This window comes from Pseudomonas sp. FW507-12TSA (genome assembly GCF_058781435.1).
Genome location: NZ_JBYSWT010000003.1, coordinates 145,192 through 259,398, shown reverse-complemented (window position 1 = coordinate 259,398; position 114,207 = coordinate 145,192). Strand labels below are relative to the sequence as shown.

At 64.1% G+C, this 114,207-nt stretch carries 103 protein-coding genes, 2 tRNA genes and 2 pseudogenes (2 of these 107 cut by a window edge); 51 read left to right on the top strand and 56 right to left on the bottom strand.

Going from position 1 to position 114,207, the window contains the following annotated elements; translation table 11 throughout:
* Positions 1-406 carry the 3' portion of a PAS domain-containing protein gene (locus AC3WK8_RS04845; RefSeq protein ID WP_085599638.1) on the top strand. 632 nt of this gene lie to the left of the window's left edge, so the window shows 406 of its 1,038 coding nt (coding positions 633-1,038); its start codon lies beyond the left edge, outside the window; it ends in the stop codon at positions 404-406.
* Between the two features lie 82 nt (positions 407-488).
* Here AC3WK8_RS04845 and AC3WK8_RS04840 read toward each other — a convergent pair whose 3' ends face one another.
* Both AC3WK8_RS04840 and AC3WK8_RS04835 read right to left on the bottom strand, forming a co-directional pair.
* Positions 489-1,985 (bottom strand): UbiD family decarboxylase, encoded by a 1,497-nt coding sequence (locus AC3WK8_RS04840; protein ID WP_103324568.1) that lies wholly within the window; start codon positions 1,983-1,985, stop codon positions 489-491.
* 3 nt (positions 1,986-1,988) lie between these two features.
* The gene (locus AC3WK8_RS04835) at positions 1,989-2,282 is read right to left on the bottom strand and encodes a hypothetical protein (RefSeq protein ID WP_256592259.1); all 294 of its coding nucleotides are present in this window, start codon (positions 2,280-2,282) and stop codon (positions 1,989-1,991) included.
* 236 nt (positions 2,283-2,518) lie between these two features.
* Between AC3WK8_RS04835 and AC3WK8_RS04830 the strand changes: the two genes are divergently transcribed.
* The 8 genes from AC3WK8_RS04830 (at position 2,519) to AC3WK8_RS04795 (ending at position 8,114) form a co-directional block, all read left to right on the top strand.
* Positions 2,519-2,821: a DUF4156 domain-containing protein gene (locus AC3WK8_RS04830; protein ID WP_178088004.1), complete on the top strand. Its 303-nt coding sequence runs from the start codon at positions 2,519-2,521 to the stop codon at positions 2,819-2,821.
* A 76-nt stretch (positions 2,822-2,897) separates the two neighbouring features.
* Positions 2,898-3,107 (top strand): hypothetical protein, encoded by a 210-nt coding sequence (locus AC3WK8_RS04825; RefSeq protein WP_085599634.1) that lies wholly within the window; start codon positions 2,898-2,900, stop codon positions 3,105-3,107.
* 146 nt (positions 3,108-3,253) lie between these two features.
* Positions 3,254-3,859, top strand: a complete 606-nt coding sequence (locus tag AC3WK8_RS04820; protein WP_085599632.1) for a hypothetical protein — start codon at positions 3,254-3,256, stop codon at positions 3,857-3,859.
* 901 nt (positions 3,860-4,760) lie between these two features.
* Entirely contained in the window at positions 4,761-5,648 is an 888-nt protein-coding gene (locus AC3WK8_RS04815) for a manganese catalase family protein (RefSeq protein WP_103324566.1), read from the top strand.
* Between the two features lie 384 nt (positions 5,649-6,032).
* Positions 6,033-6,449, top strand: a complete 417-nt coding sequence (locus tag AC3WK8_RS04810; protein ID WP_103324565.1) for a low affinity iron permease family protein — start codon at positions 6,033-6,035, stop codon at positions 6,447-6,449.
* 272 nt (positions 6,450-6,721) lie between these two features.
* Positions 6,722-7,198, top strand: coding sequence for a PA2171 family ribosome-binding persister protein (locus AC3WK8_RS04805; protein ID WP_085599626.1), 477 nt, complete (start codon positions 6,722-6,724; stop codon positions 7,196-7,198).
* A 330-nt stretch (positions 7,199-7,528) separates the two neighbouring features.
* Complete coding sequence (locus AC3WK8_RS04800; protein WP_085599624.1) at positions 7,529-7,795, top strand: DUF6555 family protein; 267 nt, start codon at positions 7,529-7,531, stop codon at positions 7,793-7,795.
* A 58-nt stretch (positions 7,796-7,853) separates the two neighbouring features.
* Positions 7,854-8,114: a hypothetical protein gene (locus AC3WK8_RS04795; protein ID WP_103324564.1), complete on the top strand. Its 261-nt coding sequence runs from the start codon at positions 7,854-7,856 to the stop codon at positions 8,112-8,114.
* A 94-nt stretch (positions 8,115-8,208) separates the two neighbouring features.
* Here AC3WK8_RS04795 and AC3WK8_RS04790 read toward each other — a convergent pair whose 3' ends face one another.
* From AC3WK8_RS04790 to AC3WK8_RS04770, 5 genes are all read right to left on the bottom strand, one after another.
* Positions 8,209-8,712 carry a PraA/PraB family alkane oxidation protein activator gene (locus tag AC3WK8_RS04790; protein WP_143494811.1) on the bottom strand — a complete coding sequence of 168 codons (504 nt, stop codon included), beginning with the start codon at positions 8,710-8,712 and terminating at the stop codon, positions 8,209-8,211.
* A 690-nt stretch (positions 8,713-9,402) separates the two neighbouring features.
* On the bottom strand, positions 9,403-9,912 hold the full coding sequence (locus AC3WK8_RS04785) for a ProQ/FinO family protein (RefSeq protein WP_103324563.1): 510 nt from the start codon (positions 9,910-9,912) through the stop codon (positions 9,403-9,405).
* A gap of 127 nt (positions 9,913-10,039) precedes the next feature.
* Positions 10,040-10,546, bottom strand: coding sequence for an amidohydrolase family protein (locus tag AC3WK8_RS04780; RefSeq protein ID WP_404942571.1), 507 nt, complete (start codon positions 10,544-10,546; stop codon positions 10,040-10,042).
* A 217-nt stretch (positions 10,547-10,763) separates the two neighbouring features.
* Positions 10,764-11,423, bottom strand: coding sequence for a carbonic anhydrase (locus AC3WK8_RS04775; protein ID WP_085599616.1), 660 nt, complete (start codon positions 11,421-11,423; stop codon positions 10,764-10,766).
* A gap of 336 nt (positions 11,424-11,759) precedes the next feature.
* Positions 11,760-12,134, bottom strand: coding sequence for a hypothetical protein (locus tag AC3WK8_RS04770; RefSeq protein WP_143494809.1), 375 nt, complete (start codon positions 12,132-12,134; stop codon positions 11,760-11,762).
* 464 nt (positions 12,135-12,598) lie between these two features.
* Between AC3WK8_RS04770 and AC3WK8_RS04765 the strand changes: the two genes are divergently transcribed.
* Together AC3WK8_RS04765 and AC3WK8_RS04760 are read left to right on the top strand one after the other, a co-directional pair.
* Positions 12,599-13,591 (top strand): hypothetical protein, encoded by a 993-nt coding sequence (locus tag AC3WK8_RS04765; RefSeq protein WP_103324561.1) that lies wholly within the window; start codon positions 12,599-12,601, stop codon positions 13,589-13,591.
* 777 nt (positions 13,592-14,368) lie between these two features.
* The gene (locus AC3WK8_RS04760) at positions 14,369-15,115 is read left to right on the top strand and encodes a class I SAM-dependent methyltransferase (RefSeq protein WP_103324560.1); all 747 of its coding nucleotides are present in this window, start codon (positions 14,369-14,371) and stop codon (positions 15,113-15,115) included.
* A 222-nt stretch (positions 15,116-15,337) separates the two neighbouring features.
* Here the strand turns inward: AC3WK8_RS04760 and AC3WK8_RS04755 are convergent.
* The 3 genes and pseudogenes from AC3WK8_RS04755 to AC3WK8_RS04745 all read right to left on the bottom strand — a co-directional run.
* Positions 15,338-15,655: pseudogene (locus tag AC3WK8_RS04755) on the bottom strand (DNA adenine methylase); the annotation flags it as partial.
* Positions 15,656-15,666: 11 nt separating this feature from the next.
* Positions 15,667-16,669: pseudogene (locus tag AC3WK8_RS04750) on the bottom strand (IS3 family transposase); the annotation flags it as partial.
* A 545-nt stretch (positions 16,670-17,214) separates the two neighbouring features.
* Positions 17,215-17,288 (bottom strand) — tRNA-Cys (locus AC3WK8_RS04745).
* A gap of 343 nt (positions 17,289-17,631) precedes the next feature.
* Between AC3WK8_RS04745 and AC3WK8_RS04740 the strand changes: the two genes are divergently transcribed.
* Together AC3WK8_RS04740 and AC3WK8_RS04735 are read left to right on the top strand one after the other, a co-directional pair.
* The gene (locus AC3WK8_RS04740) at positions 17,632-18,543 is read left to right on the top strand and encodes a LysR substrate-binding domain-containing protein (RefSeq protein WP_103324559.1); all 912 of its coding nucleotides are present in this window, start codon (positions 17,632-17,634) and stop codon (positions 18,541-18,543) included.
* Positions 18,544-18,656: 113 nt separating this feature from the next.
* The gene (locus AC3WK8_RS04735; RefSeq protein WP_103324558.1) at positions 18,657-19,811 is read left to right on the top strand and encodes an alpha-hydroxy acid oxidase; all 1,155 of its coding nucleotides are present in this window, start codon (positions 18,657-18,659) and stop codon (positions 19,809-19,811) included.
* Between the two features lie 24 nt (positions 19,812-19,835).
* Here AC3WK8_RS04735 and AC3WK8_RS04730 read toward each other — a convergent pair whose 3' ends face one another.
* Positions 19,836-20,876 carry an ABC transporter substrate-binding protein gene (locus tag AC3WK8_RS04730; protein WP_103324557.1) on the bottom strand — a complete coding sequence of 347 codons (1,041 nt, stop codon included), beginning with the start codon at positions 20,874-20,876 and terminating at the stop codon, positions 19,836-19,838.
* A gap of 47 nt (positions 20,877-20,923) precedes the next feature.
* Between AC3WK8_RS04730 and AC3WK8_RS04725 the strand changes: the two genes are divergently transcribed.
* Both AC3WK8_RS04725 and AC3WK8_RS04720 read left to right on the top strand, forming a co-directional pair.
* Positions 20,924-21,133 (top strand): hypothetical protein, encoded by a 210-nt coding sequence (locus tag AC3WK8_RS04725; protein WP_103324556.1) that lies wholly within the window; start codon positions 20,924-20,926, stop codon positions 21,131-21,133.
* A 227-nt stretch (positions 21,134-21,360) separates the two neighbouring features.
* Entirely contained in the window at positions 21,361-22,509 is a 1,149-nt protein-coding gene (locus tag AC3WK8_RS04720; RefSeq protein ID WP_103324555.1) for a MalY/PatB family protein, read from the top strand.
* 21 nt (positions 22,510-22,530) lie between these two features.
* Here the strand turns inward: AC3WK8_RS04720 and AC3WK8_RS04715 are convergent, their stop codons facing one another.
* The 3 genes from AC3WK8_RS04715 to AC3WK8_RS04705 all read right to left on the bottom strand — a co-directional run bounded on the left by AC3WK8_RS04715 (position 22,531) and on the right by AC3WK8_RS04705 (position 26,391).
* Positions 22,531-24,141 (bottom strand): gamma-glutamyltransferase family protein, encoded by a 1,611-nt coding sequence (locus AC3WK8_RS04715; protein WP_103324554.1) that lies wholly within the window; start codon positions 24,139-24,141, stop codon positions 22,531-22,533.
* A gap of 93 nt (positions 24,142-24,234) precedes the next feature.
* A complete protein-coding gene (locus tag AC3WK8_RS04710) occupies positions 24,235-25,242 on the bottom strand; it encodes a zinc-dependent alcohol dehydrogenase family protein (protein WP_103324553.1) in 1,008 nt (335 codons plus the stop codon).
* Between the two features lie 180 nt (positions 25,243-25,422).
* Entirely contained in the window at positions 25,423-26,391 is a 969-nt protein-coding gene (locus AC3WK8_RS04705; RefSeq protein WP_103324552.1) for a GNAT family N-acetyltransferase, read from the bottom strand.
* Between the two features lie 175 nt (positions 26,392-26,566).
* Here AC3WK8_RS04705 and AC3WK8_RS04700 point away from each other — a divergent pair, with 175 nt between their 5' ends.
* The 4 genes from AC3WK8_RS04700 (at position 26,567) to AC3WK8_RS04685 (ending at position 31,621) form a co-directional block, all read left to right on the top strand.
* Positions 26,567-27,076 carry a sigma-70 family RNA polymerase sigma factor gene (locus AC3WK8_RS04700; protein WP_085598010.1) on the top strand — a complete coding sequence of 170 codons (510 nt, stop codon included), beginning with the start codon at positions 26,567-26,569 and terminating at the stop codon, positions 27,074-27,076.
* A complete protein-coding gene (locus AC3WK8_RS04695) occupies positions 27,073-28,056 on the top strand; it encodes a DUF4880 domain-containing protein (protein WP_103324551.1) in 984 nt (327 codons plus the stop codon). The genes AC3WK8_RS04700 and AC3WK8_RS04695 overlap by 4 nt, the downstream gene beginning before the upstream one ends.
* A 116-nt stretch (positions 28,057-28,172) precedes the next feature.
* On the top strand, positions 28,173-30,563 hold the full coding sequence (locus AC3WK8_RS04690; RefSeq protein ID WP_103324550.1) for a TonB-dependent siderophore receptor: 2,391 nt from the start codon (positions 28,173-28,175) through the stop codon (positions 30,561-30,563).
* A gap of 113 nt (positions 30,564-30,676) precedes the next feature.
* Positions 30,677-31,621, top strand: coding sequence for an alpha/beta hydrolase (locus AC3WK8_RS04685; protein ID WP_085598007.1), 945 nt, complete (start codon positions 30,677-30,679; stop codon positions 31,619-31,621).
* A 115-nt stretch (positions 31,622-31,736) separates the two neighbouring features.
* Here AC3WK8_RS04685 and AC3WK8_RS04680 read toward each other — a convergent pair whose 3' ends face one another.
* From AC3WK8_RS04680 to AC3WK8_RS04660, 5 genes are all read right to left on the bottom strand, one after another.
* Positions 31,737-32,918: a sugar transporter gene (locus AC3WK8_RS04680; protein ID WP_085598006.1), complete on the bottom strand. Its 1,182-nt coding sequence runs from the start codon at positions 32,916-32,918 to the stop codon at positions 31,737-31,739.
* Positions 32,919-33,042: 124 nt separating this feature from the next.
* On the bottom strand, positions 33,043-33,651 hold the full coding sequence (locus AC3WK8_RS04675) for a TetR/AcrR family transcriptional regulator (RefSeq protein ID WP_103324549.1): 609 nt from the start codon (positions 33,649-33,651) through the stop codon (positions 33,043-33,045).
* A gap of 138 nt (positions 33,652-33,789) precedes the next feature.
* The gene (locus tag AC3WK8_RS04670) at positions 33,790-34,677 is read right to left on the bottom strand and encodes an alpha/beta fold hydrolase (protein ID WP_103324548.1); all 888 of its coding nucleotides are present in this window, start codon (positions 34,675-34,677) and stop codon (positions 33,790-33,792) included.
* A 25-nt stretch (positions 34,678-34,702) separates the two neighbouring features.
* Positions 34,703-35,758 (bottom strand): sugar phosphate isomerase/epimerase family protein, encoded by a 1,056-nt coding sequence (locus AC3WK8_RS04665; protein WP_085598003.1) that lies wholly within the window; start codon positions 35,756-35,758, stop codon positions 34,703-34,705.
* A 226-nt stretch (positions 35,759-35,984) separates the two neighbouring features.
* Positions 35,985-37,730, bottom strand: a complete 1,746-nt coding sequence (locus AC3WK8_RS04660; protein ID WP_103324547.1) for an amidohydrolase — start codon at positions 37,728-37,730, stop codon at positions 35,985-35,987.
* 105 nt (positions 37,731-37,835) lie between these two features.
* Between AC3WK8_RS04660 and AC3WK8_RS04655 the strand changes: the two genes are divergently transcribed.
* A complete protein-coding gene (locus tag AC3WK8_RS04655) occupies positions 37,836-38,750 on the top strand; it encodes a LysR family transcriptional regulator (RefSeq protein WP_103324546.1) in 915 nt (304 codons plus the stop codon).
* Between the two features lie 12 nt (positions 38,751-38,762).
* On the opposite strand, the gene AC3WK8_RS04650 is transcribed toward AC3WK8_RS04655, so the two are convergent.
* On the bottom strand, positions 38,763-39,242 hold the full coding sequence (locus tag AC3WK8_RS04650) for an Lrp/AsnC family transcriptional regulator (protein ID WP_103324545.1): 480 nt from the start codon (positions 39,240-39,242) through the stop codon (positions 38,763-38,765).
* 123 nt (positions 39,243-39,365) lie between these two features.
* Here AC3WK8_RS04650 and AC3WK8_RS04645 point away from each other — a divergent pair, with 123 nt between their 5' ends.
* Positions 39,366-40,604 (top strand): methionine gamma-lyase, encoded by a 1,239-nt coding sequence (locus tag AC3WK8_RS04645; RefSeq protein ID WP_103324544.1) that lies wholly within the window; start codon positions 39,366-39,368, stop codon positions 40,602-40,604.
* 103 nt (positions 40,605-40,707) lie between these two features.
* The gene (locus AC3WK8_RS04640; RefSeq protein ID WP_085597998.1) at positions 40,708-41,841 is read left to right on the top strand and encodes a branched-chain amino acid ABC transporter substrate-binding protein; all 1,134 of its coding nucleotides are present in this window, start codon (positions 40,708-40,710) and stop codon (positions 41,839-41,841) included.
* Positions 41,842-41,914: 73 nt separating this feature from the next.
* Here the strand turns inward: AC3WK8_RS04640 and AC3WK8_RS04635 are convergent, their stop codons facing one another.
* The 8 genes from AC3WK8_RS04635 to AC3WK8_RS04600 all read right to left on the bottom strand — a co-directional run bounded on the left by AC3WK8_RS04635 (position 41,915) and on the right by AC3WK8_RS04600 (position 52,310).
* Positions 41,915-43,315 (bottom strand): aspartate aminotransferase family protein, encoded by a 1,401-nt coding sequence (locus AC3WK8_RS04635; protein ID WP_085597997.1) that lies wholly within the window; start codon positions 43,313-43,315, stop codon positions 41,915-41,917.
* A complete protein-coding gene (locus tag AC3WK8_RS04630) occupies positions 43,312-44,757 on the bottom strand; it encodes an APC family permease (RefSeq protein ID WP_103324543.1) in 1,446 nt (481 codons plus the stop codon). Before AC3WK8_RS04630 ends, AC3WK8_RS04635 begins: the two co-directional genes overlap by 4 nt.
* Positions 44,758-44,848: 91 nt before the next feature.
* Positions 44,849-46,339 carry an aldehyde dehydrogenase gene (locus tag AC3WK8_RS04625; protein ID WP_103324542.1) on the bottom strand — a complete coding sequence of 497 codons (1,491 nt, stop codon included), beginning with the start codon at positions 46,337-46,339 and terminating at the stop codon, positions 44,849-44,851.
* A gap of 220 nt (positions 46,340-46,559) precedes the next feature.
* Positions 46,560-47,723, bottom strand: coding sequence for an acetylornithine deacetylase (gene argE, locus AC3WK8_RS04620; protein WP_103324541.1), 1,164 nt, complete (start codon positions 47,721-47,723; stop codon positions 46,560-46,562).
* Positions 47,716-48,393 (bottom strand): DUF1028 domain-containing protein, encoded by a 678-nt coding sequence (locus AC3WK8_RS04615; RefSeq protein WP_085597993.1) that lies wholly within the window; start codon positions 48,391-48,393, stop codon positions 47,716-47,718. Before AC3WK8_RS04615 ends, argE begins: the two co-directional genes overlap by 8 nt.
* A gap of 70 nt (positions 48,394-48,463) precedes the next feature.
* Positions 48,464-48,874, bottom strand: a complete 411-nt coding sequence (locus tag AC3WK8_RS04610; RefSeq protein WP_022639313.1) for a RidA family protein — start codon at positions 48,872-48,874, stop codon at positions 48,464-48,466.
* Entirely contained in the window at positions 48,874-50,172 is a 1,299-nt protein-coding gene (locus AC3WK8_RS04605) for a flavin-containing monooxygenase (protein WP_103324540.1), read from the bottom strand. Before AC3WK8_RS04605 ends, AC3WK8_RS04610 begins: the two co-directional genes overlap by 1 nt.
* Before the next feature lie 194 nt (positions 50,173-50,366).
* Positions 50,367-52,310, bottom strand: coding sequence for a hybrid sensor histidine kinase/response regulator (locus AC3WK8_RS04600; RefSeq protein ID WP_103324539.1), 1,944 nt, complete (start codon positions 52,308-52,310; stop codon positions 50,367-50,369).
* A 233-nt stretch (positions 52,311-52,543) separates the two neighbouring features.
* Between AC3WK8_RS04600 and nspC the strand changes: the two genes are divergently transcribed.
* The 3 genes from nspC (at position 52,544) to AC3WK8_RS04585 (ending at position 56,867) form a co-directional block, all read left to right on the top strand.
* On the top strand, positions 52,544-53,641 hold the full coding sequence (gene nspC / locus AC3WK8_RS04595) for a carboxynorspermidine decarboxylase (RefSeq protein WP_085597990.1): 1,098 nt from the start codon (positions 52,544-52,546) through the stop codon (positions 53,639-53,641).
* 31 nt (positions 53,642-53,672) lie between these two features.
* Positions 53,673-54,917 carry a saccharopine dehydrogenase family protein gene (locus AC3WK8_RS04590; RefSeq protein WP_103324538.1) on the top strand — a complete coding sequence of 415 codons (1,245 nt, stop codon included), beginning with the start codon at positions 53,673-53,675 and terminating at the stop codon, positions 54,915-54,917.
* Positions 54,918-55,127: 210 nt separating this feature from the next.
* A complete protein-coding gene (locus tag AC3WK8_RS04585) occupies positions 55,128-56,867 on the top strand; it encodes a dipeptidase (protein WP_103324537.1) in 1,740 nt (579 codons plus the stop codon).
* 41 nt (positions 56,868-56,908) lie between these two features.
* Here AC3WK8_RS04585 and AC3WK8_RS04580 read toward each other — a convergent pair whose 3' ends face one another.
* The 7 genes from AC3WK8_RS04580 to AC3WK8_RS04550 all read right to left on the bottom strand — a co-directional run bounded on the left by AC3WK8_RS04580 (position 56,909) and on the right by AC3WK8_RS04550 (position 63,470).
* Complete coding sequence (locus AC3WK8_RS04580; protein WP_103324536.1) at positions 56,909-57,874, bottom strand: fatty acid desaturase family protein; 966 nt, start codon at positions 57,872-57,874, stop codon at positions 56,909-56,911.
* Positions 57,861-58,481 carry a phosphatase PAP2 family protein gene (locus AC3WK8_RS04575; protein WP_103324535.1) on the bottom strand — a complete coding sequence of 207 codons (621 nt, stop codon included), beginning with the start codon at positions 58,479-58,481 and terminating at the stop codon, positions 57,861-57,863. Before AC3WK8_RS04575 ends, AC3WK8_RS04580 begins: the two co-directional genes overlap by 14 nt.
* A 51-nt stretch (positions 58,482-58,532) precedes the next feature.
* Positions 58,533-59,624 carry a glycosyltransferase family protein gene (locus AC3WK8_RS04570; RefSeq protein ID WP_103324534.1) on the bottom strand — a complete coding sequence of 364 codons (1,092 nt, stop codon included), beginning with the start codon at positions 59,622-59,624 and terminating at the stop codon, positions 58,533-58,535.
* On the bottom strand, positions 59,621-60,355 hold the full coding sequence (locus AC3WK8_RS04565; protein ID WP_031320029.1) for a hypothetical protein: 735 nt from the start codon (positions 60,353-60,355) through the stop codon (positions 59,621-59,623). Before AC3WK8_RS04565 ends, AC3WK8_RS04570 begins: the two co-directional genes overlap by 4 nt.
* Positions 60,352-61,383 carry a hypothetical protein gene (locus AC3WK8_RS04560; protein ID WP_256592258.1) on the bottom strand — a complete coding sequence of 344 codons (1,032 nt, stop codon included), beginning with the start codon at positions 61,381-61,383 and terminating at the stop codon, positions 60,352-60,354. Before AC3WK8_RS04560 ends, AC3WK8_RS04565 begins: the two co-directional genes overlap by 4 nt.
* A 38-nt stretch (positions 61,384-61,421) precedes the next feature.
* Positions 61,422-62,477: a glycosyltransferase family 2 protein gene (locus AC3WK8_RS04555; protein WP_103324533.1), complete on the bottom strand. Its 1,056-nt coding sequence runs from the start codon at positions 62,475-62,477 to the stop codon at positions 61,422-61,424.
* Positions 62,478-62,573: 96 nt separating this feature from the next.
* Complete coding sequence (locus AC3WK8_RS04550) at positions 62,574-63,470, bottom strand: LysR family transcriptional regulator (RefSeq protein ID WP_103324532.1); 897 nt, start codon at positions 63,468-63,470, stop codon at positions 62,574-62,576.
* Between the two features lie 164 nt (positions 63,471-63,634).
* Between AC3WK8_RS04550 and AC3WK8_RS04545 the strand changes: the two genes are divergently transcribed.
* Entirely contained in the window at positions 63,635-64,621 is a 987-nt protein-coding gene (locus tag AC3WK8_RS04545) for an NAD(P)H-quinone oxidoreductase (protein ID WP_053131433.1), read from the top strand.
* A 62-nt stretch (positions 64,622-64,683) separates the two neighbouring features.
* Here the strand turns inward: AC3WK8_RS04545 and AC3WK8_RS04540 are convergent, their stop codons facing one another.
* The 7 genes from AC3WK8_RS04540 to AC3WK8_RS04510 form a co-directional block, all read right to left on the bottom strand.
* Positions 64,684-65,412: a PA1136 family autoinducer-binding transcriptional regulator gene (locus AC3WK8_RS04540; protein ID WP_053131011.1), complete on the bottom strand. Its 729-nt coding sequence runs from the start codon at positions 65,410-65,412 to the stop codon at positions 64,684-64,686.
* Positions 65,409-66,287, bottom strand: coding sequence for a glyoxalase III HchA (gene hchA, locus AC3WK8_RS04535; protein ID WP_085597981.1), 879 nt, complete (start codon positions 66,285-66,287; stop codon positions 65,409-65,411). The genes AC3WK8_RS04540 and hchA overlap by 4 nt, the downstream gene beginning before the upstream one ends.
* Before the next feature lie 260 nt (positions 66,288-66,547).
* Positions 66,548-66,623: transfer RNA gene (locus AC3WK8_RS04530), tRNA-Gly, on the bottom strand.
* Positions 66,624-66,687: 64 nt separating this feature from the next.
* Complete coding sequence (pgsA, locus tag AC3WK8_RS04525; RefSeq protein WP_031320034.1) at positions 66,688-67,248, bottom strand: CDP-diacylglycerol--glycerol-3-phosphate 3-phosphatidyltransferase; 561 nt, start codon at positions 67,246-67,248, stop codon at positions 66,688-66,690.
* 32 nt (positions 67,249-67,280) lie between these two features.
* Complete coding sequence (gene uvrC / locus AC3WK8_RS04520; protein WP_103324531.1) at positions 67,281-69,104, bottom strand: excinuclease ABC subunit UvrC; 1,824 nt, start codon at positions 69,102-69,104, stop codon at positions 67,281-67,283.
* Positions 69,105-69,107: 3 nt separating this feature from the next.
* Positions 69,108-69,749, bottom strand: coding sequence for a response regulator transcription factor GacA (gene gacA, locus AC3WK8_RS04515; RefSeq protein WP_031320037.1), 642 nt, complete (start codon positions 69,747-69,749; stop codon positions 69,108-69,110).
* Positions 69,750-69,894: 145 nt separating this feature from the next.
* A complete protein-coding gene (locus tag AC3WK8_RS04510; protein WP_085598043.1) occupies positions 69,895-70,260 on the bottom strand; it encodes a helix-turn-helix domain-containing protein in 366 nt (121 codons plus the stop codon).
* An 82-nt stretch (positions 70,261-70,342) separates the two neighbouring features.
* Between AC3WK8_RS04510 and AC3WK8_RS04505 the strand changes: the two genes are divergently transcribed.
* Positions 70,343-70,573 carry a DNA-binding protein gene (locus tag AC3WK8_RS04505; RefSeq protein WP_085597978.1) on the top strand — a complete coding sequence of 77 codons (231 nt, stop codon included), beginning with the start codon at positions 70,343-70,345 and terminating at the stop codon, positions 70,571-70,573.
* Positions 70,574-70,583: 10 nt separating this feature from the next.
* Here AC3WK8_RS04505 and AC3WK8_RS04500 read toward each other — a convergent pair whose 3' ends face one another.
* Positions 70,584-71,048, bottom strand: a complete 465-nt coding sequence (locus tag AC3WK8_RS04500; RefSeq protein ID WP_103324530.1) for a GNAT family N-acetyltransferase — start codon at positions 71,046-71,048, stop codon at positions 70,584-70,586.
* The gene (locus AC3WK8_RS04495; RefSeq protein WP_103324529.1) at positions 71,045-71,800 is read right to left on the bottom strand and encodes a carbon-nitrogen hydrolase family protein; all 756 of its coding nucleotides are present in this window, start codon (positions 71,798-71,800) and stop codon (positions 71,045-71,047) included. Before AC3WK8_RS04495 ends, AC3WK8_RS04500 begins: the two co-directional genes overlap by 4 nt.
* Positions 71,801-71,970: 170 nt before the next feature.
* Between AC3WK8_RS04495 and AC3WK8_RS04490 the strand changes: the two genes are divergently transcribed.
* The 13 genes from AC3WK8_RS04490 (at position 71,971) to AC3WK8_RS04430 (ending at position 88,788) form a co-directional block, all read left to right on the top strand.
* Positions 71,971-72,102 (top strand): hypothetical protein, encoded by a 132-nt coding sequence (locus AC3WK8_RS04490; RefSeq protein ID WP_256592257.1) that lies wholly within the window; start codon positions 71,971-71,973, stop codon positions 72,100-72,102.
* Positions 72,103-72,446: 344 nt separating this feature from the next.
* A complete protein-coding gene (locus tag AC3WK8_RS04485) occupies positions 72,447-73,526 on the top strand; it encodes a 3-deoxy-7-phosphoheptulonate synthase (RefSeq protein ID WP_103324528.1) in 1,080 nt (359 codons plus the stop codon).
* Between the two features lie 117 nt (positions 73,527-73,643).
* Positions 73,644-73,925, top strand: coding sequence for a peptidylprolyl isomerase (locus AC3WK8_RS04480; protein WP_022639338.1), 282 nt, complete (start codon positions 73,644-73,646; stop codon positions 73,923-73,925).
* Between the two features lie 153 nt (positions 73,926-74,078).
* Positions 74,079-75,941 (top strand): extracellular solute-binding protein, encoded by a 1,863-nt coding sequence (locus AC3WK8_RS04475; protein ID WP_085597975.1) that lies wholly within the window; start codon positions 74,079-74,081, stop codon positions 75,939-75,941.
* Complete coding sequence (locus AC3WK8_RS04470; protein WP_022639340.1) at positions 75,941-77,002, top strand: microcin C ABC transporter permease YejB; 1,062 nt, start codon at positions 75,941-75,943, stop codon at positions 77,000-77,002. The genes AC3WK8_RS04475 and AC3WK8_RS04470 overlap by 1 nt, the downstream gene beginning before the upstream one ends.
* Positions 77,002-78,024: an ABC transporter permease gene (locus tag AC3WK8_RS04465; RefSeq protein ID WP_103324527.1), complete on the top strand. Its 1,023-nt coding sequence runs from the start codon at positions 77,002-77,004 to the stop codon at positions 78,022-78,024. Before AC3WK8_RS04470 ends, AC3WK8_RS04465 begins: the two co-directional genes overlap by 1 nt.
* 14 nt (positions 78,025-78,038) lie before the next feature.
* Positions 78,039-79,613, top strand: a complete 1,575-nt coding sequence (locus AC3WK8_RS04460) for an ABC transporter ATP-binding protein (RefSeq protein ID WP_103324526.1) — start codon at positions 78,039-78,041, stop codon at positions 79,611-79,613.
* A 224-nt stretch (positions 79,614-79,837) separates the two neighbouring features.
* A complete protein-coding gene (locus tag AC3WK8_RS04455) occupies positions 79,838-81,256 on the top strand; it encodes a sigma-54 interaction domain-containing protein (RefSeq protein WP_103324525.1) in 1,419 nt (472 codons plus the stop codon).
* 285 nt (positions 81,257-81,541) lie between these two features.
* Entirely contained in the window at positions 81,542-82,933 is a 1,392-nt protein-coding gene (locus AC3WK8_RS04450) for a GntP family permease (protein ID WP_103324524.1), read from the top strand.
* Positions 82,934-82,940: 7 nt separating this feature from the next.
* The gene (gene hbdH / locus AC3WK8_RS04445; RefSeq protein WP_085597970.1) at positions 82,941-83,714 is read left to right on the top strand and encodes a 3-hydroxybutyrate dehydrogenase; all 774 of its coding nucleotides are present in this window, start codon (positions 82,941-82,943) and stop codon (positions 83,712-83,714) included.
* Between the two features lie 71 nt (positions 83,715-83,785).
* Positions 83,786-85,741 (top strand): acetoacetate--CoA ligase, encoded by a 1,956-nt coding sequence (locus tag AC3WK8_RS04440; RefSeq protein ID WP_103324523.1) that lies wholly within the window; start codon positions 83,786-83,788, stop codon positions 85,739-85,741.
* A gap of 179 nt (positions 85,742-85,920) precedes the next feature.
* Positions 85,921-88,473: a PAS domain-containing hybrid sensor histidine kinase/response regulator gene (locus tag AC3WK8_RS04435; RefSeq protein ID WP_103324522.1), complete on the top strand. Its 2,553-nt coding sequence runs from the start codon at positions 85,921-85,923 to the stop codon at positions 88,471-88,473.
* A 39-nt stretch (positions 88,474-88,512) separates the two neighbouring features.
* Positions 88,513-88,788, top strand: a complete 276-nt coding sequence (locus AC3WK8_RS04430; protein ID WP_011061856.1) for a peptidylprolyl isomerase — start codon at positions 88,513-88,515, stop codon at positions 88,786-88,788.
* A gap of 106 nt (positions 88,789-88,894) precedes the next feature.
* Here AC3WK8_RS04430 and AC3WK8_RS04425 read toward each other — a convergent pair whose 3' ends face one another.
* From AC3WK8_RS04425 to AC3WK8_RS04395, 7 genes are all read right to left on the bottom strand, one after another.
* On the bottom strand, positions 88,895-89,812 hold the full coding sequence (locus AC3WK8_RS04425; protein ID WP_103324521.1) for a sugar kinase: 918 nt from the start codon (positions 89,810-89,812) through the stop codon (positions 88,895-88,897).
* Between the two features lie 71 nt (positions 89,813-89,883).
* Positions 89,884-91,101: an amino acid deaminase gene (locus AC3WK8_RS04420; RefSeq protein WP_103324520.1), complete on the bottom strand. Its 1,218-nt coding sequence runs from the start codon at positions 91,099-91,101 to the stop codon at positions 89,884-89,886.
* Positions 91,102-91,148: 47 nt separating this feature from the next.
* Entirely contained in the window at positions 91,149-91,913 is a 765-nt protein-coding gene (locus AC3WK8_RS04415; RefSeq protein WP_022639350.1) for an IclR family transcriptional regulator, read from the bottom strand.
* A 62-nt stretch (positions 91,914-91,975) separates the two neighbouring features.
* A complete protein-coding gene (locus AC3WK8_RS04410) occupies positions 91,976-92,362 on the bottom strand; it encodes a RidA family protein (RefSeq protein ID WP_085597965.1) in 387 nt (128 codons plus the stop codon).
* 582 nt (positions 92,363-92,944) lie between these two features.
* On the bottom strand, positions 92,945-93,490 hold the full coding sequence (locus AC3WK8_RS04405) for a hypothetical protein (RefSeq protein ID WP_103324518.1): 546 nt from the start codon (positions 93,488-93,490) through the stop codon (positions 92,945-92,947).
* A gap of 186 nt (positions 93,491-93,676) precedes the next feature.
* On the bottom strand, positions 93,677-95,110 hold the full coding sequence (locus AC3WK8_RS04400) for an RtcB family protein (RefSeq protein WP_103324517.1): 1,434 nt from the start codon (positions 95,108-95,110) through the stop codon (positions 93,677-93,679).
* A 108-nt stretch (positions 95,111-95,218) separates the two neighbouring features.
* Positions 95,219-95,476 (bottom strand): hypothetical protein, encoded by a 258-nt coding sequence (locus AC3WK8_RS04395; protein ID WP_146043250.1) that lies wholly within the window; start codon positions 95,474-95,476, stop codon positions 95,219-95,221.
* A 104-nt stretch (positions 95,477-95,580) separates the two neighbouring features.
* On the opposite strand from AC3WK8_RS04395, the gene AC3WK8_RS04390 reads away from it, so the two are divergent.
* Entirely contained in the window at positions 95,581-96,153 is a 573-nt protein-coding gene (locus tag AC3WK8_RS04390; RefSeq protein WP_103324516.1) for a type 1 glutamine amidotransferase family protein, read from the top strand.
* Here the strand turns inward: AC3WK8_RS04390 and AC3WK8_RS04385 are convergent.
* The 3 genes from AC3WK8_RS04385 to AC3WK8_RS04375 form a co-directional block, all read right to left on the bottom strand.
* Positions 96,150-96,545, bottom strand: a complete 396-nt coding sequence (locus AC3WK8_RS04385; RefSeq protein ID WP_103324515.1) for a DUF8617 domain-containing protein — start codon at positions 96,543-96,545, stop codon at positions 96,150-96,152. The genes AC3WK8_RS04390 and AC3WK8_RS04385 overlap by 4 nt on opposite strands.
* A 69-nt stretch (positions 96,546-96,614) precedes the next feature.
* Positions 96,615-97,448: a hypothetical protein gene (locus AC3WK8_RS04380; RefSeq protein WP_146043249.1), complete on the bottom strand. Its 834-nt coding sequence runs from the start codon at positions 97,446-97,448 to the stop codon at positions 96,615-96,617.
* A 121-nt stretch (positions 97,449-97,569) separates the two neighbouring features.
* A complete protein-coding gene (locus tag AC3WK8_RS04375; RefSeq protein WP_103324513.1) occupies positions 97,570-97,962 on the bottom strand; it encodes a hypothetical protein in 393 nt (130 codons plus the stop codon).
* 177 nt (positions 97,963-98,139) lie between these two features.
* Here AC3WK8_RS04375 and AC3WK8_RS04370 point away from each other — a divergent pair, with 177 nt between their 5' ends.
* The 6 genes from AC3WK8_RS04370 to AC3WK8_RS04345 all read left to right on the top strand — a co-directional run bounded on the left by AC3WK8_RS04370 (position 98,140) and on the right by AC3WK8_RS04345 (position 107,693).
* Positions 98,140-98,688, top strand: coding sequence for a P-loop NTPase family protein (locus AC3WK8_RS04370; RefSeq protein WP_103324512.1), 549 nt, complete (start codon positions 98,140-98,142; stop codon positions 98,686-98,688).
* A gap of 578 nt (positions 98,689-99,266) precedes the next feature.
* Positions 99,267-100,418 carry a non-hydrolyzing UDP-N-acetylglucosamine 2-epimerase gene (gene wecB / locus AC3WK8_RS04365; protein WP_103324511.1) on the top strand — a complete coding sequence of 384 codons (1,152 nt, stop codon included), beginning with the start codon at positions 99,267-99,269 and terminating at the stop codon, positions 100,416-100,418.
* Positions 100,415-102,592 carry a cyclic di-3',5'-guanylate-activated glycosyltransferase NfrB gene (gene nfrB, locus AC3WK8_RS04360; RefSeq protein WP_103324510.1) on the top strand — a complete coding sequence of 726 codons (2,178 nt, stop codon included), beginning with the start codon at positions 100,415-100,417 and terminating at the stop codon, positions 102,590-102,592. The genes wecB and nfrB overlap by 4 nt, the downstream gene beginning before the upstream one ends.
* Positions 102,589-105,747, top strand: coding sequence for an NfrA family protein (locus AC3WK8_RS04355; protein ID WP_103324509.1), 3,159 nt, complete (start codon positions 102,589-102,591; stop codon positions 105,745-105,747). The genes nfrB and AC3WK8_RS04355 overlap by 4 nt, the downstream gene beginning before the upstream one ends.
* Positions 105,747-106,592, top strand: a complete 846-nt coding sequence (locus AC3WK8_RS04350) for a DUF4434 family protein (protein WP_103324508.1) — start codon at positions 105,747-105,749, stop codon at positions 106,590-106,592. The genes AC3WK8_RS04355 and AC3WK8_RS04350 overlap by 1 nt, the downstream gene beginning before the upstream one ends.
* An 18-nt stretch (positions 106,593-106,610) precedes the next feature.
* Positions 106,611-107,693: a GGDEF domain-containing protein gene (locus AC3WK8_RS04345; protein WP_103324507.1), complete on the top strand. Its 1,083-nt coding sequence runs from the start codon at positions 106,611-106,613 to the stop codon at positions 107,691-107,693.
* A gap of 54 nt (positions 107,694-107,747) precedes the next feature.
* Here the strand turns inward: AC3WK8_RS04345 and AC3WK8_RS04340 are convergent, their stop codons facing one another.
* Together AC3WK8_RS04340 and AC3WK8_RS04335 are read right to left on the bottom strand one after the other, a co-directional pair.
* Positions 107,748-109,331: a TerC family protein gene (locus AC3WK8_RS04340; RefSeq protein ID WP_103324506.1), complete on the bottom strand. Its 1,584-nt coding sequence runs from the start codon at positions 109,329-109,331 to the stop codon at positions 107,748-107,750.
* A gap of 495 nt (positions 109,332-109,826) precedes the next feature.
* Positions 109,827-110,702, bottom strand: a complete 876-nt coding sequence (locus tag AC3WK8_RS04335) for a LysR family transcriptional regulator (protein ID WP_022644397.1) — start codon at positions 110,700-110,702, stop codon at positions 109,827-109,829.
* Positions 110,703-110,805: 103 nt separating this feature from the next.
* On the opposite strand from AC3WK8_RS04335, the gene AC3WK8_RS04330 reads away from it, so the two are divergent.
* The 4 genes from AC3WK8_RS04330 to AC3WK8_RS04315 form a co-directional block, all read left to right on the top strand.
* Complete coding sequence (locus tag AC3WK8_RS04330) at positions 110,806-111,303, top strand: GlcG/HbpS family heme-binding protein (RefSeq protein ID WP_103324505.1); 498 nt, start codon at positions 110,806-110,808, stop codon at positions 111,301-111,303.
* Positions 111,300-112,841, top strand: coding sequence for an MFS transporter (locus tag AC3WK8_RS04325; RefSeq protein ID WP_103324504.1), 1,542 nt, complete (start codon positions 111,300-111,302; stop codon positions 112,839-112,841). The genes AC3WK8_RS04330 and AC3WK8_RS04325 overlap by 4 nt, the downstream gene beginning before the upstream one ends.
* 136 nt (positions 112,842-112,977) lie before the next feature.
* Positions 112,978-113,541, top strand: a complete 564-nt coding sequence (locus AC3WK8_RS04320; protein ID WP_103324503.1) for a GrpB family protein — start codon at positions 112,978-112,980, stop codon at positions 113,539-113,541.
* A gap of 19 nt (positions 113,542-113,560) precedes the next feature.
* On the top strand, positions 113,561-114,207 hold the 5' portion of the coding sequence (locus AC3WK8_RS04315; protein WP_103324502.1) for an NAD(P)/FAD-dependent oxidoreductase. The gene runs 406 nt beyond the window's last position; 647 of the gene's 1,053 nt are visible here — the first part of the coding sequence; the start codon lies at positions 113,561-113,563; its stop codon lies beyond the right edge, outside the window.

Genomic DNA, 114,207 nt, shown 5'->3' with positions numbered 1-114,207 from the left:
CGTAGCCAATGTGGAAATGGAAGGCTTCATGAAGTCGGTGTTGCAGCCCTTCGGTGGCCAGTGCCAGTTCAGCGGTGCCAGGCACTGCGTGCCCGGACCATTGGCCAACCTGCTTGCCCTGTTTCTTCACGAGCTGGCGACCAACTCGGTGAAACATGGGGCTCTCAGCGTTCCTGAAGGGTCCATCAAGATCAGCTGGTGCCTGGGCGATGGCGCGCTGGGTATCGCCTGGCAAGAGCAAGGCGGCCCGCCGATTTGCGCCCCCCCGGCACGGCACGGCTACGGCACCAAGCTCATCGATCAACTGGCCGCCTCCGCTGGCGGGATAATCGACCGCGACTGGCATCGCCATGGCCTTCAGATCGGACTGCGGGTGCCGCTGCACCACGGACAGGTGGATCGGTGAGCAAGAAAATGCAAGGCCCATGATCGACCCGCCAGGTTGGACCCACTCGCCGTGGTCGGTGGAGCCTGGCGCGGGCGCTTTCTCAGCGCACGCCGTAGCCATACTCGGCCCAGCGTTGCTTGACCTGATCCTGCAGCGCCGGCGGGAACGAATGCTTGAACGAGGCGGTGCCGGCCCGCATCTGCCCGCGGAACTGCTCGGGAAACAGGCAATTGATCACCGCCTTGCCACCGCTGCCCCGGGCCCTGTCGGCCTCATTCAGGTAAGGCACCATGGGAAACTCGCGCTGCTGCGGATAGCTGAAATGGTCATGGGCCGGATGCGAGCGCGTGGCCAGCGCCCACACCACCTGATCGATATCGGTGATATCGATATCGTTGCCCACCAGGATCAGCTTGGGGATCAGGTAGCCGGGGTGGGTGTCGAACACCGTCCGGGCGATCAGGTCGGCGAAGGCCCTGGCCGTGGTGCCCAGGGCCGCCAGGGCGACGGTGTCCACCGAGATCACCGCCCAGCAGCTCGCCGCCTCGTACGAGCACCACACCATGTCCACGGGAAGCCCGGCCTGTTGCAGTAGCTCCAGCAACTGCGCCGAGATCATGGTGCCCCAGATGGTGTGGTTTTCCTCTGGCGGCAACCCGGCCACGCAGATCGGCAGGATCGGTCGGTCGCGGAAGGTCACGGCGTGGACATGGAACACCGGCTGTTGGTGTCCCACATGATGCTGGTAGCCGTGGTACTCGCCCATGGGGCCCTCCAGCGCCGTCTCGCTGAGGCTGATCTGGCCCTCGAGGATGATTTCCGCCTGGGCCGGCACCCACAGGCCATTGGTCTGGGTCTGGACCAGGTCGAGACCCTGGCCCATCAGCGCCCCCACATACCCGGACTCGCTCACCCCGGCCGGCAGCGGCATGCCGGCCACCGCCACGGCCGCCGGTGGTGCACCCAGGGCCATGGCCCACGGAGTGGCCTTGCCCTGCTGCGTCCACATCTGGCGGACCATGCCGATGTGCTGCGTGGGGATCGCCGGACCGGTGAGCCGGTTCTTGTCGAGCAGCATCAGGCGCCCGATGCCCCAGCTGTCCCAGGAGCGGTCCGGCGACTGGACCACATGGAAACCATAGGTGCCCAAGTAGCGCCCACCATCCTGCTCATGGAGCAAGGGCACGGCGAAGCGGGTCAGGTCCACCTCGTCACCGCGCCAGATGTTCTGCTGCACCGGCCCCGTGGGCACATGGCGAGGGGCCACGGGCCGGGCTTTCATCGCCGCGCGGATGGCGGCGACGATGTCTTGTGCGGTGCTGGCCTGCGCCAGCCCCAGGTGCAGGGCCAGGCGCCCGTACTCGGCGCCCGGCTTGCCGCTCATGCCGGCCGGGGCGCCCAGCACCCGCGCGCCCAGGGCATTGCCGGCAATGTTATGGAACAGCGGCGCGGGCAAGCGCTCTTCGTATACCCGCCGGGTGATCGCGGCCATTTCCATGTCGCTGTCGACTTCGACAGTGACATCGACCAGATCCCCTCTGCTCCTGAGTTCCTCGATGAATTGCCGAAAGTCCACGGCGCAATCATGCAGGCTCATGTTTCAACTCCCTGTGGTGGATGGGGCGAACTGGCGCTCGTAGGCCAGGACATGCTCGGGGAAGAGCTCGTCATAGGTGGGCGACTCGATGCCCAGCACATGCACTTCCATGGCGTCGATCCCGGCATCGGCCGAGTAATCGAGAATGCACAGGCCGGCCGCGCGAATCTGCTGGGGGCCAGCGCCTTGCACCGTCAGTTTGAACGCCCCCTGGTCATTCCCGGCGCAAGCCCGGACCTGTTCCTGGATCGCGGCATAACCAGGCCCCGGGACGAGGAGCCCGAAAGCCACGCCCATGGGCGGGTCACCCTGCTCGAGGTCGGACCAGCCAATGAGCTGCCCATGACTGAAGATCTGGAAGCGCCCCATGCCGATACCCTTGAAAGAACCAATGATTGGCTGGCAAGGGTAACCGATCGCGATTCAGCATCGCGCGGCGCGGCACTGTCCTGACCCTTTGCACCTGACGGCCGATGTAGGCATCGGCGGCGTTTAATGAGATAAAGCCACAGCCCAGCCCATAGGAACTATCGATGATGCGCCACCTCAGTACCGCCCTCCCGGTCCTCGTCATGGCGACCCTGCTCTGTGCATGCACTACGCAATTGACCGATGGCGGGCGCCAGGTGAACCTGGTCACCGCGGCCTCGGCCCAGGCCTGCAAGGTAATCAAAGGCTTCACCGTCAAGGGCTCGTCCAATGGCGATGCATTGAACATGGCCTTCAACCGGACGGCCGAGTTGGGCGGCGACAGCGTGAGCGTCATCGATGTCGGCGACGATTCCAGGCTCCAGGCAGCGGCCCTGCAATGCCGCCGTGATGCGCCGCGCGACTGAACATCGCCTGTACCTTCACCGGCCCTTTTGCACCCGTTCCTCTGGTCGTGATCACGACCCCCAGAGATTTCAGCCAATGTCCAGGAAAGCACCCGCAGGGGCCCACACCGCCACCGCCGCCGATATCGAACGTTCGATCCAGGCCCTCAACAAGATGGCCGAACGCCTTTGGGGAGAAGGCCGGGAAGCCGAGGCCCAGGCGCTGATCAATGCCCTGGACGCCCTGAACCGGGCACTGGATCGCATCCGCATCGGTGAAAGCCGCAGGGCCGTCACCGTTCACTGACCAGGCCTGTTCCCCCCGCCAGATCCATGAAAGCAGAGCGCCATTAGCACATCAGCGCTAGTCGACCCCTTTGCCCTGGTCCGCCTATAGTCCCGCCCCGCCGCCCCGATGCGGGCGTGACCAGAACCACCAAGGAAGGACCACCCATGGCGAACTCTTTGCCGTGCGCCGGGCGTTCGCTGCTGGCGCTCAGCCTGCTGTGCGCCAGCGCCATGGCCGGTACCGCGGGCGATTACTGGATAGTCCACGGCAAGCAGGAACGCTATCGCCACGAGGTGTTCATTGCCGATGCCGCAGGTATCCTACACAGCCCTGGAGGGGTGCAGTCGGCCATGATCATGCAGATCTACGAAGACCCGGCCATGCCGGTACTGACGGCCTACGAGATCCAGTACAAGTGCCAGGAACACAAGCTGCGCCTGGACAGCGCCAGGAACATGCGGCGCCTGGACTACGCCTTCAGGGACGCAGCCACCACGCGCGGCTGGATCGATCCGCAACAGTCCGCCTATTGGCTCCAACGCAGCTACGCGTTCGTTTGCGCCCCGGGCAACCGCGACCACAACCGGATGCTGCCACTCGGCAAGATGTCGAATGCGCAGATGGTCCAGGCCGTCCAGGCGATGTTCCTGGAACCGCAAGACAATTCCTCCGACAGCACAATGAACCCTGACCTGGATACGATGCTCGGCATTGCCCCAAGCGAGGCACCAAGGATGGGGCGGCCACCGCATCGAGCCAGGGCACGATGACCTGCCAGGCACCATCTGATGCGTTCGATCGGCATCTGCCAGCAATCGCACCCATAGTCCTTCACGCTCGAGGAACCTGCGGATTTCTCGCAGGTAGGCGCCTGGATACGCGACAGGATCACCTCCTGCGCGCCCTTGATGCCCTCGGGCAAGATACCTGCAGCCTCTGCGCCGGTCAGCCTGTCCTCCCCAGCGTGAGAATCAGCGCCGGCACGTCGATCTGCTTAAGCAGGCCCCTCTAGTCCGCATGTTCGATCGAACGAATGGGTTTGATACAGGCCAAGTGTGAAGTTTCCCTGACGAACAAGGCTCGACTCTTTGCGGTTGACGAGGGAATTTAGCCCTTGCTGTCAAATGACGACAACAGCTGCGCCGCATGGATTCGCCGGGGCATCTGTCGGTGGGAAAGGCCGGGGAAAAACGCTGCGAGGCTGGCCAATGTCTTGCGTCACGACGAGATGATCGGGCTCTTGGCGAACCCGCCGGGAAGCACCAGGCCCTTCAACACCTGCTCCACTGCGCCTCGACTATCGTCGTACGGCGAGACCAGGAGGTGATGCAAGCTGACCAAGGCCGGATGGTCTTGGCGCGCGATGCCGACAAAACGCTCGTGGAGGAGCCGCTAGCAAGCGATGGCCCACTGGCTGCTCGAGCATCTTCCCCAAATCACCGGGGCCGTCCTGATGCGCTCGGACGATCCGGCATGCGTAGCCAAGAAATAACCCAGGCGGCGCAACTGGATTCTCTGGGTCGCGACCAAGAAATTTCTGAACCTTTTCACCACGACCGTCGGTCCCGGTAGTTGATTAAAAAATAAAACTCCAGCTGCACGCGTTCCTCACAACTAATGCATGGAAAAACATGCAAGGGATAGACCCCCGTTCAGCCTGAGGGAAACGATATGTTCTTACACAATAAACGACTTCAGTACACCGTACGCGTAGCGCAACCCAACCCCGGCCTGGCCAACTTGCTACTTGAGCAATTCGGTGGCGCCAATGGTGAACTGGCCGCAGCAGCACGCTATTTCACCCAGGCGCTAGCAGAGGAAGATCCAGGGCGCAAAGATCTCTTGATGGATATTGCCACGGAAGAACTTAGCCACTTGGAAATCGTCGGGTCGGTGATCGTCATGCTCAATAGAGGAGCCAAGGGCCAACTGGCCGAAGCGGTACAGGAAGAGGGCGAGCTTTATCGGGCAATTAATGGCGCAGGTAATGACTCCCATATCACTAGCCTGTTGTATGGAGCAGGTGCTCCATTAGTCAACTCGGCTGGAGTGCCTTGGACTGCGGCCTATATTGATACGATCACCGAGCCTACTTGCGATCTACGCTCGAACATCGCAGCCGAAGCACGCGCGAAGATTATCTATGAACGCCTCATGAATGTAACTGATGACTCGGGAGTCAAGGAGGCGTTGGGGTTCTTGATGACTAGAGAGATTGCTCATCAAAAATCATTTGAAAAAGCCTTGCACTCCATCCAGCCAAACTTCCCCCAAGGCAAGCTACCCGGCATGCCGGAGTTTTCACGGGTCTACTTCAATATGTCCAATGGCGAGGCTGCCTTACGTGGCTCATGGAACAGCGATGAAGAATTCGAATATGTAGAAAAGCCTCAGCCAGCCGTGGGCGGCGGCGACGGAAGCGCCAGCGTCACACTTTCCGAAGCGGATCAGGCGGTGCTCGAGGCAATGAAGATTCGTACTCAGTCGGACCCTGAACTCCAGCCAATGACAGGTGCGGAACTAGGCGCTGGACAAGCCCTGAATGAAAAAGATATCTGATCGATAGCGAGAGCGGTTTATCCGCTCTCCTCACCCGGTAATACGAAATGTTCAATTCAAAGAACACTGTAGCGTCTTTAGCCTCATGGAGAGTTGCCCATAAGCTTCGGTTATTGATGGGTGCTTCGATCTTCATGACAGGCACCCTCAATCTTCTGCTGGAATTACTAGGCCGGCTGTCCGCATAAAAAATCACTTTTCCTTCTGAAAATAGCGCTCATACGCCTGGACATCGAGGTAAGGCGTCTGTGCATCTGGCAATACCTCCAGACATCACCTCCATCCGGTATAGCTAGCGCGCCAGTCCCTTAAGCGGAAGAAATAAATAGAATTATGATCCGGTAAATATGTCTATTTATTACACCCCCCGAAGGAAAAGTATCCATGAAATTTTCGAAATTTTGCGAGCGTCTCAGTAAGTGGGCCGGTAGCCCAAAGACCTTCTTTTTCGCCTTGGGTCTGATTCTCGTGTGGGCCAGTACCGGACCGTTCTTCCATTACAACGACACCTGGCAGTTGATCATCAATACTTCCACCACGATCATTACTTTTCTGATGGTGTTCCTGATCCAGAACACGCAAAACCGTGATAACGACATCCTTCACTTGAAAGTCGATGAGTTGGTACGGGCTTCCAAGGAGGCGACGAATGCAGCGCTGAATCTGGACAAGATGGACACCAAGGAGCTTCGTAAACTACGCAAGGAGTACAGCCTCATGGGACAGGACGAAACCCGCGATGGTGAGCCAGACCTACTTGGCAGCGACGATCCTGGCCCCCCCTCCAGACTGAGAGAGTGAACCTTCGTCAACGGCGCTCCAGTCGCGATGCCGCTGACTCCATCATTCCTTGTGCATGAAGTTGCGGCGTGCGGTAAAGCGCGGTTGGAAAAATCCATTATTTGCAATCCTGATGTCCGGGGAATCATGCAACCTGCATGACGACCCCAACTATCAGAGCGAAAAAAACGTTTAAAAATAGAGAGTTATAAAAAATTGGGGATGGCACAAACTATGCCTTGTTCATTACGAGTGCCATGAGAGCACGCCACCCAATCGTGACGAGGTCAACAATGAACGCCATTGATCTTTTGAAAACCGATCATGAAAAAGTAAAGTCCATCCTTGAACAACTGAGCGAATCGACGGATCGCGCGGTGAAGAAACGCACGGAGCTACTCGAAAAACTAGAAATGGAGGTCACCATCCACACACAACTTGAGGAGCAAATCCTATATCCCGCATTCAAGGCTGCAGGAGGTAAAGAGCAAGAGGAAATGTATTATGAGGCCAAAGAGGAGCATCGCACCGTCGACTCGCTGGTATTGCCCGATTTGAAAAATACCGACCCAACCAAACCCGAATTCGCCGGACGCGTAAAGGTGGTCAAGGAATTGCTTGAGCATCATATCGAGGAAGAAGAAACCGAAATGTTCGTGCAAGCCAAGAAGCTACTTGGCAAGAGCAAGCTCGAGGAGTTGGGAGAACAAATGCAAGTCATGAAGTCCGCCCTAAAAAAAACTTATAGTTCCTCCAAGACGGCCGCTTGATACTTAACTCCATAAAGCCCGCGTCAAGCGGGCTTTTTTCCGCCTGTAACACCCACCTCCTGGCGCCGTCTGCATATTAAGGACCTACAACTTCATCGCGCATAAAAAAGCCCGTAGAGACTACGGGCAAGGTAGGAGTTACCGAGAGCCCACCTTTGCCGTATGCGGGCTCAATATTAAGAGGCCGGGACAAGACAACCGTTGTTTTTTTTAATAAGCCAGCTGACGAACGGCCTCACGAAAAAGCTGTACAAAAAAAATTTAACTGTACAAATAATAATTTGAACCCACCTGCGTGCTTCTCCGCCCAACCTTTGGACGGAGGTCATCATGAATACGCTTTTCATCATCGATTACACGCTTAACCACGAACAAAGATCGTTCATTATCCGCAGCACAAAGATGAACAGTGCCCTGGCTTGGCATTGGGCCTGTTGTGATGCCGGCATTGGACGCATTCCCAAGTTTGGTCGTGAGCAAGTCAAGCAGATCAGCAAGCCGTTGGCGGAACGTCATGGCGTTGAGAATGTGCAATGGCGACCCTCGGGGAACAGACCGTTTCGCCCCAAGCCTTATACGCCACCCCCTCCGGAATGAGGTTCGCTCATCCCCATGAAAAATACATATCCACTTCGATACGGATTGGAGGCAAGCAATGAAAAGGAAAACTGCAAATGCCGGTCCCGAGATCAAGGTGCTATGGCGAGAAGCCACGGATCTAAGCAACAAGCTGTTCCGAGAGGCTGCCGAGCTGGACGACATTGCCTATCGCATACTCAGCGACGCAGTGGCCAACGAAAACACTCTGAGAGAGTTCCAAATTGCCAAGGACCGGGCCAGTGCCAAATACCAGGAAGCGTTGGAGGCCTGGGAACAGGCCAATATCGAACTCGATAAGGCTCGCGGTTTGTTATGACCTGTGGGCTGGTCAGGTCGGCACGGCGGATATTCGAAGAGTCCTATCTTATCCGGCTCCCGAACACCCGCCTTAACTATCGAAATACCCAATGCTATCGGTACTTAATGGATAACATCGAAATCTTGACGTCCATGGAAACTACTTCGCAGCCTGTCGATACAATTTGATTGAATACAAGCAAACGCTGAGTGTAAGGAGTCCAAGACGATAAAATCGTGTTTCCTCCACAAAGCGGCCCGCTCGGATAGATGAAACTGACGTGTTCCATGTATACAGTGGCCGTACTTTTAGCAACCAAATTCCAAGGCAGCCCCCTGGCCGTAATCAACGAACATAATGGAGTACTTCCGGAGAAAGTTACGCGCGTGACTTGCGCCACTCCTGTTTCATCGACCTGCCCTTGCACAGATATGCCGCACTGTAGCGCTACGCCAAATGTAGCTGGCATCTTCAGACGGATCGAACCACTACCGTCGTCGGAAAAAGCGCTGCCTATAGGTGTAAATTCAAAACCAGCAGCAGCACCGCAGAGCGGGATTGAAGTCAGGCCAATTGCGAGCACGCCACCGATCAGCAACCTGTTTGGACTTTTCATTGATTTTCCTCTTGGACAGGCGAGTTGGCTCGCCAAACAATGGCCCGGCCGAAATGCCGTCGGAAACAACAAGTCATCGCGTTCTAGCCAGAAATCGAAGTGCATCGCCGCCACAGGCACTCAGAACAACAGGTCGCCATTGGCCGCATAGAAAATCAAAAATTGATTCTAAAAAAGTTTTTAAAACTCCTAGTCACAAAACTCCGATTCGTCAACTTCCGCTTTCCCTGTCCCCTGTGAAAACAGGCTGGATCGAAGCACCTAGCGCTAATACGAAGCACAACGTCCTCAACCTGCCAGGTATGCCCCGGGGAATGGTGCAGCCCTTCTGGAAGGCGGGGCGCACTGGGAGGGTGTCTGTGCTTCATCGACCGGTTGAAGTTTGCCGAATGGCTCCCGGGGGGCCGACCATTGATGCGCTTGAAAGCCCTGCTGAACGCAGGTTAGGAGGCATAGCCCACACGCTGGGCGAGCGCGTCGATAGAGACAGTGGAGGGCCGACGTTCGGTTGCGCCCCGATGGCGTGGTCGGGCTGATGGCACGAGCGATCCAGGATCATGCGGAAACCGCTGGAGGCACAACAAAGGGTGCTCATGGTGCTGCTTGGCTATCGGCACTGTACCGCCCATTGCGGGCTGCACAGTGCCAGGCGACGCCATAGCCGCACCCTCGATACCAGGTGCGAGGGCTTCAGCCCACGACTGGTGCCGTGGCATCCTCTGTCCGCTGCTCCTGGGGACGTTCCTTAGGCTTGGACTGCTTGCGTCGCGCTTGTCCACGCTGGCGTGAGGCCTGCTGCCTGGCATGCAGCGCCTGGGAGGCGGTGACCGTACCAGCAGCCTGCCCATCCAGGTCGAGCCGCGGCGCATCCTGGGTCATGCAGGTCCAGTAGCGACTGCCCTTGCACCAGGTAGCGATACCCAGCTTGAGCTGCTCGCTGGTCAGGCCGAGCAGTTCCAGGTGCTGCTCGGCATCCTTGAAGATGCCCTCCTTGAGCGGAACCTTGGGCGCCGGATTGACCGGAAAGGCCAGTGGAAAGTGCTTCTGCAATCGCCAGATGGCCTCTACCGCAGGATCTTGCTCACGGGGCTTGGTGTGCGGCGCAGGCTTGCGCTTACCCTGTTTGCTGCTTTCAGTTTTTACCTGCTGTTGTTCAGCCCGCAGGCGGTCACGTAGCTCAGCTAGTTGCTCAAAACCCATCGTTCATTTCAGCTTCATGGTTGATTCGTGGCGCAAGATTACCCCAAGCAGTCGTTTGGAGCAGCCTAAACCAACAACGAAATCAACACCGCACTCCGAGCGGTAGCTGGCCCCAGGGCCTCGGCTCTCACTCCCTCAGCTTCTGGGCAATCGTGCGCAATGGCGCAAGTACCTGGCGCCTGGCGCCGGCAAGGAGCGATTCCTGCTCGAAGATGGGCAACGGGCCAACTCGCTCATTGGGCTGCTTGTAGCCGGGGAACAAACCCAGGGCGTTGCCACGTTCGACACCGACAGCCACGCCGGCGCCCCAGAAGCCAGAGGCGACCAGCTCCTGGACCTGCGCGCGGCTACGGGCGCCCGAGGCGAAGGGGCTGTCGGTGCCGAACAGCAACCGATCCGGCTCGAACAGCTCGCGCAACGTGGCCATGGCCGGACGCGATAGCGAGGTGGCGGTATCCAGGTAGAAGCGCCTCAGGTAGGTCAGAACGCCTTGGGGGGCGGTGTCGCCGTACTCGATCATGGTGTTCGCCAGCGATACCCGCCAGGCGACATAGGGCAGGAAGCCCCCGGCGTGGGCGAGGATCCAGCGGATCCTGGGGAAACGCTCCATGGTGCCGGACAGGATCAGGTTCAAACCCGCTCGCGTAACATCGCAGGGGTACCATTGACCGCCATGAACCCCGAGCAGCCATAGTTGGGGCTGCTATCGGCGAGCTCCGCCGATATCCATTCGAAAGCCTGGTCCGCTTCCGGACCTTGCTCGATAAAGACCATGCCGTATCGCTGGCCTCATTGACTCAAGGCGAACGGGCGCTGGAAGCAACGCCGCCACCTTGACTTGTTCGCCAGCGCTACATCTGCTTGCCATTTCGAGCAGAGATCGCAACGGTGGTCGGCGAATCGGCAAGTGGTACGAACTTGCGCGTCGCGCCATCCAGCGCATCGATCCCCCCCGCTTCGATGTCGTAGACCCAGCCGTGCAAGTTCATGCGCCCCTGTTCGAGCGCCAGTGCCACGGATGGATGCGTACGCAGGTTCGCCAGTTGTGCGATCACGTTCTCACGCACCAGGCCATCGAGCTTCGCGCGGGGCGTGTCGAACTCATGGGCCGCGTTGATCGCTTTTGCGGCGTCCGCATGGCGTAGCCAGTTGGCGACCGCCGGGAGATGGTCCAGGCACGTGCAGCGTGAAATCGCACCCATCGCTCCGCAGTCCGAGTGGCCGCAGATCACGATGTCCTGCACCCCAAGTACTGCGACTGCATATTCGACAGTGGCCGAAACGCCGCCCGGCTCAGGCCCATAGGACGGCACGATGTTGCCGGCGTTGCGAATAACGAACAGCTCGCCCGGTTCACGCTGCGTGAGGAGCTCAGGCACAACACGACTGTCCGAGCAGGTGACGAACAACGCCTTGGGGTTCTGTGTCGTCGCGAGCTGCTTGAAAAGCTCGATGCGTTGCGGATAAACCTCGCGCTGAAAGCGCAGAAAGCCGTCGATAATGTCACGCATGGAGTTCTCCAAACCCAAATACCAGATGTTGGCGCAAAGCACTCAAAGGCCATCACGCCGCAGTGCTCGTCATTATTGCAGACGTCGCACGCTGGCTGTAGATAGACATCGAGACATAATCATCGCGGCAGATAGGGATAAAACAATACCGACCAAGAGCATCGCCCATGCAGAATGCTGACGACCCAATACCCTCACATTGCCTGGACGGCGCGCCATAGCATGGCCTCCTGCACAGAAACTTCTGCAGAAATGGTCACACCGAACTTCACCGCATACAGGATCAAATCCTCGGCGCTCGCATAGCTTCAGGCCTCGGGATTACCCTGGCCCACTTCAAGGACTAACGTCATGTTCGGGGCTCCACATGGCCAAACCACTAGAGCCGCGCACCTTGAGACCTATTCGGGACATGCGATACATCGCTTGCTCGAACAAATCATCCTCCACCGAATGCGTACACTCTTCAATAACGGCGAAAGCGTCCGGCGTACCAATCGCTCGCAATGCCCAGAGGCATTTTTTATAGAAGCTGCCGTAGTTGTCGTAGTCGAGGTATTCAAGATCAGGCTTGAGCAATATGGCTTGGCGGAGAAAGGGAATGCTGTCGGGATTCGCAGCCTGTTGGAGGGACCAGATAATCTCCTCGTGGTCCATGTGATCTGTTTCAAGAAGGCGCTCGCACTCCTCACGTACTTCTACTGCATCCATGTTGTCTGTTACCCATCTAGCGGTCGATCAAATGTGCCGCATTTTGAGAAACATCCTGAGGATGGGCAAGCGAATAAAAAACCTACTCAACAGAAAGGCACTAATATGCAAGCATTTTTCTACAGGCAATGAAAACCCAGTGGACGTTAGTCTACGGGGTTTCAAGGGTGGAGGCCTAGGTCGGAATCGAACCGGCGTAGCCGGATTTGAAAACCACGATTATTTACTTACAAAACAATACCTTAAATAACAATCAATTCCGCAGAGCCTTGACTGCTAAGGTCATACTCAAGCGGGAAAGGGTGTTCGATTTGAGTTGCGGAACTGTTTTTAGCTCTTCCCGGCGTCCCGCCAATCGTGCAGATTGCCCCGGTTCTCATCGCCAAGCGCATTACGATGTTGCTTCATCATGACCAGCGAATAAGATACTGGACTCCATTCCGCCAAACAGGGAGTTCCTACGGATGAGTAAAGGCATAAAGATGTTGTCTGCTGTGGATGCACGCGGTGCCCGCCACTCTATCGATAGTCTACAAACACAACATGACAACAACCTGGCGACACCAGCGCTGTTCTGTGACAGCCCCAACTGTGGCAGCGCCGTGCGATTTGTAAAACGACACACAAAAAATCGAACAGATCGGGTTGAACCCATTCATGTGCCGGCCTATATCGGACTGAGCCGAGGGTCTGAACATATTCTCGGCTGCCGCTACGACGCGCCCGGGCGCCTTAAGTTGATCCTCGCTGCTGCTTCCGACCCCAAATTCATGCATGCGCTGGACGATGGTAAACGTGAACTGCGCCTACTGATTCTCCATCGAGGGTTGAAAGACAACGGGGCCTCAGGCAATGCAGCCACACCATCACCATCCGTCACCGGTAACTCGCCACAACGCCCGACAGGATTTCGTACAACCCACCAGCAACTCGATAGCTATCTGCGCACTACCACCGATTTGCTTGCTTTGCGCGCAGCCTGCGATGACGATGAGCTTCTGGCAGCGCAACTAACATTGCGCTTTGGTGAACACACGTTAACGTGGCAAGACTTTTTCTTTGAGTTCGGGCGTTATGACGAAGTCTGGGACAAGTTAGCACCTGGCGCTCAACACGATATGCCGTTGGCGCTGCTGGGCACTGTCAAATCCCACAGATCGCCACCTGCCAGCGCCACCTACACTACGACTTACCTGAACTGCGAATCTCAGTTCAACCGCACCGATGATCCAAATCGTCAAGAGTATTTTGAAGTTAGCGTGAGTCATGAGGATGGCGTCTGGCTGCAGACATTTCCAGTGGGCTCACAGCTCATCATGTTTGGTCTGTGGAGACGCGGTAAAACCACCGAGTCGACTAAACCACATGCCCGCGATACAGCCCGCATTATGACCTATGTCACATATAAACTTTGCTTGTCGCCAGCGTCCAAGAGGCAGTTGGCCGGCGTCATCTGACTAGTCGTGGCTCTGATTTTGCGCGCCAGCCTAGGCTAGCGTAGTTTCTGGTGGCCGTAGGAAATCCTAATGATGGGCAATATGAATTTTTCTAACGAATTTCGGCTAAAAGCTGCTATCCAGCGCCCACGAAATTAGCGCGATTCTACCTTTCGAAAGTATTGAGCATCTGTTGACAGCGCATCTGCCATCGAAGATCGCACTCCTCCAGACAGTGGGCAAAGAAGGCTATCTCTGCCTCACCTCTGTTACACTTTCTACGCGCTGCTACGCATGCTAGGGCTCAGTGAAGATCAGGTTCACGCATCGATTGCAGATCATGAACAAGAGATTTGTTTTCTAGCCTTCAAGAACGCACACGAGGGCTATCCCTTCGGCTATGCATTACCTGGTGATCCACCAAGTGCGAGCCGTGTGACTGAAGCTGGCGTTAGCTTCGCTGATGTACGCCACCTCATCCTCTAGCAATCCGCAATTAATCACTCCAGCACACCCCAATTGTGCTGGGGTATATAGCCGAGTCAGTGATTGCCTCTCACACCACCACCTGAAAATCAGAGGGCCGCGCTTCACAGGGCTCAATGGCACATGATCAACCGACACTCTCTAGCGCCGGGCACACCGATGGTGGAGATCACCAGTGGGCTATCGGTCTCCGATATTAAGAACTCAGAACAGATTGGGTCATCGTTTCAATAAAATGATGTGTCATGTACAATCTTGCAACTCTTCAACTGCTATGCGAACTCGCACAAGCCTTACGTACAAGGGAGTTATATGGGTTTTTTCGATGGCTTTCCAAAGTTTTATAAAACCAGCCAAACCAGTCCTTTCCCAGATCGCCTAAACTCTCGTCATATCGCAATTATAGAGCATAATGCTGATCTCATAAAAGACAAGCGAGTTCTCGATATCGCTAGTCATGACGGACGCTGGTCGTTTGCAGCATTGCAAGCAGGAGCAGCACATGTAACAGGCATTGAACCAAGGCAAGAACTTATCACCAATGCCATTGACACCTTCAGTGAATATGGCATCGAAACTTCACGCTATGAGTTCCTATGCGGCGATGTTTTTGATCACCTTAGCAACAAAAAATTTGACGTTGTTTTTTGCCTGGGCTTCTATTATCACACTATTCGTCATGCAGAGCTATTTGACCTGATTGAGCGAACTGGCGCTAAGCTTGTTATTATAGATACCGAGGTTACCCCTGTTATTGATGAATTGCCTGATGTCGTGAATAACGACCCTCGCCTGGTTTACGGAAATCCGTACGGAGTTCAACTTTTACTTGATAAGGTTGATGACCAGCAGATGGCCTGTGCCGACTCGCTCACCCGGAATGGTCAAACCATTGTTGGTCGCCCCTCTAGAAATGCCGTAAAGTTTATTGCCAAACACTTTGGCTACACTACCGAAACGTTTAATTGGAATGAGTATACGTCACTGAACCCCGAAGTAAAAAGCACGATGCATGACTATTCTGAGGGCTGGCGCGATACCTTTTACTGCTCAAAGTAACTATTACTTCATAAAAACCAAGCTCCCCACCTAAACAAGGGGGGGGGGGCACCTCCCATCCTGAGATCTCCATCGACAAAACTTATGACCGTCGTTGTTAGCCAGTCCCATTTACTCAGAGACATCTTCACCGATGGCGTACTTCTGGCAACCGCTGATATAACCAATTCCATCGTTACCGAACGCAAATTACAGACACACTCGACTGAGATCGAGAATCCATCAGAAAAGCGCTCCCAATGCCGCTGGGCTCCATTTCTTAATTACTAACTCTCCACTAATTTCGGCTCTCCCCTGCCGCTGCTTGGGTGTGTTATAGCGAATGTCGACTGTCTCAAAATGTAAACCCTCAAACACTTGGCGTATGTCCGGGTGATCATTGATGCCGACCATGGCCTTGCCTTTGCAGCGCCGCATAAAGTCGGCCATGCGCTCGTAATTCTCAAAGAAAAAGTCAACGCCATAACCGGCTGCCTGCCAGTAAGGTAGATCCATGTAATGGAAGGTATGAGCACGGTCGTAGCGTTCGGCACACTGTAGCGATCAACTAATCCCGGGCCCGACGTTAAGTTTTTCTCGGCCTGAGCCGGGGCCAGCCTATCGTTGAACCGGTGCGGTCGAATCCAGTTGTACCGATGCATCAGGTAATGACTGATGTCTCGCTGTGCTTCTTGGGCCGTCATGTAACCCACTGTCGGTATCCATTCAGTTTTCAAACTGCGAAACACACTCTCCATCGGCGCATTATCCCAACAGTTTCCACGACGACTCATGCTTTGGCGTATGCGGTAACGCCAGAGCCGTTGGCGAAATTGGCGATGCCGTATTGCGAGCCATGATCCGAGTGGAATAGCAGTCCTTGAGGCGTGCCACGCTGTGCGTAAGCCATGTCCAACACCTTGATCAGCAAGTCCGCGTCCGGTTTGCTCGACAGCGCCCAACCCACAATTCGGCGTGCGTAGAGATCCAGAACGACAGCCAGATAATGCCATTTCCCTTGAGCCCAGATGTACGTGATATCGCCACACCAGATCTGGTTGGGACCGACACTTCAAACTCTCGATTCAAGATGTTCGGAATATCCGATCGCTCAACCGTCGCTTGTTTGCAGACATGTGTTCCAGGACCGAAGTCGCTCAAAGTCCGGAATTCGACGCCTGAGACGGTGGGCGTCGTAGCACGAGCGAGTTATATCAAAGACCATGCAAAGCCAATTAATCGGCTCTTGGGCGCTCAGTTGATCAATCAGCGTGTGCGCTCGTGCTCTTCCGACATCAAGAGCGCGGTAGCCTTTTTTAAAATGGATTTCTCTCGTTCCAGCCGATTGATCCGGGCTTCCAACTCCTGAATCTTCTGCTGCTCAAGCGTCAGCGCTTTTGTTTGGGGAGTAATACCGCTGCGCTCCTGCTGGAGTTGGTTCACCCAGCGACGCAATGCGGACTCGACCACCCCGAGTGACCGACAGGCCTCGATATGGCTATAGCCTTGATCGAGTACAAGAACTGCGGCCTCGCGTTTGAATTCAGCGAAAAATGAACGACGCTGCTTGGTCATCAGGCACCTCTATCTGGCAAACATTCTTGCCTAAATGAGTGTCCGGTTTCATTAGACCACTACACATCGACCTGGAAATTGGCTTGCTCCATGACTCATCCTTGGATTCATTCACAGGTGGCAATTTAATGGCCACCCAATAGAGTCTGTCACTACCCTTTATCGCACTTTACAATGACCGACAGCCAGACGCTGCGGGAGTGCGCAGACCGCGCTCACAATATGAAGCCACCGCACGCACATTTTCTATCGACCAGTCCCCTGCTTATAAAGCAGCGACTTCGAACTTGAATGTTTTTTTATTCTTAGCAATGGACTTCACCAATGACCGCTTTTGGTCGAAAGCAGTCACTCCCAAGAACCGAATCTGAATGCAGCTACGCCTAGGGAGCGAAAGCAGTTCATAACAAAACGGTGAAGTCTCTCTCAGCTCGATGCCAAAAGCAGGCTAATTGCGGAAGCAATCCAAAAATTTGCGGAAGCGATTGCCCAAATCCCAGGCAATAAAAAACCCCGTAGACGTTAATCTACGGGGTTTTCAAGGGTGGAGGCCGAGGTCGGAATCGAACCGGCGTAGGCGGATTTGCAATCCGCTGCATAACCATTTTGCTACTCGGCCCCAAATGTCCAATGCCTGAAAAACAACACTGGACACGTACAAACTGGAACGGCTTGAGGATCTTTTCGATCTTCCTAACTCTTTATCTAACCTGTTGATTTATAAAGAGTTTTCCCGTTTCCTCGCTGAGGAATGGTCGCAATTATGGACGTGTTTTCCAGTCCTGGCAACTCTTATTCGATATTTTTTCTAGCGAGGGGTTTCTAAGGCTTTTCGGGCTGGAAGCGTCCGCTCCCTGCGCCGTGGCCAGGGGCGGATGATCCCATACATCCCCGGGCATTGCTCGCCCTGCATCGCACCACCCCGTAAGATCCGCTGCTGGCCCGCCCCCGAAGGAATCCCCATGAAGGCTTTCAACGACTACCGCCTGCCCACCCTGGATGCGTTGCTGGCCTTCGAAAGTGCCGCCCGCCTGAAGAGCTTCGAGCAGGCGGCCGAGGTCCTGGCGTTGACGGGCAGCGCGCTGCGCAAGCGTATCGCCGGGCTCGAGCAACTGCTGGGGGTGAGCCTGTTCGAGCGCCAGGGCGGTAGCTTGCGGCTTACTGCCGATGGCCAGTTGTACCTGGAACAGGTGGCACCGGTACTGCAACAGTTGCTGGACATTCCCCAGCACCGGCGCACCGTGCAGCGCAAGCAGCGGCTGATCTTGTGCAGCCCACCGACCTTCGCCCGGCAGGTGCTGATCCCGCGCCTTGACGAACATAGCCGGGGCCATCCGCAAATCGAGCTGCAGATCCAGCTCTCGGCGCCCTTGTCCAACACCAGCAATGGCCAATGCGACCTCGAGGTCCGTGGCGATAGCCTTGACGCGCCAGCAGCCAAGCGTTTGCTGGATGAACAGTTACTGCCAATGGCCGCCCCTGCCCTGCTCGCCCGGTTCACGCCCCTGCAACTGCCGGCGGACTTTGCCCGGCTGCCGTTGCTGCGTTCGCCCCTGGAACCCTGGCGACCCTGGCTGCAGGCCGCCGGCCTGGATTTGCCGGAGCCCGACCAGGGGCCGACCCTGCTGGACCTGGGCATGCTGCTGGAGGCCGCGGCCAATGCCCAGGGCGTGGTGCTGGCCCGTCCGTCCCTGGCGCGTAGCTGGCTGGCCCAGGGACGCCTGGTGATCCTCGGGGAAGTCAGCAGCCCGCCGTCCTACCACTACACCCTGGACATCCCGCAGCCCTCGCCCGCCGCCCAGGACCTGGCCCACTGGCTGCAACGCATCTGCCGCGACGCCGTGGTCCAGGGCAGCGCCCACACCCTGGGTTGAGGCTCGCCTTGCCGGGACCTGGGAAAAAACCGCCCGCACGCCGGGAATTGTTTTCCGCAACCTGTTCGGCCCGGCGCACTAGTCTGCTGCGATCCATCACACAGGAGTGCGCCATGCCCATCATCACCTGCATCGAAGACCTGCGCCGGCTGGCCCGGCGCCGGGTGCCGCGGATGTTCTACGACTATGTCGATGGCGGCTCCTGGAGCGAAAGCACCTACCACGCCAACCAGGCCGACTTCGCGGGGATCAAGTTGCGCCAGCGGGTGGCGCGCAACATCGACAATCGCTCGTTGCAGGTACACAGGCTGGGCGTCGACATGGCCATGCCCCTGGCCATCGCCCCCACCGGCCTGGCGGGAATGGTCCACGCCGATGGCGAAATCCTCGCGGCCCGGGCCGCAGCAGCGGCCGGCATCCGCTACACCCTGTCCACGGTCAGCATCTGCTCCCTGGAGGACGTGGCCGAAGCCACGGCCGCGCCGTTCTGGTTCCAGCTGTACGTGATGCGCGACCGCGACTTCGTCGGCCGGCTGATCGACCGGGCCAAGGCCGCAGGCTGCGACGCCCTGGTGCTGACCCTCGACCTGCAACTGAGCGGGCAACGGCACAAGGACCTGAAGAACGGCCTCAGCACCCCGCCCCGGCCGACGTTGGCCAACCTGCTGAACCTGCTGGGCAAACCGCGCTGGGTCGCCGGCATGCTGGGCACCCGGCGTCGACATTTCGGCAACATCATGGGCCACGTCACGGGCGTGCACGACATGCGCCAACTGGCGGAATGGACCTACCAGCAGTTCGATCCTTGCCTGAGCTGGGACGACATCCAGTGGATCAAGCAACGCTGGGGCGGCACCCTGATCCTCAAGGGCATCCTCGACGTCGAAGACGCCCGCCTGGCAGTGGCCAGCGGCGCCGATGCGCTGATCGTCAGCAACCACGGCGGACGCCAGCTCGATGGCGCACCCTCGAGCATCGCCATGCTGCCGGCCATTGTCGACGCCGTTGGCGGCCAGGCCGAAGTCTGGATCGACAGCGGTATCCGCAGCGGCCAGGACGTGATCAAGTCCCTTGCCCTGGGCGCCCAGGGCGCGATGATCGGCCGGGCCCACCTGTATGGCCTCGGCGCGCTGGGCCAGGCCGGGGTCAGCCAGGCCTTGCAGATCATCGCCAGGGAAATGGACCTGACCCTGGCACTTTGTGGCCACACTCGGATCGAGCAGATCGACCGGCAACTGCTGGTGCCCGGCAGCTATCCCTTGCCCTGAACCTGCCAACCAGGATGCGCTCGCTCAGCGGGCGGCCCAGGCGTTGAAGCGCTGCTCCAGGTCCTCGCCATGGTCGACCCAGAAGCCGGCATCCACCGCTCGCGCGCCCTGCAAGTTGGCTTCATAGGTAGGCAACTGCCGCTGCACCGAAGGCGGTAGCAGCCCCAGGGCCTGGCGGTGCACCGGCCCGTAGGGGATGTGCTGCGAGAACGCCTTCTGCGCCTCCGGTTGGCTGGCGAAGCGGATGAACTCCTCGGCCAGCGCCTTGTTCGGCGACCCCTTGACCACCGCCCAGTACTCCGGGTCGTACAGGCTCTGGGGCCAGAGGATGCTCAACTGCATGCCCTCCTTCTGGGCCATGGCGATCCGCCCGTTGTACGCGGCGCTCATCGCCACGTCCCCGGCCACCAGCCATTGCGGGGGCTGGGCGCCGGCTTCCCACCACTGGATGTACGGCTTGATCTGGTCGAGCTTGGCAAAAGCCCGGCTCACGCCCTCCGGGGTGCCCAGTACCTGGTACAGCTGGGCTGGCGCTACGCCATCGGCCAGCAGGGCAATCTCCAGGGTGTACTTGGCGCTCTTGCGCAAGCCACGCTTGCCCGGAAAATCCTTGAGATTCCAGAAATCGGCCCAGGACTCCGGCGCCCTGGCCAGCTTTTGCGGAGCAAAGGCCATGACCATCGACCAGACATAAGTCGCTACGCCGCACTCGGTCAGGGTGCCGGGTACGAACTGCCCCGGGTCACCAAACTTGCCCAGGTCCAGGGGCTCGAACAGCCCCTCGTCACAGCCACGCAGCAGCTCGGGGCTCTCCACTTCGACCACGTCCCAGCTGGTCTTGCCGACTTCGACCATGGCCTTGATCTTCGATAGCTCGCCATTGTATTCGCCGGCCACCACCCGAGCCGCGCCACTCTGGTTGAACGGCTGGAAGTACGCCTGTTCCTGGGCCTGCTTGGTCGCGCCGCCAAAGGAGATGACCGTGAGGTTCCGTGGTTCGGCCGCCACGCCGGTGCACAGCACCAACAGCGACCACGCAACACCGCAACGCAAGATACTGGACATGTACCCATCCTCGAATAAGCCGGTCCGCCCGCACGAACCCGCACTGCATGAGCCTGGCAACGACCGTAGCCACGGGCGGTACCGCGCCAGGCAAGAGCAAGCTCGTTCAGTGCCGTACCGCGGACCACAAGGCCCTGGCGGTGTTGCCGCGGGCGCCATGGACCGGTTCGTTGGAAGTATCCCGGGGCCCGGGTGCAGGGGCCGGCCAGGTCATGTTCGAAGGACAATTCATCGCTTGCTCCCTGTTGTTTTTGTAGGAAGAACAAACCGATCGGTAGTGCAGCGCCAGCACATCCCATATCAAGGGACAGGCGCATGCCGGGGCCATTGTTCGCCGAACCCCAGGTATCGAGAAACGAGGCTTTTAAGAGGCACAGGCAAGGAAAAAGCTGCCTTGCAGGCGCTCCCCAAGGGCCATGCCCAATGCCGGACAAGCCAGCTAGAATCTCTGCACCTTTGCCTTGCAAGCCGACGAGACCCGCCCATGAGCTACGACTTCGATACCCTGCACCCACGCCACGGCACCGGTAGTACCAAGTGGAGCCGCTACCCCGAGGACGTATTGCCGATGTGGGTGGCGGACATGGACTTCGCCGCGGCGCCGCAGATCATCGACGCCCTGCGCCAGCGCCTGGAGCATCCGCTGCTGGGCTACAGCGTGGCCCGCGACGAGCTGCGCGCGGCGGTCGTCGCCGACCTGTGGCACAAGTACGCCTGGCGCGTGCAGCCGGATGAGCTGATCTTCCTGCCCGGGGTCGAACCGGGCTTCAACATGGCCCTGCATGCCTTCGTCAAGCCGCACCAGCAGGTGGTGGTGCAGACCCCCAACTACCGGCCCCTGCGCCTGGCTCCCGGCAACTGGCAACTGCGCAAGATCGAGGTGCCGTTCCAGGCCACCGCCGAAGGCACCTACACCACGCCCCTGGCCGAACTGCGCCAGGCCCTGCAAGGCGCCGGCGCGCTGCTGCTGAGCAACCCGCACAACCCCCTGGGCAAGGTCTTCCCCCGGGAAGAACTGCAAGCAGTGGCCGAGGCCTGCCTGGAACAGGGCGCGTTGATCGTATCCGACGAGATCCACGCCGAGCTGTGCTTCGACGGTCGCCGGCACATCCCCACCGCCACCCTCGGCCCGGAGATCGCCCGGCGCACCATCACCCTGATGTCGGCCAGCAAGGCCTACAACGTCGCGGGCATGAAGACCTGCTTCGCCATCGTCCAGGACCCCGCCACCCGCCTGGCCTTCAACAACGCCCGCGCCGGCATGGTGGACAGCGTCAGCCCCCTGGGCCTGGAAGCCACCCACGCCGCCCTGACCCAGGGCGACGCCTGGCGCCAGGAGCTGATCACCTACCTGCAAGCCAATCGCGACTACCTGCTCGAAGCGCTGCGCACTCGCTTGCCGGGCATCGGCATGCACGCACCGCAAGGCACCTACCTGGCCTGGCTCGATTGCAGTGGCCTGGGCCTGGAAGATCCCCACGCCTTCTTCCTCGAACAGGCCAAGGTCGGCCTCAGTGCCGGGCTGGAATTCGGCGACGACTGCCAGCAGTTCGTGCGCCTGAACTTCGGCTGCCCACGGGCACTGCTGGAAGAAGGCATCCGGCGCATGGAACAGAGCCTGGGCCAGCGCTGACCCAGGCGCCACACCTAGCGCCTACCAGACAGCGATATGCGAGTCCGCCCGGGGCTCGGTGCCGCCACAGAGCACTGCGCTTTGCGGGTCGCGCAGGATGATCTGGCCGCGACCAAAGCGGCTCAGGTCATGGGCGACCTGGACCTGGTGCCCGCGCCGAACCAGTGCCTCGAGCAATTCGCCAGGGGCACTGTGCTCGATGGCGACCTGCTGCTGGCCCAGCCATTGCCAACGCGGGGCGTCCAGTGCCGCTTGAGGGTTCAGGCCGAAGTCCACCAGGTTCATAACCATCTGGACGTGCCCCTGCGGTTGCATGTAGCCGCCCATCACGCCAAAAGGCCCCAGGGGCACCCCGGCCTGGCTGAGAAATCCCGGGATGATGGTATGGAAGGTCTTCTTGCCCGGGGCCAGGCAATTGGCATGGGCCGGGTCGAGGCTGAACTCCTGGCCCCGGTTCTGCAAGGCGATGCCGCTGTCAGGCAGCACCACGCCCGAACCGAAGCCGTGGTAGTTGCTCTGGATGAACGAGACCATGTTGCCCTCGGCGTCGGCCGTGGCCAGGTACACCGTGCCACTGGCCTGGGGCTCGCCCGCCGTCGGGAGCCGGGCCTGGTCGCCGATCAGTGCCCGGCGGCGCCGGCTGTAGGCATCGCTGAGCAGGTCGCTGACCGCCACCCGCATATGGGTCGGGTCGGTGATGTAGTGCAAGCCGTCGCTATAGGCCAGCTTCAGGGCCTCCAGTTGCAGGTGCCAGGTGCGCGGGCTGTCGCGCTGGTCGAACTGGAAACCTTCGAGCAGCTTCAGGGCCATCAACACCACCAGCCCCTGGCCACTGGGAGGAATCTCCCAGACTTCATAGCCTCGGTAATCGATCTTGATCGGCTGCACCCATTGCGGCCGGTAATCCTGCAGGTCGCTGGCCCGCAGGTAACCGCCCGTAGCCCGGGAATGGGCGTCCAGGCGCTGGGCCAGCTCGCCGCGATACAGGCTTTCACCAGCGCTGGCTGCCAGCGCTTGCAGGGTCTGGGCCAGGGCCGGGATGCGGAACACTTCACCGGCCCGCGGCGCACGGCCCTCGATCAGGAAGGTCGCGAACCAGGGCTCCAGTACCGGATCACCCTGCGCGCTGAACAACTCCAGGGCCCGCTGCCATTGCAGGGCGACCACCGGCGACAACGGGAAACCGTCGCGGGCCAGTTCGATGGCCGGCTCCAGCAATCGGGCAAACGCCAACCGGCCAAAGCGCCGGGACAATTCGGCCCAGGCCGCCGGGCAGCCAGGTACGGTCACTGGCGTCCAGCCATGGAGCGGCATCCGCACATGTCCCGCGGCCTTCACCGCATCGATGTTCAGGGCTGCCGGAGCCTGGCCATTGGCGCTCAGGCCATGGAGCTGGCCCTGGGTCCAGACCAGGGCAAAGGCATCACCGCCCAGGCCGCAACCCGTGGGCTCGACCACTGTAAGCACCGCAGCCGTGGCAATCGCCGCGTCGATGGCGTTGCCGCCCTGGCGCAGGACCTGGATACCGGCCTCGGCGGCCAGTGGCTGGGACGTCGCGACCATGCCACGGCGAGCGAACACGCTCTGGCGTTGCGAGGCATAGGGATAGTGATGAGCGGAGAACTTCAACATGGCCAGAGCCCTTCCAGAGCGGATTGCGGCACACCGTCGAAGCAGTATGGACGGCAACGCCGGAGTAGCGACCGACGTTGCCCTGGCTGGACCTCAAAGGCTCAGGCAGATTTTCCCCAGGTGGGCGCCGGAGGCTTCATGGGCGAAGGCCTTGGCGATCTCGGCCAAGGGGAAGGTGCTGTCGATCACCGGCTTGATGCCGGTGGCTTCCAGGCCACGGACCATCTCCACCTGCTGCTGGCGGCTACCGACGATCAAGCCTTGCAGGCGCTGCTGCTTGGCCATCAGGGCTGCCGTGGGTACCGGCCCGGCCCAACCGGTGAGCACGCCGATCAGGGCGATGTGCCCACCGATCCGGCACGCAGTGATGGACTGGGCCAGGGTGCCCGGGCCGCCGACTTCCACCACATGATCGACGCCCCGCCCGCCGGTGAGCTTGAGCACCTCGGCGCCCCACTCCGGCTGGGTGCGGTAGTTGATGGTGTGGTCGGCCCCCAGCTCGCGTACCCGCGCCAGCTTGGCGTCCGAGGACGAAGTGGCGATCACCGTGGCGCCCATGGCCTTGGCCAGTTGCAAGGCGAAGATCGATACCCCGCCCGTGCCCAGCACCAGGACGGTCTCACCGGCCTTGAGACCGCCGTCTACCACCAGTGCGCGCCAGGCGGTGAGCCCAGCCGTGGTCAGGGTTGCGGCTTCGGCGTGGCTGTAGCCCTTGGGCGCATGGGTGAACCAGTGGCTGGGCTGGATCACCACCTGCCGGGCATAACCATCGACGCCGTCGCCAGGGGTGGTGCTGAAGTCGGCGATGGCCGGGCCACCGTCATGCCAATGGGGAAAGAAGCAGGACACCACCGCGTCGCCGACCTTGAACTCGCTGACGCCCTCGCCCACGGCCTCCACCACACCGGCGCCATCGGCCATGGGAATTCGTCCATCGACGGTGGGCAGGCCGCCGGTCACCACCGCATAGTCGTGATAGTTCAGGGAACAGGCATGGATCCGCACCCGGACCTGCCCGGCGCCGGGCTGGCCCGGGTCGGGCAGCTCGATGAGCTTCAGGTTGTCCAGGGATGCCGGCAGGCTGAGCTTGATGGCTTGCATGGGAGGTACTCCACAGATCGATAATCTTCCAGGGGGCTAACCCTACCACCGAACGCCTGGCTGTAGCCGCTGCCGCAGGCTGCGAGCACTGCATCGCCGGGATGCAGGTTTTCAGCCGCTACGGGTTCGACCCAAAATCGCCAGGCAAGGCCCTGCGGGCCTTTGCTCAGCTTCGCAGGCTCAGCAGCGGCTACAAGGCTCCACTCCCGGCCGCACAAAACACTGCTCGGTCACGGTCGCGCCCCATTGCTCGCCCACCTGTTCCTGCACCAGCACAAAACCCTGTTCCTCATACAGCGCGCGTGCCGCATCCAGGCCCTTGAAGGTCCACAAGCGGGTGGCTGCAAAGTTCCACCGGTCGCAGAACGCCAGCGCCTCGGCCAGCAGACGCCGGCCCAGTCCCAGGCCGCGGGCAGCCTCATCGAGAATGAAGCAACGCAGGATCGCCTCGCCGCCCTCGCCCTCCCCATCAATGGCGATGGAACCGACAATCCGCTCCTCCAACAGCGCCACCCAGACTTCATTGCGCGGGTTGTGCAAACGCCCCATCAGCTCGGCCATGTCCGCCGCCACCAGGCTTTCGAAGGGCTGGCCGAAGCCGGCCCGGGCGGCGTAGTAGCAAGCGTGCATCTCGGCGATACGGCCAATCACCCCCGGTCGGTAGCCCCGGGCGATGGTTCCGCATGCGAGCTGCTCGGGCGCCTCGCCCAGACGCACCGCGCGCAACGCACGGGCATAGTCGGCGATGCCCGCAGAAGCACTGCGCTGCTGTTCCGCGGTCAGGTGCGCCAGGGCCGCGGCCACCTGGGCCTGGGCGAAATGGTCGATGCCCTCCAGGGTTTGGCGCCCGCGGGCGCTGAGTTGCAGTTTCTTCGAGCGGGCGTCCTGTTCATGGGCCAGTTCACAGATCTCTCCCGCCTCCACCAGCTTGCGCACCAGGCGGCTGACGCTGGATTTCTCCAGCCCCAGCAGCGTCACCAGATCGCCGGCAGTCAAGGCATGGCCCTGGCCGATCTCCAGCAACGCATGCACCGCCGAGGGCGGGTAGTCGGTGCCGGCCAGGGTGGCTTGCATGAAGCCCAGCTCGCGGACCATCTGCCGGGACGCCTGGCGCAACTGCGGGATAAGGGAAGCGGATTGGCTCGACATAAGGGCGACCTCGCAAATGGGGTATTTAGTTGTACCTTACAACCATTTAACCCACAACCCTGGCTCAGGGTGACGACAAGCCCTGGTGGAGAGTAGTAAAAATTCAAGCACCCAATAATGAGAAGCATTACCATAAGCACCGATTTCGCCCACCTCGACCTCGGAACCCTTATCGATGGTGCCCACCCCTTCGCTCCAGCACGCCGTGGGCGAGCTCTACCTCCAGCATCACAACTGGGTGGTGCAACTGCTGCGACGCAAGCTCGGCAATCATGACCAGGCCATGGACCTGGCGCAGGACACCTTCGTGCGCATCTTGCGCAGCGAGCAACTGCCGGTGCTGCGCGAACCCCGGGCCTACCTCAACACCGTGGCCAGCCGCCTGTGCGGGCAGTATTTGCGCCGCCAGGCCCTGGAGCGCGCGTACCTGGAGACCCTTGCGCAGCTGGAGCCGCAGCACCAGCCCTCGCCGGAAACCCGACTGCTGGTCCTCGAGGCGCTGGACGCCGTGGGCCAGGTGCTGGACGGCCTGGGCAGCCGGGTGCGCGAGGTGTTTCTGCTGTCCCAGCTCGAAGGCCTGACCTACCCGCAGATTGCTGAACGCCTGCAGCTCTCGGTCAACGTGGTGCAAAAAGCCATGCTCAAGGCCTACCGCCATTGCTATGCGGCGGTGTACCCGGGATGAACGTCTTCCAGCCGGTGGACGATCAGGGCGCGGTGGAACAGCAGGTTCTGGACCAGGCCCTGGAGTGGTTGGTGCTGCTGCAATCGGGCATCAGCAGCCCCGAGCAGCAGGCCGCCTGCCTGGCCTGGCGCCGGGCCGACCCGCAGCATGAACTGGCCTGGCAGCGCCTGGCCGGTATCGGCCAGGACCTGCGCGACAGCACCCGCAGCCTGCCCGCGCCCCGCGCCCGGCAACTGCTGCAGGCTCGCAGCCACCCGGGGCGGCGCACCCTGCTCAAGGGCATCGTCGGCCTGGGCGTGGTGGCCGCCAGCAGTTGGAGCGTGCGCGAACGACTGCTGTTGCCGCAGCTGTTCAGCGACTATCACACCGCCACCGGTGAGCGCCGCCAGCTGCAACTGGCCGCTGGCGCCAGCCTGCAATTGGACACCCGCACCAGCCTCGATCAGCAGGCCAGCCCCCAGGGCTTGCAACTGCGGCTCAACAACGGCCGCCTGTTGCTGACCCTGGGCAACGCCGCGCCCGTGCAGGTCATCACCGCCGATGGACGCATCCAGCTCGCGCCGCGCTCACAACTGATCCTCAGCGTTGGCTTGCCGGGCATCAACGGCACCCGGGTACAACTGCTGGCCGGCAGCAGCTCGGTGAGTACCGCCCATGCCCCTGCGCTAAACCTGGGCCCGGGCCAGCAAGTGGATATCGCCCAACAGCGGATCGGCGCCCTGGCCGTCGTGCCCACCACGGCCAATGCCTGGACCCAGGGCCTGCTGATTGCCGAGCGTCGCCCCCTGGGCGAGGTGATCGCCGAACTCGACCGCTATCGCCCCGGCCTGCTGCGCTGCGCCGCCGAAGTCGCCGGTTTGCGGGTTTCCGGCTCGTTCTCCCTGAACCAGCCGGACGCCAGCCTCGATTTGCTGGCCAAGACCCTGCCGATTCGCATCCGGCGGGTAATGGGGTACTGGGCCTTCGTGGACGCGGCCTGATTTTTCCTCAGTTTTTTTCAGGACGGCGGCAGTTTTTTCAATCTCGTGCATCAAGACCAGGGAAGAAGCTGGAAAACAGCTCTGCGCCAACCCTTTCCAACCCACGGACTTTCCTTATGCACATTCGCCTCACGCCCCTTGCCGCGGCCTTGCGCCCGGTCGTCATCGGCCTTGCCATCGCCAGCTGCAGCCCGCCCCTGCTGGCTGCGGATATCCCGTCTGTAGGCTATGACATCGCGCCAGGCAACCTGGACCAGGTGCTCGGCGCCTTTGGCCAGCAGTCCGGGACCATGATCGCCGTCGACTCGAACCTGACCCAGAGCCTACGCAGCCCAGGCCTCAAGGGCCGTTTCGCGGTCAGCGAGGGGCTGCAACGGCTACTGGCCCCACTGGGTCTTGTGGCAGTGAAAGAAGGCGAAGGCTACCGGGTTCAAGTGGCCTCGCAGGTAGCCAGCGCCCCTTTACAACTGGGAACGACCAGCGTTATCGCTAACCAGTTGGGCACGGTCACCGAAGGCACGGGCTCCTACACTCCAGGCACCATCGCCACGGCCACGCGCCTGGTGCTGACGCCACGGGAAACACCACAGTCGATTTCGGTCGTCACTCGCCAGGTCATCGACGACTTCGGGCTCAACTCCATCGATGATGTCATGCGCCATACCCCGGGCATCACCGTGTCGACTTATGACAGTGAACGCACCAACTACTATGCCCGCGGTTTCTCTATCCAGAGCTTCCAGTACGACGGCATTCCCACCACACGCAGCAGCGCCTACTCGGCCGGCCATACCCTGACCGACATGGCGATCTATGACCGGGTCGAAGTGCTCAAGGGCGCCAGCGGCCTGCTCACCGGCGCGGGGGGCCCTGGCGGCACCATCAACCTGGTACGCAAGAAACCGACCAGCGAGTTCAAGGGGCATATCGACCTGGGTGCCGGCTCCTGGAACAACTATCGCTCGGAGATCGACCTCAGCGGCCCGCTCACCGAAACCGGCAACGTTCGCGGGCGGGCGGTAGCGGCGTATCAGGACAAGCAATCGTTCATGGACCACTATCAGCGCAAGACCAGCGTCTACTACGGCATCCTCGAAATGGACCTGACGCCCGACACCCTGCTGACACTGGGCGCCGACTACCAGGACAACAATCCGCGTGGCTCCAGCTGGTCCGGCAGCCAGCCGCTCTACGATGCCTCGGGCAACGCCTTGAAGATGTCACGCTCATTCAACAACGGCGCCAAATGGAGTCGTTGGGAACAGTACACCCGCACGGTGTTCGCGACCCTGGAACACAGCTTCGCCAACGGCTGGGTCGCCAAGGGACAGTACAACCATCAACTCAACGGCTATGACGCGCCCCTGGGTTCGATCACTCCCGATGACCCCGTTATCGGCTCGATCTACGCCAACAAGTTCACCGGTGAAACCACCAGCGATAGTCTCGACGCCTATATTTCCGGCCCTTTCAGCTTTGCCGGGCTTGACCACGAAATGGTGATCGGTACTTCGGCATCTCGTTCGCATTGGAAAGGCAAGGACTACGGCGCACCGACCTACTTCGGCAACGCCTACGATTTCTTCTCCTGGAACGGCAAGAGCATCGAGCCGGACTGGGGATCGCCAACCTCGCTCAACGATGAAGTCACCCGCCAGACCGGGATCTACATGACCGGGCGCTTCAGCCTCATGGATGACCTGAAACTGTTGCTGGGAACTCGCATAGCCAACTACCAGGTCACTGGCACCTCCGATGCCAAGGACAGCGGCAAGGTGATTCCCTACGCTGGCCTGACCTATGATCTCGATGACCACTTCTCGCTGTATGCCAGCTACAGCGAGATCTTCCTGCCGCAGACGCAGTTCCGCGACCGTAACAAGAAGATGATCGAGCCTAACGAAGGCAAGAACTATGAAGTCGGCATCAAGGGCGAGTTCTTCGATGGCCGCCTGAACTCCAGCCTCGCCTATTTCGAACTGCATGAAGAAAATCGCGCGATAGAAGACCTGGACTTCAACAAAAGCCAGGCCAATATGCTTGCCTATAAGCCCGTGACCGCTAAGACCAAGGGTTATGAGGCCGAGATATCCGGGGAGCTGATGCCCAACTGGCAGGTACAAGCCGGTTACACCCACAAGATCATGCGCGATAAGGCTGGGCAGAAGGTGTCGACCTGGGAACCCGAAGACCAGCTCAACTTCTACACCACCTACAAGCTCAGCGGCCCACTGGACAAGCTGACCCTGGGCGGCGGTGCCCGCTGGCAAGGCGAAGGCTGGCAGATGATCAACAACAAGCCCAAGAAGACCCAGGAAAAACTGTCCCAGGATCCTTACTGGCTGGTGGACCTGATGGCGCGCTATCAGATCACCGAGAATCTTTCCACCAGCCTCAACGTATACAACGTGTTCGACAAGCGCTACTACACCAACATCGGCTTCTTCGAGTCGGCTTACTACGGCGACCCACGCAACGTGATGGTCAGCACCCGCTGGAACTTCTGACCCAATCCGCCCGGCGCCCGCCGGGCGGTCATTGGAGACTCGACGAAAATCTATACGACCTTCCTGGCGACATCTGTTAAAACGCGGTTTTGATTCCTCCATGGTGCCCCCGCATGTCCCCGCCCCTGCTCCAGCGCCTTGGCCGTCGCTGGCTCCCCCTGCTGTGCATGGCCCTGCTGGTCATTGGCCTGCCGGCCAGTTGCGCAGTGCTGCAGCACAAGGAACGCCAGCTGGTGTTTCGCATCGAGCCTGGTACCGCCGGCTGGTTCCACGGCCTGCCGCAAGCGGTGCAGGAGTTGGAACTCAAGTCCAGCCGCTTCAGGGCCGGACAGAACCTCCACGCCTGGTGGTGGCCGGCGCAACGCGCCGATGCGCCTGCGATCCTCTACCTGCACGGGGTGCGCTGGAACCTCACCGGCCAACTGTTTCGCATCGAGCAGTTGCACGCCCTGGGTTATTCGGTGCTGGCTATCGACTACCGGGGGTTTGGCCAGAGCCACGGCGAGCTGCCCTCGGAAGCCAGCGTCTATGAAGACGCCCGCGTGGCCTGGGAACGCCTCAAGGTATTACAGCCCGAGGCGGGCAAGCGCCTGATCTACGGCCACTCCCTGGGCGGCGCGGTAGCCATCGACCTGGCCGCCGAGCTGGGTCGCCAGGCCGCCAGCGAACAGCGTCCGGTGGCCGCGCGCGGCTTGATCGTCGAATCCACCTTCACCACCCTGGGCGACGCGGCGGCGGCAGTGACCAAGACTTCGCTGCCGGTGCGCTGGCTGATGTCGCAGAAGTTCGACTCCATCGACAAGATCAGCGAAATCGGCATGCCGTTGCTGGTGGTCCACGGCCTCAAGGACGACTACGTACCGGCGCGCCTGAGCCGGGAGCTGTTCGCTGCGGCGGCACAACCCAAGACATTGCTGCTGGTGCCCGGCGGCACCCATAACAACAGCATGAACCTGGCCGGCAAGGACTATGCCGTGGCGATCGGTGCCCTGTTGAAGAGCCAGCCCGCCACCGGCCTGGCCAGCCAACCTTCGGCCACCCGGCACGAAACCCTGTAGCTGCTGCCGAGGCTGCGACAAGGCCGGCGGGCCTTCAGCTAACGATCTAGCAACACCGCCCTGGCGGGCGCTACACACGCGGGCGCAGCCTGGGGTAGCGACTACATCCAGGGCTTCATTGCGCGGTGGCGCGGGCGATGCGCCAGCTCGACCAGCCATAGAGCATCAGCGCCAGGGCCGCCAGGGCGCCGCCAGCCACGCCGACATAGGCGAACCCCAGTTGCCCGCCGACCCAGCTGCCGAGCAAGGCGCCGCCGCCGATGCCGATGTTGTAGATCCCGGAGAACATCGCCATCGCCACGTCGGTGGCGTCCGGTGCCAGGGTCAGGACCTTGGACTGCAGCGAGAGGCCAAACCCCATGATCGCCATGCCCCAGACCACGCTCAGGGCCACCAGCGACCAGACATGCCCGTTGAGCGGCAGCAACAGGCCCAGGCACAACATCAACAGGGCCACCGCCACCAGCAGGAACCCCTGGGGGCTGTGGCGGTGCAGGCGGCTGAACAGCAGCGAGCCGATGATCCCCGAGCCGCCGAACACCAGCAGCACCAGGGTCACCACGTCGCCGCCCAGGCCCGAGGCCACCTTGATGAAGGGCTCGACGTAGCTGTAGGCGGTGAATTGCGCCGTCACCACCATGGCCGTCAACACATAGGCCGCCACCAGCGCCGGGCGCTTGAACAGCAGCGGCAGGCTGCGCAGCGAACCGGAGTTCTGGCTGGGCAACAGCGGCAAGGTGCGGATCAGCCACAGCACCAGCAGAGCCGCCAGGCCGGCGATCACGCTGAAGGTGGTGCGCCAGCCCAGGGCCTCGCCCAGCAGGCGTCCCAGGGGAATGCCCAGGACCATGGCCAGGGAGGTGCCGGTGGCCAGCAGGCCGAGGGCCTGTACCTGTTTGCCCGCGGGGGCCAGGCGCACCGCCAGGGATGCGGTGATCGACCAGAACAACGCATGGGCCAGGGCGATGCCGATGCGACTGAGCATCAACAGGCCGAAGCTGGTGGCCAGGCTGGACAATATATGGCTGAGGATGAACAAGCCGAACAGCAGCGTGAGCAAGCGCCGGCGCTCGACGTTGCGGGTCAGCAGCATCACCGGCAGCGAGGTCAGGGAAACCACCCAGGCGTAGATGGTCAGCATCAGCCCGACCTGCTCGCTGGCCAGGTCGAAGCTCGCGCCGATGGCGCTCAGGAGCCCGACCGGGACGAACTCGGTGGTGTTGAAGACAAAGGCGGCCAGGGCCAACGCGATGACCGACTGCCAGTTACCTTGGGGTGTCGCCTGGGGATTGCTCATGTCGGGGTCGTACTACTCGTTCGAGGGTGGAGCGGATGATGGATCCGAGAAAACCGGGCCCCTGCCCGGCTGGTAGCGCTGTCTGGCGCCCACGGCGAGCGCAGCCAGGGTAATGAATCGCAGGTTAGCCAGGGGTCGGGTTGCGCGCGTTATCGAACACGCCCATGGCCAGCGCCACCACCTTGCGCAGTTGCTCGGCGCTGGTGCCATCCCGGGCTTGCACCGACAGGCCATGCAGCACCGTAGAGTAATAATCGCCCAGGGAAGTTGCATCGCCATGACCTGCCAGCTCCCCCGATTGCACCGCCGCCTGCAGCCGCTGGACGATGCTGGCGGTGCGCGCCCGCCGGTGCTCGGCCAGCCACTGGCGCACGCCGTCGTTGTCGCTGGAGCAGTTCACCGCCGAGGACACCACCATGCAACCCAGGGGCTGGCCTGGCCGGGCATAGAGTTGCACGGCCTCGTCGAGCAGGCGGGCGATGGCGGCACGGGCACTGGGCTCTTCGGCCAGCGCGCGGTCGGCGAAACCGCCCTCATGGCTCTCGTACAGCTCGATGGCTTCGCGAAACAGCGCCTCCTTGGAGCCGAAGGCAGCGTAGATCCGTGCCGAGGCGATGCCCAGCGCGGCCACCAGGTCGGCCATGGAGGTGGTTTCGAAACCACGGGCCCAGAACAGTTCGAGCGCCTGGCGCAACGCCTGGTTGCGATCGAATTCGCGGGGTCTTCCAGCCATGGGAGTCGGGTATCTCGTCAGGATGAGCGGCGATCGGTGGGGCCCGATCGGCGGCCGGCACGGGGCGCCGGGACGAAATGATATTAGATTTGCGCGCTCCCCGGGCCATTTTCCCTGCCCGGGGACGACGGTGGGGGCTCAGCCCGCCTGCTCTTCCAGGAACGGCAGCAAGTGGGCAAGGAAGGCTTCTGGTGCCTCCTCCATGATGAAGTGCCCGCAGTCCGGCACGATGGCGCCCCGCAGGTTACTGGCCCGGCCCTGCAGGGTCAGCAGCGGTGCATCGTTGGTGGCATGCTCGGCGCCGATGGCCAGCACCGGCATGTCGAGCATGCGTTCGGCGCGCTGCTGGTTCTGGCGCACGGTCTCGGGAATCGCCCGGTAGTAGGCGAAGCCCGCATGCAGTCCGCCAGGGGCGGCATAGGCCTGGATGTACTCCTCGGTGGCCACCGCTTCGCGGCGATGGGACCACTTGTCGAAGATGTAGTTGAGGTAGACCCGCTCGCGGCCGGCAATCAGCGCTTCCGGCAAATCGCGCAACTGGTTGAACATGAAGTGCCAGAGAAAGATGTTCTGCCCCGGCTCGACGAAGATCGGCGGCGCCTCGGCCAGCCCCGGGATCACCGCCTCGGTCAGCGCCAGGCGCTCCACAGCCTCGGGCCGGTCGCTGGCCAGGGCGTAGGCGACCCACATGCCTACGTCATGGCCGACCACGCTGTAGCGTTCGAACCCCAGCTGCTCCATCACTCGGTGCAGCACATCGGCCACGGCGCCGGTATCGTAGCCATGCTCCGGGCGATCGGATTGCCCGGTGCCCGGCGGGTCCACGGCGATGGCCTGGAAACCCCTGGCGGCCAGGGCCTGGATCACCTCGCGCCAGGCGTACCAGGTCTGCGGCCAGCCGGGAATCAGCAGCACCGGCCGGCCATTGCCGGCACTGACGCAATGGATCCGCTGGCCGTCGATGCGCACGTAGCGATGGGCCAGGCCGTTGGCATCGACCTGGGTGTTGTCGGTAAAGGCATTCATCAATAGTGATCTCCGTGGGAAAGGTTCAGGCGATGCCGAGCATGGCGTTGATCTGTTGGCGGTCGATGCGGGCACCGGCGAAGTCGTCGAAGATCCGTTCGGTGACGCGGATCATGTGGCGGTTGATGAACTCCACGCCTTCCCGGGCGCCGTCCTCCTGGTCCTTGAGGCAGCACTCCCACTCCAGGGTCGCCCAGCCGCCGTAGTCGTATTGCGCCAGCTTGGAAAAGATCCCCTTGAAATCCACCTGGCCGTCGCCGAGCGAACGGAACCGTCCGGCCCGCTCGACCCAGGAGCTGTAGCCGCCATAGATGCCCTGGCGCCCGCTGGGATTGAACTCGGCATCCTTGACGTGAAACATGCGGATGCGCTCGTGGTAGATGTCCAGGTACGCCAGGTAGTCCAGTTGCTGCAGCACGAAGTGGCTGGGATCGAAAAGGATGTGGCAGCGCGGATGCCGATCCACCAGGTCGAAGAAGCGTTCGAAACTGGTGCCGTCGTGCAGGTCCTCGCTGGGATGGATCTCATAGCACAGGTTGACCCCCTGCTCGTCGCAGGCATCGAGGATCGGCCGCCAGCGCCGCGCCAGTTCGGCGAACGCGGTCTCGATCAGGCCGTCGGGGCGCTGGGGAAAGGGAAACAGGTAGGGCCAGGCCAGCGAGCCGGAGAAAGTGCCCATGTCAGCAAGCCCCAGGCGCCGGGAAGCCCGCGCCGCCAGCTGCATGCGTTCCATGGCCCAGTCGGTGCGCGCCTTGGGATTGCCGCGCAGGGCCTCGGGGGCGAAGTTGTCGCACATCGCGTCGTAGGCCGGGTGTACCGCCACCAGCTGGCCGAAGATGTGGGTGGTCAGCTCGCTGATCACCAGGCCGTGCTCGGCCAGTTGACCCTTGACCTCATCGCAGTAGTCCTGGCTGTGCGCCGCCGTGGCTACATCGAACAGCCGCTCGTCCCAGGCCGGGACCTGCAACGCCTTGAAGCCCAGGTCGGCGGCCCAGCGGCCGATGCCTGGCAGATCGTCGAATGGCGCGGTATCGGCGCTGAACTGCGCCAGGTGCAGGCTGGGACCCTTGAGGGTTTTCATCGAACGCTCCTATTATTTGTCGATTGACAAAGAATAGGAACAAGCCGCTGCCAACGTCAACTGTTCAATCGCCGCAAAGGCCCTGGCGCAGGCCTTCTCAGCCATTGGAAAAAACGCCAGAGCCCAGGTGAATCAAAGTCTCCAGCACCATCGACGGAGCCTGATCGACGGCTGAAAAAAAGCCCGCGAACAGGGTCGCGGGCCGCTTTGGCGCAGTGGCGCGAGGTCATTCGCTCGGACGGCGATAGACCTCGCGACCGGCGAAATAGGTGCTCAATACCTGGGTGCCGGCCAACTGCTCATCGGGGACCTGGAATACATCGCGATCGAGCACTATCAGGTCGGCCTGCTTGCCCGGGACCAGGCTGCCGATCTGCTGTTCCAGGCCGATGGCGCGGGCGGCATTACGGGTGTAGGCGTAGAACATGGCCTGGCGGTCGATACCCTCGTTCTTGTTCAACACCCCCTTGGGGCCCTTGCGACTGACCGCCTGGGCGATGGCCTTCCATGGTTCGGGCGTGCTCACCGGCCAATCGCTGGCACCGGCGATGGTGGCGCCGTTCTTGAACAACGAGCGCGCCGGGTACATGAACTGAAACTGCATGGCCGTGATGTAGGGCTTGAGCAGGTCGATGCTCAGCTCATCGGCGGAGGCCCAATACAGCTGCATCGAAGCGATCACGTCCAGCGGCTTGAAGCGCGCGAATTCCTTGGGATTGACCATTTGCAAGTGGGTGATCGAGTGCACCACGCCGCTATGGCGCTGGCGCCGGGCTTGCTCGATGCCGTTGAGCGACTCACGCACCGCGCGATCGCCGATGGCGTGCACATGCACCAGCCAGCCACGGGCGTCGGCGGCGCTGACCAGCTCGCCGAAATGCGCCGGGTCGATCAGCAGCTCGCCGCCCTTTTGCGAGTTCTTGTAGGGCGTCAGCAAGGACGCGGTCTGGGCCGGGAACTCGGCGACGCCATCGGCGAAGATCTTGATCCCCGGCAAGCTCAGGTTGGGCACATCGAGAAACTGCCGGCGCACCTGGTCCAGCACCGCAAGATCCGCTGGCCGGCTCTTGGGATTGGCCACCATCAGCGCAGCGACCCGCAGCTCCAGTTCGCCTTGCTCGGCCAGCGCCTTGTACACCGGCAAGACGCCCACGGTCTGGGCCGTGGGATGCATGGCGAACAGCGCGTCACTGGGTACCGCGTTGGCCGCCGGATCCATCAGTGCGGTGATGCCCAGGCTGTGGTTCAGGTCCCTGGCGGCACGCCCGGCCTCGAGCATCTGTTCGAAACTCGGCGCCGGTACCTGGGAGGTCAGGGCCGAGAGCCCGGCATCGGCAACGAAGCCATTGGGCGTGCCATCGGGATGGTGACCGATGGTCGCCACCGCCTCGCCCGTCAGCGCCTTGACCCGCTGGGCGTCGATGCCGGCGCGCTTGAGCATGGCGCGGTTGGCCCAGCCGGTGTGGTAGTCCCAGCCGACGAACAGGATCGGTGTATCCGCCCACTCGCCCTGGTTGAAGCGTTGCTCCAGCGCATCCACCTGGCTCCAGTAGGTGGAAGGAAAACCGCTGACGCTCAGGGTATCGCCATGGCGCGCCTTGCCGTCGTCGCGCCAGCCGCGCAGGCGCCGCTCCAGTTCATCCAGCGGCAACTGCTGGCTTTCCAGGTCCGCGGCCTTGAGCTTGAGACCGCCGAAGATCGCGTGGCTGTGACTGTCGATGAAGCCGGGCATCAGCACCTTGCCCTGCAAGTCGACCACCTGGGTGCCGGCCGCCTTGAGCGCCAGCACCTGGGCGTCGCTGCCGACCTTGACGATCCGCCCCTGCTCCACCGCCAGCGCCTGCTGCAGGGGCCGGCCCTGCTCGGCGGTAAACACCTTGCCGTTGTAGAGCAGCAGGTCCACTGCCGCCAGGCTCGGCAGCGATATGCAAGCCAGCGCCGAGGCCAGCGTGATCTTCAGAGCGTTTTTCATTGTCGTTGACACCCCTTGGTCAGAATGGCCACGAGACTAGCCAAGCCCGGGGGGATTTAAGAATACTGCGCCGAGCAACTCATTCTTTCCAAAGAGGCAAGACCCATGGACCAACTGGGCGCCATCAGCATGTTCGTCGCCACCGCCGACCAGGGCAGCTTCACCCGCGCCGCCGCCTGCCTGGGCAAGACCACCTCGGCCCTGACCAAGGCGGTGACGCACCTGGAGACTCAACTGGGCACGCGGCTGTTCGAACGCTCCACGCGCCGCATCGCCCTGACCGAGGCCGGGCATCTCTACCTGGCCAGTGCTCGCCAGGTGCTGTTCCAACTGCAACAGGCCCAGGAACACATCGACCAGCTGCAACAGCAAATGTGCGGCACCTTGCGCCTGGTGGCACCGCCCTCCTTCGCCCCGGCCTTTCTCAACGCGGTGTGCTACCGCTTTCTCGAGCTCTACCCGCAGATGCGCCTGGAAGTGGAGCTGACCGACGAGTTCGTCGACCTGCTCGCTGGCGGCTACGACCTGGCGGTGCGCGACGGCCCGGTGGACCTGCCGGACCTGATCGCCCGGCCACTGACCGCCAACCGCATCCTGCTCTGTGCCAGCCCGCGCTACCTGCAACGCAAGCCGCTGGCGGTGACCCCGCAGACCTTCCACGAACACGACTGGCTGATCTTCCGCCACCCGGCGCTGAACCCGCACTTCTGGCGCTTCAGCCTCGGGGGCCAGCAGCATCGAGTGGCCCAGCCCTTGCCACGGCTGGCTAGCGACAACTACGATTTCCTGTTCGGCGCGCTGCTGGCCGGCCTGGGCCTGCAACTGTGCCCGCAGTGGAGCGCGGCGCCCTACCTGCAACGCGGCGAACTGGTGCAACTGCTACCGGAGGCGGTGCTCGATCCGGAGCAGTTCGGCCCGCGGATCCACGCGATCTACCCGGTGCACCGGCGGCAAACGCGCAAGCACCAGGCGTTCATCGAATGCCTGAAAGAGTACCTGGACCAGCAGCACTTGCACTGATCCGCGCTGCCGTCAGCCGCCTTGCTGCAGCACCGGGATCAACCGCGCCGGCTTGACCGACTTGAACGAGAAACTGGAGTAGATCTCCTTGACCGCCGGCAGGGTCTGCAGCACTTCGCGGGCGAACTCGCCGAAGGACTCCAGGTCCCTGGCCAGCACTTCGAGGAGAAAGTCATAACGCCCGGAGACGTTGTGGCAGGCGATGATCTCGGGGATGTCCAGCAGCCGTTGCTCGAAGGCCCGGGCGGTCTCGCGGGAGTGGGATTCCATCATCACGCTGACGAACGCGGTGACGCCATAACCCAGGGCCTTGGGCGAGAGGATCGCCTGGTAGCCGGTGATCACCCCGCTCTCTTCCAGGAGCTTGACCCGGCGCCAGCAGGGCGAGGTGGTGAGCGCGACACTGTCGGCCAGTTCGGCGGTGGTCAGCCGTGCGTTGTCTTGCAGCGCGACCAGCAGGGCTTTGTCGGTACGATCCAGTCCAACGGGCATATTTTGCCTCTTTATCTTGTTTTTATGGTTTTTTATTCCAATCGAGCGCTTTTACAGGGGCAAGATTAGAAAATACTGCGCCGGATTTGAGCATAGCATTAGAGCAAATCAGGAGCGTCCACCATGAACAATAAAAACAGTGACCTTGGTTTTTCCACCCGCGCCATCCATCACGGCTACGACCCCCAGCAGCACCAGGGTGCGTTGATCCCGCCGATCTACCTGACATCCACCTTCACCTTCGCCACCGCCGAATACGGCGCCGGCTGCTTTGCCGGCGAAGAGCCCGGCTATTTCTACACCCGTATCGGCAACCCGACCCTGGCCCTGCTGGAGTCACGCATGGCCGACCTGGAACACGGCGAGGCCGCGGTGGCCTTCGGCTCCGGCATGGGGGCCATCGCCGCCACCCTCTGGACCTTGCTGCGTCCGGGGGACGAGATCCTGGTCAACCGTACCCTCTACGGCTGCACCTTCGCCCTGCTGCACCACGGCCTCGGTGAATTCGGGGTCAAGGTGCGCCATGTGGACATGGCCGAGCCAGGCCAGTTGCAAGCCGCCATCAGCCCCGACACGCGGGTGATCTACTTCGAATCGCCAGCCAACCCCAATATGCAATTGGTCGATATTGCCGCCGTGGCCGCGATCGCCCACCAGCACCGCGACCTCACCCTGGTGGTGGACAACACCTACTGCACGCCCTACCTGCAGCGCCCCCTGGAACTGGGTGCCGACCTGGTGCTGCATTCGGCCACCAAGTACCTGAGCGGCCACGGCGACATCACCGCCGGCGTAGTCGTCACCCGCCAGGAACTGGCGCAGAAGATCCGCCTGCAGGGCCTGAAGGACCTGACCGGTGCCGTGCTGTCGCCCCAGGATGCCTTCCTGCTGATGCGTGGGCTCAAGACCCTGGCCCTGCGCATGGACCGCCACTGCGCCAACGCCCTGGCCGTGGCTCGCTACCTGGAGGCGCATCCGCTGGTGCAATGGGTGGCTTACCCCGGCCTGCCGTCCTTCGCCCAGTACGCCCTGGCCCGGCAACAGATGAAATTGCCCGGCGGCATGATCGCCTTCGAACTCAAGGGTGGCCTGGCCACCGGCACCCGTTTCATGAATGCCCTGCAACTGTTCAGCCGGGCGGTGAGCCTGGGGGATGCCGAGTCCCTGGCCCAGCACCCGGCGAGCATGACCCATTCCACCTACAGCCCCGAGGAGCGCGCCGAGCACGGTATCGCCGAAGGCCTGGTACGCCTGTCGGTGGGCCTCGAGGACATCGACGACCTGCTGGCCGACCTCGACCAGGCCCTGGAAGCCTGCGCCGCCACCGCGCCGCTGCTGGCCTTCGGCAAGGCGCTGCCCTGAACCGGACCAGCTGCAAACTACCACCCGGATGGCCGCCGAGCCGGCCATCCATGCAGCACCCGCAACACCCTTAGAACCGTTACCCACAGGAGTGGAACCAACAATGAGTCGTATCAATAACAAAGCCACCCAACTGCTCAGCGCCATGATCCTCGCCGGTCTCGCCTGCCATTCCCTGGCCGCCGACACCATCCGGATCGGCATCGCCGGGGCCAAGACCGGCCCGGTAGCGCAATACGGCGACATGCAGTTCAGCGGCGCGCGCATGGCCATCGAGCAGATCAACGCCAAGGGCGGCGTCGACGGCAAGAAGCTCGAAGCCGTTGAATACGACGACGCCTGCGATCCCAAGCAAGCGGTGGCCGTGGCCAACAAGGTGGTCAACGACGGCGTCAAGTACGTGGTCGGCCACCTGTGCTCCAGTTCCACCCAACCGGCCTCGGACATCTACGAGGACGAAGGCATCGTGATGATCACCCCGGCCGCCACCAGCCCCGAGCTGACCTCCCGTGGCTACAAGATGGTGTTCCGCACCATCGGCCTGGACAACGCCCAGGGCCCGGCGGCGGCGCGCTACATCGCCAAGCTCAAGCCCACCAACGTCGCCGTGCTCCACGACAAGCAGCAGTACGGTGAAGGCATCGCCAGCTCGGTCAAGGACATCCTTGGCAAGGAAGGTATCAAGGTGGCGATGTTCGAAGGCATCAACGTCGGCGAGCGCGACTACTCCTCGCTGCTGACCAAGCTCAAGCAGGCCAATGTCGACTTCGTGTACTTCGGCGGCTACCACCCGGAAATGGGCCTGCTGCTGCGCCAGGCCAAGGAAAAGGGCCTGACCGCGCGCTTCATGGGGCCTGAGGGCGTGGGCAACGACTCCATCTCGCAGATCGCCAAGGATGCCTCCGAAGGCATGTTGGTGACCCTGCCCAAGTCCTTCGACCAGGACCCGGCGAACAAGGAGCTGGTGGCAGCCTTCGAAGCCAAGAAGGAAAACCCCAGCGGCCCATTCGTGCTGCCATCCTACTCGGCAGTGCAGGTGATTGCCGGCGCCATCGCCGCAGCCAAGAGCGAAGATCCGGAGAAGGTCGCCGAGGCGATCCACGCCGGTACCTTCAAGACCCCGACCGGGGACCTGAGCTTCGATGAAAAAGGCGACCTCAAGGACTTCAAGTTCGTGGTCTACGAGTGGCACTACGGCAAGCCCAAGACGGTTGCCGGGGAGAGCGCCGGCCTCTGACCGGCACTGCGAGGTGCCCCGCGCACCTCGCTGCAACCAATGGTGCCGGCCGCACAGGCCGGCACCGTCCATGCTAGGCCCCGGGCAACTGCCCCATCGCCAGTTCCTGCGCGGTGCGCTCCATCGCCCGACGGGTCTTGTCCACCAGCTCGTCGATATCCGCCCGAGTCGCTACCAGGGCCGGGGCCATGATCATCCGGCCCAGGGTCGAGCGAATGATCACCCCCTCCTCGAAACCCAGGGTGCGACAGCGCCAGGCGATGTCGTTCTCGTTGGCGAAGCGCTGGCGGCTGGCCTTGTCCTTGGCCAATTGCAAGGCGGCCACCAGGCCGGTGCCCTGGATCTCGCCAATCAGCGGATGGTTGCCGAACACCTCCCGCAGGCACTGCTGCAAGTACGGGCCGGTATCGTCGCGGACCCGGTCCACCACGCCCTCGTCGCGCAGGGCCTTGAGGTTGGCGATGGCCACGGCCGCCGCCACCGGGTGCCCGGAATAGGTCAGGCCGTGGGCGAACACGCCACCCTCCTCCACCAGCACCTGGGCGATGCGCTTGCCCAGCACCAGGCCACCCATGGGCACGTAGCCACTGGTCAGGCCCTTGGCGATGGACAGGGTATCGGGCTCGAAACCGAAGTGCTGGTGGGCGAACCACTGGCCGGTGCGCCCGAACCCGCCGATCACCTCGTCGGCGCACAGCAGCACGTCGTACTGGCGGCAGATGCGCTGGATCTCTGGCCAGTAGCTTTGCGGCGGGAAGATCATGCCCCCTGCGCCCTGGAAGGGTTCGGCGATGAACCCGGCGACGTTCTCAGCCCCAAGTTCAAGAATCTTTTCCTCCAACTGCCGGGCGCAACGCAGGCCGAACTCGGCCGGGCTCAAGTTGCCCTCATGGGCGAACCAGTAGGGTTCGTCGATATGCGCGACATCCGGAATCAGCCCGCCCATTTCATGCATGAACTTCATGCCGCCCAGTGCCGTGGCCGCGAGCGTCGAGCCGTGATAGCCGTTCCAGCGGCCGATCATCACCTTCTTCTGCGGCTGGCCGAGGATCTGCCAGTAGCGGCGCACAGTACGGATCAGCACCTCATTGGCCTCGGAACCGGAGTTGGTGTAGATGGCGTGGCTGTAGTGCCCCGGCAACAGGCTGAACAACAGCTCGGACAACTCCACCACCGCCGGGTGGGTGGTGTGGAAGAACATGTTGTAGTACGGCAGCTGTTCGAGCTGGGCCGTGGCCGCGGCGGCCAGGTCCTTGCGCCCATAACCGAGGTTGGTGCACCACAGGCCGGACATGCCATCCAGGTAGCGCTTGCCGTCGTTGTCCCAGAGCTGCAGGCCCTGGCCACGCACGATCACTCGTGGGCCCTCGGCGTTCAGGGCCTTCTGGTCGAGGAAGGCGTGGATATGGTGCGCTGCGTCCAGATCCTGGTAGTCCCGGGTGCTGCGTTGCGGCTGGGGATTGGAAGCACTCATGGTCGTTCTCCTGCACTGTAGGTGGATTGCTCGGAAGGGTTTGTCGGGGCGGCCGGCACCAGGGGTTCGGGGACGAACAGCGGCTTGTGCATCACCAGCTTGACCCAGAGCACGGCGATCAACGAGATGATCCCCAGCACCACCCCGGCGCTGCCGAAGATCCGCGCAGTCATCTCCGGCGCCGGCGAAGCGTGGTAGATCGCGAACAGCATGCCGCCGATACCCACCACCTGGGGCCAGGGATAGAACGGCGAGCGGAACGGCCGGGGCGCGTCCGGATAGCGCCGGCGCAGGGCGATCACGTCGATGTGCACGATGATGTAGGCCAAGAGCCAGGCCAGGGCCGCGGCCAGTAACAGCAGGCTGACCGAATCCGGGTCCTGGCCCAGCAACAGGATCGGCAGGCCGGTGATGGCGGCGATGAACAGCACCGCTACCCAGGGCGTGCGGGTACCCGTGCTCAGGCGCTTGAACTGGGGAAAGGCCTGGCCGTTCTGGGCCATGCCGTAGAGCATGCGAGGCAGCGCCGCCAGTGACGAGTTGACCGTGCTGCAGGTGGCGGTGAGCACCGCGCCCACCAGGAACGCCTTGCCGGTCTCGCCGAACACCGTGGTGGCGAACAGGAAATGCGGCAGCGGATCGCTCGCCAGCTGGTCCCGGGGGATGCACAACAAGGCGCCCAGGCAATACAGGGTGATCACCAGGAAGATCAAGCTCAGGCCGATGATCATCGAGCGCGGGATATTGCGCTCCGCACGCTTGGTCTCCTCCACCAGCGGGCAGACGAACTCGGCGCCGACGAAACCCCAGATGGCCATTGCCGCCAGGGCCAGCGCCCCGAAGTGCAGCGGGTTCCAGCCCTGGTCCAGGGGCAGTTGCAGGTCGGCCTGGGGACTGCCGATGGCCCCCAGGCCCAGGGTCAGCAAGATCACCACCATCACCACCGCCAGCACCGTCTGCAGCTTGGCGAACACGTCGATGCCCAGCAGGTTGAGCACGGTGAAGGTGCCCAGCACGCCATAGGCCACCACCATGGGCGGCAGCGCGCCGGGGTAGACCTTGCCGATGATCAGGTCCAGGAGCAGCAGTTCGGCGGACAGGGCGAACATCGCCACCACCATGTAGCCGGAGAAGGTCGCGAGGATCGCCGGGAAGTGCCCGATGGCCACCTCGGTGTAGCTGCTCAGGCTACCGGCCCGGGGCACCAGCAGCGCCAGTTCGGAAAACGACAAGGCATAGGTCAGGGCCAGCAGGTAGGCCAGCAGCAGCGGGATGAAGAACCCCATGCCAGCCATGCCTGCGCCTTGCAGCATCATCACCATCACTCCCTGGGACACCACCAGGCCCACGGCCACCGAGATCAGCGAACCCAGGCCCAGGACCCGGCGCAAACCACCCTTGGCGGCGGAACCCGTGGCCCCGTCCAAGACATTCGTCGTCATGCCACATACTCCGTTCTTATTGTTGTGAGCCTGCCGCCAGGGCGGCAGGCGCGACGGCACCCGCACGGCGCCGCAAGGCATCGAGCAGGATTCAGCGCAGCTGGAACCAGGTGGTCTTGAGCTGGGTGTATTTATCGAAGGCATGCAGCGACAGGTCGCGGCCGAAACCCGACTGCCGGGCCCCGCCAAAGGGCACGGTGACGTCCAGGGCATCCATGGTGTTCACCGACACGGTGCCGACCCGCAGCTGCCGGGCCACGCGATGGGCCCGGTTGAGGTCGTCGGTCCACAGCGAGGCCGCCAGGCCGTAGACGCTGTCGTTGGCCAGGGCGATGGCCTGTTCCTCGCTGTCGAATGCGCTCACCGCCAGCACTGGGCCGAACACCTCTTCGCGGGCGATGCTCATCTGCGGCTGGACACCGGTGAAGATGGTCGGCTCGATGTAGTTGTCGCTGTCATCGATCCGCAGGCGCCGGCCACCACAGGCCAACTGCGCGCCCTGTTCCCGGGCCCGCTCGATATGGGCCATGACACTGGCAGCCTGGCGTGCATCGACCATGGCCCCGGCGCGGCTGGCCGGGTCCAGGGGATTGCCGGGGCGCCAGTCCCGGGCCTTGGCCAGCAGGCGCTCGACGAATTCATCGTGGATGCTGCGCTGCACCAGCAGTCGCGAGTTGGCCGAGCACACCTCGCCCTGGTTGTAGAAGATGCCGAACGCGGCCTTCTCGGCGGCCAGGTCCAGGTCCTGGCAATCGGCGAACACCAGGTTCGGGCTCTTGCCGCCACACTCCAGCCAGACCTGCTTGAGGTTGGACTGCGCCGAATACTGCATGAAGTACTTGCCCACCTCGGTGGACCCGGTGAATACCAGGCAGTCCACATCCGGGTGCAAGCCCAGGGCGCGCCCGGCCTCGGGCCCCAGGCCCGGTACCACGTTGAGCACGCCTTCGGGCAGGCCGGCCTCCAGGGCCAGCTCGGCCAGGCGCAGGGCCGAGAACGGCGATTGCTCGGCGGGCTTGAGCACCACCGAGTTGCCGGCCGCCAGGGCCGGTGCCAACTTCCAGGCGGCCATGTCCAGGGGATAGTTCCAGGGCACCACCGCAGCGACCACCCCCAGTGGCTCGCGGCGGATGCTGACATGGCTGTCGGCCGCGCCGGGGGCTACCTGGTCGTAGAGTTTGTCGATGCTCTCGGCGTACCAGGCGAAGACGTTGGCGGCGCCAGGCACATCGACATTCCAGGCTTCCATCACCGGCTTGCCCATGTTCAGCGAATCCAGCAAGGCCAGCTCCTCGCGGTGCTCGAGCAGCAACTGGGCCAGGCGCAGCAGTACCCGCTTGCGCTGTCCGGGGGCCATGCGCGCCCAGGGCCCCTGTTCATAAGCCTGGCGGGCGCTGGCCACTGCCAGCTCGACATCGTCGGCATTGCAGGCACTGACCTGGGCCAGCACCTGGCCGGTGGCGGGGTTGATGGCGTCGAAGGTCGCGCCTGACCGCGCCGGCTGGCGGCGTCCGCCGATCAGCGCCTGGTCTATGAATGTCTGTTGGGCAGCCCGTTGCTGCCAGTAACGAAGATCGAACACGCTGCATGCCCTCGTCGGCCGTTGCGACGGCCTGGTTGTTATAGGAGTTCAAGGCGATGGTGCGTCACTGGGGAGCGGAGGAAAAATACTAAAAATATGCTCCAGTCCCATGAAAAAGCTCTGTAGCAAGATAAGCCTCGACAGCCCGTCGCAGAGCCCTCGCGAACCGCAGCCCGGGCTGGCGCGCGGGGCTGTGCCAGGGTCGGCGGACGAGATCGATTCAGGCCGGTTGCGCCAGCCAGTCCGCCAGGCGCAGCAGCAGCGCATCGCAGGCCGCGAGCTGCTCCAGGCTGATGAACTCATCCGGCTTGTGTCCCTGGTCCATGCTGCCCGGCCCACACACCACCGTGGGGATGCCGGCCTCATGGAACAAGCCGCCCTCGGTGCCGAAGGCCACGGTGCCAAACTCCCGGGAACCAGTGAGCAGCGCCAGCAGTTCGGCAGCCTCGCTGTCGGGCGCGGTGGCCAGCCCCGGATAGGCACTCAAGGGCTGCAGGTCGATGGCGGTATCGGCGTGCACGGCGCGCATCCCGGGCAGCAACTGCTGCTGGGCATAGGCTTGCAACTCGTCCACCACCTGCCGGGGGTCGAAGCCCGGCAGGGTGCGCACCTCGAAATCGAACTGGCAATCCTGCGGCACGATGTTCAGTGCCCGGCCACCAGCGATGATGCCGGTCTGCAGCGTGGTGAAAGGCGGATCGAACCGTCGGTCATGGTGCTGCGGCTGCGCCAGGCGGGTGCCGATCTCCCCGAGCTTGCCGATCAACCGCGCCGCGTACTCGATGGCGTTGACCCCCTGGGGCGCATAGGCCGAATGACAAGCGGCGCCCCGCACCTGGCAGCGCATGGCCAGCTTGCCCTTGTGCCCCAGCACTGGCCGCAGCTCGGTGGGCTCGCCAATCAGGCACAGCTTTGGCCGGTGCGCTCGGGCCTGCAAGCGGGCGAGCATCGGCCTTACGCCGAGGCAACCCACCTCCTCGTCATAAGAGAACGCCAGGTGCACGGGTAGCCGCAACGGCTGCCGGAGCAAGGCCGGTACCGCCGCCAGCACCGCGGCGATGAACCCCTTCATGTCTGCCGTGCCACGCCCGTACAGGCGCCCTTCATGCTCGCTCAGCACGAAGGGCTCCACCGTCCAGGCCTGGCCATCCACCGGGACCACGTCGGTGTGGCCGGAGAGCACGATGCCGCCACGGTCGTCGGGACCGATGCTGGCGAACAGGTTGGCCTTGGTGCGCTCGGGGTTGTAGATCAGCTCGCTGTCGACCCCGAGGCCCGCCAGGTAATCGCGGATGAAGGCGATCAGCTCCAGGTTGGAATCACGACTGACCGTGGCGAAGCCCACCAACCTTGCCAGCAGTTCACGGCTCGACGGCTCATTCATTACCCGGCACTCCATAGGTGGGGGCCGCCGTGGGGTCCAGGGCCCGGGTCAGGTAGTCCTGCATCTGCGGGCGATAGGCTTGCCACAGGTCATTGAGCTGGCCGATGGGGTTCTCTTCGGCCCAGTCCACCCGCAGGTCGACCACGGGCCAGGTCAGGTCGTCCACCACCATCAGCGCCGCCGAATGCACCGGCCCGGCCTCGCCGCCGGCGCGCATCGCGGCGTGCATCGCCGCCAGCAAGCGTTCGGCGAGCATCCCCGGGGTGCCCTCGAAGGCTTGGACCATGGCCTCGATGACCTCGGTCCCGGCCAACAGGTTGCCGGCCGCCACGCACTGCTCGCCAGCCACGGCGTTGTGGGTGCCCAGGGCCTGCTGGCCGCTGAACAGCGCGGTGCGCCCCTGGTCGTCGATTACCGTGACCTGGCGGTATTGGCTCCAGCCATTGCGCCCCAGGGCCTGTTGCAGCGCCTGCTGCGGTTCCAGCTTGTGGCTCTCCAGCAGGTCGAGGATCTGCGGGCCCAGGGCCGGCAGGGTGACGTTCTGGGTGGCTACCGCCCCGACCCCGGCCCGGACCCAGGGACAGCGTGCGCCCACGGCGATGCTCGAGGAACTGATGGCAATGCCCAGCTGGCCGGTTTCGGCGCAGCGCCCAACGATGGAAAAAGTCATGGTAACTCCTTGGCCCCAAAAGGCCCCTGGGACGCGCCGAGCGGCGCCGCCAAACACCACAGCACGGCACTCACTCGGGAATCACCGCGATCACGTCGATCTCCATCAGCCACTGGGGCTGGCCCAGGGCCGCGACCACCAGGCCGGTGGAGATCGGGAACACGCCCTTGAGCCACTTGCCTACCTCCTGGTAGACCGGCTCGCGATAGCGCGGATCGGTGAGGTAGGTGGTGGTCTTGACGATATGGGCCAGCTCGCTGCCGGCCTCTTCCAGCAGTTGCTTGACGTTCTTCATCGCCTGTTCGGCCTGGGCTCGTGGATCGCCGAGCCCCACCAGGTTGCCGGCGAAATCGGTGCCCACCTGGCCCCGGACATACACCGTGTTGCCGGCGCGCACCGCCTGGCAGAGGTCGTTGTCCAGGGTCTGGTTGGGATAGGTGTCCTTGGTGTTGAACATGCGGATACGGGTATGGACTGGCATCAACGGGCTCCCACGGAACTGAAGGCATGGACGCTGGACCCGGCCGGCTCGCTGCCGTAGGCCTGGTACTTGCGCTGGGTGGCGATGTGATCGGCGATGTGCCTGGCGTCGTGCCAGACACCCCAGATGAACGACGAACCGCGCCGCGATAGCCACGGCAGGCCGAGGAAGTAGATCCCCGGCTCGCGGGACACGCCGCGCTGGTGCAAGGGCTTGCCCTGCTCGCTGAAGGTGTCGACCTGCAACCAGGAAAAATCCACGGCATAACCGGTGGCCCAGATGATCGAGGTGATGCCCGCGGCCCGCAGGTCCAGCTCGAGGATCGGCCGCGTCACGCACACTGGGTCCGGCAGGCGTCGCCGGGCTTCGGGTTCGGCCGGCAGGTCGAGGCCGTTGCGGGCGATGTAGGCGTCGGCGGCATCCAGCAGGGCCAGGTAGTTCTCGTCGCCCCGGGCCAGGTTGTCCACCAGGTCGGCCTGGAAGCTCACCCGGTCGCCGTCGAAGGCCTTGGTCAACCCCACCAGGGTGATTCCCTGGTGGGCCAGGGCGCGGAAGTCGATGGTCTGGCCGCCACGGGCACCACTGACGGCGATAGTCACGTGCTCGCGGCCGGGCTTGGCGATCTCGGCGTCCCACTCTCCCAGGACCCCGAGCCACCAGCAGAAATCACGGCCGCGGTAGGCGCGTGGCGGCCGGTCGTGAGCGCCCACCGACAGGTACACCTGGCGGCCGGCACGTTGCAGCTCATCGGCGATCTGCACCCCGGACGATCCGGCGCCCACCACCAGCACCGCGCCTGCCGGCAGTCGTTGCGGGTTACGGTAGTCGGCGGAGTGGATCTGCAGGAGCCGGGTATCGGCAGGAGCGATGGGCGGGATCACCGGGCGCTGGAACGGCCCGGTGGCCGCTACCACCCGATTGGCCTGGATCGGCCCCATGGACGTCTCGACCGTGAAGCCGGGACGACCGACGTTGCGCTGCACCTGGCGCACTTCGACACCGGTGCGGATCGGCGCGTCGACCTGGCGGGCATAGGCTTCGAAGTAGTCCGCCACCTGGTCCTTGGTGGCGAAGGCGTCGGGGCCCAGGTCGAATTCCAGCCCCGGGAAACGGTCGTGCCAGGCCGGGCCGTTGGCCACCAGCGAATCCCAGCGGCCACTGCGCCAGGCCTCGGCGATGCGCTTGCGCTCCAGCACCAGGTGCGGCACGCCCAGCTTGCCCAGGTGCTCGCTCATGGCCACGCCGGCCTGGCCCGCACCCACCACCAGGGTATCCACGTGTATTTGTTCAACGCTCATGTCTGTGTCCTTCTGCGAGACGGCAGGCGCCGGCGGAAGGCTCGGCGCCTTGTTTCAGAACCCGGGTTGTCAAGTCGGATGCGCAGATGGTGCGACAGGCGTTGGCGCAGGAAAATTACTAAATATGTGCTCGCTGCAGAGCAAAAAACGAGGCAGGTCCCTGGGGACTCGAGACCCGCCAGCGCGGCGCGGTATCAGTTGTCCGGGCCGCGAGCCCGGGATGTGCGCGGCACCATCGCCAGGGCCACGGCGGCCACCAGTTGCGCCTGGGTATAAGGTTTGACCAGGCGTGGCAACCCGACTACCTCATCCCCCAGGTGCCGGGCGTAGCCGGTGGCCAGCACGATCGGCAACTGTGGGCGCAGTTGTCGAACCGCCGCCACCAATTGCGCACCATCCATGCGCGGCATGGCCATGTCGGTAATCATCAGGTCGATGCCCGGGTACTGCGCGAAGGTCTCCAGGGCCTCGGCCCCGGAAGCGGCGCGGATCACCCGATGGCCCAGGTCCTCGAGCAACAACGTGGTGCTGTCGAGCACCAAGGCATCATCATCCACCAGCAGTACGCACAAGGACCTGACCACCGGCCCCGATTCCCCTGTCGGTTGCCGGGACGCGCGGGCCTCGCTGCGGTTGGCCAAGGGTAGCCAGAGCTCGGCGGTGGTGCCCTGCCCCTTGCAGCTCTTGAGCATCAGCCGGCCACCCAGTTGCTCGGCCAGGCCATGGACCATGGACAATCCAAGCCCGGTGCCCTTGCCCAGGCCCTTGGTGGTAAAGAACGGATCCGTAGCGCAAGCCAGGGTCTGTTCATCCATGCCTTCGCCGCTATCGATCACTGCCAGGCAGACGCAGGGTGGCTGGCGCAGGTCGACGGCACCAGGCATCCGGGCCTGGATCAGGATCGCGCCACCGGCGGGCATCGCATCACGGGCATTGGCCACCAGGTTGAGCAGCGCCAACTCCAACTGGTTGACATCGACCTGCACTGCGGGCAGGTCCTGGGGTACGTCCAGCTGGATCGTGACCTGCGGTCCCACGGAGCTGCGCAACAGACCATCGAGCCCGTAGACCAGCGGGTACAGGTCGACGGCCTCGGTCTTGAGTTCCTGCCGGCGGGCAAAGGCCAGCATGCGTTGGGTCAGCGTGACGCCGCGCTCGGTGCCCAGCAGCGCGTTGTCCACCAGGCGCGACAGCCTGGGATCTTCGCCGATGCGCTTGCGCAGCAACTCGAGGTTGCCGCGGATCACCGTCAGCAGGTTGTTGAAGTCATGGGCGATACCGCCGCTGAGCTGGCCGATGGCTTGCAGCTTCTGGGACTGGAACAGCGCCTCGCGCGCCGCTTCCAACTCCTTCTGGGCCGCGACCACCTCGCTGATATCGCGGGTGATCTTGGCGAAACCCAGCAGCTCGCCATTGTCGGCGCGGATCGGATCGACCACCACATGGGCCAGGAACTGCGTACCGTCCTTGCGCATGCGCCAGCCCTGCTTCTCGAAGCGCCCTTGGCGCACGGCGATCTCCAGGGTATTGCGCGGTTCGCCGGCGGCCCGGTCCTGGAGCGTATAGAACAGTGAGAAATGCTTGCCGATGATGTCTTCGGGCGCATAGCCCTTGATGCGCTGGGCGCCCGGGTTCCAGCTGCTGACCCGGCCCTCGGGGTCGAGCATGTAGATCGCGTAGTCGGTCACGCTCTGCACAAGCAGGCGAAATTGCTGCTCGCTCTGCTTCAGGGTCTGTTCGGCACGCCGCTGCTCGGTCATGTCGCGGGTGATCTTGGCAAACCCCAGCAAGAACCCCTGGGGATCACGGATCGGATCGATCACCACATGACACCAGAACCGCGTACCGTCCTTGCGCAGTCGCCAGCCTTCGCCTTCGAAGCGGCCCTGGTCGGCGGCCACCGCCAGCGCCCGGTCGGGCAATCCGGCCTGGCGATCCTCAGGGGTGTAGAAGCAGGAGAAATGCGCGCCGAGGATCTCCGCTTCCTGGTAACCCTTGAAACGCCTGGCACCGCTGTTCCAACTGACGACCCGGCCGTGGGGGTCGAGCATGTAGATCGCGTAGTCCACCACGGCGTCGACCAGCAGGCGGAACCGATCGTCGCTCAGGGGGTTGCAAGGCGCAGGCTGATCACTCATGACGGCTTCCGTTATCGATATCGTAGGAACAGGAGCAAGACCGGCAGCCATGCCGCTGGCAACTCGCACAGCCGGGGGCGCGGGCCTGCCCACGGTCCCCTCATCGCATGCATTGGCCGATGACGCAAGAGCACAAGCGGCCATCCGGCGAAAATCCATTTCCGTGCTTTCGATCTGTGGACACTGAAGGCACAATGCGTACCTTTTTGGCTGGCCCTGCCGGAGATCGCCCAATGATCAAGACGCCTTACTACCTCATCGACAAACAGAAGCTGCTGGTCAACATGCAGAAGATCGCCTATGTGCGCGAGCAATCCGGCGCCAAGGCCCTGCTGGCCCTCAAGTGCTTCGCTACCTGGTCGGTGTTCGACCTGATGCAGCAGTACATGGACGGCACCACCTCCTCGTCGCTGTACGAGCTCAAGCTGGGCCGGCAGAAGTTCGCGGGCGAGACCCATGCCTACAGCGTGGCCTGGGCCGACGATGAGATCGAGGAAATGCTCGATAACTGCGACAAGATCATCTTCAACTCCATCGGCCAGCTGCAGCGCTTCGCCGAACAGTCCGCCGGCAAGGTCCGCGGCCTGCGGGTCAACCCCCAGGTAAGCAGCTCCGACTACCTGCTGGCCGACCCGGCTCGTCCATTCAGCCGCCTGGGCGAATGGGACCCGGCGAAGATCGAGCAAGTGATCGAGCAGATCAGCGGCTTCATGTTCCACAACAATTGCGAGAACGGCGACTTCGGCCTGTTCGACCAGATGCTGAATCACATCGAGGAGCGCTTCGGCCACCTGCTGCACAAGGTCGACTGGGTCAGCCTCGGCGGCGGCATCCACTTCACCGGCGAAGACTATGCCCTGGATGCGTTCTGCGCCCGGCTCAAGGCCTTCTCCGAAAAGTACGGCGTGCAGGTGTACCTGGAGCCCGGCGAAGCGGCGATCACCCAGAGCGCCTCGCTGGAAACCACCGTGCTCGACACCCTGTACAACGGCAAGCACCTGGCGGTGGTGGACAGCTCCATCGAAGCGCACATGCTCGACCTGCTGATCTATCGCCTCAATGCCAAGATGGCCCCCAACGACGGCGAGCACACCTACATGGTCTGCGGCAAGTCGTGCCTGGCCGGCGACATCTTCGGCGAGTACCAATTCGAGCGTCCGCTGGCCATCGGCGATCGACTGTCGTTCGTTGACGCGGCGGGTTACACCATGGTCAAGAAAAACTGGTTCAACGGTCTGAAAATGCCGTCCATCGTCGTGAAACAACTCGACGGTAGTGTCGAAGTGGTTCGCGAGTTTGGTTTCGAAGACTACCTGTCCAGCCTTTCCTGAACGGGCAGGTAATTAAGGAGAAGTAAGTAAATTGAAGAAGAATGTTCTTATCATTGGTGCAGGAGGTGTCGCCAAGGTGGTGGCCCACAAGTGCGCGCAGCACAACGACGAACTCGGTCGTATTGCTATCGCGTCGCGCAACATCTCCAAATGCCAGGCCATCATCGACAGCGTAAAGGCCAAGGGCAGCCTCAAGGTGCCCGCCGATATCCAGGCCTTCTCGCTTGACGCTCTGGATGTCGAGGCGACCAAGGCGCTGATCCGCGAGACCGAATCGCAGATCGTCATCAACGTCGGTTCCGCCTTCCTCAACATGTCGGTGCTGCGTGCCTGCATCGATACCGGCGTGGCCTACCTGGACACCGCGATCCACGAAGAGCCGGGCAAGATCTGCGAGACCCCACCGTGGTACGGCAACTACGAGTGGAAACACCTCGAGGAATGCCAGCAGAAGAACGTCACCGCCATCCTCGGCGTGGGCTTCGATCCGGGCGTGGTCAACGCCTACGCTGCCCTGGCCAAGCAACAGCATTTCGAGCGCATCGACTCGATCGACATTCTCGACGTCAATGCCGGTTCCCATGGCAAGTATTTCGCCACCAATTTCGACCCGGAAATCAATTTCCGCGAATTCACCGGACAGGTGTGGAGCTGGCAGGACAGCCAGTGGACCAGCAACACCATGTTCGAAGTCAAGCGTACCGACGACCTGCCAGTGGTGGGCTCGCAGAACCTGTACCTGACCGGCCACGATGAAGTGCACTCGCTGTCCAAGAACCTGCAAGTGCCCAACGTGCGCTTCTGGATGAGCTTCGGCGAGCATTACATCAACGTGTTCACCGTGTTGAAGAACCTGGGCCTGCTCTCCGAGCAGCCGGTCAAGACCGCCGAAGGCCTGGAAGTGGTGCCGCTCAAAGTGGTCAAGGCCGTGCTGCCCGACCCGGCTTCCCTGGCCCCGGGCTACACCGGCAAGACCTGCATCGGCGACCTGGTCAAGGGCACCAAGGACGGCCAGCCGCGCGAGGTGTTCATCTACAACGTGGCCGACCACGAGCAAGCCTACGCCGAGACCGACAGCCAGGGCATTTCCTACACCGCAGGCGTGCCGCCAGTCGCCGCCGCCCTGCTGGTGGCCCGTGGCGAGTGGGATGTGCAGCGCATGGTCAACGTCGAGGAGCTGGCGGCCGAGCCGTTCCTCAAGGCGCTGGACGTGATGGGACTGCCGACCCGCATCAAGGACGAGCATGGCGACCGTCCGTGGGACGCCGTCATCTAAAGTAGTCCCCAACGCAGGGGGCGCCCACCGCGGCGCCCCCTGCCCCGCCGGCGACACATCTTTCGTTTGTGCGCCGCTTTTGCATTTCCGTGCGACAGTTCCCCTTTCCGGGGCTCCCGCAGCCCTCCTGCGCAGTGTTAGCTTGGCAAGGTTTCTGTCTGGCCTATCAGACATTCCCTACCCACCTCCTGCAAAGGAATGCCCTGCGTAATGGACTTTTCCCTCAAGCACCTGGCCACGGCCACCCTGATGCTCGCCAGCCTGTCGGCGTTTGCCAACGTCGCCCAGGCCAACATCACGCCGCAACAGAGCGCGGCCATCCTCAAGAACTTCAACGACGCCTCGGTCAAGGACTTCCGCCAGTTTATCGGTGAGGTCGCCAAGAGCCAGCCGGGCAAGAGCGCCCACCTGGCCCCGGCCATCGATGGCTTCCTGGCCGGCAAGACGCTCTCGGCCGAGCAGCAGAACGAGATCCATCGCCTGCTCGGGCTCTATGCCCGGGTCAAGTACGGCAAGGCCGCCACTGAAACCCTGCGCGAACTGGTGGCCATCCCCACCTTCCGCGTGGATGGCGTGCCCCAGCACGAGAACCCGGAATTCCTCAAGATCGCCGACAAGATCAAGGGCCTGGCCCAGGGCTTCGGCCTGGCGTTTCGCAATGTCGACAACCGCGTCTACGAGATCTCCCTGCCCGGCAGCGGCGACGAAGTAGTGGGCATCCACGCCCACGCCGACGTGGTGCCGGTCACCCCGGAGAACTGGGTGCTGCAGGACGGTACCCGGCTCGACCCGTTCAAGGTCACGCTGATCGGCGACCGGATGTACGGGCGCGGCACCGAGGATGACAAGAACGGCATCGTGGTGGCGCTGTACGCCATGAAGATCGTCAAGGAAGAGCAGTTGCCCCTGGCCCGCAACTTCAAGCTGCTGGTGGACACCACCGAGGAAACCAGCGGCGATGCCATCCCCTACTACTTCGAACACAACCCGGTGCCCAACTACAACCTGGCGCTCGATGGCGGCTACCCGGTGGTGATCGCCGAGAAAGGCTATGGCACCGTAATGGCGACCTTCGCCCAGCGTGCCGCCGAGGGCACGGGCGCGCAGATCACCCACTTGACCGGCGGCCTGGCCACCAACCAGATCCCCTCCACCTCGGTGGCGACCCTGGTGACCGAGCAGCCGGCCGAACTGGTGGCCAGCCTGCAGAAGGCCGGGGCCGAGTACGTCAAGCGCCACGGCGGCAACTTCAAGATCGACGCCCGGGTGCAAGGCAAGGACGTGCTGCTGACCGTCACCGGCGTGTCCGCCCACTCCTCCGAGCCCGAGTCCGGGGTCAATCCGGTGGCGCGGATGCTGGACTTCGTCCACGGCCTGGAGGGCAAGGTGGCGCTCAAGCACAACTCGTTCACCGACGCCGCGCACTACCTCGCCGACAACTGGGGCCTGGACTACGAAGGCAAGAAGCTGGGCGTGGGCTTCTCGGACGCCTTCATGGGCCCGCTGACCACCTCGCCGACCCTGGTCAGCGTGGATGACAAGGCGCTGAAGGTCGCGGTGAACCTGCGCGTGCCCAAGGGCAAGGCGCCAGAGGCGCTGAAGGCGCAGATCAGCGACAAGCTGGAGGCCTGGAGCAAGCAGAACCAGGTGGCGGTGCAGTTCAATACCTCGGTCGCCGCACCGATGTACCGCAATCCCGAGGGCGAATGGGTCAAGGCGCTGCTGGACGTGGCCAGCGAGAACCTGGGCATGGCCCACAAGTTCGGCACCTCCGCCGGGGCGACCTCGGTACATGAACTGCCCAACGGCGTGCAATTCGGCCTGGCGCGTCCGGAGGTGAAATACACCGGCCACACCGACAACGAGTTCAAGACCGTGGAGCAGTTCCTGCTGGACCTGCAGATCGTCACCGAGATGGTCGGCCGGGTCGGACAGCTGCCCAAGCTCTAGCCGTCCCCTTGGCACTGGCCCCTGGGGCCAGTGCGCCTGCCTCAGTCGCCCGCAGCGTCCTGCGCCGGGCGGCTGACATCCCGCAGCACCGCGATATAGCCCCGATAAAGGTTTTCCACCGGCAGCAGCCCTCGGGCCGCCAGCTGGCGATGGGCGCTGCGCAGGTGATAGAAGGGTATGCGCACGTAGAGATGGTGTTCGATGTGGTAGTGGATCCCGTGGGGGCCGAAGACGAAGGTCTGCCAGTTGGGCGCCACGATGCTGCGGGCGTTCTGGCTCTGGTCGGCGTTGGCGGGCAAGCCCGCATGCTCGAGGATCGCCCGCACGCGCCCCATCAGCGGCAACAAGGTGATGGCCGGCAGCAACCACAATCCCAGGTAGAGCCATGGATGCCCGGACCAGGCCAGCAGTCCCAGCAGCAAGCCATTGCCCACCAGCATCGACAGGACTTCGCCGAGCACCTGGCGCGGCGACTTGTCGACCTTGGGCAGGCAGTGGCGGTGGTCGCCGCGAACCAACTTGAAGGCGCTGATGAAGTACCCCGCCCCACACAGGTCCGCCGCCAGGCGCAAGGCCAGGCGCCGCCGAGGCAATGGATAGTCCCCGATGCCGAACACCGCCACCACCGGATCGTCGTGCAGCATGGGCTGGCGATGATGCTTGAGGTGCCCGGCCCGATAGGTGCGCAGGGACAGGAACAACGGACCGGCGGCCAGCCATTGGCCGACCCGGTCATTGGCCGACTGACGACGCAACAGCACGCCATGGGCGCTCTCGTGCATGATCACCGCCAGCGCCAGCTGGCTGCGGGCGATGACCAGCGCCGCCAGCAGGTACGTCAGGGGGTGCGGCCAATAGGCGGCACAGGCGAATGCCGCACCGATCAGGCCCCAGTCGGCCAGCAACGCCAACAGGCCGATCCAGGGCTTGAGGACGAACCACTCGGCGGCGGGGGTAAAGGCGCGCAATGCCAGGTTGGCCCCGGCACGCGATTCAAGCTGGGACACGGCGAATGCTCCCTTGTCGGTGAGTGGCCAAGGCGCAGGCCAGGGCCAGTAGCAGGCCGCCAGCGACGTCGACCAGGGTGTGCTGCTTGAGGGTCAGGGTCGACAGGCAGATCAACAGGCCGCTGCCGGCGACCAGCCATTTGCCACGCCGGCCCCACAGTGCTCGGCAGGCCAGGCAAGTCACGGTTACATGCAGGCTGGGAAAACCGTTGCAGGCCAGGTCCAGTTGCCACATCCGGCTCAGTCGCTGCTGCAGGAAGCCGCTGCCGAGTTCGCCGAGATCCGGCCGGGGCACCTGCTCGGGAAACAGCCAGAAGCACAACAGGCTCACGACGAAGGCGATACCGGTTGCGTTGCGCAAGGCCTTGAAGCCCTGTTGGCTGGCGTAGGCCGCCGCCAACAGCACAAAGGGAAAGAACAGCACGTAGAGAAACCAGGACTGGGCCACGAAAGGAATCAGCTCATCCAGCGGCGTGACCCAGTGATAGCGCGGCGTGACCAGGCGCTGCAGGCCGATGAACGCGCCCAGCCCCAGCAGCAAGCCAAACGCCGCCGCCAGGGCCTGCCGAGGATTGGCGGACCCCAGACGCGGCCAGGAGCCGGTCATGGCTGTCGGCTCGCCGCGGGCATGGGGACATGGCGACTCAAGGCGGCGCCCTCACAAGCCAAGCAGATGGTTGGCCCAGGCATCGATCCGTGCCTGGGCCCGCTGGTTGCCCGACATCACGTCAGGCGCTGGGGCGAGCGCGCTCAATTGCTGCGCCGCCGCACTCACCTGGCGCCGAAAGTCGGCAATGTCGCCGCGCCAGGTCACCACCCGGTGCAGCAGTTGCAACCGGCTGGCCCGGGCCGCATTGCTGGCCTGCTCCGGCTGGTTGCTCACCACCAGGATGATCGGCCGCTGGTAGACCCGGGCGATGGACAGCGCCGCCATGCCGGGTGCCGATACCAGCAGTTGCGCCCGGGCCGCGCGGCTGGCCCAGTGCGGGTCGACCCCGAGCCAGCCGTTGCGCCCGGCATACCCCTCGCCCACCAGGTGCCGATCCAGGCCGGCATCGCCCAGGCCGGCCTCCAGGGCATCGGCCAGCCCGGGTTCGCGAAAGTGCGGATTGAGGTACACCGCCGCGCCCACCGCGGCCGGTTCCTGCACCGCCTCGGCCAGGGCCACCGGGGTCGGCAGGCGATACAGCGCTCGGGCCACGGTATCGTCGATCTCGTAGGCAAAATCGTGCTCGATGCGCGCCCGCGCAGCGTTGATCTGGCACCCGACGATCCAGGCGAACAACCGCCCGAACTGCCGTGGCCACATGCCGTCGAAGTTGTTCAGCAACGCCACCTTCAGGCTCGCGCCGTACACATGCACCACCTTGCGCCGCCAGCCCGGCAGCATGCCCATGTACAGCAACGCCGGGTGGAAGGAGTCGTTGACCACCAGCTCCACGCCGCGCAAACGGCGCCGCAGCTGGAGGATATCGCGCAGCATCCGCCCGGGACGGAACAGGTACTGGGCGACATTGCGATTGGTGGCCCGGCGCAGCATGTTCTGCTGGCTGTCGAACTGCACCGCATAGTGGCGGGAAAGGACCTCGGCCTGGACCCCAAAACTGTGCAGGAAGCGCTGGCCCTGGTCCGACGTGGTCAGCACCTCGACCTGGGCGCCGGCCGCGCGCAGCGCATGCACCAACAACTGCGCGCGCATCAGGTGGCCACGGGCATCGGCGGTGGCGAGATAGAGAATGCGTGGAGTCATCGAATGGCGCCGCGCCCACCGCCCAGCACCCAGCCGGCCAGGTACATCGCCAGGGCACCGGTCACGCCAAAGCTCGCATCGACCCGGCGGATATCCTTGAGCAGGCGCGCCAGGTGCACGGTTTCATGGGGGGCGACAATGCGTTGCAAGGTGCCCTGGCACAGGCGCACATGGGCTTTTTCATCGGCCAGGACCTGCGACAGCAACGGATACAGCCCATGCTCGGCGCCGATGACCGCGCAGTGGCGGCTCAGCACCCGTTGCGCCATCTGTTCGGCACACAGGCCGGTGGCATAGGCCGGCACCAGCAGGCCATGCTCGAAATGCCCCGCATAGCGACGGGCCAGGCGCTGCCAGCGCAGGATCTTGCGCCGGCTGAGCCAATCCGGTTCCAGGCGTGCCGTTCCTTCGCCGCCACGTTCGCCCAGGGCCGCGGCGAACAGCGTCACGTGCCGTTGCTCATCGGCCAGGTGCCGCTCGACCTGGCGCTCGAGCCAGGGTGGCGACTGCGGCAGCAACTCATCCAGCAGCGCACGTTCGGTGGCATCCTCCCCAGCCAGGTAGATGCGCAGCAGCAAGCGCTCCCCACGCACGCTGCGATGCAGGCGCTGCAGGGCGACGCGCTTGATACGATCCACCAGGCGCGCCTGTACGGCTCCCAACCCACGGGGCCGGGGCATGTCCAGGCAACTGAAGTCCGCTTGGCTTGCAAGCGCTTCGCCAGCACTCATGGCACGGACTGCGCGGTGTCCACGCCCTGGGTCGCAGTGGTGGCCGCCTGGGCGCTGCGATGCCAGGCCAGGATCAGGCCGATGAAGCTGTCACGCATGAAGGCCGTACCGCTGGCAGTGGCCCCGGGGAAACTCTGCTCCTGGCCGTTGTAACGCAGGTAGCCCTTGCCATTGACCGCGCCCAGTTCCAGGCGGTCGTGCTTGTGCAAGCCACGCTGGCGCACGTCCTCGAGCAAGGGGCTGTCCTCCAGGCCGAAGACGAACAGCTGGCGCTGGACCACCCACCGCGGAATCTGGCCACTCAAGGCTTGCAGGTCGAGGTTCCAGGTGCCCTGCTCCAGCACCTGGTCCAGCGGCAGGCTGCCTGGTTGCCTCGAGCTGAAGCGGGCACGCATCAGCGACTTCGAGACCCGCCCGACCCCCAGGCCGATGGTGATGTCATCGGCCGTCGGATTTTTCTCGTCGCTGGGACGCACCACCACCAAATAGCTGGCGACCCGGGCGGCGATCGATGGCTGCGCCAAGACCTTGCGCGCCAGCTCGGGATTGAGCAGCACGTGCTCGTCACGCCCCTGATGGACGCTGATCTGGTAAGGGTCCAGGGCGATATCCCGGAAGGTGCCACGCACCGGCGCATGTACATAGGTGTCGGCCTTCCAGGTCTTGCCCGAGCGCCGCACCAGTACCTGCAAGCTCAAGGGCACGCGCTGGCCGTCGCTGGCAATGCCGCTGCCATGCAGCAGCACGTCGCCGATCACCCCCTTGCCGGCAGGCCGGGCCTCGACGCTGAACACTATGGTGCGCGCCTGCGGGTCAACGCTGGCCCGTGCGTCCGCCACGTCCAGGGCCAGGCGGTTGCAGTTTTGCGCGGCGCCGCCCTGGACCGTCGCACAGCCACTGCCGGAGACGAAGTGCAGCACGCTGCGGCCGTTGATTTCGCTGGGGGCGGCGCTGGCCGGGGTGGCGTACGCCAACCATGCCAGGCACGCCAGGGAGGAGCCGAATGCGGCCAGGGGTTTCATGCTCATGGGAACTTCCTGTAGGGGTGCCAAGGGGGCGGCGCGGATCAATCCAGCTGGCGGTGATAGGACAGGGCTTGCCCCTGGCGCGCGCTGGCACGGCCGATGTTCAACCCCAGCCCGCGGACCAGCGCGCCGGCGCTATCCAGGGACGAGATACCGAGTATCGCCAGGATCGCACCCAGGCGCCGCCGCCCATGCACGGCCGGCAGGTCCTGGTGGTTGAGTGCGCGCAGGCTGTAGCCCAGGCGCCCGAGCATCACGCACAAGGGGCCGATAGGTCCGCTGCGTCCGAGCCATTGCAACCAGCCCGGCATATAGGCACGCACCAGGTGGGGGGTCAGGTCGACACTGTCGCCACCACGCAACCAGCGCAGCTTGAACACTTCGCCACGGCTGTCGGGCAACTGGTGCTCGGTATGGGCCGCCGGAACGTAGCGTACCGCCACCCCCGCCGCCTGCAGGCGCAGGCCCATGACCTGGCAGTGGGCACGGTAGACGCCGTCCAGCGGCTGGTAGCGATACTGCTCGAAGGTGGCACAACGAAAGGCCACGTTGTTCGCGTAGAAATTGCGGGTCGCCCGGGCACCGAGCGGGCTGGGGAAGTACATGAAGTCGATGGTGGTCAACGCGCTGCCGACCACGCTCGGGGCATAGCTGGTGCGCCCGGCCACGGCCAGGGGCGCATCCGTCTCGGTGAAGGGCAAGAGCAACTGCTCCAACCAGTGGCCGGCGGGAAGGCAGTCGGCATCGGCGAACACCACGTACTGGCAGCGCGCCTGGTCGACCGCCTCGAAACCGATATTCTTGGCCTCGTAGTAACCGGTGCGGGGATCGATCTCGACGAATTCCAGCGCTCGCCCGGCCAGTGCGCACAGCGCCTCCCGGGCCTCTTGCCCGAGGCCATCGTGGGTGATGACCCATTGGCCGAGCGATTGCGGGCAGAGGCTCTGGCGAGCCAGGCGGGCTACCAGGTGCTTGAGGCTGTCCAGGGCCTGCGCCGCGTCCTTGCCGCCGCGCAGGTTGTTGGTTTCCAGCACCAGCGCGGCACTGCCGGCGATCGCTGCCAGGGGCCCGGTATCACAGGCGGGCTGTTGCGACATCCGGGTCGTCGATTGTTGGCTATCCATGGCGCGGTATCTCAGGAAAAGGCAGGGCTGCCGGGCTTCAGGCGCGCAATCACAGCATTATTCCGAGGATTATTCAAACGGCGGATTCGCCGGCCCGCCAGTATTGGCGAAGGACCGCGCCAGGTGCTCCATCACCAGGCGCATGCGCGTGGTATGCCGCAGGTCCTGGTGGGTGACCATCCACACCTCATATGGCTTGCCGGCCGTGCGCCCGGGCCAGATCCGCTCCAGGCCATCACGCCGGCCCATCTCGATGGGGATCTCGCTGATGCCCAGGCCCTGGGCGATCGAGCGTCGCAACAACATGTTGGAGTTCACCGCCATCACCACCCGGGCCTGGTCGATGGGCTCGTCGAGCAAGGTCGGCTGCGCACGATCCCGCCAGTACGGCTCGTACATCACCAGGTTATGGCCCTTGAAGCCGGTGCCTGGCTCGGGCTGGCCATGGCGCTCCAGGTATTCGCGCGCGGCGAACAGGCCCATCGGCCACTCGGCCAGCTTGCGCAGGATCAGGTCGGGATTGTCCGGACGCAGGTTCCTGATGGCGATGTCGGTTTCGCGCCGTGACAGGTTGACCACCTCGGAGGTGCTGTTGAGCACGATGCGGATATCCGGATGCGCAAGGTGCAGCGCCTTGAGCGCCGGCATCACGAAATCACAGGCCAGGGAGTCGGTGGTGGAAATCCGCACTTCGCCGGCCAGTTCGTTATCCATCCCCCCGGTACGCCGGATCAGCTCCAGGGCCATCTGCTCCATCTTCCCGGCCATCGCGAAGGCCATTTCGCCAACGCTGGTCAGCTGGTAGCCGGCCGGAGTGCGCAGGAACAGGGTCGATCCCAGGTCCGCCTCCATGGCCGCGATACGCCGCCCCACCGTGGCCTGGTCCACGTGCAGGACCCGCGCCGCACGGCGCAAGGTCAGCTCGCGCCCGAGGGCCAGCAGGACCCGTGCATCATCCCAGTTCATTCAAGATTTCCCCCTGAAGAATCATTGCAACACAGCCTCGCAAAATCGCCGCGCGCCGGCACCGGCCCGCTTGCGTAACCTTTGCCCACCCCAGCCCGAACGGCCGGCATCCACCTTACCAGGACCCATTCATGAGCCATTCCCATAGTGCGCCAGAGGCGCAGATGACCGTTATCGAGATCACCCGGCCGGGTGATCCACAGGTATTGAAACCTGCCCGCCGGGCGGTGCCTACCCCTGGCCCACGGGAGATCCTGATCCGGGTCCACGCCGCTGGCGTCAACGGCCCCGACCTGCTGCAGCGCAAGGGCCTCTACGATCCGCCAGCCGGCGCCTCGGACATCCCGGGCCTGGAGATCGCCGGGGAAGTCGCGGCCCTGGGCAGCGAGGTGACGCGCTTCAGCGTGGGTGACCCGGTGATCGCCCTGGTCACTGGCGGCGGCTACGCCCAGTACACGGTCGCCGACGAGCGCACCACCATGCACCTGCCCGGTGGCCTGTCGATGATCGAAGCTGCGGCGCTGCCCGAGACCTTCATGACCGTGTGGGTCAACCTGTTCCAGCGCGGCCAGTTCAAGGCCGGCGAATCGCTGCTGGTGCATGGCGGCGCCTCCGGCATCGGCACCACGGCGACCATGCTGGCCAAGGCCCTGGGCGCGTCGAAGATCTTCACCACGGTCGCCAATGCACAGCAACAGGCGGCCAGCCTGGCCCTGGGTGCCGACGTGGCCATCGACTACAACCGCGAGGACTTCGTCGAGCAAGTGCTGCTCGGGACCGAGCAGCTTGGGGTCGACGTCATCGTCGATATCATTGCCGGCGACTATGTGGCGCGTAACTTCCAGGCCGCAGCGATGAACGCGCGGATCGTGCAGATCGGCGTGGTCAAGGGCCCGGCGACCCAGGTCGACCTGTTCCCGATGCTGGTCAAGCGCTTGACCCACCTGGGCTCGACCCTGCGCTCGCGCAGCCCAGAGGACAAGGCCGGAATCATCGCCGAGCTGGAATCCAAGGTCTGGCCCCACGTCCAGAGCGGCGCGGTCAAGCCATTGATCTTCAAGACCTTCGCCTTGACGGATGCCGACCAGGCCCACGCCCTGATGGAGTCCGGCCAGCACATCGGCAAGGTGGTGCTGACCGTCGCCCACTAACCCCGGAGCCCAGGCCGAGGTTGTCCATGACGACCTCGGCCGTGCCCTGCCCGGCAACCCGGCTACGGCTCCTGGCGGCCAGGCACGGCGTCCAATTCGCCGTTGCGCACCGCCACCTTGATGGCTTGTGCGGTGGTACTGGCGCCCAAGCGTCGACGCGCCGCTCGCAGGTGGTTTTCCACGGTGCGCCCGGACAACCCCAGCGTCACGGCGATATCGGCCTGGCGCTTGCCGGCGGCGGTCCAGGCCAGGACTTCACGCTCCCGATCCGACAACTGCCTGGACGGGTCGCTGACGGCCACCTCCAGCAACCGCCGTGCGGCACAGAACGCCGCACTGGCGACGTTGCCCAACATCAGCCGAACCCTGGGGCTGCTGTCGATCCGCTCACCGCCCAAGCTCATGGCGCCCTCCAGGCCCAAGGGACCGAACACCGGTACCTGCAGGCCATGCAGGCCGGCGCCCTGGGGGCGGCGGACCACCTGGTAGCGGTCACCACGCTTGCTCCAGAAGAACGGCTCGCGTGCCTCCAGGATATGCCGGGTGACCGGACAGCGGCGCACGTAGGTCGCGGCGTCGACCACCTGGCCGTCGCCGAACCAGTCCCCCTCGACCCAGTAGATGCGCTCGAGCACTTCGTCCCTGGCCGATGAGGCGGAAAACAGCACGAAACGGTCATAACCGAAAGGGCCCGCCAGGCCCCGCACCAGCGCCTGGATCGCAGGCAGCGCCGTGGCGCGCTCCAATTCCAGGACGCTGTGCAGGGCCGCTTCAGCGCTGGTCGCAGTCACCCGGCCGCCACTGCTTGCAGCAACGCGGTGGCCGCCAGCTTGCCCAGGGCGTTGCCCGCCAGCGGGCTGTCGCCGGTGAGCAGCTTGCGGTCCTGGTGCACTGCCCCGGAAATGTCCTGGTTGAGGATCTCGATCCCCAGGGCGGACAGCTGTTCGCCGAACTTCCAGGTCAGGTGGCCGGGCATGTAGCCGATGTCCGGGGTCTGGGCGTCCAGGGCGTCGGGGAAGGCGCAGATGCGGTAACCGTTGAACAGGCAGGAGTCCCTGGTCTCGCCCAGCCCGGCAGCCAGCAATGCCGCGGGGCCGTGGCACAAGGAAATGACGAACTTGTCGTTGGCCATGGCCCATTGCAGGAGTTTTTTCACCTCGGCACTTTCGGGCAGGCCGATCAGCGCGCCATGGCCGCCGGGGATGAACACCCCGATGTAGTCGGAATCGGCGCCCAGGGCGTTGTCCAGGACCTCGGCCAGCTTCAAGGGTTGCTTGAACTGGTCGCGGTACTTGGCATACAGGCCTTTGACCTCGACATCTTCGGAGGGCATGGCCCAGAACTCGAACTTGACCGGGTTGCCCGACAAGGTGGCGATATCAAAACCGAACCCGGCCTTGTCCAGGTGGTACATGGGCAACAGGGTTTCCACCGGATGATTGCCGGTGGAGAACATCGTGCCGTTGTCGGTCAGCAGATAGCGCTCGTCCGCACCGATCACCAGCACCTTCCAGCGCCCACCGGTATAGGGCCGCTGGTAGTCGGCACCACTGAGATCGGAGTGGGCGGAAGTGAATTGGCTTAGCGAGTACGGCGAGGGAAAAAACGCATTGTCCTCGGCCGGATCCGGAGTCGGGCGTTTGTCGTCGGCGGGGGTATGACTCATGGCTTGCTCCATTGTGCAGGGCGAATTCCATCATCATTGTAGGAAAGCGCGCAGGCAGCAATGAGGGTTTTCCCTCAAGTCGAGCATGGCCAGAAGCGATTGCCGCTATCAGGAGGCTGTTCGCTCATCACGGTATCAACGCCCCAGGCAAGACAGTTAATTTGTAATGCCCCTCCGAAACAACGGACTTTTCATCCATGTTGCGCAGACATTTATTTCGGGCAAAAAAAAGCCACTCGACTGAGTGGCTTTTCTGAATTTGGAGCGGGAAACGAGACTCGAACTCGCGACCCCGACCTTGGCAAGGTCGTGCTCTACCAACTGAGCTATTCCCGCAACGTCTTGGTGTTGCGCATTCTATAGAAATCAGAATGAACGTCAACCCCTTGATTCAAAAAACTTATTTTTTCTCGCCGTCGATTTTCAGGTGTGGCCATGCGGCCCGCAGGTATTGCTGCATCGACCACAAGGTCAGGCCCGCCGCCACCAGCAGCAAGGCGTAGCCCAGCAACACCCAGAAGCTGAAGACCGAAGGATTGGCCAGCAGGATCACCAGCGCCAGCATCTGCGCCGCGGTTTTCCACTTGCCCATGTTGGACACCGCCACTTGCGCCCGGGCGCCGAGCTCGGCCATCCATTCGCGCAGGGCCGAGACCACGATCTCGCGTCCGATGATCACGGCCGCCGGCAGGGTCAGCCACAGGTTGGCGTGCTCCTGCACCAGCAGCACCAATGCCACTGCCACCATCAGCTTGTCGGCCACGGGGTCGAGGAACGCGCCGAAAGGCGTGCTCTGCTCCAGGCGTCGCGCCAGGTAGCCGTCCAGCCAATCGGTGGCGGCCGCGAAGGCAAAGACTGAACTGGCTGCCATATAGCTCCAGCTATAAGGCATATAGAACAGCAATATGAAGATCGGGATAAGCAGGACGCGTAGAACGGTGATCAGATTAGGGATATTCATCGGCACAACTGGCTACGAGGTGATTGGGCATTCTACTCGCTGTGCAGGTTTGCATAAATCAACTCTGCGAGCTTTTTACTGATTCCCGGTGCCTTGGCGATCTCGTCGATGCTGGCCCGGGACAATTCCTGTAATCCACCAAAATGCTTGAGCAGGTCCCGCCGGCGTGTCGGGCCGACCCCCGCCACCCCTTCCAGGGTCGAGGTACGTCGAGCCTTGCCACGCCGGGCGCGGTGGCCGGTGATCGCGAAGCGGTGGGCCTCGTCGCGAATCTGCTGGATCAGGTGCAGCGCCGGCGAATCCCCCTTGAGGGTGAACTCGTGGGCCGCGTCGTTCAGGTATAGCGTTTCGAAACCGGCCTTGCGAGTGGTGCCCTTGGCCACGCCGAGGAGGATCAGGTCCGGTACCGCCAGTTCATTGAGCACATCGCGGGCCATGGCCATCTGGCCCTTGCCGCCGTCCACCAGGAGGATGTCCGGCAGCTTGCCCTCGCCGTCCTTGAGCTTGCTGAAGCGCCGGGTCAGGGCCTGGTGCATGGCCGCGTAGTCGTCGCCGGCGGTGACGCCCTCGATGTTGTAACGACGATAGTCGGACTTCAGTGGCCCCTCGGGTCCAAACACCACGCAGGAAGCCACGGTGGCCTCGCCGCTGGAATGGCTGATGTCATAGCACTCCAGGCGCTGCGGTGGCTCGTCCAGGTTCAGCACCTCGGCCAGGGCTTCGAAACGCGCTGCCACGTGCTGACGGTTGGCCAGGCGCGCGCCCAGGGCCTGCTCGGCATTGGTCACCGCCAGCTGCTGCCAACGCGCCCGGGTGCCACGCACCCTGTGGCTGATGGTCAATTCGCGACCGCGCAACTCATAGATGGCGGCGATCAGGATCGGAAAGTCTTCATGGGTCACATTGACGATCAACTCGGCCGGCAGGTCGCGCTCAGGACTGCTGACGAAATACTGTCCCAGGAACGCCAGCATGACTTGCGCCACATCTTCCTCGATGCCCACCTGGGGGAAGAAGTTCTTGCTGCCCAGCACTCGCCCGCCACGCACGCTGATCAGGTGCACGCAAGCGCCGCCGGGGTTGACGAAAGCCGCCAGCACGTCGACATCGCCGGTACCGCCTTCCATGCTCTGCTGGTCCTGGACCCGACGCAGCAGGCCGATCTGGTCGCGCAGTTCGGCGGCCTTCTCGAAGTCCAGGGTACTGGCGGCGGCTTCCATGGCACTGGACAACTCGTCGGTCAGGGCATTGCTGCGCCCCTCGAGGAACATCACCGAATGGCGCACGTCCTCGGCATAGACCTCGGGCTCGACCAGGCCGACGCACGGCCCCTTGCAACGCTTGATCTGGTATTGCAGGCAAGGCCGCGTACGGTTCTTGTAGTAGCTGTCCTCGCACTGGCGGACCAGGAAGGTCTTCTGCAACAGGCTCAGGCTTTCACGGATGGCACCGGCACTGGGGTAAGGCCCGAAATACTTGCCCTTCTGCTTCTTCGCCCCGCGATGGATGCTGAAGCGCGGAAAGGCGCCATCGGAGAGGAAGACGTAGGGATAGGACTTGTCGTCTCGCAGGAGGATGTTGTACGGCGGCCGCCACTCCTTGATCAGGATCTGCTCCAGCAGCAGCGCCTCGGTCTCGTTGGCGGTGATGGTGGTCTCGATCTGGGCGATACGCGCCACCAGGGCGGCGGTCTTCGGTGCCTGGCCGGTCTTGCGGAAGTAGCTCGACAGGCGGTTCTTCAGGTTCTTGGCTTTACCGACGTAGAGCAGGCGCGCATCGCTGTCGAACATGCGATACACACCGGGGCGGCCACTGCAGGTAGAAAGAAAGGCGCTGGGATCAAACAGGTCGGTCATTTTTCAGAGGCTGGCATCGACCATGCCGTGGCGAACCGCAAGCAGCGTCAATTCCACATCGCTGCTGATCGAGAGCTTCTCGAAAATCCGATAACGGTAGGTGTTCACGGTTTTCGGCGACAGGCACAGCTTATCGGAGATGATCTGCACCTTCTGGCAACCGACGATCATCAGGGCAATCTGGATTTCCCGCTCCGACAACGCATCGAACGGCGATTCACTGGAAGGCTGGAACGACTTGAAGACCAACTGCTGGGCGATTTGCGGGCTGATGTAGCGCTGGCCGGCGAAGACCAGGCGGATGGCCTGGACCATTTCATTGAGCCCCGCCCCCTTGGTCAGGTAACCCGCCGCACCCGCTTGCAGCAATCGGGTAGGGAATGGATCTTCCTCGCAGACCGTCACGGCCACGACCTTGATGTCCGGATGACTGCGCAACAACTTGCGCGTGGCTTCAAGCCCACCGATCCCTGGCATCTTGACGTCCATCAGGACTACGTCGGGTTTCAACTCCCGCGCCTTGAGCAGGGATTCCTCTCCCGACTCCGCCTGCCCGACTACTTGCAGGCCATCGATGTCAGCCAGCATTCGTGTAATGCCCGTACGAACGAGATCGTGGTCATCGACTACTAGCACCCTAATCAAGCAGACACCTCGCGAAATGGTCTTTACAGGTTGCCCGACACCTTAGCAAAAAAGCGCCGTACAAACCTAATCACATGCGCTATTAAAAACACATCAGCCGCGATAACAACGCACACCCGGCCCGCCTCTCCGCCAGGCCCTGGCTTCAGGGCTCGGCGGGCTGGGTTTTTTTCCTGGAGCCCTGGCCCTGCGACAGCTCGGCCAGGGTGGCAGTCAGACGACAGATTGCATCCTGATCACCCTTGAACAGCGCCCGATAGCAGTCAAGCACCTTTTCCTCGGTCCGGCTCAACCTGCCGGCCTGGACCGGCGTCCGGCTGCCGGTCAGCACATACAGCACATCCACTCCCCTGGCTGCCACCCGCGACAGATAATCTGCCTTGGGTGCTCGATCCCCACTCTCGTATTTACCCTGGGCGTTGGCTTCCACCCCGCCGATTTCACCAAAAACTTTTTGCGACAGTCCAAGGCGTTCCCGCTCCTGCCTCAACCGCGAACCGATTCCACTCATTTGGATGTATGATCCCATCAGATACACCCCAAGGGGGTGTCATACTCTTCAAGCTTTGAACAAAATTGAACGGTTTTGAACTATGCCCGGTATACGCACTGCCGCACAAGCCAAGGCCTGGCTGGAACACCAGGGAAAGTCGGTTCAACAGTTCGCGCGCGAACATGGGGTTGATCCGGCCACTACCTATCAGGTATTGGCCGGCCGCAAGAAGGGCAAGCGAGGGGAAGCACACAAGGTCGCGGTGCTGCTGGGCATGAAGGACGGCATTATCCTCGACGAAGTGCCGATAGTGGATCCGGCACTGGGCTGAGCCCCCCTTACTATTCTTTTCTGCCTGGCGCAGCGCCAACCGCAGTGGTAGAGCGCTCCATGCGCCAGAAGCAATCATCGGCTCCCACTACCTCAAGGCCCGTTCGCTCGTACAGGCGTTGTGCCGGGTTGTCCTTGAACACCGTCAAGCGCAACAAGCCACGGCGCTCCTTTCGCGCTATCTCTAGTACCTGCTGCAAGGTCCAGCTCCCTGCGCCCTGCCCGCGCCAGGCCGGCAGCACATGCAGCTCGCGGATGTAGAGCGCCCGCGAGTCGCGGCTCAGGCTGACGAAACCCAGCACTTCAGTCCCCTGGCAGATCAGCAGGTTCTCGCGACCGGCCCAGGCCACGTCGAAGGCGTCGTCGAGCCACAGCAGGTCATGACGGATGTAGTAGCGCAGCATGCCGGAGCAGGTCAGCTCCCGGGCGAAGGCCAGGTCGGCCTCCCGGGCCGGGCGCAGTTCGAAGTCGCTCACCGAGCCACCGGCAGCACTTGGGCCTGCCACTGCCCGGCACCGCCTCGAACCAGCAGCAACGCCTCACCGACCCCGTCCACCGCTGCCAACAGTTCTCCCTGGGGGCCCCAGGCCGCACTGCGCCCGGCGCAGGTCCAACCGCCACTGGGCCCGCCATGATTGGCCATCAGCACCAGCAGTCCATGCTCCCGGGCATACCCTTGCAACAGCGTGCCGTCGACGGCATACCCGCCTTCGCTGATCAGCACGCCGGCGGCATAGACATCGGCCCCGGCATGTGCAGCCGCCTGCACATGGCTGGCATGGCTGAAGTCCGCACAAACCGCCAGGGCAACCTGGTGCTCGGCAAATGCCAAGGGCGCGCCGCCACTGCCCGCGGCAAAAGCGCGCTCCTCGCCGGGATGCAGATGCTGCTTGCTATAGACCGCCAGCGAACCATCGCCCCCCAGCACCAGAGCACCGATCAGTACCGGTCCGTCATCGACCAGGCGAATCGGCAGCCCCACCACCGTAGTCATCTGCAGCTCCCGCGCCAGGTCGCGCAGGGGTTGCAATACCGGCGAATCCGGAGCCAAGGCCAACTCGGCCGCCAGTTGTGGCTCGTAGCCGGTCAGCGACAGCTCGGGGAACACCAGCAACTGCACGCCCTGCTGCGCCGCCAGTCGCATCAAGCGCTGGTGTCCGGCGAGGTTGGTCGGCAAGTCTCCGGCAATGGATACCGATTGGGCAGCGGCAAGGGTCAACAAGGTCACGGGCAGTCCTTTTTCGGGCAACGATGGAGGTAAACAGGCAGGCGCCGCGAGTGTCGCACAACCCCCATTGGATTGATCCATAGTCGCGCCCCCGCCTGCGCCATGGAAATTACTGATTGAATCGCCGGCCCGCCCTCTAGTAAGCTCGCTGCACTTCACGGAGAAACCCCATGCTGCCCCAGACCCTTTCCCTGCATCGCCACACCAACAGCGCACTGCGTTCGGTTGCGGCTGCCTGGGTCAATGGCAGCGCGGCGGCGAGCTTTTATTTTGGGTATTGGTTTAGCCACTGGCGCGCCTGATACCCAACCGGCGCCCATAAAAACGGGTCGCCCACCAGAGAAATCTCAACCCCCGGTCGGCCTCCCGACCGGGGGTTTTGTTTTTCCGGGCCTGGATTTTCAACCACGATTTTTGCGACACACCGAACTTACCGAGGATTGCACCATGAACTACGCCACCTATTACCGTTACGACATGTTTTCCACCTGGCGATTTAGCAGCCTCCGCTCGGGACAGCCTGCCGCCTCCGATCGGTCACCTACCGGTGGCAATTGCACACTCATGGCCAGTACGGCCAATTGTCGAACACCCCAGTAGGGCCGCGTGCGGGACATCACCCGCCGCCCGCCCAGGAAGACCGCACATGAACTCGTCCGTATCCGCTCTGTCCCTGTCCGCTCAAGCCAGCGCCAACGAACCCCTGAGCCAGCGCCTGCCCAGCTCCCTGGAACTCAAGCAGCACCTGCCGCTATCCACGGCCCTGAGCCAGCAAGTCGCCACCCATCGCCAAGCCATCCGCGCCATCCTCCAAGGCCAGGACCCACGCCTTCTGGTAGTGGTCGGCCCCTGCTCCATCCACGATCCGCAATCGGCCCTGGAATATGCCGCCAACCTGGCCCGGCTGTCCGCGCAAGTGAGCGACCAGATGCTCCTGGTGATGCGCGCCTACGTGGAAAAACCCCGTACCACCGTCGGCTGGAAAGGCTTGGCCTACGACCCGCACCTGGACGGCAGCGATGACATGGTCGGTGGCCTGGCCCTGTCCCGGGAACTGATGCGCGAAATGCTGCGCCTGGGCCTGCCGATCGCCACCGAATTGCTGCAACCCATGGCCGCCGGCTACTTCGACGACCTCTTGAGCTGGGTCGCCGTCGGTGCACGCACCACCGAATCGCAGATCCACCGGGAAATGGCCAGTGGTCTGGAGATCCCCGTGGGCTTCAAGAACGGCACCGACGGCGGCGTCGCCATCGCCTGCGACGCCATGCGCTCGGCGGCCCATCCGCACCGCCACTTCGGCGTCGACAGCCAGGGCCATCCGGCGATCATCCAGACCGCGGGCAATCCCGACACCCACCTGGTGCTGCGCGGCGGCCACCGCGGGCCGAACTACGACCGCCAGAGCGTGGCCCAGGTCCAGCGCGACCTGCACAAGCTGAAGATCCCGGCACGGATCATGGTCGATTGCAGCCACGCCAACAGTGGCAAGGACCCGGCGCGCCAGCCGGCAGTGTTCAACGAGGTGCTGGAGCAACGCCTGCAAGGTGACGCCTCGCTGATGGGGGTGATGCTCGAAAGCCACCTGTTCGAAGGCTGCCAACCGCTGAGCGGCAACCTGCGCTACGGCGTCTCGATCACCGACGGCTGCCTGGGCTGGGACACCACCGAGCACCTGCTGGGCAACGCCGCCCAGCGACTGCGGGCACTGGCGGCCAGCGCCTGAGCATCAGCCGTTACCGCCACGCCGGCAGTCGTGGCGGTAACGGCTTGAAGGAACTTTGACAAGAAATGGCCACCTGAATCCGGTAGGCTCTCCACTTTCTTGAAAGGAGCAACTCCCATGGCCAAAGCCACTGCCCGTCACATCCTGGTTGCCAGCGAAGCCAAGTGCAACGAACTCAAAGCCGAAATCGAAGCCGGCGCCGATTTCGCCGACGTAGCGAAGAAGAACTCCACCTGCCCTTCCAGCCGTGACGGCGGCAACCTGGGCTCCTTCGGCCCGGGCCAGATGGTCAAGGAATTCGATACCGTGGTGTTCAGCGCCCCGATCAACGTGGTCCAGGGCCCGGTGAAGACCCAATTCGGCTACCACCTGCTGGAAGTCACCAGCCGCCAGGACTGACCGCCCGGCGATCACGCCTGCCCCAACGGCCCGCCACTCGGTGGGCCGTTGCCTTTATGCCCCCAAGATGCGCGACAACGGATGCGGCTGGCCAGTCACGCGCGGCTAGCGTACAAATCGTGGTCATCGATCACCCGGCTTGCAAGGCTGACAATGCGACTGCTTTTCCCCTCCGTACTGCTCACCACCCTGTTGTTGGGCGCCACCAGTGCCCAGGCCGCTCCCGGACACGCCATGACCGTCTATGGCGAACCGGCCAAGTACTCCCAGGGTTTCAGCCACTTCGACTACGTCGACCCTCTGGCCCCCAAAGGCGGGACCCTGCGCCGCTCGGCCATCGAGATCGGCCGCTTCGACCATGTGCTGCCCTACATCGACAAGGGCATCGGCGTGTCCCAGCTGGATGGCCTGGTGTATGCCCCCCTGGCCCAGCGCTCCCTGGACGAACCCTATACCGTCTACGGCCTGGTGGCCGAGAAGATGGAGCGCGCCGAAGACGGCCTGTGGCTGCGTTTCTACCTCAACCCCAAGGCGCGCTTCGCCGACGACACCCCCATCACCGCCGAAGACGTGCGCTACAGCTACGACCTGCTGATGACCCAGGGCAGCATGCGTTATCGCACCCAGTTCGCCGATGTCAGCGGCGTCACCGTGGAATCGCCACGGGTGATCCGCTTCGACTTCAAGAACAACGAGAACCGTACCCTGCCCCTGGATATCGCGACCCTGCCGGTGTTTCCCGAACACTGGTGGAAGAGTCGCGACTTCGCCGGCGGTGGCGGCTATGAAGCGCCCCTGGGCAGCGGCCCCTACCGCGTGGGCAAGGTGGACTCGGGCAACAGCATCACCTTCATCCGCAACCCCGACTGGTGGGGCAAGGACCTGCCGGTCAGCCGTGGCCTGTACAACTTCGACCATTTCAGCGTCGAGTACTTCGGCGACATCGACGTTGCCCGCCAAGTGCTGCGCGGCGGGGCCTACGACTACAACCGCGAGTTCTCCGCCACCGGCTACTCCATCGGCTACGACAGCCCGGCCCTGAACGACGGACGCCTGCAGAAGGCCCACCTGGCCCAAGCCGCACCGCAACCGGCCCAGGGCTACGTGTTCAACCTCGACCGCCCGGTGTTCCAGGACCGCCGCACCCGCCAGGCCCTGGCCATGCTCTGGGACTTCGAGTGGAGCAACCGGCAGATGATGCGCAACCTGTACATCCGCCAGCAGAGCTTCTTCTCCAACACCCCGCTGGCGGCCCGCAGCCTGCCGGACGCCGAGGAGTTGAAGATCCTCGAGCCATTGCGCGGGCAGATTCCCGACGAGGTCTTCACCCAGGTGTTCGAAGCACCGAAGACCGACGGCAGTGGCGTACTGCGCGACAAGCAACTGCAGGCCCTGTCCCTGCTGGAACAAGCAGGCTGGAAGCCCGAGGGCGACAAGCTGGTCAATGCCCAGGGCGCCCCCCTGGCGTTCACCTTCCTGATCACCCAGGGCTCCATCGAGCGCCTGTTGCTGCCCTACAAGCGCAACCTGGCCCAGATCGGCATCACCCTGAACATCCGCCGCATCGATTCCGCGCAGTACGTCAATCGGCTGATGGCCCGCGACTACGACATGATCGTCACCGGCTACCCGGTGACCACCTCGCCCGGGCTGGAGCTGTACAACTACTTCGGTTCGGCCGCGGCCAACGACCCGGGCTCGAACAACCTCATGGTGCTCAAGAACCCGGCGGTGGACACCCTGGTCAACGGCCTGGTCAAGGCCACCAGCCAGCCGCAAATGCTGCGCTACGCCCACGCCCTGGACCGGGTGCTGCAATGGAACTACTACTGGATCGCCAACTACTACCCACCCGGCACCTCCACCGTCTGGTGGAACCGTTTCGGCAGGCCCAAGGTGCCGGCCAGCAACGACGAAGCCATCGAAACCTGGTGGGAAGTCAGCCCCACCCCACTGACCAATGACCAGATGGCCGCCGAACTCGCGCGCCGTGGCAAACCCGGAGGGCGCCCCTGATGCCGGCCTACATCCTGCGGCGCTTGCTGCTGATCATCCCCACCCTGCTGATCATCCTTCTGGTGAACTTCGTCATCGTCCAGGCCGCTCCCGGCGGCCCGGTTGAGCAGGCCATCGCCCGCTTGCAGGGCATTGGCGGCGGTGGCGTGGGTGGCTCCGCCGATGCCATGACCAGTGGCGGTTCGCGCGCCAGCCGCGGCCTGGACCCCAAGCTGATCCAGGACATCGAGAAACAGTACGGTTTCGACAAGCCGGCCCATGAACGCCTGTGGCTGATGCTCAAGAACTACGCCCAACTGGACTTCGGCAAGAGCTTCTTTCGTGGTGCCACGGTCACCGACCTGATCCTGGAAAAGATGCCCGTGACCATTTCCCTGGGGCTGTGGGCGACCCTGATCACCTACCTGGTGTCGATCCCCCTGGGGATCCGCAAGGCGGTGCGCCATGGCAGCCACTTCGATGTCTGGAGCAGCACCGCGATCATCATCGGCTACGCCATGCCGGCCTTCCTGTTCGCCATGTTCCTGATCGTGCTGTTCGCCGGTGGCACCTCGCTGAACTGGTTCCCGGTACGCGGCCTGGTCTCGGACGACTTCGACCAGCTGAGCACCCTGGGCAAGATCGCCGACTACTTTTGGCACCTGGTGCTGCCGGTCAGCTCCCTGGTGATCGGCGGCTTCGCTACCCTGACCATCCTCACCAAGAACAGCTTCCTCAACGAAATCACCCGCCAGTACGTGGTCACCGCCCGGGCCAAGGGTCTGAGCGAACGCCGGGTGCTGTACGGCCATGTGTTTCGCAACGCCATGCTGCTGGTGGTCTCGGGCATTCCCCAGGCCTTCATCAGCGTGTTCTTCGCCGGCTCCCTGCTGATCGAAGTGATCTTCTCCCTCGATGGCCTGGGGCGCATGAGCTACGAGGCCGCGGTCTCCCGGGACTATCCGGTGGTGTTCGGCTCGCTGTTCATCTTCACCCTGTTCGGGCTCTTGATAAAACTCATCGGCGACCTGTGCTACACCCTGGTCGACCCGCGCATCGACTTCGCCGCGAGGAACGCCTGATGCTCAAGCTTTCCCCCCTGGCGCGCCGACGCCTGGACCGTTTCAAGCAGAACCGCCGGGGCTGGTGGTCGCTGTGGCTGTTCATCGGCCTGTTCGTCCTGACCCTGGGCGGCGAGCTGATCGCCAACGACAAGCCGCTGGTACTGAGCTACCAGGGCTCGCTGTACTTCCCGGTGTTCAAGCGCTACACCGAGCAGGAGTTCGGCGGCCAGCTGCCGTTCCAGGCCGACTACCGCAGCGACTACGTGCAGCAGCTGATTCGCAAGGACGGCGGCTGGCTGCTGTTCCCGCCCATCCCCTTCAGCGAAGACACGCCCAACTACGACCTGACCCGACCGGCCCCCAGCCCGCCCACGGCGACCAACTGGCTGGGCACCGACGACCAGGCCCGGGACGTCCTCGCGCGGGTGATCTACGGCGCCCGGGTGTCGATCCTGTTCGCCCTGGCCCTGACCGCCATCAGTGCCCTGGTCGGCATTGCCGCCGGCGCACTGCAGGGCTACTACGGCGGCTGGGTCGATCTCCTGGGCCAGCGCCTGCTGGAAGTCTGGTCGGGGCTACCGGTGCTGTATCTCTTGATCATCCTGTCCGGTTTCGTCGAACCCAACTTCTGGTGGCTGCTGGGGATCATGGCACTGTTCTCCTGGCTGGCCCTGGTGGACGTGGTACGCGCCGAATTCCTGCGTGGGCGCAACCTGGAATACGTCAAGGCCGCCAGGGCCCTGGGCCTGGGCGATCGCAAGGTGATCCTGCGGCACATCCTGCCCAACGCCATGAACGCCACCCTGAGCTACCTGCCGTTCATCCTCACCGGCGCCATCTCGACCCTCACCGCCCTGGACTTCCTCGGCTTCGGCATGCCCGCCGGCAGCGCCTCCCTGGGCGAGCTGATCGGCCAGGGCAAGCAGAACCTGCAGGCGCCATGGCTGGGGCTGACGGCGTTCTTCGCCCTGGCGCTGATCCTCTCGCTGCTGGTGTTCATCGGCGAGGCGCTGCGCGATGCCTTTGATCCACGATCTTGAAGCGGACTGTAGAAATGACTGAAAACCTGATCGAAATCCGCCAGCTCAATGTGGCCTTCGGCGGCCGCCCGGCGGTCCGCGACCTGTGCCTGGACATCCGTCCCGGCGAGTGCCTGGCACTGGTGGGCGAGTCCGGCTCGGGCAAATCGGTGACGGCCCACTCGATCCTGCAACTGCTGCCCCAGACCGGCTGCAGCAATAGCGGCAGCGTGCGCTACCGCGGCCAGGAGCTGATCGGCGCCGACAGCGCCACCCTGCAAAAGCTGCGGGGCAACCGCATCGCCATGATTTTCCAGGAGCCCATGACCTCGCTGAACCCGCTGCACAGCATCGAGAAGCAGATCGGCGAAACCCTGCTGCTGCACCGCGGCCTGGGCGGCAAGGCAGCCCAGGCGCGCATCCTCGAACTGCTGGAGCTGGTGGGCATCCAGAAACCCCGTGAACGGCTCAAGGCCTACCCGCACCAGTTGTCCGGCGGCCAGCGCCAACGGGTGATGATCGCCATGGCCCTGGCCTGTGAACCTGAGCTGCTGATCGCCGACGAACCCACCACCGCCCTGGACGTCACCGTGCAGCGCAAGATCCTGTTGTTGCTCAAATCCCTGCAGCAACGCTTGGGCATGTCGCTGCTGCTGATCAGCCACGACCTCAACCTGGTGCGGCGCATCGCCCAGCGCGTGTGCGTGATGAAGGCCGGGGAAATCGTCGAGCAGGCCGACTGCGACACCCTGTTCAACGCTCCGCAGCACCCCTATAGCTGCGAGCTGCTGCACGCCGAGCCCGAGGGCTTGCCATTGCGCCGCGACACCCGCGACACCGTGCTCGAGGTGGACAACCTCTGCGTCGAGTTCCAGGTCGGCGGCGGCCTGCTGAGGCGCAAGCAGTACCTGCGGGCCGTGGACGGTATCAGCCTGCGCGTGCAGCAGGGCAAGACCCTGGGCATCGTCGGCGAATCCGGCTCGGGCAAGTCGACCCTGGGCCAGGCGATCCTGCGGCTGCTGGACTCCCAGGGCGGCATCCGCTTCCAGGGCCAGGCCCTGGACGGCCTCAACCAGAAACAACTGCGGCCCTGGCGCAAACAGATGCAGGTGGTGTTCCAGGACCCCTTCGGCAGCCTCAGCCCGCGCATGTCGGTGGCGCAGATCATCAGCGAAGGCCTGGAGGTGCATAGCCAGTACGATGCCCGCCAGTGCGAGGAACAGGTGATCCGCGCCCTGGAGGAAGTCGGCCTCGACCCGGACAGCCGCCACCGCTACCCCCACGAGTTCTCCGGCGGCCAACGCCAGCGCATCGCCATCGCCCGGGCCCTGGTGCTCAAGCCGGCGCTGATCCTGCTGGACGAACCCACTTCGGCCCTGGATCGCACCGTGCAGAAACAAGTGGTGACCCTGTTGCGCCAGCTCCAGGAGAAGTACGGCCTGACCTACCTGTTCATCAGCCACGACCTGGCGGTGGTCCGCGCCCTGGCCCACGACATGATCGTGATCAAGGACGGCCAGGTAGTGGAAAGCGGCGCCAGCCACCAGGTATTCGCAGCCCCGCAGCACCCCTACACCCGGGAACTGCTGGCCGCCGCCCAACCCGGCTAAACCTCCGGCAATCCACGCCCCACCCCGTTCGCGCCCGCTATGCGCCCATGCGCAGCCTGCGACAGCGGCTACACCAAGCATCGCCCCTGTAGCCGCTACCGAGCCTGCGAGGCTGCGGCAAGGTCCGCAGGACCTTGCCGCAATCTCCAGCCACCCCTTCCCTGGTCGCGCCCGGGAGGGGATTGTCGGCATAATCGGCGCCGCCAGCCCCAGGACCCCAACCCATGAACGACAGCGAAAACCTCAAGGACTACCAGCGTGTGCGCCAACTGGCGATCCGCTCGCTGTTCGAGATCATCGAGCAATCCAGCGAAGGCACGGTGATCGTCGACCGCGACGCCAATATCGTCTGGATGAACGAGCGCTATGCCCGGCGCTTCGGCCTGGAGTCGGCGGCGTTCGCCATCGGCAAGCCCTGCGAGAGCGTGATCCCCGGTAGCCTGCTGCGTGAAGTGGTGCGCACCGGCCGGCCGATCCTGCTGGACATGCAGGACACCCCCAAGGAACCGCTGGTAGTGATGCGCCTGCCGATCCACGACACCGCGGGCCTGGTGATCGGCGCCATCGGCTTTGCCCTGTACGACGAGCTGCGCAGCCTCTCGCCGATGCTCAAGCGCTACCTGAGCATGCAGGAAGAACTGGCCTCCACCCGCTCGCTGCTGCGGGCCCGGCAGACCAAGTACAACTTCGCCCATTTCATCGGTACCAGCAGCGCCAGCCTGGAGGTCAAGCGTCGGGCCCGGCGCGGCGCCAGCACCGAGTCGCCGGTGTTGCTGCAAGGCGAGACCGGCACCGGCAAGGAGTTGCTGGCCCAGGCCATCCACGCCGCCTCGCCACGGGCGCACAAGCCCTTTGTCAGCATCAACAGCGCGGCGATTCCCGAAGCCCTGCTGGAAGCGGAGTTCTTCGGCACCGCCCCCGGCGCCTTCACCGGCGCCGACCGCAAGGGGCGCGCCGGCAAGCTGCAGATCGCCCAGGGCGGCAGCCTGTTCCTCGATGAAATCGGCGACATGCCGTTGCCCCTGCAGAGCAAGCTGCTGCGGGTGCTGCAGGAAAAAGAGTTCGAGCCGGTGGGCTCCAACGAGGTGATCCACAGCGACGTGCGGATCATTGCCGCCACCTCCACCGACCTGGAGGCGGCGATCAAGCGCGGCGAGTTCCGCGCCGACCTGTATTACCGCCTCAATGTGTTGCCGATCCAGGTGCCGGCCCTGCGCGAGCGCCTGGACGACCTGCCGGCGCTGAGCGAAGGCATCCTGGAAGAACTGCGCAGCCAGCACGAGCTGACACCCGAGGCCCTGGCGCTGCTGGGCCAGCACGCCTGGCCGGGGAATATCCGCGAACTGCGCAATGTGCTGGAACGCGCGGCCTTGCTCAGCGACGACTTGCTGCTCGGTGCCGGGGATATCCGCGCGGCCATCGGCAACTTCAGTGCGTTGCCGCCCACGGCCCTCGCCGCGTCCACCGAGGCGTTGCCCCATGAAACCTTTGCCGCGGCGCGCGAGCGTTTCGACCGTCAGTTGATCGAGGCGACCCTGGCGCAATGCGCCGGCAAAGTGGACCAGGCGGCCCGGCGCCTCGGCCTGGGCCGCTCGACGCTGTACAAGAAAATGGCAGCCCTGGGCATCGCCGAGTCTCAATAGAGAGACAAATATCTCCATTTGGAGAAATAGCCAGCGCTTCGCGCTGATCGCGGGCAAGACCCATCCTTACAGAGACGTGCGTGGCTTTTGTAGGAGCGAGGCTTGCCCGCGATAGCACCCTCAGGCCCGAGAAAAGTCTCCAAACAGAGACAAAGTTCCTTGCCGCCACTTAATAAATATAAAAACTCCTTATATTTCAACAACTTGTAAAAATGGCACAAAACTCGCTATAGCCCCTCTCCACACGTAGTACCCACAACAAGAACAATCCTGGAGAGACACACCATGAGTGTGATCATTGCCCTGGCAGCCCTGGCGCTGCTGATGCTGGCCGCCTACCGAGGCTACAGCGTCATCCTCTTTGCCCCCATCGCCGCCCTCGGCGCCGTCCTGCTCACCGACCCATCCGCCGTGGCGCCTGCCTTCACCGGGGTGTTCATGGAAAAGATGGTGGGTTTCATCAAGCTGTATTTCCCGGTGTTCCTGCTGGGCGCGGTGTTCGGCAAGCTGATCGAGCTGTCGGGGTTCTCCCGCTCCATCGTCGCCGCCGCCATCCGTCTGCTGGGCACCCGCCAGGCGATGCTGGTGATCGTGCTGGTCTGCGCCCTGCTGACCTACGGCGGCGTGTCGTTGTTCGTGGTGGTGTTCGCGGTCTACCCGTTCGCCGCCGAGATGTTCCGCCAGAGCGACATCCCCAAGCGCCTGATCCCGGCGACCATCGCCCTGGGGGCGTTCTCCTTCACCATGGACGCCCTGCCCGGCACCCCGCAGATCCAGAACATCATCCCCAGCACCTTCTTCAACACCACCGCCTGGGCCGCGCCCTGGCTGGGGCTGATCGGCACCCTGTTCGTGTTCTGCGCCGGCATGCTGTTCCTCCAACGCCAGCGCAGCAAGGCAAAAAAGGCCGGTGAAGGCTACGGCAGCGACCTGCGCAACGAACCGGAGACCGCCGCTGACCTCAAGCTGCCCAACCCCTGGGTGGCCCTGTCGCCGCTGTTGCTGGTAGGGGTCATGAACCTGCTGTTCACCCACTGGATCCCGCAGTGGTATGGCAAGACCCACAGCCTGGCCCTGCCGGGCATGGCGGCGCCGGTGACCACCGAGATCGCCAAGCTCACCGCCATCTGGGCGGTGCAGGCCGCCTTGCTGGTGGGCATCCTGATGGTGCTGGCATGTGGCTTCGGTGCCATTCGCAGCAAGCTCGCCGAAGGCAGCAAGAGCGCGGTCGGCGGCGCCTTGCTGGCGGCCATGAACACGGCCTCGGAGTATGGCTTCGGCGCAGTGATAGCTTCCCTGCCGGGGTTCCTGGTACTGGCCGACTGGCTCAAGAGCATCCCCAACCCGCTGGTCAACGAGGCCATCACCGTGACCCTGCTAGCCGGTATCACCGGCTCCGCCTCGGGCGGCATGAGCATCGCCCTGGCGGCCATGTCCGAGACCTTCATCAGCGCCGCCCACGCCGCCAACATTCCCCTGGAAGTGCTGCACCGGGTGGCCGCCATGGCCAGCGGCGGCATGGACACCCTGCCCCACAACGGCGCGGTGATCACCCTGCTGGCGGTCACCGGGTTGACCCATCGCGAGGCCTACAAGGACATTTTCTGCATTACCCTGATCAAGACCCTGGCGGTCTTCGTCGTCATCGCCACTTTCTACGCCACTGGCATCGTGTGAGGTATTCATGACCACTCTTTCTGGCAAGACCGCCCTGGTCACCGGCTCCACCAGCGGTATCGGCCTGGGCATCGCCCAGGTCCTGGCCCGGGCCGGGGCCAACCTGATCCTCAATGGCTTCGGTGACGCCTCACCCGTCATCGCCGAGCTGAAGCAACTGGGGGTCAAGGTCGGCCACCACCCGGCGGACGTCAGCGACCCGGCGCAGATCGCCGAGATGTTCGCCTATGCCGAACGCGAATTCGGTGGCGTCGACATCCTGGTGAACAACGCCGGCATCCAGCACGTGGCCACCGTCGAGGAGTTCCCGGTGGAACGCTGGGACGCGATCATCGCCATCAACCTGTCGGCGGTGTTCCACAGCACCCGCCTGGGGCTGCCGGGCATGCGCGCCAAGGGCTGGGGGCGGATCGTCAACGTCGCCTCGGTGCACGGCCAGGTGGGGTCGGTGGGCAAGGCCGCCTATGTCGCGGCCAAGCACGGAGTGATCGGCCTGACCAAGGTGGTGGGCCTGGAGACCGCCGCCAGCAACGTCACCTGCAACGCCATCTGCCCGGGTTGGGTGCTGACCCCGCTGGTGCAGAAGCAGATCGACGACCGCGCGGCCAGCGGCATCGACCCGCAACAGGCGCGCCACGACCTGCTGGCGGAAAAACAGCCCTCCCTGGAATTCGTCACCCCGGCGCAGCTGGGCGAGCTGGTGCTATTTTTGTGCAGTGATGCCGCAGCCCAGGTCCGCGGCGCGGCCTGGAACATCGATGGCGGCTGGCTGGCGCAATAACGGTAGCGACAAGCTGTAAGCGGTGAGTCGCCAGCAACAGCAGATCAGAAGAACAACAAGAGAGCCCTTGCATGTCCGAAATACTCTGGCAACCCAGCGCCGAGCGCATTGGCAAGACGCGCATCGACGCCTTCCGCCGCTTCGTGAACCAGCGCCACGGCCTGGACATCGGCGACTACCCCGGCCTGCATCAGTGGAGCATCGACCAGCGCGAAGCCTTCTGGCAGGCCATCGTCGACTTCTTCGAGGTCAGCTTCCACCAAGGCGCCGAATGCGTGCTGCGCGAAGGGCCACAGATGCCCAGCGCCCAGTGGTTTCCCGGGGCTACCCTGAACTTCGCCGAACACCTGCTCAAGCGCCGCGACGACAGTGTGGCGGTGGTAGCGATCGCCGAAGACGGCCAGCGCCAGCAACTGACCTACGCCGAGCTGGCGGCCCAGGTCGCCGGCCTGCAAGCCAGCCTGCGGGCCATCGGGGTCGGCCTGGGCGACCGGGTGGCGGCCTGCATGCCCAATACCTGGCAGACCCTGGTGGGCATGCTCGCCACCACCAGCCTGGGTGCGGTGTGGTCCAGTTGCTCGCCGGACTTCGGCACCCAGGGCGTGATCGACCGTTTCGGCCAGATCGAGCCCAAGGTGCTGATCACCTGTGCCGGCTACCGCTACGCCGGCAAGGATGTGGACCAGGGTGAAAAGATCGACCAGATCCTCCAGCGCCTGCCCTCCCTGGAACAACTGCTGATCGTGCCCGGCACCCGCCCCCAGGCCCGCGCCGAAGACTACCGGACCCAGGCCCGGGTCAGCCTCTGGCAGGACTTCTACCACAGCGGCGGCGACCCCGTGTTCGTCGCGGTGCCCTTCGCCCACCCGCTGTACATCCTCTACTCCAGCGGCACCACCGGGGTGCCCAAGTGCATCGTCCATGGCACCGGCGGGGTGCTGTTGCAGCACCTCAAGGAACACGGCCTGCACGCCGACCTCGGCCCCGGCCAGCGGCTGTTCTACTACACCACCTGCGGCTGGATGATGTGGAACTGGCTGGTCTCGACCCTGGCCACCGGCGCCAGCCTGGTGCTCTACGACGGCTCGCCGTTCCACCCCCATAACGAGCGCCTGGTCGACCTCATCGACAGCGAGGCGATCAACGCCTTCGGCACCAGCCCCAAGTACCTGGCCGCCCTGGAAAAAGCCGGTAGCCGGCCACGCCTGAGCCACCGCCTCGACACCCTCAAGACCCTGCTGTGCACTGGCTCGCCGCTGTCGCCCCAGAGCTACGACTACGTGTATCGGCAGATCAAGGCCGACCTGTGCCTGGCCTCGATGTCCGGCGGCACCGATATCGTCGCCTGCTTCGTCGCCGGCAATCCGGTGCAAGCGGTGCGCCGTGGCGAGATGCAGGGCAAGGGCCTGGGCATGGCCATCGAAGTCTGGAACGACCAGGGCCAGCCGGTACTCGGCGAGAAAGGCGAACTGGTCTGCACCCGGCACTTTCCGAGCATTCCGGTGGGGTTGTGGAACGACCCGGACCAGAGCCGGTTGCGCGACTCCTACTTCAAGCTGTTTCCCGGGGTCTGGGCCCAGGGCGACTATGCCGAACAACTGGCCGATGGCGGCTGGCTGATCCACGGGCGTTCGGATGCGGTGCTCAACCCCGGCGGCGTACGCATCGGCACTGCGGAGATCTACCGCCAGGTGGAGAAGCTCGAGCAAGTGCTGGAGAGCCTGGCCATCGGCCAGAGCTGGGAGCATGACGTACGGGTGGTGCTGTTCGTGCGCCTGCAAGAGGGCGTGGTCCTGGACGACGCCCTGCGCGAGCGCATTCGCCAGGTGATCCGCAGCAACACCACACCACGCCATGTACCCGCCAGGATCCTTGCGGTGACCGACATCCCCCGGACCATCAGCGGCAAGATCGTCGAGCTCGCGGTGCGCAACGTGGTCCACGGCCTGCCGGTTAAGAATACCGACGCCCTGGCCAACCCCGAGGCCCTGGAACAGTTCCGCGACCGCGAGGAACTGCGCAGCTGATGCACCCCGCCGGCCGCTCCTGCGGGCGCTGCGCGATACCCGGCGCTGGTCATCCAGCGCCAAAGCGGGTGAAAATGACCATGCCAGAACCGCCTACACTCCATCCGTTTGCATAGGCAGCACGACTTCACAGGCTGTCGGTCATTGCGCAATACCGTTGCACCCAGGACTCCCCCGATATGAATGGTTCCCACCACGGCAGCGAAGCCGCCACCCTGATTGCCCGCCTGGACTGGACGACCACGGCCCTGGGCGACTCCCGGCAATGGCCGCAGAGCCTGCGTACCGCGGTGGACATCGTGATCCATTCCCCCATGCCGATGCTGCTGCTCTGGGGCGAAGAGCTGACGCAGATCTACAACGACGGTTTCGCCCTGCTGGCCGGCAACAAGCACCCCAAGGCCTTCGGCTTGCCAGCGCACCTGACCTGGCCAGAGCTGAAGGACTTCACCGACCCGATCTACCGCGCCGTGCTCAACGGCCAGGTACGCAGCTTCAGCGAGCAGCGTTTCAACCTGCAGCGCACCAACGGCACGGCCCATGACGTCTGGCTGGACCTGACCTACAGCCCGATCCGCAACGAACACGGGGCCGTGGCCGGGATCCTGGTCACCGCCATCGAGACCAACGAGCGCCGGCGCATCGCCCTGGAGCTCAAGCAGCGCTCCGACGACAGCCTGCGCGCCCAGCACGAGACCGAGGAACGCCTGCAACTGGCCCTGGCCGCCACCGACGCGGTGGGCACCTGGGACTGGGATATCGGCGAGGATCGCTTCATCGCCGATGCGCATTTCGCCCAACTGCACAGCGTCGATCCGCAACGCTCACGGCAACTGCCCATCAGCGAGTACCTCAAGGGCGTGCATCCCGAGGACCGGGGCATGGTGGCCCGCAGCATCAAGCACTGCATCACCCACGGCAGCGAATACGCCGAGGAATACCGCCTGCAACTGGCCGACGGCCAGGTACGCTGGGTCTTCGCCCGGGGCCGCTGCTACAAGGATCACCACGGTCGGCCGACGCGTTTTCTCGGCGCCGCCCTGGACCTCACCGAACGCAAGCAGATGGAACAGGCGCTGCGCCAGGGCCAGACCGAGCTGCAGTTGATCATCAACGCCATGCCGGCGCTGATCGGCTACGTCGACCACGAGGAACGCTTTCGCCTGAACAACAGCGCCTACCTGGACTGGTACGGCTTCACGCCCCAGGAGCTGTACGGCAAGACCATCCGCGAAGTGGTGGGCGAAGAGGTCTACGCCACCCGCGCCGAGCAGATCGCCGCCGCCCTGGCGGGCAAACCGTGCAGCTTCGAGGCCGACTCGCCCCATCGCGACGGCCGAGCGCGTCACGCCTTGACCCGCTTCCTGCCACGCCACGGCGCCGATGGGGCAGTCAACGGTTTCTATATCTTCGTCTACGACGAGACCGAGCGCCGGCAGACCGAGGAAGCCCTGCGCAACCTCAACGAAACCCTGGAAGAACGGGTCAATCGCCGTACCGAGGCCCTGGCCACGGCCAACCAGCGCCTGCAAAACGAGATGTTCGAGCGCGAGCGCGCCGAAGACGCCCTGCGCCATGCACAGAAGATGGAGGCCGTGGGCCAGCTCACGGGCGGCATCGCCCACGACTTCAACAACATGCTCACCGGCATCATCGGCAGCCTGGACCTGATGCAGCGCTACATCGACAACGGCCGCAGCAGCGAGATCGGCCGCTTCACCGAGGCCGCCATGTCCTCGGCCAAGCGCGCCGCGTCCCTGACTCATCGCCTGCTGGCCTTCTCCCGTCGCCAGTCCCTGGATCGCCGGCCCCTGGACCCCAACCAGCTGGTGCGTTCGCTGCAGGACCTGTTCAACCACACCAAGGGCGAGCACATCGAGTTGCAGCTGCAACTGGCCGACGGCATCTGGCCGGTGAGCACCGACGCCAGCCAGTTGGAAAACGCCCTGCTCAACCTGGTGATCAACGCCCGCGACGCCATGCCCGGTGGTGGCCGGCTGTTGATCGAGACCGCCAACAGCTACCTGGACGGCAGCGACATCAGCACCCTGGAGCCGGTCAAGGCCGGCGACTACGTCATGCTCGGCGTCAGTGACAACGGCGCGGGCATGAGCCCGCGGATCCTGGCCAAGGCCTTCGATCCGTTCTTCACCACCAAGCCCATCGGCCAGGGCACGGGCCTGGGCCTGTCGATGATCTACGGTTTCGCCCAGCAGTCCGGCGGACACGTGACCATCAACAGCGAACCGGACCACGGCACCTGCGTGCGCCTGTACCTGCCGCGCCTGTATGCCGCGCCCCTGGAGCACGCCGAACCCGGGACCCTGGGCGAGCCGCCCCAGGCCATCGCCGGGGAATGCGTGGTGGTGGTCGAGGATGATCCGGCGGTGCGCATGCTGGTGCTCGATGTGCTGAGCGAACTGGGCTACCGCGCCTTCGAGGCCGAGGACGCCCGCAGTGCCCTGCCCTTCCTGGAGTCGCCCATGCGGGTCGACCTCTTGGTGACCGATGTCGGGCTGCCGGGGATGAACGGCCGGCAACTGGCGGAGATCGCCCGCCAGCATCGCCCGGGGCTCAAGGTGCTGTTCATGACCGGCTACGCGGAAAAGGCCGCCGAGCGCCAGGGTTTCCTGGAGCCGGGCATGGACTTGATGGCCAAGCCGTTTTCCATCGAGGAACTGGCGCAGAAGATTCGTCAGATGATCGGTCGCGAAGATGGAATTCAGGCATAATCCGCGGCCGCCGTATTCCCGCTACAAGGTCACCCGCCCATGAAAGCCCAAGCCCGCCATATCCTGGTGAAAACCGCCGAAGAAGCCGAACAGCTCAAGCAGCGCATCGCCAAGGGCGAAGCCTTCGACGTGCTGGCCAAGAAATACTCTACCTGCCCCTCCGGCAAGCGCGGCGGCGACCTGGGCGAAGTGCGCCCCGGACAGATGGTCGGCGCCATCGACCAGGTGATTTTCAAGAAACCCCTGCGCACCGTGCACGGCCCGATCAAGAGCAAGTTCGGCTACCACCTGGTGCAAGTGTTCTTCCGCGACTGACCGCTAGCCGCTGCCGAACCCGCGAGGCTGCGCCATGGCCCGCAAGGCCTTCAGCGCCTTCAAGAGCGCCCCGGCCCTGCGGCCCGTACGCAGCCTGCAGAAGCGGCTACACCGAGTGGCGAGGGATCAGGGCACCTGGATACTGGATCACCCGTGCCGCCAGGCGATGCCCGGCTTCGGCGGCTGACACCGGCTCCTGGCCCGACAAACGCGCGGCCAGGTAGGCGGCGCTGAACGAATCCCCCGCCGCCGTGGTATCCACCACCTTTTCCACCCGCTGCGCCGCTACCTGGTACAGGCCCTCGCCACAACGCACCCAGCACGGCTGGGCGCCGCACTTGACCACCACTTCGGCCAGCCCCGGATAGGCCGCCAGCACCGCTTCAGCATCGGCATGGCCGAACAGCGCCTGTTCGTCATCCAGGGTCAGCAGCGCCAGGTCGACCTGCTCCAGCACCTGCTGGTAGGCCTGCCGCGCCTGTTCCACGGATGCCCAGAGCCTGGGCCGGTAGTTGTTGTCGAACACCACCCGGGCCCCGCACCGGCGGGCTTCGGGCAACAGCTCCAGCAGCCGGGCACGACCTGCCTCGCCCAGTACCGCCAGGGTGATGCCGCTGAAATACAGCACGCCGTAATCGCGCAACTGCGCAAGGATCGCCCCGGCCGCCGGGGTGTTGAAGCAATCACGTACCGCCGCCTCGTTGCGCCAGTACAAAAAGCGCCGCTCGCCACGCTCATCGGTCTGGATGCAATACAACCCCGGCAAGCGCCCGGGCAGGCGCTGGACCTTGTCCAGGCCGATCCCCTCGGCGGCCCAGGCCTGGCACATGGCTTCGCTGAAGCTGTCGTCGCCCAGGGCGGTGACGTAGTCGACCCGGGCGTCCTCGCCCAGCTCGCGGACCAGGTACACCGCAGTGTTCAAGGTGTCGCCGCCGAAGCTCTGCTGCAGGCTGCCGTCGGCGCGCTGTTGCAGTTCGATCATGCATTCGCCGATCAGGGCGATGCGCAGGTTGGCGGTGTTCATGATGAGGGCATCTCTGGCGAGTATTTGTGTTGTCGGGGAGAACGTCATCACCTGCGCAGCAGGTGCCAGAATCAGAAGCAGGTCTCGAGGTTTTCCAGGACCCGCAACTGCTCGTCCACCAACAACCCGGTGCGCCACTTGTCGAACGTCAGGCATGGGTGGGACGTGCCGAAGGAGAGGATGTCCCCCACCCGCAGCTGTACCCCAGGGGCCACGGTGAGGAACGCATGCTGGTCCATGACCGCGGTGACCTTGCAGCCACTGACGTCATCCCCGGCGCCCGCCTCGGCCCCGGCCCGGTAGCGCCGCAACGGCAGCGGCAGGCCGGCGTCATAGGCCACGTCGCGCTTGCCCAGGGCCACCACCGCGAAGCCCGGCTCCGGCAGCGACTGCACATGGGCCCAGACCTCCATCGCCGGGCGCAGGCCTTCGTCCAGGTCGCTGCGCCGGTCCAGCACGCAGCACTGGGCCTCTTTGTAGATCCCATGGTCATGGGCCACATAGCTGCCAGGGCGCAGCACGCTGAGGAACCGGCCCTTGGCGTTATGGGTCTTAAAAGACTCGGCGATCAGGTCGTACCAGGCCGAACCCGAAGCGGTGATGATCGGCTGCTCGATGGCGAACAGGCCGTCATCTTGCAGGTCCACTGCCAGGCGCACCAGGGAGTCGGCGAATTGGCGAATGCCCGCCACCGCCTGGTCGCCATGGATCACCCCCTCGTAGCCTTCGATTCCGCACAGGGCCAGCGCCGGCTGGGCCTTGATCGCCCGAGCCAGTTCCACGACCTCCTGCTCGCTGCGGCAGCCGCAGCGCCCGCCCACCACGCCGTACTCGATCATCACCTTGAGGGTGACGCCGCGCTGGGCGAAAAACGCCCCCAGGTCGGCGACGTTGTCCGGGTGATCGACCATGCAGTAGAAGTCGAAATCCCCGGCGGCCAGCAACTCGGCTACCAGCGCCATGTTCGGCGCACCCACCAGTTGGTTGGCCATCAACACCCGGCGCACGCCATGGGCATAGGCCGCCCGCGCCTGCACGGCGGTGGCCAGGGTGATGCCCCAGGCGCCGGCGTCCAGCTGTCGCTGGAACAGCCCCGGCATCATGCTGGTCTTGCCATGGGGGGCCAGCTCGGCGCCGCTGGCGCTGACGAATGCCTGCATCCAGCGGATGTTGTGTTCCAGGGCCTCACGATGCAGGACCAGGGCCGGCAGGCTGACGTCCTTGAGCAAGCTGGCGCCAGTGGCGGCCGCGCCCTTTTGCACCAGCGGCAGATTCGAAACAGAAGACATGTGGCTACTCCTTGGCAAAGCGGCCAGCGACGGCCGCGGGGTACACGTTAGTCGTTGATTCGCCGGGCCAGGCGATCGGCGCTGTCGAGCAGCACCTGGCGATAGTGGCGATAGTTGGCCTGTGCATCGGCCCGGGGCGCGACGATGCACAGGGTACAGACGCACACACCGTGCTCATCGCGCACCGGCGCGGCAAAACAATGGGTGAAGGTGTCGGCGACGCTGTCGAAAGAGAAGAAACCTTCCTCGCTGGCCTGGCGGATTTCCCCAAGGAAGCGCGCCAGCGGCAGGCGTTCGCCGCCAGGCAGGATGAAATCGCCCTCGTCGATCAACTCGACGATCTGCTCATCGCTCAAGTGCCCCAGCAGCAAGCGCCCGGACGCGGTCCAGGGAATGGGCGCGTTCTCGCCGATGTCCGAGGAAATGCGAAAGTGCCGCTCGCCCTCCTTCATCAGCGCCACCGTGTACTTGCGCCCATTGAGCAGGCACATCTGCGCGGTTTCGCCGGTCTGGGCGACGATGTCCTGCAGGGCCTGGTCAGCTTCGCGGCTCAGGTCGAAATGCCGCAAGTGCGCCTGGCCGAGAAAGTAAAGCTGGCGCCCCAGGTACACATGCCCGTCGCGCCCCACCGGCTCCAGGATGCGCCGCTCCAGCAGGGATTCCACCAGCTCGTAGACCGTGGACTTGGGGCTGCCCACGCCCTTGGCGATATCGTTTGGGCGCAGCGGCTGGCCGACCTCCTTGAGGAAATCGAGGATATCGAACGCCCGGTCCAGGCCCCTGGCCCGGCGCTTGATGTTGTCTTCGCTCATCTTCGTACCATTCCCCAAAGCACTCCCATTCACGCCTCGACTTGCCGCTTGCAGCTAGCCGCTTACCGCTGCTTGTAAGCCACGCAGTCGATCTCGACCTTGCAGTCCACCATCATGCTGGCCTGCACACAGGCCCGGGCCGGCGCATGCTCGGGTTTGAAGTACTCGCCGAAGACCTTGTTGAAACTCCAGAAATCCCGCGGGTCCTCCAGCCATACGCCAACCCGCACCACATCCTCCAGGCCGTAGCCGGCCTCTTCGAGAATGGCCACCAGGTTGCGCAGGGTCTGATGGGTCTGCTCAACAATGCCGCCATGGATGATCTCGCCATCCAGCGCCGGCACCTGGCCGGACACATGCAACCAGCCATCGGCCTCCACGGCGCGGGCGAAAGGACGCGGCTGGCCACCGCCTGCGGTGCTGCCGGTGCCGTAACGGGTAATGCTCATGGGGTTTCTCCTGGTTGAAGGTGGCCATCCACGACCACGCCTGAGAGCTCCGCAGCCCATCGCAGCAGCGACGGGCTCCGAACAATATTTCCGCTACAACGGAATTAGAATCGCAGTAACGGAATATTGATGGAGTCTGCCATACAAACCAACGGCGGCAACAGAGGAAAAAATCGAACGCGCGCTCTCAGTCCTGTAGCTGCTGTCGAGCCCGGGCGAGGCTGCGACAAGGGCCGCAGGACCTTCGGCGGATTGACGATCCCAGCGCCCGCTGCGCACCCGTGCGCAGCCTGGGGCAGCGGCTCCACAAGGCGATGCCAGGGCTTTCGCTCTGTTTAGATTTGCTTTGGCTTTTGATCCTGAAGGCCCCGTTGACCACGATGGCCGAACGCAGGCATTGAACCGTGGGTGACCCGGCAGGACGCCGGGTTAGCCGCATTAGGCCAGGGATGGCTCATTGCAGCGGCCCATGGATGGCTCGTTGCCGCGGCCCATGGATCAATGCAAGAGAGAGTATGTCGAGCCTAGGCGAGGCACCGAGTGGAGGGGCAAGCGTTTTTGCTTACTTTTTTGGCGAAGGCATCAATCAAAGTCGGAAACGCACAACACCCACCAGAGATTCCGAGCCCCCTGACACACCACATAAGCGGAAGAAATCGTCGACCCCCGGGTCAATTCACACCAATCGAGGCTGTCAAACCGATACACCACAAGCTCGGAAAACGGCGCCGGAAACACTGCCTCCAGCGCCTCTCCCACCAACTTGCGGGCACTGGCCTGGCCCAACCCGCGGGTCGAGTGATGACAGCCGCCTCGCAGCACCACCGCCAGCAACGAGCCCTCGAACTCGTATCGATTCAGCAGGGAAAAAGGTCCGAACTCAGGCTCGACCTGCCCGATCACAGTCGACCCGGCGAAGTCGCTGAAACGCTCCAGAAACTCGGCCAGTCGCCGCCCCTCGCCCAGTACCCTGATGCAAGGATCTGGCTTGAAGAAGCTGGAAACCACCTCGCCACACCGGGCAAGCACGGCCAGCAGTTCGGCAAGGGGCGGCTTGTCGACGACGAACTCGCTGGCAACGGTAAATGGCGCTACCGCCTCGTGCTTCAGGTTCTGATCTTGACTCATGCTGGATACCCGACTTTCAACGCAAATAGGCAATCGCCCTGGCGGCTACTGCGCCCTGAGCTGCTGCGACCGCAGATAACCGCAACGGCACCGCTCAGAACGAACAGGCCAGAGGGGCGACAATGTAGCGGCCGCCTACCTGAACGGCAAATCCGCAAGCCATTGTGCCCCGCGAGCCCATCGCTCTTACGCCTTGAAGGTCAACACCGGCGAAAACCGCGCAATCACCGACACCGTCTGCTCCTCCACCTGGGAACGAATCACCTGCCCGATCTCCTTGTACGCCCCCGGCGCCTCCTCGATCATCCGCTCCTCCTTGGTGGTGATGCACTCCACCCCCTGTAACCCCAGGAACGCCTTGTCCCGCTTGGCCCGCACGATCACGTCGCCGCGCGACATCGAACGCCCGGCGCCGTGGCTGGCCGAACGCATCCAGCGTTCGTTGCCCAGGCCGGTCAACAGGTAGGAATCGTGGCCCATGCTCCCGGGAATCAGCAACGGCTGCCCGGCATAGGCCGGGGTCGCGCCCTTGCGGTGCACGTTGCCCACCTCCTCGCGCAACACGATGTTGTGCGGCACATCGACGATCAGCGGTGCCTCGATCCCCGCGCCGAACACCTGCCGGGTGCGCTGGCGCACCATCTCGGCGATCAGCGCGCGGTTGGCATCGGCATAGTGCGCGGCGCTGTGCATCGCTAGCAGGTACTCGTCGGCCATCTCGCCGAACAGGGCGAAGATCTTCGATTGCGGATGCTTCAGGCCCGCCGGCCACAAGGCCTTGGCCTTGTCCATCCAGCGCCGCCCGACATAGAACCCGACATCCCGCGAGCCGGTGTGGATCATCATCACCACCTGCCCCACCGCCAGGCCGTGGGTAAAGCAGGCCTGGCGATCCACCAGCTCGGTAACCACCTGGATCTCGACGAAGTGATTGCCGCCGCCCAGGGAGCCCAGGCCCGGATCACGAAGAACCTGCCGCGACCGGTCCTGCAAGGCCTCCGGGCCATAGGCGGCGCGACCACGGGCAAAGGACGAGCCATGCAGGCCGGCCAGCTCACGCTGCAACTGGGCGAAATCCGCTCCGGCGAACAAACCCACCGGAGCCTGCTGCCGGACCTGGGCCCAGAAGTCTCCCAGGCCCGCCTCGAACAACGCGCTCATGGCTTGCGGGCTGGTGGGAATGTTGCGCGTACCTTCCAGCAGGTCGCCACGCACCAGGGCGGTCCACTTGGCCTTCTGCGCCATGAACTGCTCATAGTCCAGGCCCAGCTTGTGCAGGCGCATGCCGCAATTGATATCGGTGCCGATGGCCTGGGGCACCACCAGGTCGTGGCTGGTGACGATCACGCTGCCCACCGGAATCGAGCTGCCGGTGTGGAAGTCCGGCGTGGCGCAAGCGCACTTCACCTCGCCGCCATGGGGGTGGGCGACGCGAGCGAAATCCATGAGCTGGGTGATGGCCTTCTCTTCGATGGCAAAACCTTCGGGCAGCAGCAAATCAGCCTTGAGCCCGGCGTCATTGATCGAGGAGATGGAAAGGGAATTGGAATTCAGGCGTTCGATGGCCACCCCGGAACGGGCGAGCTTGTGCTGAATTCTCTTGAACGGTACTTGGGTCATATTCGACTGCTTTTCTTGGACGCAACAAAACAACCACCCTTTTGGTGGCTGGAATTGTCTGGTCAGCAGCGAAACTTAGACGGCGCATATGGTGATGAGCCCGAGGCTTCATGTAAATACCCGCCAGCCACTTTTTTGTAGCTCGCCCTCCAGGCCGACCTGCCACCGTTTGGCCTGGATGGCGTTCAGGCCCCGCGCCGATGGTTCTGAGGCCAATCGGCGCAGTCGTCGATCACATCCTGGGGCACCTTGGTGCTCCTCCATCGAACAAGCTTTGCCGACCTCGTCGCTGGCCTCTTTCTGCCAGGCCGCGCCTACATCGGCCGCACTGGAGACTCCCTTGAAGATCGCCTCTTCAAGCGTCATGAAAACGAGACAGCAGAACCGGCAGGGCACCGCGGCCACGATGTAATATGTAGCAAGCTAAACCGATGCCCCCCTGTCGCCATTGCCTATCGCAAGGATTGCCCATGCCCCGCGCCATCACCCTGCTCACCGAAGACTTCGCCGACTGGGAAACCTCCCTGATCAACGCCACTGCCCGGGCCTACTACGGTTTCGACTGCCGCTACGCCAGCCCCGGCGGCACGCTCGTCACATCCATGGGCGGCTTGCGAGTGACGCCCGACCTGGCACTGGAGGACATCGACCTGGAGCAACTCGACCTCTTGATGATCTGCGGCGGAGCCTTCTGGCAGAGCGGCCAGCCCCTGGAGATCGGCGCCCTGCTGCGCGACGCCCAGGCACGCGGCATCGTGCTCGCAGGAATCTGCGACGGCACCCGGGTCCTGGCCCAGGCCGGGGTTCTCGATCGCCTGCAGCACACCTCGAATTCGGCGGCCAACCTGCTCTCGGTGAACTACGACGGCGCCGCGCATTACCAGGATGTAGCCCACGCCGTGGCCGACCAGCGCGTGATCACCGCGCCGGGCAGCGCCCCGGTGAGCTTCATGGAACAGATCCTGCGTACCTTGGGTATCGACGATCAGAACCTGCAGGACTACATCGCCCTGCACGCTGCGCAACACCGCCGGCAAGGCTAGTCGGCCAGCGGGTTATCCACCGCCAGCACCGCTTCGTAGTGCCCGCTGTCAGGCGCGAAGGAGACAAAGTCCTCGAGGCCGGGCTTTTGCAACCACAACCGCCCGCAGCGGCTGCACTCGTAGGCCGTGGAAGTACAGGCCAGGTAGACGCTGGACAAGCGATCCTCGAAATACTCGGTGGGCCGGGGCCGCCAAGGGCCCTTGGCGTACTCCCGGTCCAGCAGTTCGTCGACCTTGCCGGCGCTGGCGGCGACCAGCAGGTCGTTGGCCAACTGCGCCGCCCCGGTGAAGAACTCCTGCTCCTGCCCATTGGGCAAGATCGCCGCCTTGTAAGGCAGGTCGTCAGTTTGGTCGACGATGACATGTCCGCAGCGGCAGGCCAGTTTGCTCACAGGGGTTAACCTCGATGTGGGTTGCACAAAAGATCGAGGGCATCGCTGCTGCGCTACCCTCCCGGGCGGTTACGGCAGCGGCGCCGCTCCGGAGTCTTGCCCCTGGCCTGGTCGATACGAGTCAACCTTCCATGGGGAGTATTCCAACTCCACCCGAAACTGCTCCTGCGTGGGCCGCAATACCAGGAAAACCGACATTCGCTGCGGGTCCAGGGTCATGCAGCGCGCCTCCAGGCGTTGTCGCAGGCCAGGGTCCTGCCTGAAATCTTCCTCTCGCCCATCAATGGCCACCAGCTCGACCTGGCAATCGACCACTTGCCCCTGCTCATTGGCTCGGGCGCGAATACGGGCGGTACCGATGCTGTCCAGGGATTCCTGGGCGAACAGCCGATGCCAGAGGTACTGCTCTTGCAGCGCGTACCCGCGGACCGTTGCGCGAATCTTCTGCTCCTCCATCGGCCGCGACTTGGGCTGCGGGAAGACCACCGGCAGCACTACTTGCAGATTGTCCCCGGGAACACTGGCGAACAGCTGCGCCCCGGCCCTGGGAAATACCATGTTCCAGCAGATGCTCTCCAGCAACGGTGCAAGCCTGCGGTTGTCGGGGAAACGCTGCAGGGGATAGTCGGGCAATGCCTCGGCGGAACAACCGACTACCGCGTTGCGACGATCGATCACCGCATGCAGGGCCAGGCCGCCGACCCAGTCATCGACGTTGTAGCGGTTCACGCCCTGGTTCAACACCCGCTCGAAGCCCGAAACAAAGCCGGCCATCTGTTTAGCGGCCTGCTGCTCGGGAGTGGGCGCCGAGGTACCTTGGCAACCGGCGCCAAGCAGCAGGCCAGCCAGCAGCAAGCCCCCTGCGACAAGCCGCGGCAGGCATTCAAAAGATCGGTAGTGCACGGTTCGCTCCATGGGCCTGCCCAGGCCCCAGGCCCGCAGCAGGTCGAATCATCCAGGGGCCGGGAGCATATAGGCTGGCGCGAAGACACACAAAAGCTTGTTGCGCCCCGGCGACTCCGCCTCAGGGACGGCTGCCCTTGACCCCCAGCACCTGCTCCAGGTGCCGGGCCTCGGCGTCCGACAGCGGCGGTGCGGGAAGCGCTGCGCCCTGCTGCTCGGATGCCCGTCGCGCCGACACCGCAGGCTTGATCCTGGTCACCCGGTTACGATTCGAGCTGCTCGCAGGATACAGCGCCTCATCCAGGCACTTATCGCGCATGCCCTGGCTGGACAAGCCCTGGCAGCCCTTGCCATTGGACAATGCACGAGCACCGCAGGTGGCCTTGCTGTCCGGGTCTTGCAGGTCGATGCAGCTCAAGGAACCGAAGCCATGCCCCAATACAGAGGCCGCATCCTCCCCATGGGCAATACCGGCGCACAGCAGCAATGGAGCAAAAAACAGTAAGACGCGCATATGACAGGAGCCTCCCTGGCGGCCGGACGCTCCAACGGAGCCTGCGGCCTGGCTGAGTAAAAGCCCCGTTCTAGCAGGCGAAGATGAACATTTTCCGTTCCCTGGACACAAATAGCGGCCCAACGGCCTGCGCGATGGCATGCTGTCGCCCCTTGCCTGGCTCTGGAGGAGCAGCCCTTGAATCAACGCATCTACCTGATCGGCGCCTCGGGAGCCGGCGTCAGCACCCTGGGTACTGCCCTGGCCCGGCACCTGGGCTTGCCCCATGTCGATGTCGACGATCACTACTGGCAACCCAGCAACCCGCCCTTCGTGCAAGCCTGGCCCCCGGAGCGACGTGTGCAGAACCTGAGCCGCGCGCTGGGGCGCGAGCCCTGGGTGGTATCCGGGTCGATGGATGGCTGGGGCGATGCCCTCATCGCCCAGGCGGACTGGGTGCTGTACATCGACACGCCGACGCCGCTGCGCCTGGAACGCATCCGTGCCCGGGAACGCCAGCGCTTCGGCCCGCGTATCTTGCCCGGCGGCGACATGCATGCCCGGCACCTGGCCTTCCTCGAATGGGCGGCAGCCTACGACAACGGCACCCGGGAAGGGCGCAACCGCCCACGACACCAGGCCTGGCTGGCACGGCTCGAGCGGCCCCAGGGGCATATCGACGGTTCGGTATCGGTACCACAGATGCTGGAGCAAGCCCGGGCGATCATGGCCAGGAGCACTTGCTGATTGCCGTCACGGACCAGGGCATCGGCCCTGGATGACTGAAGCGCCCACCGATCGGCGAGCGCCAGAATTGGATACGCCACAAGGGCGTCTCAATGGAACAGGGAAGACGCCGCCCAAGCGAAGCACGTCAAGACCAACGCCATTCCCATTACATACACCGCCAACGCACGACCCACGGAACCACCCCACGCAACAGACTCTTGACTTGCAGCCGCTCGACGAACGACCAATAGCGCGCATTCTAGCAGCGAGCGCCGTCATATTGACACGCAACCCATCGCCGTTTTCAGCCATCCCGATAAATGGCAATCAGCGTCATTTTTATGACGGAAATGTAATGGAAGATTGACTCTCAGCCCTGGAATCGGGGACTTGCCGACACATCCTTTTGCATTTTCCGAACGATTTATCCCAGGCCGGCGGAACTTCGATTTCGTCCCACTGCCAGACACCCTCTTTTCTTCTGCAACCTCGCCCTTGAGCGCTCCCCAGGGTTGCGCCCCCTGGTTGGACAAGAGTGGTTCCCACTGCTTTCATTCAGGGTCAGGCCCGGTTGCATTACTACCCAGGAGGGGTCAATGCCTTTCAAAGTCATGATGGTTTTCGGAACACGCCCAGAGGCAATCAAGATGGCGCCCCTGGCGCGAGTCCTGCGTCAATGGCCAGGAATCGAACTGCACATCTGCTCCACCGGACAGCACCGGGAGATGCTCAAGCAGGTGCTCGATTCGTTCGAGCTGGAAGTCGACGAAGACCTGCAGGTCATGACCCAGGGCCAGTCCCTGAATGGTCTCTCGCAGCAATTGCTGATCAACCTCGACGCCACTTACCAACGCCTGCGCCCGGACATGGTGCTGGTGCATGGCGACACCACCACCAGTTTCATCGCCGCCCTGGCCGCGTTCAACCGCCAGCTCCCCATCGGCCACGTCGAGGCCGGCCTGCGTACCGGCAACCTCAGGGCCCCCTGGCCCGAAGAGGCCAACCGCCGCCTCACCGGGGTGATCGCCGACCTGCATTTCGCCCCCACCGCCAAGTGCGAGGCCAACCTGCTGCGCGAAGGCGTGCCGGAAGCCAACATCGAGATCACCGGCAACACCGTGATCGACGCCCTGCTGTGGATGCGCAGCCACCAGGAAGAACTGCACTGGCGACCGAGCGCCCATTCACCGCTGGCGATCCTCGATGACAGCCGGCGCATGGTATTGATCACCGGCCACCGCCGGGAAAACTTCGGCGATGGGTTCCAGCAGATCTGCGAAGCTTTGGCCGAATTGGGACAGCGCTACCCGGACGTCCAGTTCGTGTACCCGGTCCATCTCAATCCCCAGGTGCAGAACGCCGTATACGGCCTGCTGTCGGACAAGCCCAACATCTACCTGATCCCGCCCCAGGACTATCAGCATTTTGTCTGGCTGATGGGACGTTCGTACTTCATTCTCAGCGACTCCGGCGGTATCCAGGAGGAGGCCCCGGCCATCGGCAAGCCGTTGCTGGTGCTGCGCGAGGTCACCGAACGCCCCGCGGTGCTCGAAGGCGGCACCGTGCTTTTGGTGGGCACCGACCGTGAGCGCATCGTGCGCCACGCCAGCGAACTGCTGGACGATCAACAGGTGTACGCACGCATGAGCCGGGTCCACAGCCCCTATGGCGATGGCCACGCCAGCGAACACATCGCCCGCCGCTTGAGCGCCTGGCTGGAGGCTCAAGCCGCGGGTGGCCCTGCATGAACCTGGAGCTGATCGATTTTTTCATCTACATCCTCTATGGCCTGAAGTACCTGGCCATCACCCTGGCCCTGCTGATGTTCCTGCTGGGCCTGGATGACCTGTTCATCGACCTGGTGTACTGGACCCGCAAGCTGATCCGGCGCTGGCGCATCTACGAGAAGTTCCAGCCGGCAGACGAGCAACGGCTGTTCGAGGCAGCGGAAAAACCCCTGGCGATCATGGTCCCGGCCTGGAACGAGGTCGGCGTGGTGGGCGAGATGGCGCGCCTGGCCGCCTCCACCATCGACTACCAGAACTACCAGATCTTCGTCGGCACCTACCCCAACGACGCCGAGACCCAGGCCGACGTCGACGCGGTGTGCCAGCACTACCCCAATGTGCACAAGGTGGTCTGCGCGCGCCCCGGCCCCACCAGCAAGGCCGACTGCCTGAACAACATCATCGACGCCATCCTGCGCTTCGAGAGCGAAGCGAAGATCGAGTTCGCCGGGTTCATCCTGCATGACGCCGAAGACGTGATCTCGCCGATGGAGTTGCGCCTGTACAACTACCTGCTGCCCAACAAGGACCTGATCCAGATTCCGGTCTATCCCTACGCGCCGCAATGGCAGGGCTTCACCGCCGGCCACTACGTCGACGAGTTCGCCGAGAACCACGGCAAGGACGTGATCGTGCGCGAGGCCCTGACCGGCCAGGTGCCCAGCGCCGGGGTCGGCACCTGCTTCAGCCGCCGGGCCATCAGCGCCCTGCTGGAAGACGGCGACGGCATCGCCTTCGACGTGCAGAGCCTGACCGAGGACTACGACATCGGCTTTCGCCTGAAGCAAAAGGGCATGAAGTGCATCTTCGCCCGCTACTCGGTGAACGATCCGAAGCTGGCCCTGGATTATGAGTGGGCCCCGGGGATGAACCGCCAGTTCGCCCAGGTGATCTGCGTGCGCGAGCATTTCCCCCGGGACTGGCAGCACGCCGTCCGGCAGAAGTCGCGCTGGATCGTCGGCATCGTGTTCCAGGGCACCACCAACCTGGGCTGGAGCAGCAAGAACCTGCTCAACTACTTCCTCTGGCGCGATCGCCGCGGGCTGATCGCCTACCTGCTGAGTTTCCTGGTGAACCTGCTGCTCCTGGTCCTGCTGGGCATGTGGCTGATCACCGTGCTGTCCCCGGACGCCTGGCACTTCCAGTCGATCCTCACCGACAGCCCGCTACTGGCGGCGCTGCTCTGGCTCAACGGCCTGATGCTGGCCAACCGCCTGTTCCAGCGGGCCTGGTTCGTCACCCGTTTCTATGGCCTGGGCCAGGGCCTGCTCTCGGCTCCACGCATGATGTGGAGCAACTTCGTCAATTTCTTCGCCAACCTGCGGGCACTGCGCCAGGTCTTGCAGATGGGCGACTCGCGACGGGTCGCCTGGGACAAGACCACCCATGAATTCCCGGCCCTGGCCAAGGCCCAGCGCACGCCCCTGGGCCATCGCCTGGTGGAAAAGGGCCTGCTCAGCGAAGCACAGCTCGAAGCCGTCCTCACCAGCCCGCTGCACCGGCGGCTGGGGCGCGAACTGCTGGTGCGCGGCTACATCGACAGCATCCAGCTGGTACAGGAGCTGGCCGCGCAGTTCGAGCTGGAGTGGGCACCGCTCAACCCGTTCAAGCTCGATCCCCAACTGATCGCCAGCGTGCCCCGGCGCATCGCCGTGCAGTACGGCGTGCTGCCGGTCATGGACGAGGATGGCACGCTGGTCCTGGCCTCCGAGGATCCGGTCAGCCAAGTCTCGCTGGGGGCCATCAGCCGCCAGCTCAAGCGCCCGGTCAAATGCCGCCTGGCGCCCCAGGGCCGAGTGACCCTGGGTATCCGCCACTGGTACCCGGGCAAGCACCAGGGCGAGGAAACCCGGCGCATGCTGGCCACCCTGGAACGGCACCAGGATGACGAGGCGCTGCTCGAACGGGTCAGCCATCACCAGGTGCAGATCGGCCGCCTGCTGCAGGCACACGGCCTGGTCCCGGCGAGCTTGTTCAACCAGGCCATGATCGACTACGACGCCGACCGCGGCTCCCTGGGCGAGCACCTGGTCGAACGCGGCATGATCACCGCCCAGGTGCTGCAACAGGCCCTGGCCGACCAGGCCGAGGAACAACAGGCGGCCTACAGCATCGTGGCGCAGGTGACCCCATGAACAAGCACGCTCCATGGCTGCTGGGCAGCCTGCTGCTGGGCCTGTCCGGCACGGTCCTGGCCCAGGAACTGACCGAGTTCGAGCGTTTTCGCAGCTATCCCTACCTCGACCGTGGCTACCGCGAAGCACAGAAGGGCAACTGGAAGGAAGTCGAGCGCCTGACCCGGCACCTGCTGCAGCGCGTACCCAGGAACCAGGAAGCCCAGGGCCTGCTGGCCCAGTCCCTGGCCAAGCAGCGGCGCTACAAGGATGCGGTGCAAGCCATGGCCAACGCCCCCCAGGACAGCGAGGCGCTACTGGACCTGCACCTGACCTGGATCGACCAGGACCCGCCCGCCCCGGAGCAAGTGCAGCGCTGGCTCGACAGCGCTCCCCCGGCCCAGCGCACCCAGTTGTGGCAGGCCTATAGCCTGAGCCTGGCCACCTCCGGCGGTCCCCGGCGCGCCTACGACTGGCTGGCGCAGCTGCCGGCCAAGGGCGACGACACCGAACTGCGCCAGGCCCGGGCCAACTGGTCCGAGCAGTTGAGCAACACCGGCGACACCATCGCCCAGCTGGAACCGCTCGCCGCCAGCAGGCAACTGGACGCCGAAGGCTGGCAACGCCTGGCCAACGCCTACATGCAGCATCTGGACGAAGCCAAGCTGGAACAACTGCTCGAGCAGGCGCCCAGCCCCCAAGCGGCGCATCAGGTGCACCGGGCGATGATCCAGCGGGCCATCGCCCTGGGCCGCAACAACCAGGCCCAACGCTGGATCCTGCGCCTGTCGCCGGCCGAGCAGGCCGACCCGGCGATCCGCCTGCAGCACTGGGAACTGGCTCGCGAGGAGAACGACAGCGACACCGTGCGCCGCCTCAGCGACGAACTGCGCCGCCCCTGCCTGGAGACCGTCGAATGGCTCTCGCGGCACGACCCGGACGCGGCCCTCAAGCAACTGCGCCAGTGCTCGCCCCAGGATGATCCCCAAGCCTGGCTGGTGCTGGCCCAGCGCCTGCAGGCCAGCGACCTGCTGCAAAACCAGAGCCTGCCCGAACCCTGGGATACGGCCCGGCGCGAGCGGCTGATCGAGGTCTGGCAGGAACAGGGCCAGGGCGCCCGGGCGTTGCAATGGCTGCGCCAGCAACCGCAGACGCTGCCGGTGCTGAAAAAGCGCGCCGAACTGCTCCAGGCCCAGGGCCGCAACCGCGAGGCCGCCGAGTTGTGGGAGCGCCAGTACCGCCAGGGCGGCAACCTCACTGCCCTGGACCAGGCCACCTACCTGGCCCTGGCCGCTGGACGCCAGCCCCATGCCCAGGCCCTGCTGGAGCAAGCGTACGACCGCCACGCGGGCGCCCTGCCCGCCCCGCTGCTGCAGCGCCTGGCCGGGCTCTATGCCGCCACGCCGCAGTTGAACCCGCTGCAATTGCAGCGCATGACAGGGCTGATCAAGCGGGCCGACCCCGCCACCCGCAGCCAGCTATTGGCCCAACTGGCCGAAAACGGGCGCTGCGATGTGGTACGGCAGAGCATTGGCCAGCAACCCCGGAATGCGGGCGAGTACCGCGCACTGGGGCGCTGCGCCATGCCCGGGCAACCCGGCGCCGCCGTGGCCTGGTACCAGGCCGCCGAACGCCTGGGCGATCGTGGCAGCCGCCTGCCCCTGGCCTATGCCCTGGAGGCCGCTGGCGACTCCGCCGCAGCCCTGGCCGCCTGGCGCAGCATCCCGGATGCGCAATTGAGCGATAACGCCCGGCTCACCGCCAGCCGCAGCGCCTTAAACGTCGGCGACAACCACAGCGCCGAACGCTACTGGCAGCAAAGCAGCAGCCGTGGTGCCAATGAATGGGCACTGGGCGCGGCGATCGCCGAGCAACGCGGCGACTACCCGACAGCCCTGCAACGCCAGCGCCAGGCACTGGCCCAGTCACCCGACGCCGGGCACTACTACGCGGCCTCGATTACTGCGCAAAAGGCCGGCGAGCCGGAACAAAGCACCCAGTGGCTGGCCGAGGCCGTGCGCCGGCAACCGGACAACCCGCGCTTTGCTGCCGACTACGGCATGCGCCTGGCCGCCACCGACACCCCGGAGCAACGGCGCCTGGCCATTCCCCACCTGCAACGGGCCACCGGTGATTTCCCCGAGGATTATCGCCTGGGCGAAACCCTGGCCTGGCGTTACGCCGAAGTCGAAGACAGCGCCGCCGCCCGTAAGGAGCTGCGCCGGGTGATCGACCTGGAGCAGAACCCGGTGGCCGGCGACGACGAGAACGGCAGCCTGGAAGCGCGTCGCTATCGCCAGCGCCGCGCCCACGAGGCCCTGGCCCGGCGCGATAGCGTGACCATCGCCAGCACCTGGTCGCCAGGCGGGGTATCGACCAACAACAATCTGCTGCCGGACAACAGCGTCAAGGGCAGCCGGCGCCACCCTCAGTCGCAGAACGTGCAGATGGCCCTGTGGGACCATGCCCTGGGCGAGGAACCGAGCCGCAACGGCAGCAGCCTGTCGGTCTACGGCCGCACCTTGCTGGGTGGCCAGGGGCGCTCGTCCTATGGCGAGTCGGCCGCGGCCGGGGTCGGCTTGCGCTACAAGCCCTGGGGCAACGCCAACGTCAACTTCTATGGCGAGATCTACAAGCAGAGCCAGTTCGACGACCGCGACAACCACGGCCTGAGCCTGGGCCAGATGCTCGACCCCGGGCGGCTGCTGGACCAGCTCAACGACCATCGCAAGCGTGGCCACACCAGTACCGACTACCTGCTGCGGGCCACCGCCTCGGTCCTCGACCAGGGCCGCTACCGCAACGACTGGCGCATCGACGAAAGCGACTGGGACGAACGTTTCCTCTACCTGGATGCGGCCTGGTGGACCAAGGCCGGCGACCACCAATGGCTGTCGCGCTACCAGCAGGGCCATGCCTGGAAGCTGCCGGTGGGCAGCCCGCAGACCATCATGCCCTACGGTTTTCTCGAGTTCGCCGCCCAGGATCCGAGCAACGACTGGCGCCAGGACCTGCGCACCGGGCTCGGCCTGCGCTGGCAATACTGGTTCGACGACGACCAATACAACGCCTACCGCTCGCGCCTGACCGTGCGCACCGAGTACCAGCAATCCCTCGGCGGCAATCTGTATGAAGGCGGCAATGGCATCCTGGTGGGCGTGGAGCTGAATTTCTGATGAAACGACTGATGTACATCACCCTGCTGTGGCTGGGCCTGGGCCTGCACGCCCAGGGCGAGGAACGGCTGTTCTACCAGCCCTTGAACAGCGATGCGGCCCTGGGCCGCGAACAATGGCGCAAGATCTGGCAGGACAGCGCCCGCAACGGCGTAAAGACCCTGATCGTGCAATGGACCGCCTACGGCGACTCGCACTTCGGCGACGCCCATGGCTGGCTCGCCGACAGCCTGCGCCAGGCCCGCGAGCAGGGCCTGCAACTGGTGCTGGGGCTGTACATGGACCCAGCCTACTACCAGCGCATCCAGCAACTGGACAGCGCCGGCCTGGAAACCTACTGGCAGGCCCAACTAGGCACTTCCCTGGCGCGCCAGCGCAAGCTGCGCGAGGACTGGCAACTGCCGGTCAGCGGCTGGTACCTGCCCATGGAACTGGATGACCTGCATTTTCTCGATGCCCAGCGGCGGATCACCCTGCAACGCCAGCTCAAGGACTTCGCCCGCCAGCTCGACGCGCCACTGCACCTGAGCGCCTTCAGCGCCGGACACCTGGCACCGCAGGTGAATGGCGCCTGGCTCGGCGAACTGGCCAGCGCCGGCCTGCAGGTCTGGTGGCAAGATGGCGCCGGCACCGCACGCCTGGCCCCCATGGTGCGCGACAGCTATGCCAGCGCCCTGCCCTGTGGGGTCGGCATCGTCCGCGAGGCCTTCCGCCAGACCAGCGGCGAAGGCCAGCCGTTTCGCGCGGAACCTGCGACTCCCGATGCGCGACCGGCCGGCTGCCATGCCAGCGCGGTGTTCTCCCTGCGCTACCGCCCCTGGGGCCAGGCCTTGCGCACTCCTTAGCTCACTCAAGGGCCGGCGATGTTCAGGACCATTGAAGAACAGGTACTCAGCCAGGCCGCCCCGGCGGCCTTGAAGAACGAATTCGCCCAGTACGACTTCGAACGCCTGCACAGCTTCTGCATCCTGACCTACATCGCCAGCCTGAGCATCTGGCTGATCTTCGACCTGATCGTCAGCTTTCCCGGCCAGCAGGGCTTCACCTTCCTTTCGCTGGTATTCCTGACATTGCTGGTGATCGACACCATCATCCTGGGCTTCACCCACAAAGCCCGGCACTTCCAATGGGTCAACCTGCTGTTCGTGCTGGTCATCGCCCTGGCGGTGCGCCTGGTGATCGAGGGCCTGCCCATGGAGCTGCACCCGGTCTGGCTGATCCTCGGCGCCTCGAGCATTCTCTACAGCGCCTCGGTGATGCCGTTGCGGCGCTGGTCGTTCTTCGTCGCGGTGCTGATCACCTGGAGCGTGCTCAACCCTTACTGGATGACCCGCACCTCGATCACCGAACTCAAGGGCCTGATCGTCCTGGCCTACTCGCTGTTCCTCACCGCACTGACCCTGTACAGCTTCATCACCTTGCGCCAGGCCCGGCTGTACAACTACATCATGGCCAAGCGCTTGCTGGAGCAGGCCTATGTCGACGCCCTGACCGAGATTCCCAACCGCCGCTCGTTCATGGCTCGCGCCGACCAGCGCCTCAAGGTCCGGCCCCGGGAACCCGAGCATTACCTGGCGATGATCGACATCGACAATTTCAAGAAGATCAACGACCGCTACGGGCATGACAGCGGCGACGAGGTACTCAAGCGTGTCGCCGCCGATATCCAGTCGGTGATGGTGGATTTCGACTATGCGCGCCTGGGCGGCGAGGAGTTCGCCGTCTACCTGCCGGGGGTACGGCGCGAAGCCGTGGAACTGCTGGCCGCACGCTTGTGCCAGCAGGTGCGCGAGCAGTCGGCGGGGCCGCCAGTGACCATCAGCATCGGCCTGGCCCGGGTCGAGGACGACGACAGCCTGAACCAGGTGCTGGTCAAGGCCGACCAGGCCCTGTACCAGTCCAAGCACAGCGGCAAGGACCGCTATACCCTTCACGACGACTTGTGAGTCTTGGCCAGGCACCGATCTGCATTGGCGGGCAGCGGCGGCAGCTTGCCCGGCTCAAGCCTCGGAGTCGCTATCGTCAGCCCGTTCCCCAGCCAGCAGCAAGACCCGGGTCACCCGCCGTTCCTCGACCGTCATCACCTGGAGGCTCCAGCCTTGCCACTCCAGGCAATCGCCCTTGACCGGCAAGCGGTCCAGCAGGCTCATGACCAGCCCGGCCAGGGTCTGGTAGTCCTCGGTCGGCTCGGCGGCGAAGCCGGTGCGCTGGCGGATCTGCGCCAGGTTCAAGGCACCGCTGACCAGGAACCCGCCCTGCTCCTCGACGATGTCCGGACCTTCGATTTCGCTGGCGTCAGGCAACTCGCCGGCGATGGACTCGAGGATGTCGGTCATGCTCAGGACGCCGACGAAATCGCCGAATTCGTTGATCACGAAGGCGATGTGGGTCGAGGCCTTGCGCATCTGCTCCAGGGCATTGAGGATCGTGAAGCTGTCCAGCAGGTTGATCGTGGTCCGCGCCAGGTGCGCAAGGTTCGGCTGGTTGCCGGCCAGGTACTCCTTGAGCAGTTCCTTCTTGTGCACGAAGCCCAGGGGCTCCTCCACCGCACCGTCGCGAATCAGCGGCAGGCGTGAGTAGGACGAATGCATCAGTTTCTCGCGGATGCTTTCGGCATCGTCGGCCAGGTCGATGTAGTCGACGTCGGCACGTACCGTCATCAGGCTGCGGATCGGGCGTTCGGCCAGTTGCAGCACGCCGCTGATCATCACCCGCTCGCGGCGGTCGAACAGCTCGTTGGGCGCCGTCTCGTCGCCTTCCACCAGGTCGGCGATATCCTCGCCCACCTCCTCCGCTGCCAGCTTGCGCCCGCCCAGCAGGCGCATCACCGCGTGGGCCGTACGCTCGCGCATCGGCCGCAGGCCCTGCATGGACTTCTTGCGCCGGGCCCGGGCGATCTGGTTGAACAGTTCGATCAGGATCGAGAAACCGATGGCCGCGTACAGGTAGCCCTTGGGAATGTGGAAGCCCAGGCCTTCGGCGGTCAGGCTGAAGCCGATCATCATCAAGAAGCCCAGGCACAGCATGATCACCGTCGGGTGGCTGTTGACGAAGCGGGTCAGCGGCTTGCTGGCTACGATCATCACGCCGATGGACACCACCACCGCGATCATCATCACCGCCAGCTCATCGACCATGCCCACGGCGGTGATCACCGCGTCCAGGGAGAACACCGCATCGAGCACCACGATCTGCGCCACGATGGGCCAGAACAGCGCATAACCGGCGTTGCTGGCTCGCTGGCTGACATGGCCCTCAAGGCGCTCGTGCAATTCCATGGTGGCCTTGAACAACAGGAACACACCACCGAACAGCAAGATCAGGTCACGGCCCGAGAAGCTCTTGTCCCATACCTCGAACAACGGCTGGGTCAGGGTCACCATCCAGGAGATGCTCGCCAACAGGCCCAGGCGCATCAGCAGCGCCAACGACAGGCCGATGATCCGCGCCCGATCGCGCTGATGGGGCGGCAGCTTGTCGGCGAGGATGGCGATGAACACCAGGTTGTCGATGCCCAGCACCAGCTCCAGGACGATCAGGGTCAAGAGGCCAAGCCAGGCCGTGGGGTCTGCGATCCATTCCATAACGTAGGTCTCCGGAAAACTCAGGCGGCCAGGCGCGACAAGACGCCAAGGCGCAGGGCCTTGGGGACGGGCTGGCAAAGATGGGGAACGGCGGATGCCGGATAAGCACGGCCACTGCTGTGGCGGCCTGAACGCCTGCGCCTCAGGAGGGCGGGATGACGTGGGAAGTCAGGGGGGAAAGCGAGATGAGAGCGCCGATTGGGAGGCTCCGAGAGCGTGTTCATGCATGTCCTGAGTGAAAAAACGGATTTGGAGATTACAAGGCATGGGCCTCGCAGCCCCAGCGGCAAATCATTACAAGATTTTATCCGCCTCCCAGCGCGCTTGGTGTAGCCACTGCCCCAGGCTGCGCACGGCTCGGTACGAGCCGCCTGAATGGGGTCCGCAATTGGCCTGATACAACGCTGTGGCCGCTACGCGCCCGTGTAGAGCCTCGCAAGCTCGGCAGCGGCTACACGAGGATTTACCGGGACAGAGCGATTGCCGAAGTGGCGGTCAGCGGCGGTATTCGCGGCGCACTTGCTCGATGTAGCGAGTCACCGCCGGGGCCTGCTCGAAACGCCGATGGACCAGCGACAGCCAGGAAGAAGCCGAGCTACCCAGGATAGGTCGGTACAGGACATGGGGCAGGCTCAGGTGGCCCACCACCGACTCCGGCACCACGGCGACACCCTGCCCCAGGGATACCAGGGCCAGCACTGCCACCAGGCCACCGGGCTGTACACCGAGCTTGGGGGCGTAGCCGCCCTCAGCCGCCACCTGCAAGGTGCCGTTGATCTGTTCCGGCAGGATGAAGGTTTCATTGAGCAGGTGCTCGCAGGCGATCTGCGGCAGGCGGCACAGCCAGGACTGCGCCGGCAACGCCAGGACGAAACCCTCGGCCTCCAGGCGGATCGCCTCCACCCCTTCCGGCAAGGTCATGGGCGAACGGATATAGCCGATGTCCAGGCGACCGTCGGCGATCCGCGCCGGCAAGGTGGGCATGGGGCACTCGCGCACATTGAGGCTGACATCCGGGCAGTCGCGGACGAACTCCTGCACCTGCTTTTGCAGCACCCCCGAATACACCGCCGAGGCCACATAGCCCAGCTCGATATGGCCGATCTCGCCGCGGCCGGCGCGCTGGGCGTTGCGCTGGGCCAGCTCGAACTGGCGTACCGTGGCCTCGGCCTCCAGCAGCAAGGTGGCACCGGCCTCGGTCAGGCTGACCTCGCGCTGTTGGCGCAGGAACAGCCGCGTGCCCAGGGCCTGCTCCATGTCCTGGATCTGCCGGCTCAGGGTCGGTGGCGCGATGCCCAGTTGCTCGGCGGCCCGGGTGAAGTTGCGCTGGCGCGCCACCGCCAGGAAATAGCGAAAGTGTCGGATGTCCATAAATACGTTAGCCAAAAGGTAATGAACTTGCCGCCAGAGGCTAACGAACAGCGCCAATGGCCGGGATAAGCTCCCAGGACCTCCACACTAGAGAGCCCATGCCATGCACGTCAAACCCCTGCTTCTGGCCATGATCACCTGCTGCAGCCTGCAAGGAGCGGTAGCGGCAGAAACCCAAGCATCCGTTGCCCACAAGGCAATCCTTACCCTGGACCAAGCCCAGGACTTGCTCGAGGCCGCCCAGGAAACCGCCCGGGCCAAGGGTTGGCCCTGTGCCGTGGTGATAGTCGACGACGGCGGCTGGCCGGTTCTGGGCGCACGCATGGATGGCGCGCCGGTGGTCGCCGGGATCGAACTGGCCCAGGGCAAGGCGCGCACCTCGGCGTTGTTTCGCCGCCCCTCGGGCGATCTGGAAAACGCCATCAACGGCGGGCGCCCGGCGGCCCTCAGTGCCGGCCTGCTGATGATGAAAGGCGCCCAGCCGATCGTGCTCGAGGGCCAGGTGGTGGGCGCCATCGGGGTCAGCGCCGACACCCCGGCCCACGATGATGAAATCGCCCTCGCGGCCCTGGCCAGCCTTGGCCGGCAGAGTGCGCCATGAGCACCTCCGGCAACCCGCGCCTGACCCTGCTGACCGCCTCCGGTGTCTGCTCGCTGATCATCCTGGACACCAACATCGTCGCCGTGGCGCTGCCCAGCATCGCCCGGGACCTGGGCGCCGACTTCGCCGATATCGAATGGGTGGTCAGCGCCTACATGCTGGCCTTCGCCGCCCTGCTGCTCCCGGCCGGCAGCCTGGCCGACCGCTTTGGCCGCAAGCGCACCCTGCTCTGCGGCCTGGGTTTGTTCATCCTCGCCTCCGTGGGCTGCGGCGCCGCGCCCACGGCCCTGCTGCTGGACCTGGCGCGGGCACTCAAGGGAATAGGCGCGGCGCTGCTGCTGACCTCGGCCCTGGCGACCATCGGCCATGTCTTTCACGACGAAACGGAACGCGCCAGGGCCTGGGCCTTCTGGGGCGGCTGCATGGGCTTGGCGATGACCACCGCGCCGACGATCGGCGGCCTGATCACCCAGTACCTGGGCTGGCGCTGGATCTTCTACTTCAACTTGCCGGTGGGCGCCCTGCTGCTCTGGTGCGTCATGCGCCAGGTGCCGGAATCCCGCGATACCCGGGCGGCGCGCCTGGATCCCTGGGGCAGCCTGGTGTTCAGCGCCAGCCTGCTGTGCCTGATCTGGGGCCTGATCGAGGCCAACCGCATCGGCTGGGGCCATCCGGCTACTGTCCTGCGCCTGCTGGCCGGGTTGGCGCTGCTGGGCCTGTTCGTGCTGGTCGAGCGCCTGCAACAAAGGCCCATGGTGGACTTGCAGCTGTTGCGCCATCCACGCTTCATCGGCGCCTTGCTGGGCATGTTCGCCTACGCCGGCTGCGCCCAGGTGATGATGACCCTGCTGCCGTTCTACCTGCAGAACGGCCTGGGCTTCTCGGCCATCGCCTCGGGGCTGGGCATGCTGCCCTTCGCCTTGACCATGCTGGTCTGCCCGCGGATCGGCGCACGCCTGGCCGGGCGCTATCCGCCCGCCACGCTGATGGCCGCCGGGCTGGCCCTGGTGGGCAGCGGCAACCTGCTCAGCGCCTGGGCCGTGCAGGTCGGCGGCTACTCGGCCTTCGCCCTGGCGATCGCGGTGACCGGGGCCGGGGCCGGCCTGCTCAACGGCGACACGCAGAAGAACATCATGGCCTGCGTCCCCCGGGAACGTACCGGCATGGCCTCGGGGCTGAGCACCACCATGCGCTTCAGCGCCATCATGCTGGCCATCGGCGTGTTCGGCGCACTGTTGGGCAACCACACCCGGCAACTGCTGCAAGGCAATTTGCAAGAGGTACCCGGGCCCTGGTTGGCCCAGGCCCCGGAGATCGCCTCGCGGGTGGTGGCCGGCGACATGCAAGGCGCCCTGGCCGGGTTGCCCGAAAGTGCCAGGACCCTGGTCGAGCCCTTGGCCCTGCAGGCGTTCACCGGTGGTTTCGGCCTGGTCCTGGCGGCGGCTGGCGGCCTGGCCCTACTGGGGGCGCTGGTGGTGGGACGACTGATGCGCAGCCCCTTGCCGCAGGCCCGGGGCCTGGCCATGGAAAGCCGCTAGGCAGCGCCCTCCAGGTGCCTGGCCAGCACCTGGAAGGCGCTTGCAATTTCATAACATTGAGCCAATTGCCGGGGCTGCGAACCCACGGTTAAGGTGCGCCCTGCAATCGGCTTCACCGTCAGGAGACACCTTGGCCATGCACCGCGAATCACCTGCTGCTCCCCCTCCGGCCCCGATCAAGGTCGAGCTGCTGCCCCATGACCCGCAGTGGGCCGAACAGGCGCGGCAGATCGCCCAGGCCCTGCAAGCAGTCTTGGGCGATAACCTGTTGCAGGTACACCATATCGGCTCCACCGCGATCCCCGGCATCCTCGCCAAGCCGGTACTCGACCTGCTGCCCACAGTCCGCTCGCTGGCCGAGCTGGACGAACGCCAGGGAGCGCTGGAGGCCCTGGGGTACATCTGGCGCGGCGAGCTGGGCCTGCCCGGACGGCGCTATTGCAGCCTGGATGAACCGGCCAGCGGTCGCCGCCTGGCGCAACTGCACTGTTATGCCCAGGGCTCGCCGGAGATAGAGCGCCACCTGGCGTTTCGCGATCACCTGCGCCGGCACCCGGATATCGCCCAGGCCTACCAGCGGGAAAAACTCCGCTGCCAGGCCCTGCACCCCGACGACTCCCACGCCTACAGCGATTGCAAGGACGCCTGGATCCAGCCGGTACAGGCCCAGGCCCTGATCGAACGCCAGCGCCACCGCTGACCACATCTACGAGGTAGCTATGCAGCAGCATCCACGGGTAATAGTGCTGGGCGCCGGGATCGTCGGCGCCGCCATCGCCTACCACCTGGCCCGCCAGGGCGCCCAGGTGACCGTCCTGGAGCAGGCCACCCCCGGCTCGGGCGTCACGCGCCACTCCTTCGCCTGGATCAACCCCCACGGGGAATACCCCAGCCCCGTGAGGCCCCTGCGCGAACAGGCGCTGACCGAATACCGGCGCCTGGAGCAGGAGCTGCCGGGCCTGCGGATCAACTGGTCCGGCGCGCTGTGCTATTACCAGGCGAACGCCATGCAACCCACCGCAATGCCCTGCGGGTCGACGCGCCAGTGGCTGGATCGCCAGCGGATTGCCCAACTCGAGCCCAACCTGCAGGCCGTACCGGAACGCGCGCAGTTCGCCCCCGGCGAAGGCAGCCTCGACCCGGTGGCCACCACCCTGTGCCTGCTCGAAGGCGCCCGCGCCCATGGCGCGCAAGTGCTGACCCAAGTCTCGGTGCTGGAGCTGCAAGTAGAAGGCCAGCAAGGGATCGGCGTGGCCACCGCCGCCGGGGTCTATCAGGCCGACCACCTGGTACTGGCCACCGGTTGCGGCACCCCGGCCCTGCTGGAATCGCTGGGCATCGAACTGCCCATGCACGCCTCGCCATC

Coding starts and splice junctions, on each gene's coding strand:
- AC3WK8_RS04840 (WP_103324568.1), bottom strand. CDS start 1,985: ATGAGCCTGCATGATTGCGCCGTGGACTTTCGGCAATTCATCGAGGAA.
- AC3WK8_RS04835 (WP_256592259.1), bottom strand. CDS start 2,282: ATGGGCGTGGCTTTCGGGCTCCTCGTCCCGGGGCCTGGTTATGCCGCG.
- AC3WK8_RS04830 (WP_178088004.1), top strand. CDS start 2,519: ATGATGCGCCACCTCAGTACCGCCCTCCCGGTCCTCGTCATGGCGACC.
- AC3WK8_RS04825 (WP_085599634.1), top strand. CDS start 2,898: ATGTCCAGGAAAGCACCCGCAGGGGCCCACACCGCCACCGCCGCCGAT.
- AC3WK8_RS04820 (WP_085599632.1), top strand. CDS start 3,254: ATGGCGAACTCTTTGCCGTGCGCCGGGCGTTCGCTGCTGGCGCTCAGC.
- AC3WK8_RS04815 (WP_103324566.1), top strand. CDS start 4,761: ATGTTCTTACACAATAAACGACTTCAGTACACCGTACGCGTAGCGCAA.
- AC3WK8_RS04810 (WP_103324565.1), top strand. CDS start 6,033: ATGAAATTTTCGAAATTTTGCGAGCGTCTCAGTAAGTGGGCCGGTAGC.
- AC3WK8_RS04805 (WP_085599626.1), top strand. CDS start 6,722: ATGAACGCCATTGATCTTTTGAAAACCGATCATGAAAAAGTAAAGTCC.
- AC3WK8_RS04800 (WP_085599624.1), top strand. CDS start 7,529: ATGAATACGCTTTTCATCATCGATTACACGCTTAACCACGAACAAAGA.
- AC3WK8_RS04795 (WP_103324564.1), top strand. CDS start 7,854: ATGAAAAGGAAAACTGCAAATGCCGGTCCCGAGATCAAGGTGCTATGG.
- AC3WK8_RS04790 (WP_143494811.1), bottom strand. CDS start 8,712: ATGAAAAGTCCAAACAGGTTGCTGATCGGTGGCGTGCTCGCAATTGGC.
- AC3WK8_RS04785 (WP_103324563.1), bottom strand. CDS start 9,912: ATGGGTTTTGAGCAACTAGCTGAGCTACGTGACCGCCTGCGGGCTGAA.
- AC3WK8_RS04775 (WP_085599616.1), bottom strand. CDS start 11,423: ATGCGTGACATTATCGACGGCTTTCTGCGCTTTCAGCGCGAGGTTTAT.
- AC3WK8_RS04770 (WP_143494809.1), bottom strand. CDS start 12,134: ATGGATGCAGTAGAAGTACGTGAGGAGTGCGAGCGCCTTCTTGAAACA.
- AC3WK8_RS04765 (WP_103324561.1), top strand. CDS start 12,599: ATGAGTAAAGGCATAAAGATGTTGTCTGCTGTGGATGCACGCGGTGCC.
- AC3WK8_RS04760 (WP_103324560.1), top strand. CDS start 14,369: ATGGGTTTTTTCGATGGCTTTCCAAAGTTTTATAAAACCAGCCAAACC.
- AC3WK8_RS04740 (WP_103324559.1), top strand. CDS start 17,632: ATGAAGGCTTTCAACGACTACCGCCTGCCCACCCTGGATGCGTTGCTG.
- AC3WK8_RS04735 (WP_103324558.1), top strand. CDS start 18,657: ATGCCCATCATCACCTGCATCGAAGACCTGCGCCGGCTGGCCCGGCGC.
- AC3WK8_RS04730 (WP_103324557.1), bottom strand. CDS start 20,876: ATGTCCAGTATCTTGCGTTGCGGTGTTGCGTGGTCGCTGTTGGTGCTG.
- AC3WK8_RS04725 (WP_103324556.1), top strand. CDS start 20,924: ATGAGCCTGGCAACGACCGTAGCCACGGGCGGTACCGCGCCAGGCAAG.
- AC3WK8_RS04720 (WP_103324555.1), top strand. CDS start 21,361: ATGAGCTACGACTTCGATACCCTGCACCCACGCCACGGCACCGGTAGT.
- AC3WK8_RS04715 (WP_103324554.1), bottom strand. CDS start 24,141: ATGTTGAAGTTCTCCGCTCATCACTATCCCTATGCCTCGCAACGCCAG.
- AC3WK8_RS04710 (WP_103324553.1), bottom strand. CDS start 25,242: ATGCAAGCCATCAAGCTCAGCCTGCCGGCATCCCTGGACAACCTGAAG.
- AC3WK8_RS04705 (WP_103324552.1), bottom strand. CDS start 26,391: ATGTCGAGCCAATCCGCTTCCCTTATCCCGCAGTTGCGCCAGGCGTCC.
- AC3WK8_RS04700 (WP_085598010.1), top strand. CDS start 26,567: ATGGTGCCCACCCCTTCGCTCCAGCACGCCGTGGGCGAGCTCTACCTC.
- AC3WK8_RS04695 (WP_103324551.1), top strand. CDS start 27,073: ATGAACGTCTTCCAGCCGGTGGACGATCAGGGCGCGGTGGAACAGCAG.
- AC3WK8_RS04690 (WP_103324550.1), top strand. CDS start 28,173: ATGCACATTCGCCTCACGCCCCTTGCCGCGGCCTTGCGCCCGGTCGTC.
- AC3WK8_RS04685 (WP_085598007.1), top strand. CDS start 30,677: ATGTCCCCGCCCCTGCTCCAGCGCCTTGGCCGTCGCTGGCTCCCCCTG.
- AC3WK8_RS04680 (WP_085598006.1), bottom strand. CDS start 32,918: ATGAGCAATCCCCAGGCGACACCCCAAGGTAACTGGCAGTCGGTCATC.
- AC3WK8_RS04675 (WP_103324549.1), bottom strand. CDS start 33,651: ATGGCTGGAAGACCCCGCGAATTCGATCGCAACCAGGCGTTGCGCCAG.
- AC3WK8_RS04670 (WP_103324548.1), bottom strand. CDS start 34,677: ATGAATGCCTTTACCGACAACACCCAGGTCGATGCCAACGGCCTGGCC.
- AC3WK8_RS04665 (WP_085598003.1), bottom strand. CDS start 35,758: ATGAAAACCCTCAAGGGTCCCAGCCTGCACCTGGCGCAGTTCAGCGCC.
- AC3WK8_RS04660 (WP_103324547.1), bottom strand. CDS start 37,730: ATGAAAAACGCTCTGAAGATCACGCTGGCCTCGGCGCTGGCTTGCATA.
- AC3WK8_RS04655 (WP_103324546.1), top strand. CDS start 37,836: ATGGACCAACTGGGCGCCATCAGCATGTTCGTCGCCACCGCCGACCAG.
- AC3WK8_RS04650 (WP_103324545.1), bottom strand. CDS start 39,242: ATGCCCGTTGGACTGGATCGTACCGACAAAGCCCTGCTGGTCGCGCTG.
- AC3WK8_RS04645 (WP_103324544.1), top strand. CDS start 39,366: ATGAACAATAAAAACAGTGACCTTGGTTTTTCCACCCGCGCCATCCAT.
- AC3WK8_RS04640 (WP_085597998.1), top strand. CDS start 40,708: ATGAGTCGTATCAATAACAAAGCCACCCAACTGCTCAGCGCCATGATC.
- AC3WK8_RS04635 (WP_085597997.1), bottom strand. CDS start 43,315: ATGAGTGCTTCCAATCCCCAGCCGCAACGCAGCACCCGGGACTACCAG.
- AC3WK8_RS04630 (WP_103324543.1), bottom strand. CDS start 44,757: ATGACGACGAATGTCTTGGACGGGGCCACGGGTTCCGCCGCCAAGGGT.
- argE (WP_103324541.1), bottom strand. CDS start 47,723: ATGAATGAGCCGTCGAGCCGTGAACTGCTGGCAAGGTTGGTGGGCTTC.
- AC3WK8_RS04615 (WP_085597993.1), bottom strand. CDS start 48,393: ATGACTTTTTCCATCGTTGGGCGCTGCGCCGAAACCGGCCAGCTGGGC.
- AC3WK8_RS04610 (WP_022639313.1), bottom strand. CDS start 48,874: ATGCCAGTCCATACCCGTATCCGCATGTTCAACACCAAGGACACCTAT.
- AC3WK8_RS04605 (WP_103324540.1), bottom strand. CDS start 50,172: ATGAGCGTTGAACAAATACACGTGGATACCCTGGTGGTGGGTGCGGGC.
- AC3WK8_RS04600 (WP_103324539.1), bottom strand. CDS start 52,310: ATGAGTGATCAGCCTGCGCCTTGCAACCCCCTGAGCGACGATCGGTTC.
- nspC (WP_085597990.1), top strand. CDS start 52,544: ATGATCAAGACGCCTTACTACCTCATCGACAAACAGAAGCTGCTGGTC.
- AC3WK8_RS04585 (WP_103324537.1), top strand. CDS start 55,128: ATGGACTTTTCCCTCAAGCACCTGGCCACGGCCACCCTGATGCTCGCC.
- AC3WK8_RS04575 (WP_103324535.1), bottom strand. CDS start 58,481: ATGACCGGCTCCTGGCCGCGTCTGGGGTCCGCCAATCCTCGGCAGGCC.
- AC3WK8_RS04570 (WP_103324534.1), bottom strand. CDS start 59,624: ATGACTCCACGCATTCTCTATCTCGCCACCGCCGATGCCCGTGGCCAC.
- AC3WK8_RS04565 (WP_031320029.1), bottom strand. CDS start 60,355: ATGAGTGCTGGCGAAGCGCTTGCAAGCCAAGCGGACTTCAGTTGCCTG.
- AC3WK8_RS04560 (WP_256592258.1), bottom strand. CDS start 61,383: ATGAGCATGAAACCCCTGGCCGCATTCGGCTCCTCCCTGGCGTGCCTG.
- AC3WK8_RS04555 (WP_103324533.1), bottom strand. CDS start 62,477: ATGTCGCAACAGCCCGCCTGTGATACCGGGCCCCTGGCAGCGATCGCC.
- AC3WK8_RS04550 (WP_103324532.1), bottom strand. CDS start 63,470: ATGAACTGGGATGATGCACGGGTCCTGCTGGCCCTCGGGCGCGAGCTG.
- AC3WK8_RS04545 (WP_053131433.1), top strand. CDS start 63,635: ATGACCGTTATCGAGATCACCCGGCCGGGTGATCCACAGGTATTGAAA.
- hchA (WP_085597981.1), bottom strand. CDS start 66,287: ATGAGTCATACCCCCGCCGACGACAAACGCCCGACTCCGGATCCGGCC.
- pgsA (WP_031320034.1), bottom strand. CDS start 67,248: ATGAATATCCCTAATCTGATCACCGTTCTACGCGTCCTGCTTATCCCG.
- uvrC (WP_103324531.1), bottom strand. CDS start 69,104: ATGACCGACCTGTTTGATCCCAGCGCCTTTCTTTCTACCTGCAGTGGC.
- AC3WK8_RS04510 (WP_085598043.1), bottom strand. CDS start 70,260: ATGAGTGGAATCGGTTCGCGGTTGAGGCAGGAGCGGGAACGCCTTGGA.
- AC3WK8_RS04505 (WP_085597978.1), top strand. CDS start 70,343: ATGCCCGGTATACGCACTGCCGCACAAGCCAAGGCCTGGCTGGAACAC.
- AC3WK8_RS04490 (WP_256592257.1), top strand. CDS start 71,971: ATGCTGCCCCAGACCCTTTCCCTGCATCGCCACACCAACAGCGCACTG.
- AC3WK8_RS04485 (WP_103324528.1), top strand. CDS start 72,447: ATGAACTCGTCCGTATCCGCTCTGTCCCTGTCCGCTCAAGCCAGCGCC.
- AC3WK8_RS04480 (WP_022639338.1), top strand. CDS start 73,644: ATGGCCAAAGCCACTGCCCGTCACATCCTGGTTGCCAGCGAAGCCAAG.
- AC3WK8_RS04475 (WP_085597975.1), top strand. CDS start 74,079: ATGCGACTGCTTTTCCCCTCCGTACTGCTCACCACCCTGTTGTTGGGC.
- AC3WK8_RS04470 (WP_022639340.1), top strand. CDS start 75,941: ATGCCGGCCTACATCCTGCGGCGCTTGCTGCTGATCATCCCCACCCTG.
- AC3WK8_RS04465 (WP_103324527.1), top strand. CDS start 77,002: ATGCTCAAGCTTTCCCCCCTGGCGCGCCGACGCCTGGACCGTTTCAAG.
- AC3WK8_RS04460 (WP_103324526.1), top strand. CDS start 78,039: ATGACTGAAAACCTGATCGAAATCCGCCAGCTCAATGTGGCCTTCGGC.
- AC3WK8_RS04455 (WP_103324525.1), top strand. CDS start 79,838: ATGAACGACAGCGAAAACCTCAAGGACTACCAGCGTGTGCGCCAACTG.
- AC3WK8_RS04450 (WP_103324524.1), top strand. CDS start 81,542: ATGAGTGTGATCATTGCCCTGGCAGCCCTGGCGCTGCTGATGCTGGCC.
- hbdH (WP_085597970.1), top strand. CDS start 82,941: ATGACCACTCTTTCTGGCAAGACCGCCCTGGTCACCGGCTCCACCAGC.
- AC3WK8_RS04440 (WP_103324523.1), top strand. CDS start 83,786: ATGTCCGAAATACTCTGGCAACCCAGCGCCGAGCGCATTGGCAAGACG.
- AC3WK8_RS04435 (WP_103324522.1), top strand. CDS start 85,921: ATGAATGGTTCCCACCACGGCAGCGAAGCCGCCACCCTGATTGCCCGC.
- AC3WK8_RS04430 (WP_011061856.1), top strand. CDS start 88,513: ATGAAAGCCCAAGCCCGCCATATCCTGGTGAAAACCGCCGAAGAAGCC.
- AC3WK8_RS04425 (WP_103324521.1), bottom strand. CDS start 89,812: ATGAACACCGCCAACCTGCGCATCGCCCTGATCGGCGAATGCATGATC.
- AC3WK8_RS04420 (WP_103324520.1), bottom strand. CDS start 91,101: ATGTCTTCTGTTTCGAATCTGCCGCTGGTGCAAAAGGGCGCGGCCGCC.
- AC3WK8_RS04415 (WP_022639350.1), bottom strand. CDS start 91,913: ATGAGCGAAGACAACATCAAGCGCCGGGCCAGGGGCCTGGACCGGGCG.
- AC3WK8_RS04410 (WP_085597965.1), bottom strand. CDS start 92,362: ATGAGCATTACCCGTTACGGCACCGGCAGCACCGCAGGCGGTGGCCAG.
- AC3WK8_RS04405 (WP_103324518.1), bottom strand. CDS start 93,490: ATGAGTCAAGATCAGAACCTGAAGCACGAGGCGGTAGCGCCATTTACC.
- AC3WK8_RS04400 (WP_103324517.1), bottom strand. CDS start 95,110: ATGACCCAAGTACCGTTCAAGAGAATTCAGCACAAGCTCGCCCGTTCC.
- AC3WK8_RS04395 (WP_146043250.1), bottom strand. CDS start 95,476: ATGACGCTTGAAGAGGCGATCTTCAAGGGAGTCTCCAGTGCGGCCGAT.
- AC3WK8_RS04390 (WP_103324516.1), top strand. CDS start 95,581: ATGCCCCGCGCCATCACCCTGCTCACCGAAGACTTCGCCGACTGGGAA.
- AC3WK8_RS04375 (WP_103324513.1), bottom strand. CDS start 97,962: ATGCGCGTCTTACTGTTTTTTGCTCCATTGCTGCTGTGCGCCGGTATT.
- wecB (WP_103324511.1), top strand. CDS start 99,267: ATGCCTTTCAAAGTCATGATGGTTTTCGGAACACGCCCAGAGGCAATC.
- nfrB (WP_103324510.1), top strand. CDS start 100,415: ATGAACCTGGAGCTGATCGATTTTTTCATCTACATCCTCTATGGCCTG.
- AC3WK8_RS04355 (WP_103324509.1), top strand. CDS start 102,589: ATGAACAAGCACGCTCCATGGCTGCTGGGCAGCCTGCTGCTGGGCCTG.
- AC3WK8_RS04350 (WP_103324508.1), top strand. CDS start 105,747: ATGAAACGACTGATGTACATCACCCTGCTGTGGCTGGGCCTGGGCCTG.
- AC3WK8_RS04345 (WP_103324507.1), top strand. CDS start 106,611: ATGTTCAGGACCATTGAAGAACAGGTACTCAGCCAGGCCGCCCCGGCG.
- AC3WK8_RS04340 (WP_103324506.1), bottom strand. CDS start 109,331: ATGGAATGGATCGCAGACCCCACGGCCTGGCTTGGCCTCTTGACCCTG.
- AC3WK8_RS04335 (WP_022644397.1), bottom strand. CDS start 110,702: ATGGACATCCGACACTTTCGCTATTTCCTGGCGGTGGCGCGCCAGCGC.
- AC3WK8_RS04330 (WP_103324505.1), top strand. CDS start 110,806: ATGCACGTCAAACCCCTGCTTCTGGCCATGATCACCTGCTGCAGCCTG.
- AC3WK8_RS04325 (WP_103324504.1), top strand. CDS start 111,300: ATGAGCACCTCCGGCAACCCGCGCCTGACCCTGCTGACCGCCTCCGGT.
- AC3WK8_RS04320 (WP_103324503.1), top strand. CDS start 112,978: ATGCACCGCGAATCACCTGCTGCTCCCCCTCCGGCCCCGATCAAGGTC.